General features: G+C 38.6%; 82 protein-coding genes and 3 pseudogenes (1 of these 85 cut by a window edge). 40 read left to right on the forward strand and 45 right to left on the reverse strand.

Translation table 11 applies throughout. The features are described from left to right. A protein-coding gene (gene hscA / locus F908_RS09215) for a Fe-S protein assembly chaperone HscA (RefSeq protein ID WP_005160818.1) crosses the window boundary here: on the forward strand, nucleotides 1–1,613 show its 3' portion. The gene continues 247 nt to the left of window position 1, outside the view; the window shows 1,613 of its 1,860 coding nt (coding positions 248–1,860); the start codon falls outside the window, past its left edge; the stop codon is at nucleotides 1,611–1,613. Between the two features lie 17 nt (nucleotides 1,614–1,630). Beyond that, nucleotides 1,631–1,969, forward strand: coding sequence for an ISC system 2Fe-2S type ferredoxin (gene fdx / locus F908_RS09220; protein WP_004661453.1), 339 nt, complete (start codon nucleotides 1,631–1,633; stop codon nucleotides 1,967–1,969). 51 nt (nucleotides 1,970–2,020) lie between these two features. Here the strand turns inward: fdx and F908_RS09225 are convergent, their stop codons facing one another. The 5 genes from F908_RS09225 to aceI all read right to left on the reverse strand — a co-directional run bounded on the left by F908_RS09225 (nucleotide 2,021) and on the right by aceI (nucleotide 9,130). Next, a complete protein-coding gene (locus tag F908_RS09225) occupies nucleotides 2,021–2,791 on the reverse strand; it encodes a hypothetical protein (protein ID WP_005160821.1) in 771 nt (256 codons plus the stop codon). Between the two features lie 32 nt (nucleotides 2,792–2,823). Further along, on the reverse strand, nucleotides 2,824–4,260 hold the full coding sequence (locus F908_RS09230; protein WP_005160824.1) for an adenylate/guanylate cyclase domain-containing protein: 1,437 nt from the start codon (nucleotides 4,258–4,260) through the stop codon (nucleotides 2,824–2,826). Nucleotides 4,261–4,311: 51 nt separating this feature from the next. After that, the gene (locus tag F908_RS09235; RefSeq protein ID WP_005160827.1) at nucleotides 4,312–4,746 is read right to left on the reverse strand and encodes an HIT domain-containing protein; all 435 of its coding nucleotides are present in this window, start codon (nucleotides 4,744–4,746) and stop codon (nucleotides 4,312–4,314) included. A gap of 195 nt (nucleotides 4,747–4,941) precedes the next feature. Next, on the reverse strand, nucleotides 4,942–8,403 hold the full coding sequence (mfd, locus tag F908_RS09240) for a transcription-repair coupling factor (protein ID WP_034602713.1): 3,462 nt from the start codon (nucleotides 8,401–8,403) through the stop codon (nucleotides 4,942–4,944). Between the two features lie 298 nt (nucleotides 8,404–8,701). Continuing rightward, the gene (aceI, locus tag F908_RS09245) at nucleotides 8,702–9,130 is read right to left on the reverse strand and encodes a chlorhexidine efflux PACE transporter AceI (RefSeq protein WP_005160833.1); all 429 of its coding nucleotides are present in this window, start codon (nucleotides 9,128–9,130) and stop codon (nucleotides 8,702–8,704) included. 101 nt (nucleotides 9,131–9,231) lie between these two features. Here aceI and F908_RS09250 point away from each other — a divergent pair, with 101 nt between their 5' ends. The 4 genes from F908_RS09250 (at nucleotide 9,232) to F908_RS09265 (ending at nucleotide 13,231) form a co-directional block, all read left to right on the forward strand. Further along, nucleotides 9,232–10,131 (forward strand): HTH-type transcriptional regulator AceR, encoded by a 900-nt coding sequence (locus tag F908_RS09250; protein ID WP_005160835.1) that lies wholly within the window; start codon nucleotides 9,232–9,234, stop codon nucleotides 10,129–10,131. Nucleotides 10,132–10,233: 102 nt separating this feature from the next. Next, nucleotides 10,234–11,223 carry a transaldolase gene (tal, locus tag F908_RS09255; protein WP_005160836.1) on the forward strand — a complete coding sequence of 330 codons (990 nt, stop codon included), beginning with the start codon at nucleotides 10,234–10,236 and terminating at the stop codon, nucleotides 11,221–11,223. A 71-nt stretch (nucleotides 11,224–11,294) separates the two neighbouring features. After that, the gene (gene leuE / locus F908_RS09260) at nucleotides 11,295–11,945 is read left to right on the forward strand and encodes a leucine efflux protein LeuE (protein ID WP_005160838.1); all 651 of its coding nucleotides are present in this window, start codon (nucleotides 11,295–11,297) and stop codon (nucleotides 11,943–11,945) included. Between the two features lie 107 nt (nucleotides 11,946–12,052). Further along, nucleotides 12,053–13,231 carry a benzoate/H(+) symporter BenE family transporter gene (locus F908_RS09265; RefSeq protein ID WP_005160840.1) on the forward strand — a complete coding sequence of 393 codons (1,179 nt, stop codon included), beginning with the start codon at nucleotides 12,053–12,055 and terminating at the stop codon, nucleotides 13,229–13,231. Nucleotides 13,232–13,278: 47 nt separating this feature from the next. Here F908_RS09265 and F908_RS09270 read toward each other — a convergent pair whose 3' ends face one another. The 4 genes from F908_RS09270 to F908_RS09285 all read right to left on the reverse strand — a co-directional run bounded on the left by F908_RS09270 (nucleotide 13,279) and on the right by F908_RS09285 (nucleotide 18,352). Beyond that, the gene (locus F908_RS09270; RefSeq protein ID WP_005160842.1) at nucleotides 13,279–15,111 is read right to left on the reverse strand and encodes a monovalent cation:proton antiporter-2 (CPA2) family protein; all 1,833 of its coding nucleotides are present in this window, start codon (nucleotides 15,109–15,111) and stop codon (nucleotides 13,279–13,281) included. A 165-nt stretch (nucleotides 15,112–15,276) separates the two neighbouring features. Continuing rightward, nucleotides 15,277–15,693 (reverse strand): RDD family protein, encoded by a 417-nt coding sequence (locus tag F908_RS09275; protein ID WP_005160844.1) that lies wholly within the window; start codon nucleotides 15,691–15,693, stop codon nucleotides 15,277–15,279. 65 nt (nucleotides 15,694–15,758) lie between these two features. Further along, nucleotides 15,759–16,445: a dienelactone hydrolase family protein gene (locus F908_RS09280; RefSeq protein ID WP_005160846.1), complete on the reverse strand. Its 687-nt coding sequence runs from the start codon at nucleotides 16,443–16,445 to the stop codon at nucleotides 15,759–15,761. Between the two features lie 107 nt (nucleotides 16,446–16,552). Beyond that, nucleotides 16,553–18,352 carry a hypothetical protein gene (locus tag F908_RS09285; RefSeq protein WP_034602838.1) on the reverse strand — a complete coding sequence of 600 codons (1,800 nt, stop codon included), beginning with the start codon at nucleotides 18,350–18,352 and terminating at the stop codon, nucleotides 16,553–16,555. 223 nt (nucleotides 18,353–18,575) lie between these two features. Between F908_RS09285 and F908_RS09290 the strand changes: the two genes are divergently transcribed. Continuing rightward, nucleotides 18,576–19,016: a Uma2 family endonuclease gene (locus F908_RS09290; protein ID WP_228127632.1), complete on the forward strand. Its 441-nt coding sequence runs from the start codon at nucleotides 18,576–18,578 to the stop codon at nucleotides 19,014–19,016. Here the strand turns inward: F908_RS09290 and F908_RS09295 are convergent. The 3 genes from F908_RS09295 to pepN all read right to left on the reverse strand — a co-directional run bounded on the left by F908_RS09295 (nucleotide 19,008) and on the right by pepN (nucleotide 24,556). Further along, on the reverse strand, nucleotides 19,008–19,661 hold the full coding sequence (locus F908_RS09295) for a response regulator transcription factor (RefSeq protein ID WP_034602840.1): 654 nt from the start codon (nucleotides 19,659–19,661) through the stop codon (nucleotides 19,008–19,010). The genes F908_RS09290 and F908_RS09295 overlap by 9 nt on opposite strands. A 46-nt stretch (nucleotides 19,662–19,707) precedes the next feature. Next, nucleotides 19,708–21,846 carry a sensor histidine kinase gene (locus F908_RS09300; protein ID WP_005160855.1) on the reverse strand — a complete coding sequence of 713 codons (2,139 nt, stop codon included), beginning with the start codon at nucleotides 21,844–21,846 and terminating at the stop codon, nucleotides 19,708–19,710. A 100-nt stretch (nucleotides 21,847–21,946) separates the two neighbouring features. After that, nucleotides 21,947–24,556, reverse strand: coding sequence for an aminopeptidase N (gene pepN / locus F908_RS09305; protein ID WP_005160857.1), 2,610 nt, complete (start codon nucleotides 24,554–24,556; stop codon nucleotides 21,947–21,949). 344 nt (nucleotides 24,557–24,900) lie between these two features. Between pepN and F908_RS09310 the strand changes: the two genes are divergently transcribed. Then, nucleotides 24,901–25,158, forward strand: a complete 258-nt coding sequence (locus F908_RS09310) for a hypothetical protein (RefSeq protein WP_004661424.1) — start codon at nucleotides 24,901–24,903, stop codon at nucleotides 25,156–25,158. Between the two features lie 54 nt (nucleotides 25,159–25,212). On the opposite strand, the gene F908_RS09315 is transcribed toward F908_RS09310, so the two are convergent. The 4 genes and pseudogenes from F908_RS09315 to F908_RS09330 all read right to left on the reverse strand — a co-directional run bounded on the left by F908_RS09315 (nucleotide 25,213) and on the right by F908_RS09330 (nucleotide 27,591). Continuing rightward, on the reverse strand, nucleotides 25,213–25,686 hold the full coding sequence (locus tag F908_RS09315; RefSeq protein ID WP_005160860.1) for a DUF2147 domain-containing protein: 474 nt from the start codon (nucleotides 25,684–25,686) through the stop codon (nucleotides 25,213–25,215). Between the two features lie 149 nt (nucleotides 25,687–25,835). Then, complete coding sequence (locus F908_RS09320; protein WP_005160862.1) at nucleotides 25,836–26,309, reverse strand: DUF2147 domain-containing protein; 474 nt, start codon at nucleotides 26,307–26,309, stop codon at nucleotides 25,836–25,838. Nucleotides 26,310–26,514: 205 nt separating this feature from the next. Continuing rightward, nucleotides 26,515–26,988 carry a DUF2147 domain-containing protein gene (locus F908_RS09325; RefSeq protein WP_005160864.1) on the reverse strand — a complete coding sequence of 158 codons (474 nt, stop codon included), beginning with the start codon at nucleotides 26,986–26,988 and terminating at the stop codon, nucleotides 26,515–26,517. 145 nt (nucleotides 26,989–27,133) lie between these two features. Next, nucleotides 27,134–27,591 (reverse strand): annotated as a pseudogene (locus tag F908_RS09330) (DUF2147 domain-containing protein). A gap of 230 nt (nucleotides 27,592–27,821) precedes the next feature. Here F908_RS09330 and F908_RS09335 point away from each other — a divergent pair. Continuing rightward, nucleotides 27,822–28,982, forward strand: coding sequence for a hypothetical protein (locus F908_RS09335; RefSeq protein ID WP_005160871.1), 1,161 nt, complete (start codon nucleotides 27,822–27,824; stop codon nucleotides 28,980–28,982). Between the two features lie 34 nt (nucleotides 28,983–29,016). Next, on the forward strand, nucleotides 29,017–29,844 hold the full coding sequence (gene thiM, locus F908_RS09340; protein ID WP_005160873.1) for a hydroxyethylthiazole kinase: 828 nt from the start codon (nucleotides 29,017–29,019) through the stop codon (nucleotides 29,842–29,844). 31 nt (nucleotides 29,845–29,875) lie between these two features. Here the strand turns inward: thiM and F908_RS09345 are convergent. Both F908_RS09345 and F908_RS09350 read right to left on the reverse strand, forming a co-directional pair. Then, nucleotides 29,876–30,438: pseudogene (locus F908_RS09345) on the reverse strand (AraC family transcriptional regulator); the annotation flags it as partial. A 15-nt stretch (nucleotides 30,439–30,453) separates the two neighbouring features. Next, the gene (locus F908_RS09350; protein WP_005160879.1) at nucleotides 30,454–32,166 is read right to left on the reverse strand and encodes an AAA family ATPase; all 1,713 of its coding nucleotides are present in this window, start codon (nucleotides 32,164–32,166) and stop codon (nucleotides 30,454–30,456) included. 159 nt (nucleotides 32,167–32,325) lie between these two features. On the opposite strand from F908_RS09350, the gene F908_RS09355 reads away from it, so the two are divergent. Together F908_RS09355 and F908_RS09360 are read left to right on the forward strand one after the other, a co-directional pair. Next, nucleotides 32,326–33,291 carry an alpha/beta hydrolase gene (locus F908_RS09355; RefSeq protein ID WP_005160881.1) on the forward strand — a complete coding sequence of 322 codons (966 nt, stop codon included), beginning with the start codon at nucleotides 32,326–32,328 and terminating at the stop codon, nucleotides 33,289–33,291. Between the two features lie 31 nt (nucleotides 33,292–33,322). Beyond that, entirely contained in the window at nucleotides 33,323–34,036 is a 714-nt protein-coding gene (locus tag F908_RS09360) for a glutamine amidotransferase (RefSeq protein ID WP_005160885.1), read from the forward strand. 410 nt (nucleotides 34,037–34,446) lie between these two features. On the opposite strand, the gene F908_RS09365 is transcribed toward F908_RS09360, so the two are convergent. Then, nucleotides 34,447–36,174 carry a glutamine--tRNA ligase/YqeY domain fusion protein gene (locus F908_RS09365; RefSeq protein ID WP_005160889.1) on the reverse strand — a complete coding sequence of 576 codons (1,728 nt, stop codon included), beginning with the start codon at nucleotides 36,172–36,174 and terminating at the stop codon, nucleotides 34,447–34,449. A 166-nt stretch (nucleotides 36,175–36,340) separates the two neighbouring features. Between F908_RS09365 and F908_RS09370 the strand changes: the two genes are divergently transcribed. From F908_RS09370 to F908_RS09380, 3 genes are all read left to right on the forward strand, one after another. Further along, nucleotides 36,341–36,850, forward strand: coding sequence for a peptidylprolyl isomerase (locus F908_RS09370; protein WP_004638567.1), 510 nt, complete (start codon nucleotides 36,341–36,343; stop codon nucleotides 36,848–36,850). Nucleotides 36,851–36,871: 21 nt separating this feature from the next. Continuing rightward, a complete protein-coding gene (locus F908_RS09375; protein WP_005160893.1) occupies nucleotides 36,872–37,588 on the forward strand; it encodes a UDP-2,3-diacylglucosamine diphosphatase in 717 nt (238 codons plus the stop codon). Between the two features lie 142 nt (nucleotides 37,589–37,730). After that, complete coding sequence (locus tag F908_RS09380; RefSeq protein ID WP_004962856.1) at nucleotides 37,731–38,384, forward strand: oxygen-insensitive NAD(P)H nitroreductase; 654 nt, start codon at nucleotides 37,731–37,733, stop codon at nucleotides 38,382–38,384. Between the two features lie 27 nt (nucleotides 38,385–38,411). Here F908_RS09380 and F908_RS09385 read toward each other — a convergent pair whose 3' ends face one another. From F908_RS09385 to tsaE, 5 genes are all read right to left on the reverse strand, one after another. Then, nucleotides 38,412–39,272, reverse strand: coding sequence for a DMT family transporter (locus F908_RS09385; protein WP_005160896.1), 861 nt, complete (start codon nucleotides 39,270–39,272; stop codon nucleotides 38,412–38,414). 79 nt (nucleotides 39,273–39,351) lie between these two features. Continuing rightward, complete coding sequence (gene hfq, locus F908_RS09390) at nucleotides 39,352–39,861, reverse strand: RNA chaperone Hfq (protein WP_005160898.1); 510 nt, start codon at nucleotides 39,859–39,861, stop codon at nucleotides 39,352–39,354. 92 nt (nucleotides 39,862–39,953) lie between these two features. Continuing rightward, a complete protein-coding gene (miaA, locus tag F908_RS09395) occupies nucleotides 39,954–40,898 on the reverse strand; it encodes a tRNA (adenosine(37)-N6)-dimethylallyltransferase MiaA (protein WP_005160900.1) in 945 nt (314 codons plus the stop codon). 6 nt (nucleotides 40,899–40,904) lie between these two features. Continuing rightward, complete coding sequence (mutL, locus tag F908_RS09400) at nucleotides 40,905–42,845, reverse strand: DNA mismatch repair endonuclease MutL (protein WP_005160903.1); 1,941 nt, start codon at nucleotides 42,843–42,845, stop codon at nucleotides 40,905–40,907. Beyond that, complete coding sequence (tsaE, locus tag F908_RS09405; RefSeq protein WP_005160906.1) at nucleotides 42,835–43,311, reverse strand: tRNA (adenosine(37)-N6)-threonylcarbamoyltransferase complex ATPase subunit type 1 TsaE; 477 nt, start codon at nucleotides 43,309–43,311, stop codon at nucleotides 42,835–42,837. The genes mutL and tsaE overlap by 11 nt, the downstream gene beginning before the upstream one ends. 128 nt (nucleotides 43,312–43,439) lie before the next feature. Here tsaE and F908_RS09410 point away from each other — a divergent pair, with 128 nt between their 5' ends. From F908_RS09410 to F908_RS09425, 4 genes are all read left to right on the forward strand, one after another. After that, nucleotides 43,440–43,796: a hypothetical protein gene (locus F908_RS09410; RefSeq protein WP_005160908.1), complete on the forward strand. Its 357-nt coding sequence runs from the start codon at nucleotides 43,440–43,442 to the stop codon at nucleotides 43,794–43,796. A gap of 18 nt (nucleotides 43,797–43,814) precedes the next feature. Then, nucleotides 43,815–44,726 carry a pseudouridine synthase gene (locus tag F908_RS09415; protein WP_005160913.1) on the forward strand — a complete coding sequence of 304 codons (912 nt, stop codon included), beginning with the start codon at nucleotides 43,815–43,817 and terminating at the stop codon, nucleotides 44,724–44,726. Between the two features lie 109 nt (nucleotides 44,727–44,835). Then, nucleotides 44,836–45,150 carry a type II toxin-antitoxin system RelB/DinJ family antitoxin gene (locus F908_RS09420; protein WP_005160916.1) on the forward strand — a complete coding sequence of 105 codons (315 nt, stop codon included), beginning with the start codon at nucleotides 44,836–44,838 and terminating at the stop codon, nucleotides 45,148–45,150. A 98-nt stretch (nucleotides 45,151–45,248) separates the two neighbouring features. After that, entirely contained in the window at nucleotides 45,249–45,692 is a 444-nt protein-coding gene (locus F908_RS09425) for a GNAT family N-acetyltransferase (RefSeq protein WP_005160920.1), read from the forward strand. Here the strand turns inward: F908_RS09425 and F908_RS09430 are convergent, their stop codons facing one another. After that, nucleotides 45,693–46,409: a pseudouridine synthase gene (locus F908_RS09430; RefSeq protein ID WP_005160922.1), complete on the reverse strand. Its 717-nt coding sequence runs from the start codon at nucleotides 46,407–46,409 to the stop codon at nucleotides 45,693–45,695. It abuts the gene before it with no gap. A 246-nt stretch (nucleotides 46,410–46,655) separates the two neighbouring features. Between F908_RS09430 and F908_RS09435 the strand changes: the two genes are divergently transcribed. Together F908_RS09435 and F908_RS09440 are read left to right on the forward strand one after the other, a co-directional pair. After that, nucleotides 46,656–47,159 carry a glycine zipper domain-containing protein gene (locus F908_RS09435; RefSeq protein WP_005160925.1) on the forward strand — a complete coding sequence of 168 codons (504 nt, stop codon included), beginning with the start codon at nucleotides 46,656–46,658 and terminating at the stop codon, nucleotides 47,157–47,159. 156 nt (nucleotides 47,160–47,315) lie between these two features. Continuing rightward, the gene (locus F908_RS09440) at nucleotides 47,316–48,317 is read left to right on the forward strand and encodes an LLM class flavin-dependent oxidoreductase (protein ID WP_005160926.1); all 1,002 of its coding nucleotides are present in this window, start codon (nucleotides 47,316–47,318) and stop codon (nucleotides 48,315–48,317) included. A gap of 64 nt (nucleotides 48,318–48,381) precedes the next feature. Here F908_RS09440 and F908_RS09445 read toward each other — a convergent pair whose 3' ends face one another. Together F908_RS09445 and F908_RS09450 are read right to left on the reverse strand one after the other, a co-directional pair. After that, a complete protein-coding gene (locus F908_RS09445) occupies nucleotides 48,382–48,582 on the reverse strand; it encodes a hypothetical protein (protein ID WP_034602717.1) in 201 nt (66 codons plus the stop codon). A 63-nt stretch (nucleotides 48,583–48,645) separates the two neighbouring features. Continuing rightward, nucleotides 48,646–49,482, reverse strand: coding sequence for a posphoenolpyruvate synthetase regulatory kinase/phosphorylase PpsR (locus F908_RS09450; RefSeq protein WP_004661375.1), 837 nt, complete (start codon nucleotides 49,480–49,482; stop codon nucleotides 48,646–48,648). A gap of 158 nt (nucleotides 49,483–49,640) precedes the next feature. Here F908_RS09450 and ppsA point away from each other — a divergent pair, with 158 nt between their 5' ends. The 14 genes from ppsA to alr all read left to right on the forward strand — a co-directional run bounded on the left by ppsA (nucleotide 49,641) and on the right by alr (nucleotide 64,950). After that, nucleotides 49,641–52,019, forward strand: a complete 2,379-nt coding sequence (gene ppsA, locus F908_RS09455) for a phosphoenolpyruvate synthase (RefSeq protein ID WP_004661374.1) — start codon at nucleotides 49,641–49,643, stop codon at nucleotides 52,017–52,019. 65 nt (nucleotides 52,020–52,084) lie between these two features. After that, nucleotides 52,085–52,846, forward strand: a complete 762-nt coding sequence (locus tag F908_RS09460; protein WP_005160930.1) for an RDD family protein — start codon at nucleotides 52,085–52,087, stop codon at nucleotides 52,844–52,846. Nucleotides 52,847–53,146: 300 nt separating this feature from the next. Then, nucleotides 53,147–54,199, forward strand: coding sequence for a ubiquinol oxidase subunit II (cyoA, locus tag F908_RS09465; protein WP_005160931.1), 1,053 nt, complete (start codon nucleotides 53,147–53,149; stop codon nucleotides 54,197–54,199). A gap of 3 nt (nucleotides 54,200–54,202) precedes the next feature. Continuing rightward, a complete protein-coding gene (gene cyoB / locus F908_RS09470; protein WP_005160934.1) occupies nucleotides 54,203–56,194 on the forward strand; it encodes a cytochrome o ubiquinol oxidase subunit I in 1,992 nt (663 codons plus the stop codon). A 4-nt stretch (nucleotides 56,195–56,198) separates the two neighbouring features. Continuing rightward, entirely contained in the window at nucleotides 56,199–56,819 is a 621-nt protein-coding gene (gene cyoC / locus F908_RS09475; RefSeq protein ID WP_005160935.1) for a cytochrome o ubiquinol oxidase subunit III, read from the forward strand. Then, nucleotides 56,819–57,148, forward strand: coding sequence for a cytochrome o ubiquinol oxidase subunit IV (gene cyoD, locus F908_RS09480; protein ID WP_005160938.1), 330 nt, complete (start codon nucleotides 56,819–56,821; stop codon nucleotides 57,146–57,148). The genes cyoC and cyoD overlap by 1 nt, the downstream gene beginning before the upstream one ends. Before the next feature lie 10 nt (nucleotides 57,149–57,158). Beyond that, nucleotides 57,159–58,037, forward strand: coding sequence for a heme o synthase (gene cyoE, locus F908_RS09485; RefSeq protein ID WP_005160941.1), 879 nt, complete (start codon nucleotides 57,159–57,161; stop codon nucleotides 58,035–58,037). Between the two features lie 86 nt (nucleotides 58,038–58,123). Continuing rightward, nucleotides 58,124–60,238, forward strand: a complete 2,115-nt coding sequence (locus F908_RS09490; RefSeq protein WP_005160946.1) for a PA5441 family protein — start codon at nucleotides 58,124–58,126, stop codon at nucleotides 60,236–60,238. A gap of 9 nt (nucleotides 60,239–60,247) precedes the next feature. Further along, nucleotides 60,248–60,982: a DUF3142 domain-containing protein gene (locus F908_RS09495; RefSeq protein ID WP_005160950.1), complete on the forward strand. Its 735-nt coding sequence runs from the start codon at nucleotides 60,248–60,250 to the stop codon at nucleotides 60,980–60,982. Nucleotides 60,983–61,110: 128 nt separating this feature from the next. Continuing rightward, nucleotides 61,111–61,494 carry a 30S ribosomal protein S6 gene (gene rpsF / locus F908_RS09500; RefSeq protein ID WP_004654408.1) on the forward strand — a complete coding sequence of 128 codons (384 nt, stop codon included), beginning with the start codon at nucleotides 61,111–61,113 and terminating at the stop codon, nucleotides 61,492–61,494. Nucleotides 61,495–61,505: 11 nt separating this feature from the next. Continuing rightward, nucleotides 61,506–61,733, forward strand: a complete 228-nt coding sequence (gene rpsR / locus F908_RS09505; protein ID WP_000090661.1) for a 30S ribosomal protein S18 — start codon at nucleotides 61,506–61,508, stop codon at nucleotides 61,731–61,733. 12 nt (nucleotides 61,734–61,745) lie between these two features. Next, nucleotides 61,746–62,192, forward strand: a complete 447-nt coding sequence (gene rplI / locus F908_RS09510; protein WP_004912185.1) for a 50S ribosomal protein L9 — start codon at nucleotides 61,746–61,748, stop codon at nucleotides 62,190–62,192. A gap of 182 nt (nucleotides 62,193–62,374) precedes the next feature. Further along, the gene (dnaB, locus tag F908_RS09515) at nucleotides 62,375–63,820 is read left to right on the forward strand and encodes a replicative DNA helicase (protein ID WP_004661364.1); all 1,446 of its coding nucleotides are present in this window, start codon (nucleotides 62,375–62,377) and stop codon (nucleotides 63,818–63,820) included. Nucleotides 63,821–63,879: 59 nt separating this feature from the next. Beyond that, complete coding sequence (gene alr / locus F908_RS09520; RefSeq protein ID WP_005160954.1) at nucleotides 63,880–64,950, forward strand: alanine racemase; 1,071 nt, start codon at nucleotides 63,880–63,882, stop codon at nucleotides 64,948–64,950. Nucleotides 64,951–64,996: 46 nt separating this feature from the next. On the opposite strand, the gene F908_RS09525 is transcribed toward alr, so the two are convergent. The 4 genes from F908_RS09525 to F908_RS09540 all read right to left on the reverse strand — a co-directional run bounded on the left by F908_RS09525 (nucleotide 64,997) and on the right by F908_RS09540 (nucleotide 68,763). Continuing rightward, nucleotides 64,997–65,731 carry a proteasome-type protease gene (locus F908_RS09525; protein ID WP_005160957.1) on the reverse strand — a complete coding sequence of 245 codons (735 nt, stop codon included), beginning with the start codon at nucleotides 65,729–65,731 and terminating at the stop codon, nucleotides 64,997–64,999. A 17-nt stretch (nucleotides 65,732–65,748) separates the two neighbouring features. Further along, complete coding sequence (locus tag F908_RS09530; RefSeq protein ID WP_005160960.1) at nucleotides 65,749–66,528, reverse strand: transglutaminase family protein; 780 nt, start codon at nucleotides 66,526–66,528, stop codon at nucleotides 65,749–65,751. After that, the gene (locus F908_RS09535; RefSeq protein WP_005160963.1) at nucleotides 66,525–67,127 is read right to left on the reverse strand and encodes an alpha-E domain-containing protein; all 603 of its coding nucleotides are present in this window, start codon (nucleotides 67,125–67,127) and stop codon (nucleotides 66,525–66,527) included. The genes F908_RS09530 and F908_RS09535 overlap by 4 nt, the downstream gene beginning before the upstream one ends. Before the next feature lie 85 nt (nucleotides 67,128–67,212). After that, nucleotides 67,213–68,763 (reverse strand): circularly permuted type 2 ATP-grasp protein, encoded by a 1,551-nt coding sequence (locus F908_RS09540; RefSeq protein WP_005160967.1) that lies wholly within the window; start codon nucleotides 68,761–68,763, stop codon nucleotides 67,213–67,215. Between the two features lie 212 nt (nucleotides 68,764–68,975). On the opposite strand from F908_RS09540, the gene F908_RS16185 reads away from it, so the two are divergent. Beyond that, nucleotides 68,976–69,977 (forward strand): helix-turn-helix transcriptional regulator, encoded by a 1,002-nt coding sequence (locus tag F908_RS16185; protein ID WP_005160970.1) that lies wholly within the window; start codon nucleotides 68,976–68,978, stop codon nucleotides 69,975–69,977. Between the two features lie 13 nt (nucleotides 69,978–69,990). On the opposite strand, the gene F908_RS09550 is transcribed toward F908_RS16185, so the two are convergent. The 6 genes from F908_RS09550 to F908_RS09575 all read right to left on the reverse strand — a co-directional run bounded on the left by F908_RS09550 (nucleotide 69,991) and on the right by F908_RS09575 (nucleotide 76,253). After that, nucleotides 69,991–70,266 carry a DksA/TraR family C4-type zinc finger protein gene (locus F908_RS09550; RefSeq protein WP_005160973.1) on the reverse strand — a complete coding sequence of 92 codons (276 nt, stop codon included), beginning with the start codon at nucleotides 70,264–70,266 and terminating at the stop codon, nucleotides 69,991–69,993. A 517-nt stretch (nucleotides 70,267–70,783) separates the two neighbouring features. Continuing rightward, on the reverse strand, nucleotides 70,784–72,103 hold the full coding sequence (locus tag F908_RS09555; protein WP_005160977.1) for an adenylosuccinate synthase: 1,320 nt from the start codon (nucleotides 72,101–72,103) through the stop codon (nucleotides 70,784–70,786). Nucleotides 72,104–72,161: 58 nt separating this feature from the next. Then, complete coding sequence (locus tag F908_RS09560; RefSeq protein ID WP_005160980.1) at nucleotides 72,162–73,328, reverse strand: ATP phosphoribosyltransferase regulatory subunit; 1,167 nt, start codon at nucleotides 73,326–73,328, stop codon at nucleotides 72,162–72,164. Nucleotides 73,329–73,767: 439 nt separating this feature from the next. Beyond that, entirely contained in the window at nucleotides 73,768–74,082 is a 315-nt protein-coding gene (locus tag F908_RS09565; RefSeq protein ID WP_005160981.1) for a hypothetical protein, read from the reverse strand. Nucleotides 74,083–74,123: 41 nt separating this feature from the next. Beyond that, nucleotides 74,124–75,152, reverse strand: a complete 1,029-nt coding sequence (locus F908_RS09570) for an IS701 family transposase (protein WP_081399852.1) — start codon at nucleotides 75,150–75,152, stop codon at nucleotides 74,124–74,126. Between the two features lie 75 nt (nucleotides 75,153–75,227). Further along, the gene (locus F908_RS09575; RefSeq protein WP_005160984.1) at nucleotides 75,228–76,253 is read right to left on the reverse strand and encodes a type I glyceraldehyde-3-phosphate dehydrogenase; all 1,026 of its coding nucleotides are present in this window, start codon (nucleotides 76,251–76,253) and stop codon (nucleotides 75,228–75,230) included. A gap of 180 nt (nucleotides 76,254–76,433) precedes the next feature. On the opposite strand from F908_RS09575, the gene alaS reads away from it, so the two are divergent. The 3 genes from alaS to csrA all read left to right on the forward strand — a co-directional run bounded on the left by alaS (nucleotide 76,434) and on the right by csrA (nucleotide 80,975). Beyond that, nucleotides 76,434–79,124, forward strand: a complete 2,691-nt coding sequence (alaS, locus tag F908_RS09580) for an alanine--tRNA ligase (protein WP_171063563.1) — start codon at nucleotides 76,434–76,436, stop codon at nucleotides 79,122–79,124. Between the two features lie 66 nt (nucleotides 79,125–79,190). Continuing rightward, the gene (locus F908_RS09585) at nucleotides 79,191–80,471 is read left to right on the forward strand and encodes an aspartate kinase (RefSeq protein ID WP_005160988.1); all 1,281 of its coding nucleotides are present in this window, start codon (nucleotides 79,191–79,193) and stop codon (nucleotides 80,469–80,471) included. 240 nt (nucleotides 80,472–80,711) lie between these two features. Further along, nucleotides 80,712–80,975 carry a carbon storage regulator CsrA gene (csrA, locus tag F908_RS09590; RefSeq protein WP_004661337.1) on the forward strand — a complete coding sequence of 88 codons (264 nt, stop codon included), beginning with the start codon at nucleotides 80,712–80,714 and terminating at the stop codon, nucleotides 80,973–80,975. A 78-nt stretch (nucleotides 80,976–81,053) separates the two neighbouring features. On the opposite strand, the gene rnhB is transcribed toward csrA, so the two are convergent. The 4 genes from rnhB to F908_RS09605 form a co-directional block, all read right to left on the reverse strand. Continuing rightward, nucleotides 81,054–81,620 (reverse strand): ribonuclease HII, encoded by a 567-nt coding sequence (gene rnhB / locus F908_RS09595; RefSeq protein WP_005160993.1) that lies wholly within the window; start codon nucleotides 81,618–81,620, stop codon nucleotides 81,054–81,056. 39 nt (nucleotides 81,621–81,659) lie between these two features. Further along, complete coding sequence (locus tag F908_RS16290) at nucleotides 81,660–81,866, reverse strand: hypothetical protein (protein ID WP_005160996.1); 207 nt, start codon at nucleotides 81,864–81,866, stop codon at nucleotides 81,660–81,662. 18 nt (nucleotides 81,867–81,884) lie between these two features. Further along, nucleotides 81,885–82,046, reverse strand: a complete 162-nt coding sequence (locus F908_RS16295; RefSeq protein WP_005160999.1) for a hypothetical protein — start codon at nucleotides 82,044–82,046, stop codon at nucleotides 81,885–81,887. A 145-nt stretch (nucleotides 82,047–82,191) separates the two neighbouring features. Further along, a complete protein-coding gene (locus tag F908_RS09605; RefSeq protein WP_005161007.1) occupies nucleotides 82,192–82,566 on the reverse strand; it encodes a hypothetical protein in 375 nt (124 codons plus the stop codon). 215 nt (nucleotides 82,567–82,781) lie between these two features. Here F908_RS09605 and F908_RS09610 point away from each other — a divergent pair, with 215 nt between their 5' ends. Continuing rightward, a complete protein-coding gene (locus tag F908_RS09610; protein WP_005161010.1) occupies nucleotides 82,782–83,336 on the forward strand; it encodes a cytochrome b in 555 nt (184 codons plus the stop codon). A gap of 42 nt (nucleotides 83,337–83,378) precedes the next feature. On the opposite strand, the gene F908_RS09615 is transcribed toward F908_RS09610, so the two are convergent. The 4 genes and pseudogenes from F908_RS09615 to F908_RS16515 form a co-directional block, all read right to left on the reverse strand. After that, a complete protein-coding gene (locus tag F908_RS09615; protein ID WP_005161014.1) occupies nucleotides 83,379–84,377 on the reverse strand; it encodes an adenosine deaminase in 999 nt (332 codons plus the stop codon). Nucleotides 84,378–84,458: 81 nt separating this feature from the next. Continuing rightward, complete coding sequence (locus F908_RS09620) at nucleotides 84,459–85,778, reverse strand: NCS2 family permease (RefSeq protein WP_005161017.1); 1,320 nt, start codon at nucleotides 85,776–85,778, stop codon at nucleotides 84,459–84,461. A 331-nt stretch (nucleotides 85,779–86,109) separates the two neighbouring features. Next, nucleotides 86,110–86,307 (reverse strand): hypothetical protein, encoded by a 198-nt coding sequence (locus F908_RS16300; RefSeq protein ID WP_005161023.1) that lies wholly within the window; start codon nucleotides 86,305–86,307, stop codon nucleotides 86,110–86,112. A gap of 391 nt (nucleotides 86,308–86,698) precedes the next feature. After that, a pseudogene (locus F908_RS16515) lies at nucleotides 86,699–86,819 on the reverse strand (IS4 family transposase); the annotation flags it as partial.

Raw genomic sequence — 86,819 nt, forward strand, 5'->3', positions numbered from 1 at the left:
TTTCAGTAAAACGTTTTATGGGTCGCTCACAAGCAGATATCAAATTCCAGCATCCGTATACACTTGTTGGTGCAGAAAATGAGATGCCAGCATTTGAAACTACTGCTGGTCGTAAAACGCCTGTCGAAATTTCTGCAGAAATTTTAAAACAATTAAAAGATCGTGCCGAAGCAAGTTTAAAGAACCCTATCAACGGTGCAGTGATCACTGTTCCAGCATATTTTGATGAAGCACAACGCCAAGCGACACGTGATGCTGCTCAACTTGCGGGTTTAAATGTTTTACGTTTGTTGAATGAACCTACTGCGGCAGCTGTTGCCTATGGATTAGACCAAGATACTAACTTGATCACCGATCGTAACTACGTGATTTACGACCTTGGTGGTGGTACATTTGACGTTTCTATTTTACGTTTCTCACAAGGTGTTTTTGAAGTTCTTGCGACTGGTGGACATACCGCGCTTGGTGGTGATGACCTTGACCGCTTAATCGTAAAATGGGCAAAAAAACAGCTTAATATCGAAACTTTAAGCAATGAAGAATATGCTGTTTTTGTTGTTGCAGCGCGTCAAGCCAAAGAATATTTAACAGATCATGAATCTGCTGAATTAAAATTACTCGATGATCGCCTCACTTTAGATCGTCCAACTTTTGAATCGATTATTCAAGTTGCACTCGATAAAACCATGAGTGTATGTAAACGTGTACTGCGTGATGCTAAACTTGAACTCGATGAAATCGAACATGTGGTTTTAGTAGGTGGTTCAACACGTTCATATGCCGTACAAAAAGCTGTACGCGAATTATTTGAACGTGAACCACTCTGTACGATCAATCCTGATGAAGTCGTTGCAATTGGCGCATCTATTACCGCCAACCAGCTCATTGGCAACAGTCAAGATGGTTCATTATTACTTGATGTCACGCCACTTTCTCTTGGTCTAGAAACCATGGGAGGATTGGTTGAACGGTTGATTTCAAGAAATACCGCAATTCCAGTCGCACGCCGTCAAGAATTCACCACTTATCAAGATGGACAAACAGCGATGTTGATTCATGTGATACAAGGTGAACGTGATTTAGTCGAGCATTGTCGTTCATTGGGTCGCTTTGTTTTACATGGCATCCCACCAATGACTGCGGGTCAAGCACGTATTGAAGTGACCTTCCAAGTTGATGCGGATGGCTTACTGACAGTATCTGCGAAAGAAACCACTTCTGGTGTTCAAGCGCAAATTGATATCAAACCATCTTATGGTCTATCTGCAGCGGATACTGAACGCCTCTTGGTTGAAGGTTTCCAACATGCTGAAGAAGACAAACAATTGCGCCATCTACAAGAAACAAAAGTGGAAGCACAACGTGAGTTGGAAGCTTTAGAACAAGCGTTAAAAGCAGATACGGATTTACTCTCTCAGCAACAAGCACGAGATCTAATTCTTGCTGCTGAAGCGTTAAAAGCTCGTCTTAAAACCGATGAGCTTGCAACGATTGAACATGCTGTTCAACAGCTTAAAATTCACAGTGATGCCTTTGCCGCATTGCGTATGAACCGACATATTGACCATGCCTTAAAAGGTACGAAACTTGAAGATTGGTCAAACTCAAACTAAAGGTATAGGTGATCAATATGCCACGTATTAAAGTTCTTCCTCATGCACTCATTTGCCCTGAAGGTGCAGAATTTGAAGTCGAACAAAACGCCAATTTATGCCAAAGCTTATTGAAACAAGGCATTAAAATTGAACATGCTTGCGACATGTCTGCGGCATGTACAACTTGCCACGTGATTGTTCGTAAAGGTTTTGACAGCCTTGAAGAAATGAACGATGTTGAAGCAGATCTACTTGATCGTGCATGGGGTTTAGAGCCTGACTCGCGCCTGTCTTGTCAGGTTGAGATTGTTGATGAAGATTTAGAAATTGAAATTCCGAAATATACGATTAATCATGCTTCGGAAAATCACTAAGCTTCATTCATAAAAAACTCCTCTTTATTAGAGGAGTTTTTTAATCTAAGTTTATTGATCAACATCACAATCATCAAAATATTGCCAAATAGACTCTACATGATCTCTATAAGCACCTTTATCTATAGGTAGATCATATAATATTTGCAAATCTGGATTATATTTGAGTAATTGTGCCATATTGGTCAATTGAATATTCTGCTCAAAATCCAAACTATTTTCAGAAAAATCATGTGCATCCACATGACAATACATTTGCCAGTCTCCGCCTGCGTGAGATACCCAACGTATTGGCAATTTTCCCTCAATAACACAAGAACAGGCAATAACCCCTAAATATTGTGGGAATGCTTTGTATGCTTGCGGATTAAAATCTCTGGTGAAAGGCGTCGCATCCATCACTTCCTGATAGCCTGTAAATGCAATTCCTCGTTTCGCAAAGAAATTTTCAATATCACCATCTTGACGTTTTGCATTATTCAACCAGATTACTTGCCACTCAGTTAGACGTTCTCCACGATCAGCAGTAAATACGCCTGTTTGAGGTTCATTAATCCAACAGCTTTGACGTATCAAAACCAAAGGATGTTCCGCTCCAGCTGTTTGTTCGGAAAACTGTTGAGCATCTTCATAAGTGGAAAATGCACAATAATAATCTTGCCCCTCATATTCATCTAGCGCACCACGTTCTGGATGACACCAAACTCGATATTCAAGAACATCATCATAAAAATAACCTGCACCAGACTTTACCAAAGCAGGATACTCACCCACCATGTTCTCATCAATAGCCAATGGATACTTTGAAACGAATGCAGACATATTTCAACTCTATAATTAATTATTGAATATTTTTATCTTACTTCATCATCCAAAGTCAGTTTTGGAATACCCTGAGCATTGGTAATTTTTTGTTGTGTTTTGATGCGCTGGACCATATTCTCCAAAATTTCAACCAATTCTGGATATTCATAATTCTGTACTTCCTCTAAGTTCAAAACCAGATGGAAGCCTTTATAATCGAAATCAAACCATTTTTGTGTATCGGATTTCTTACCTGTGAATTTTTCCATTACCTGCCACGTTTTAACAGGTCCTTGAATCCCTTTTAAATAAATTGGCACTTTCGGTACACATAAAAATTCATTTTTAATTAGCTGATGGGTGTCATCCGCAATCAGGATTTCATCTACTTCCGCAGCAGACTGTAAACGGGCCGCCAAGTTTACATCACGTCCCACAATGGTATAGGCCATACGGTGTGAAGCCCCATAGTTCCCAACGTGACAGTAACCCGTACTAATACCCATTCGAATGTGCAACGCTGGATAGCCCATTTTCTTCCAACGCTCACGCAACAATTTCATTTGCTGACGCATTGCGATCGCCATTTCTACACATGACTTCGCATCTTGTTCAACACCCTGAGAATTTGGATCACCGAAGAAGATGAGAATCGCATCGCCCATAAACTTATCAACGGTTGCTTCATACTGTTTTGCTATTTCAGTCATATGACTTAAATAATCATTAAGTAAAAAAGCTAAATCATCTGGAATAAGTGTTTCTGAGAGTTCGGTAAAACCTTGAATGTCTGAGAAGAAAACCGTTAATTTTTTACGTTTATATTCAATTTTTGCCTCAGCCTCACCCCGCATAATCGATTGCCATAACTGAAGTGGCGCATAACGACTGAGCTGGTTGGCAAACGCAATATAGCGCGTCATTTGATTATGATAATGCTGGCGTTGCTGTCCCAGAATATTGAGACGGCGGTGCTGATAGTAATTACCAATCACAATAAACATCATCAAACCAAATAAACTAACGACAGTCAGTTCTGGATTTGTAGGCTCGAAATATTCTTCAGCAGCAAAAATTGTAAAAGTACAGAAGTAAAAAGTAAGAACACCGATCAGTCCGATTAAACACGCAACAGGGAGTGTAATTTTATTATTTAAACCAACATAAAGAAGCCCAAATAAAATCGTAAAAGTAGGAACTAAACTTAGGTGTAACCCTGCAAGTACAATTGCAACGATGACCGCATCAAAAGTAAAGAGTACATTTTTTTCAGTATTTTTATCATATTTATACTGAAGCCATTTTTCTAATTTGGGACAAATAAGAAAATGGATCAATAAAAAAGGAAGGATGTAAAGCTGATAGTTAGCACTGGGAGAGGTAAATGCATAGATGACTAAAATCAGTGACAAGATCGAATATCCCATCAAACGATGAAAATAAGCGAACTGTCTAGGTTCTTTATCTATTAACCTATCTAGTGACACCCTACCCTCCTTCCTTGTTATAGAAGACTGTTTTTTATTCTATTTTCTAAATCAGTCCATACGCCAGTCAAATGGCATATCGCCTTGACCACGCAATGCAAGCATTAATGTTTGACGCATATGTGCGAGTACATCATTGCTATAAGGTACGGCTGGCGTTCCCCAAACTGGTTTAGGCCATGCAACATCATTTTGATAACGTACAACATGATGAAAATGCAGTTGTGGCACGACGTTACCGAGTGCTGCAACATTCATTTTGTCTGCACGGAATACGCGTGCCAATTGGCTCGATAACCAGCTTGATTCACGTAAGAATTGCTCTTGATCAGCTTGGCTTAATTCATATAACTCGCTAATTCCCGGTACACGTGGTACAAGAATCAACCATGGAAATTGCATATCATTCATTAAACGACATGTTGAAAGCGGAAAGTCGCCTACAAAAAATGTATCTTGAGCAAGTTGTGGATGCAAACTAAACATATCTTTATAAATGATGCATAATAATGATGATCAATACTATCACATCAGTTTTGATGTGAATATTATTAGTCGCCTGTTTGATTACAAATAACAATGATTTTCCTTATTTATTACATCGACATCAGACAAAAAACAAATTCTTTGCTTAAAGGGAATCCAAGCTGTTCAATTCGTCAGCAAAAATATACTTTTCAACTAACTATGTAGCTCATTTAGCAATTTATTTAACAAATCAACAATAAACTGAATCCGCTTATCATACTCAACCAATTGCACTGTGACCTTCAAACGCTGACCTCCTTCCATACGATAATAGGTTGGATTGTTTTGCATTAACTGAATAATGCTGATCGCTTGCACTGGTGTGTCTGGTGAAAACTCGATATAGCCACCATTATTATTCACATCAATTTTGGTAATCCCGAGTTGTTCTGCCTTCAAACGTAATTGATGTACGCTAAACAATTGTTTGACCGACTGTGGTGGAATGCCAAAGCGATCAATCAACTCCATACGGATGTTGTCGAGCTTCTCTTGTGTATCCGTATTACTAATGCGCTTGTAAAACAACAAACGCTGATGTACATCTCCTAGATAATCATCTGGAATCAGCGCAGGCATATGTAGGTTAATTTCAGCAGTTAATGATAAAGGCGCATCAAAGTTTGGCGTTTTACCTTTTTGGATGGCTTTGGTCGCTTTCTCTAGCATTTCCATATACAAGCTATAACCAATTGCCTGCATCGAACCACTTTGCTGCTCACCGAGTAATTCACCAGCCCCCCGAATCTCCAAGTCTTCAGTTGCAAGCATGAATCCTGCGCCCAATGTTGAAGCACGTTGAATGGCATCAAGACGTTTTTCCGCATCGCCTTTGAGATGTTTTAGCGATGGAACCAATAAATAGGCATACGCTTGGTGGTGCGAACGTCCAACACGACCACGCAATTGATGTAACTGCGCTAAACCCAGTTTGTCTGCACGTTCAATAATAATGGTATTGGCATTCGGTACATCAATACCCGTTTCGATAATGGTTGAACACACAAGAACATTATATTCTTTGTGATAGAACTGCTGCATGACCTGTTCCAGTTCACGTTCGCGCATTTGTCCATGTGCAACTGCAACACGTGCTTCTGGGACTAAATTACGAATCGTTTCTGCTGCTCTTTCAATGGTTTCAACTTCATTATGTAACAAATAAACCTGACCACCACGTAACAACTCACGCAAAATCGCTTCTTTAATTGAGTCATCCGTATGTTCTTGAACAAAAGTTTTGACGGCTAAACGGCGAGCGGGCGGCGTTGCAATAATCGAAAGATCTCGCATCCCAGAGAATGCCATATTCAGAGTTCGTGGAATCGGTGTCGCAGTTAAAGTCAACATATCCACATCAGCGCGTAAAGCCTTGATTCGTTCCTTATCCCGCACCCCAAAACGATGTTCCTCATCTACAATCATTAAACCAAGGTTTTTAAATTGCACATTCTCTTGTAGGATTTTATGTGTACCAACGACAATATCGACTCTACCCTCAGCCAAATCCTCAATGGTTTTGAGATAGGTTTTATTACTACCAAAACGAGACAGCACTTCAATACGAACGGCCGTATCAGCAAAACGATCTTTAAAGGACTCATAGTGTTGCTGTGCCAATAGCGTAGTAGGAACTAATACCGCAACTTGCTTGTTGTTTTGGACTGCAACAAAAGCTGCTCGCATCGCTACTTCTGTTTTACCAAAACCAACATCACCGCACACCAGACGATCCATTGGTTTGGCCAGTTGCATATCATGTAAGGTCGCTTCAATGGCGTTGGCTTGATCTAAAGTCTCTTCATAGGCAAAGCCACTAGAGAATTGCATATATCCAGTATGATCGAGCTCAAAAGCAAAACCTGGTTTCGATTGACGACGGGCCTGAATATGTAACAACTCAGCCGCAACATCATGGATTTGCTCTAAAGCTTTCCGCTTGGCTTTACTCCATGTATCTGTACCTAATTTATGTAAAGGTGCTAAGTCAGGATCGCCACCACTATAACGGCTGATCAGGTGTAAATTGGTGACAGGCACATAAACTTTTGCACCATCTGCATAATCGAGCTGTAAAAACTCATGATCCTGTTGATCAATTTCTAAGGTAATTAAGCCTGCATAACGTCCAACACCATGATCGATATGTACTACAGGCGCACCAATACTGAGTTCAGTTAAACTCCGAACAAGAAATTCTTCAGAAACTTCTTGCTGACGCTTACGACGTCGCTGCACTACCCGATGTTCATAGAGTTGATTTTCAGAAATGACTGAGAGTTGATTGCTGAGCACGAGTCCACGATCTAATGGCGCGCTTGTGATTGCAACTTGTAGCTTGTCTTTCTGAAATTGGACAAAACTCTCTACATTTTGAATTTCACCTAGAACTGAACGTAATGCATCTTTTAAGGTTTCACGCCGACCTGCACTTTCTGCTACCAATAAAACAGGATGTTTAACTTGGTCGATATAATGTTTAACTGCTTCAAAGGGCTGTTCTTTTTTAGGATCAACTACAAGCTTGGGTGGTTGTTCTGCTGCAAGATTTAAAACACCTACTTTTTCGTCAAATGCTTCTGCTGAAGCTAAAATCCTTGGAAATTGGTTTAATGCCTGTAACACATGATTTGGCATTAAAAAAAGCTCTTCAGGCGGAAGAATTGGTTGGTCGATGTTATGACGGCGATCTTCATAACGACGAACCACTTCTTTCCAAAAATTGATTAATTCATCTTCAACTTCGTTATTTGTAATGACAACGCAATTCTTTGGTAAGTATGTCATAAGCATACTTTGCGCTTCCATCACCTTTTTCTCAAAGAATAAAGGTAAATAGAACTCTAATCCTGGTGTTGCAATTCCTTCAAGTACATCTTGATAAATTGGGTTTTTCTTAGGATTCGCAGTTGGAAAACTTTCTGCGTAACGATCTCTAAAGATAGAACGTCCCTCTTTTAAAGGAAATTCTTTTGCTGGTAAAACAGTGAAGTTTTTTAAAGACTCAGTGGTTCTCTGCGTTTCTGGATCAAAGAATTTTAAGCTTTCAATTTCATCATCAAATAAATCAATTCGAATCGGTTGATCTTGTCCAGATGCATAAATGTCCATGATACTGCCACGAACTGCAAATTCTCCATGATCATAAACAGTATCAACCAAACGGTAACCCGCCTGCACCAGTTGCTTTTTCTGTGCTTCCAAATTAAGTCGTTGACCAACTTTAATATCAAAGTGTTCACCAACCACCCATGAGTACGGTGCAACACGTTGCGCTAAGGTACTGGCAGAAACCAGTAGAATACCCTTTTGTGGCATATTCGCTAAAATCGCCAAACGTTCAGAAACAATATCTTGATGCGGAGATAAACGGTCATAAGGCAAAATTTCCCAATCAGGAAAAATCGTTGGTTTTATTCCGTAAAATTCAAGTTCACTTTCGAGCTGAGCAAGATGCTGATTATTTCTCGCAACAATCACATATAGATTTGAACTTTGCGTGGCAATTTCTTTAAATAATAATGCTGCTGATGATCCACGTAAGGAACCAATCCAGCGCTTTTCGCCTGCTTTGAATTGTTGTAGGTTTAATTGAAAGATTTCTTGTTGAAACATAGAGAAAATCATGTAATCGAAAAGACAATGCGCTTAGTTTAGCATGGAGTTTTTTTAGGGATGTGAATTTTCTATTCTGTTTGAGATCTACTTAGGCTATTTAGCTTCTAAGACAATTGATCAGCTACCATATAGATTAATATATAAAAGAAATAACGAAACCATGAATTATCACAAAAGTTTTCCAGAAATGATCCGTATCCATAAAAAGTATCAAAAATTCTTTTTATTTTAATCAATTATGTGCTTTTAAGGCATTGTTTAAAAGAGTCTACTAAACAATGCCTTTATTTATATATCAAGATGCAAATTTCACATCAGGAAAGAAACGCTCTTCTACCATGTCATAACACCATTGGAAGATAAAGGTATAAACCAAAATACACATCGTTAGACCAAAATCTAAAATTAATGCATCAATAAAGCTCATCTTCATCATATAAGCAATAATTGGAATGGTCGCAAGCATCAAACCACCCTCAAAACCAACCGCATGCAAGATACGCACAAGAATCGTTCGTTTCCACTGATATTTATGTTCAACTTTCTCAAAATAATGGTTAAAAATCATATTCCAAATCACTGAAATGATGGCCATGATTACACCTAGAATACCAGTCACCTCTAAAGGCATACTAAAAATAAAACTTAACGCAATTGCGATGATGACCAATAAGATCACTTCATAGCTAATTGCATGAATGAGTCTTCTTCTGGAAATCAACATTTTCTAACACTCTTTTATTTGGATACGCGCCATTTTATTTTTATAATTTTGATTAATCTAATCAGGTTCTTTCAATTTTTTTGATAGATTAGTTTTGACAGATGAATATTAATCAAGAACAACTTCTAATGTTTCAGACCGTAATCGAAACAGGTTCATTTTCGGCTGCTGCGCGGAAACTCGGCAAAGTTCCTTCGGCAGTGAGTATGTCAATTGCCAATTTAGAAATTGATCTGAATCTCAATTTATTCGAGCGAATTGGACGTGAACCTACACCAACACCTGCGGCAATGGTTTTATATGAGAAAACTCAAAAACTTTTGATTGAAATCAATCAATGGAAACAACATGCTCATGCACTCAGCGCTGGACTAGAGTCAACTTTAAACATTGTCGTGGTTTCTGAATTGCTACATACCAATTGGACCGATTACATTACCTTGCTTGAACAACATTTCCCAAATCTGACCATTAATATTTTTTCTGCTCCTCAGGAAGATGCTTTACAGATGTTACTGGATCAGTCTGCGCAACTTGCACTGATGTTTGAACGAGAACAATTAGATAGTCGTGAACAATTTGTTGAATTAAAACGAGAAGCTCTTGTTCCTGTGATTGCTCAAAGTCATGCTTTAGCTCAATTTGAACAGATTTCATTTGAGCAAATGGTGCAGACTCGCCAAATCGTGGTCGCTAGCCGTGACCATAGCATTAAACCTGAATTGTTATTTTCTAAAGATTATTGGCGTACAGATCATCATCATTCTGCTTGTATGATGATTCTTCGGAATTTAGGTTGGGGAGTTTTGCCCTTAGAAATGTTTAATGAAAACGCAGAATTAAAGAAAAAACTAAAAGTTTTGCAACTTTATGATTTCACACCTAAGTTTGAATACTATGTTGATTTAGTCTGGAGTCGAGAAAGCAAGTTAGGTGTTGCTGCTAGATTTTTGATTGAGCACATTCGACAACAACGGCAACAACCTAGTAAAAGCGACTAAATTACTCAGATTTAAATGTATTGAAAGCGATGCTTTGCTTTCCTGTAGATTGTGCTATAAAGAAGTTATCCATAATTTTGTTTAAGTAAGAACGCTATATCAATGACTCAGACTGCATTACACCAATTAAAAAATTTAACAACCGTTGTTGCCGATAGTAGTGATCTAGAAGCGATTGAAAAATTTCGTCCCTTAGATGCAACAACCAATCCATCACTTATTACAGCAGCGGCTGAACAACCTGAAAGTAAGCAACTGATTGAAGAAGCTTATACACAAGCAAAACAAGAAGGTTATCAAAGTGATGAACTGATTGAACGCACCATTGATATTTTGACAGTGAAGTTTGGTGTTGAAATTTTAAAATTGATTGATGGGCGTGTTTCAACTGAAGTCGATGCTTCTCTTTCTTATGATACTGATGCGACGATTGCCAAAGCGCGTGAACTTTCTAAACTTTACCAAGGTTATGGTATTGAGCAATCTCGTATCTTGATCAAGATTGCATCAACGTGGGAAGGCATTCAAGCAGCTAAAGTTTTAGAGGCTGAAGGGATTCCATGTAACCTCACCTTATTGTTTGGTTTGCATCAGGCTCAAGCTTGCGCAGATGCAAAAGTAACCCTAATTTCTCCTTTTGTTGGTCGTATTCTGGATTGGTATAAAAAGGCTGAGGGCGTTGATCAATATCCAATTGAAAAAGACCCAGGCGTATTATCGGTTAAGAAAATCTATAACTACTACAAGCAACACGGCATTCCAACACAGGTCATGGGGGCAAGCTTCCGCAGTACCGCACAGGTTTTAGGTTTGGCAGGTTGTGATTTATTGACCATTGCGCCAAATTTATTGGCACAACTGGATCAGGATCAACAAACGGTTACAGCGCAACTCAGCAACGAAGCCGCACAACAGGCGGAAAAAATTGAACGTTCTGCCCAGACCAAAGAAAGTTTTAAAGCTGAACTTGAGCAAGATTTAATGGCTTTCCAATTACTACAAGGTGGTATTGATGGCTTTATCAAAGCACGTGATCATTTGAGTTTATTACTGCGTCAATCTTTTGGTATTGATGCAGAGATTCGACCTTAATTAGTTTATTTTTCACCTATAAAAACCGATTTTTGTTATATTAGCGAAAATCGATTTTTAATGAGTAGATTGTGTTCGGCATAACAGATTTAACCACTTTCATTATTGGTACAATCTTAATTGTGTTATTGCCTGGCCCAAACTCTTTATATGTCATGTCGGTTGCTTCACGCTATGGTATTCGTACAGGTTATGCTGCGGCATGTGGCGTATTCACAGGTGATTCTATTTTAATCCTGTGTACGGTCTTAGGTGCGGCATCATTATTAAAAGCCTTCCCGATTTTATTTATCGTTTTAAAATTAACAGGCGCTTGTTATCTCGCCTATCTAGGCTTCAAGCTATTACAAAGTGCCTATCAGACATGGAATAAGCCTGCACACCCTACAGAAATGGCTGATTTACCTCGTTTAGACCAAATTCATCCCTATCGTACCGCACTCAGTATCAGTTTACTCAATCCTAAAGCGATTCTGTTTTTCCTATCTTTTTTCGTGCAATTTGTACAACCCAATTATGCTTATCCAGCACTCAGCTTTCTGAGCTTAGCCATTATTGTGCAACTGGTCAGTTTTACCTATCTGACTGCTCTGATTTTTTCAGGTGTTAAATTAGCAAACTTTTTCAAACATAATTACAAACTTGCCGCTGGAGGTGTTTGTAGCGTGGGTATTTTATTCTTTATTTTTGGATTACGACTAGCAACCTCTACCCTTGCATAACTCTGTTTTGATCATATGATCAATTAATTCAATCATTTTTAAACTACGATTTCCGCTGAATTAACGATATACTTTTCAACAAATTTTAATCAAGTATAGATGCCTTGATGCAACGTCTAATTCAAGATTTTTCGATTCCTGCCGTTTTTGCTGGCTTTATTACCTTCCTGATTGGAATTAGCGTTTCTGCTGTATTAGTGATCCAAGGCGCACAATCTTTAGGTGCAAATACAGCACAAATCAGCTCTTGGTTTTGGGCATTAGGTTTAGCGATTGGATTATCAGGACTCATCTTATCTTGGAAATATAAATATCCAGTTGCTACAGCATGGTCAACCCCAGGGATTGCACTGATCATTGCATCGACTGGCCATTATGATTTGTATGAAGCAATTGGTGCTTTCTTAATTTGTGGCGTCGCAATCGCAATCGTTGGATTTTCAGGCATTTTCCAAAAGTTACTGGCGCATATTCCTCAAAGCCTCACCTGTGCGATGCTTGCTGGGATTTTATTAAAATTTGGGATTCAAATTTTTAGCAGCTTAGAAAGTCAACTCGGCTTTATCTTAAGCATGTTAGCAATTTATCTTGTGTCAAAACGCTTATTGCCTCGTTATAGCATTGTGCTGACAGTGATTTTAGGAGCGATGATTTGCCCGCTCTTTATTGATTTTCAATTACATTCAATCACTTGGTCTTTTACTCAACCTGTATGGATGCAACCTTCATTTTCATGGTCTGCATTACTGGGTCTAGCCTTACCGTTGTTTGTCATCAATATGACTTCACAAAATTTGCCCGGTATTGCCATGATTAAAAGCTATGGTTATCACCCACACGTCAATCAAATTATAGGCTGGACAGGCATTGCACATACGATTTTCGCCCCTTTTGGTTGTTTCTCGATCAATTTAGCCGCGATTAGTGCAGCAGTCAGCTTAGATGATCAAGTGCATCCTGATCCGAGCAAACGCTATATTGCAGGTATAAGCTGTGGTTTGTTTTATATTTTAATGGGGCTTTTCGCTGCAACCTTAGTCAGCTTACTCATGTCATTTCCGCCTATTTTTATTGTTGCACTTGCAGGTATTGCCCTATTTGCCACGATTAGCCATAACATTGCAGTGGCTTTTGCAAACGTAGAAGAACGAGAAGCAGCATTACTCACCTTTTTATGTACCACATCAGGAGTTCAATTTTGGGGAATTGGTTCTGCATTTTGGGGGCTTTTATTGGGTATTTTTGTTTTAGTTTTATTCAAATTTAAATTAAAAAATAAGTCTTAGTCTAGCTAGCTAAGACTTATTTAAATCCATTTTATTTCAAAATCGATTTACCTATCTTCTACATCCTTTTCAGTTTCTTCACCATTTAAAATTCGTCCTGCTTGTTTAGGTCGAATCAATGGTGCTGTAGGTCGAGGATGAGAATGTGAGTATTGTAAACCCACCCCAGCATAGACATCATCCGCAGCAATTTCAGTTTCAAAACGCTCATTATCACGTTCTCGAATTTCATTTGAGATCATACGAACCTCATGTTCATCGACACCTAATTGCTCTAAAATGACTTCACCGAATTTAACCGCAGATTCAAAGGTTTCACGAATCATATAATCGACTTTTTGTTTGACCAAATGTAGTGAATGCTCTCGATCATAAGAACGAACCAAGACTTTGGCTAATGGAAATTCATGTGTCACCAATTCCACAATTCGATTGGTTGTTTGTTTACTGTCGACACAGATGACGATTGCTTCTGCCGCCGAAGCCCCTGAAGCATGTAAAATATCAAGACGACAGCCATCGCCATAGTAGATTTTAAAACCAAATTTTTCTGCGTTTTGAATCATGTCGATGTCATTATCAATAATTGTCACATCAACCCCTCTTGCCAAGAGTAATTGACTTGTCACCTGACCAAAACGACCAAAACCAATCATTAGAATACTGCCACTTAGACCTTCAGCTATATCAACATTATCAAGAGAAACTGAATCTTTGGTTTCGGTAAATCGTTTAAAAAGAATGCCTAAGATTGGGGTTAATACCATAGAAAGTACAATAATTGCTGTTAGATTCGACTTAACTGTATTATCAATCACCTGAGCAGTGAGCGCCGCAGAAAACAGAACAAAAGCAAACTCACCGCCTTGCGCCATCAATAAGGCACGATCCAAAGCTTCCGTATGCCGACTTTGGGTTATTCGCGCAACGATATAAATCATGAGTGATTTCGCAAACATCATTGCAATAACGCCACTGACAATCAGTTGCCAGTTTTGCTTCACGACCGATAAATCCAGTGACATTCCAACACCAAGGAAAAAGAGCCCCAATAAAATTCCTCGAAATGGTTCAATATCGGCTTCAATTTGGTGTCTAAAAGTTGATTCTGATAGCAACACGCCTGCAAGAAATGCCCCCATTGCCATGGATAAGCCACTAACTTGCATCAATAAAGCAGCACCCAACACCACTAAAAGTGCTGCAGCCGTCATTACTTCTCGTGCTTTTGCCGCAGCAAGCAATCTAAATAAAGGATTGAGCAACCAATAACCTGCGGCGATTAAACCTGCAATTGCAATTAAACCAATGCCAATATTTTCTAAACGTGCTGAGGTACTTTCCACCACATGATTCGGTGCCATAAAAGCAACAATTGCCAGTAATGGGACAATTAATAAGTCTTCAAATAATAAAATCGCAACAATCTTCTGGCCTTGTGGCTGGGCAATATCCCCACGATCTCCCAGTAACTGCATCACAATAGCTGTTGAAGTGAGTACAAAACCAGCAGCTCCAATAAATGCAACTTGCCATTTAAATCCAAATAAAAGCCCAACACCTGTCAGTGCTGTCGCACAGGCTACAATCTGTAAAGTGCCTAGACCGAAGATTTCACGTCTGAGTCCCCATAAATGTGAAGGCTGCATTTCCAGCCCAATCACAAACAGGTACATGACGATTCCTAATTCTGCGATGTGTAAAATTGATGCGGAGTCTTGGAAGAAAGCAAAGCCAAATGGTCCAATGATCAAGCCTGCAATTAAGTAACCCAGTACCGAACCCAAACCTATTCGTTTAAAAATAGGGACTGCAATCACAGCTGCAGCCAATAAAACCACGGGTGCAATTAAGCTGATTGAATGTGCCTCTGAACTCATACTGTTCTCATTTTTATCAATGCGATTTTATTCTATGTGAAAGCTTAAAAGACTGATATATCATTTATGAGACATAACCTCTCAATTCATTTATTTTCATGTGGATAGAAACAAAAAAGCCGTCAACCATGACGACTTTTTTGTGTTCATCTTGAAAATCTAAAGTTACAACTCACGTACAACTACACTTTTTGCGATTTTGTCATGCCAGCCTTGTTTTTTACTATCGAATGCAATCCAGATAAAACCGAGAAAGAAAACCAGCGTAGATGGAAAATAACCAATATAACGAAGAATAGCTTGCCCAACCGTGAGGTTTTCGCCTGTTTTTTCATCCAGTACCTTTAAACGTAATAAACGTTTTCCAGGTGTTCCTGCAAATTTTACCCAGCATACAATATAAAAAACTGCACCAATAATCTGGCCAAGCCAATCTGACCATGTCCAGCCTGTAAAACCACTTGCAGCATTTGGTGCGATAATCATCATGATCGGAATCAAAGCGACAATCAGAATAATCGAATCAATAATAGACGCAAGAAAGCGTATCCAAAAACCTGCATATTCGTATGTATGTGACATTTTCCCCTCTCATTTTTTTCTATAAGAATCAATATTTATACGTGATATTTGCCTAAGCGTATCATTTATACCGTATTTTGTTTTAATTCACGATCAAAAAATTCAACTGTGCGTTGCCAAACCACCTTTGCTTCAGGTAGACCACGACTGACACTGCGGAAACCATGCGGCATGTTATAGGTATAGGCTTCAACCCGATCACCCAGTTGCTGAATCAGTTTGTTGCGCTTGGTTGCCGGACAGAATGGATCAACATTTGACCAATGCCCCTGCAAAATGCGAATGTCATCCAGAGATTCTTTTTTCGGTACACCTGCACCTTGAATTCCCAGTGAATGATGATAAACCACAGGTGCTAACATATCTTCGCGCTTTGCCATTTGAATGACGTAACCCCCTGTTAAACATTGACCTAACATACCCAAGCGACCATTTGAACGTGGATCAGCTTTTAACGCATCAAGTAACACATGCATTTCTTTATTCATATCGCTATCGGCAGCATTGATTCGCCCAGCCTTACTGACCATTGCCCGAATACAATACTTGACTGCACCACCACTAAATAAATTGGGTACATAAACCAGATAGCCACGATTTGCCAAGTCCTGCGCATCTTCCCGATACACATCCAGTATGCCAAACAACTCATGCAGCAATAGGATTGCAGGGACTTTTTCTGACGTCTGTGCAGGTGCATACACTTCAACTTCGATTTTACGTGTCGGTAATGTAATTGTTTTTATTTCCATTTCAGCTATCCATTTTTTTAAATCGCTTTTATATTATTTTTGACAATATTAATTGTCAAATAAAAAAGGGCATCAATAGATGCCCCAGCTAAGATTAGAGTAAATTTTTAAAATTTCAGTATACCATTGGCAGTTAATATTTTCGTTGGATCAGCTTGTTGAGAAAGTTTTACATCTTTAAATGTTAATGTACGGTTTGCTGTGTCCAAACTTAATCCAGGGCATACCGAAGTTTCCGAAGCATATGTTCCACATTGATACCAAGTCATTGAACCTAGTACAAATGAGATATAAGTAGCAGTCGCATTAGCTTTGGTAATCGTTATACCATCCTCTAGTGGTGGATTTGCTTTATGGGCGAACTGTACATTTACAGTTTGATTAGATGCGTTAAACTGCCCAACTCTTGGTGTCGCCCATACAGTTGAGTTATGTTCGAATATCAATGGCGAAGCTAATCCAGTAATGGTGATACAACCCCATTGATTGGTACTATTTGCACAGCTTGTAGCAGGTGTCGGTGTAGTCGATTGACTGTTATCTAAATGCATCAACAGACTATTATTTTTAACTGTTAGATCTTGCGTTGTCCCACTGACTGCTTTTAATACAGTATTATTAAAATAGAAGCTTTTTGCAGGTTTGGAATTGATCTGTCCATCTTTTACGGTTACACCATTACAGGCAGGATTTGTTCCCACACCACATGCCCAAGCATAACTATTATTTTCAACAGCAACACTTTTCACAACTGAATTTTCAACCGTGATTTTTACATTTTCTTTTTTATCAGCATTAAAAAATGTATAAATATCAGGTGATGTAATTGCAACTGAACTTGCCTTACTAAAGCTACAGAAATCATTCGGGGCATTCTTAAAGCCAAGCTTATCATCCGCACCATTTGACTCGCAAAGTTGTGGAGAGGCTGTGGCTTTTTCACCATAAAAACCTGTAAAATCTGCACTTTCCGCAGAATATTTACCTGCATTGTCTTTAAATAGTGTCACATATCCCTTGTCAGTAATTACATAATAATTTGTACCATTATTTTGGACATTTGCGCCACAAACTTCTGCAATGGTTGCAGTTGTGCCTTTTGCAATAACTTTTCCTGTCGCTGCATTCAGATTCAAGACCACTGTACCTTTATCACTGTAATCACCGCTATAGCTCGTCAAATCACTGAGTTTGCCTACAGGTAGTTTCTTGCTGGCACAGGTTTCTGTTACTGGAGCAGGAGTTACAGGAACGAAATCAGGAACTGCTGCCACATCTCCTGCTTTTACTTTCTGAATCAGGGCAGCGTAGTCTTTAATTGTTGCTTGATTGGCAGCCAATGACGCTGCAAAGGCATCCAGAGCCTTATCAAATGCATCATCAATTGCAAATTTAGTTGTTAATAGGTCAAAGTTTTCTGGTAATACATAACCATCTGCTTTGAGTTGCTTGGTTAAATTATCTACCGCAGTTTTCAGTGTGGTTTCTAAAATCGGTTGATAGGTTTTGTACCAGTCACTTGGCGTTTGTGAGCTTGCCAAAGCCAGAGCAAGATCAGTAAATGGTGTAATATTGACATTACCCGCTTTTGCAGCATAACCATGCAAGGTTTGGGTATCTGATGCTTTCACTTCCAATGCACAAGGTAGTTTAGTGCTATCCACCTGCCCTGACCATTCCCCCTGTTCATTGGTTTTAACCTCATTTTTAAACCCAGTGCCATCTTTACAACTCGCTGTGACACTGGCATTTTTAATCGCTGCCCCAACAGCTGCTGTTCCAGCTAAATTACTGTAGGTTGTGGTCGGTGTTGGTGATGTATTACTGTGCTGATCATCGTCATCATGACATGCTGTCAGTAACACACTGGCAGCAATACAAGCACTCAATAAACTTTTTTTTAACATACGAACCCCATTCATTATTTCATCCCTTTCGTGATGACAGTAACGTTTTTAGGGTTTTCTGTGTATCCCCAGTTCAGGGGGGATAGCCTAAAATCTATTTTGACTTCAAAAACTTGCTTACAATGTGAATATTCAATCAGTTGTGATACTTCTTCATACACGCTAAGGTATAGGCTGTATTTATATCATTATGAGTTATTGCCATGTCACCTCATCCTTTCATATGCATTTAAAAGGAAAATCTTGCAGTTCTATGATGTCAGATATGAAAGTCAAAATTGACGACTGTTATTTCTATCCTGATGTACTGGTTGATTGTTCAGATTTAGCAGATGACAGTGTTTTTACAGAAACACCGACCATTATTGTTGAGGTATTGTCTAAATCCACGCGCCAGATTGAGCGTGTGATCAAACGTGAAAAGTATCTACAGATTCCGACCCTACAAGAATATATCCTGATTGAACAGGGTATTGCCGAGATTGAAGTGGTATGTCGTAGTCAAAACTGGCAATCTCATTTCTACTATTTGGGAGATCACATTACACTGAACTCAATTGGTTTAAGCATTTCAGTTGAAGATATTTATGACCGTGTCAAAAATGAAGATGTCGTGACATGGTTAGAGAAGAAAGCCTTAGCAGAACAAAACGTATCAAATTAAACCATATTGCTGTGCCAGCAATGCTGCTTCAGCACGGGATGAAATATGCAGTTTTTGATAAATTGTCTTGATATAGCCATTTATGGTATGGCCAGATAATTTTAATTCGTAGGCGATTTCAGCGACCTGATGTCCTTTTGCAATATAGACAAGCACCTGTTTTTCCCGATTTGTTAAAGTCAGTGACTGTATGGCCTGTTGCTTTTGTTGATTGAGCTGTTCATGTGTTTTGACATAATTGAGCAGTTTCTGCGTCATGCTTGGGGAAAAGGCATGGATTCCAGCAATCAGGTTTTTCAAATGCTGCTGAAATAGAGTTGGTTCAAGGTCTTTCAGCAAGTACCCTTTTGCACCATGACAAATAGCCTCAAACAGATATTGGTCATCTTCAAAAATTGTCACCACCACACTCAAGGTATTGGCAGAATGTTGTGCCAGCCAGTCAATCACCTCTGTTCCCTTTCCATCAGGCAAGGAAAGATCAATCAAGGCCAGATCATAATGTTGTGACAATAATGACTGTTTTGCTTCCTTTACACTATAAACCTGCTGGATACGAATGCCTGCAAAGGTTTCAAGCAACATCTGTTTCATCCATGCATTGACTTCCAGTATATCTTCTAAAATCAATGCCGTTTGAATCATATTTACACCCATCTTATATATTTACATCCATTACTTTTTGCCACAGTCACGATAATGGAAAAATCAACTCTACCCTTGAACCTTGTGTTCCTGGCAGCCTCTGAAAATGCAGGGTTGCCGAAAGTTCAGTTGCACGTTCCCTCAGGTTTTTAAGCCCATTCCCCTCAAGCTGATTAGTTTGACCATCAAATCCAGCACCATCATCACAAATGACTGAAACCAGTTGTGAGTCAAGCAAACTAATGTCAATCGTCACTTTTTGCGCATTGGCATGCTTCATTATATTACTGATGATTTCCCGAAGCATAGAAATATAATGCCTGTATTGTGCATAACTCAAGGTAATGGGTGTGTCTGCAAGGTTTTGTTGCCAATTTAGTTCTATCCCACAACTTTGCAGGCGAGTCGCAACCTCATATTCAAACTCCTGCAAAATCACATTTAACTCAACCCCTGTACCTAACAGACCATTGACGATGGTACGCATTTCAGCAATCGCCTGACGAATGGCCTGCTTGGCTTGATCCACATCTTTCTGGTAGAGACCCGATAATAGTTTTGCCCCCAGATCATCGTGCAAATCTCGGGCGATACGGTGTCTTTCCTCACGCACACCATTGTCATAGGCAACCCGACTCTCTACTGCCTGAGCTAAAAACGGTAATAGATTCTGGATCAGTTGCTGGTCATATTCACTAAACAAACGGCGGCCTTGCTGCGGATAGCTGAGACGCATCGCCGCCAGCCCTGCCACCTGTGGGATATAGAGCACAAGTCCGTTGTCTTCGATTTGGCTATGATTTCTCTGTTCACTTATCTCAAGGTTTAATGGCTGAAACAGGTCATTCAACAAGGCTTTCCACTGTAACTGGCGTTCCTGTTCATTCACCGCAAAACTGACCTGCAAGATTCGTTCAAACAGTTCGCTGTCGGATAACTTTTTGCGTTGTAACAGGCGTGCCTGTAACCAGCCACGGACAGGCAACCAAACCAGACCACAAATCAGGATGGCCAGACTGAGTGACATAAGTGGGCTTAACATCATCACCAGAAAGGCATCCAGCAACACCAGTAAAATCGCTCCTGCCAGCCAGTACAGAATTCCGAATGCCCAACGGTCCAGACTAAATAACTGATAGCGTTTTAAGCCAATCGCAATACCAATGGTCACAAACAGGAAGAAACCGAACGAATAGCCTTGTGACATATTAAGCTGAATATCAAGTAGCTGGGTACTCTGAACCAAAAATACAAATGTGCCGCTACTGACCAGAATCCATAAGGCAAACCAGCGCAATGCTACTTTTGCCCGTGGATCATGTCGGTTTGCCCGCCATTGCCAAACCATACATAAAATTGCGCCCAGCATTTGCAGGGTAACGGGTAAGTCTCCCCCCATGCTTGGTTCAGGCAAAAGAAATAAGGTATCAAGCAACCACCAAACAGAGAAAAATATCGGTATTGCCCACAACCATTGGGTTCTGATCAACTGCTTTGGGTACACCAAGAATAGACTGATTAATGCACAGCCATATAGCAATGCACCACCCGTATTGATTGCGACCAGTACCCGAAATAATTCGGCATTTAAAGCCAGATCACGGGTGCTATAGATGGCTGCGGAAAAGGCGAATACTGGATAGGCTGCATTGAGTAAGGCAAAAACACGGGGGGCGATTTCATTGGGACGCAATGCCCAAATCCAGCAGCCCAGCAAAAATCCAATCGAACTGACGGCAAGCTGAAACCAGAACTCAAAAGGTAAATCTCGAAGCGTTCGTTTAGGCTGAATATTGACAGGATATGGCGTTGAGCTTGAATGATCGCCTGAATGCAAAAATATTTGCTGATGCTGGCTCATCAGTTGATGAACTTGGCTCTGCTTGATAAAAAATTGCTGCATCTCAGGATAGGTTGCAACAAAATGGGGGTCTTCAGTAAAGTCATTTGCGTTTAGCTGTATTCGGTTCTGCCCACCTGCTGCTGAAATTGCAACTGAATCCACATCCTGTAATATTAATCGCTCCCCGTCAAATACCGAAATTTTTTGGCGTTCTTTGACTTCAAAACGTAAATGGCTACTGGGCTGATTTACCGCACAATAGATGACCGCAACAAGGGCCAACGACAACCCTAAAATGGCATAAAACAACCGATCCGCTGGTGTTTTGCGACGCAAAGCCATATATCACCACAATATGAGTATCCTTTCTGTGAACTAATGATAATCCAGAACATGTAAAAAAGGATGCTGAGACAGCATCCTTTCTGACAAAAACAATGTGTTATTCAATGTTTAGCATACTGCTCAAGGTTTCAGATACATTTTTCGATTTCACTTTAGGCTGCAACGCCTTAAGCGCCTGTTGCACCTGACTACGTTGTGGTTCGGCTAAAGTATACCAACGAGACAGTACTTGTAATAAACGCGAACCTAAAATTGGGTTTTTCTCATCCAAATAAGCGGCAAGCTCAATGAAATGATCAACACCAAAGCTCCACGTATTGACTGGATTTGCAGCTAGTCCACCACTCACTGCACGGATACGGTTCGGTGTTCCCAAATCATAATCGGCGTGCTTAGTCAGATACTCAATTGTTTCCGCTGTCGCACATGGATTCGATGCTTGGATGTTAAACCATTGATCTAAAGACAAGGCTTCATCTTTAAAACGCTTATAGAAATCTGCAAGTGCAGCTTGCGCTTGTGGTGCATCATTACAGACCAAAACGCGTAATGCTCCTAAACGTTCAGACATATTGCCTGTTTGTTGATATTGGGTATAAGCCAAATCGAACACAGATTCATCACCTTGACGCGCCAACATATTCAAGGTGATATTTTTCAATGAACGCACGCCCATTGCCAAAGAGAACTCTTTTTGCTGGTCTGGATCTAAGGCCAAATAGGTGTCTTTCCAGAATGAGCCTAAATCACGTGCTAAATGATCTAGCACAGCTTCACGCTTCTCTCGAATCAATTCGGGCTCATAGTCTTGATCAATACGACTGCCTAGATAGTTTTCACTTGGTACATCAAATAAACGTGATGCCAATAACGGATCTTTATTTACTAAGTCAGGCAAGGTATTTTTAATTGCCTGAATATAGGTATCCACCTTATGGTCTTCTAAAAGAATACGTTCCAATAAAGTTTGTGTCGCTTGCCATTGGTTAAAGCCATTGGTTTCATGCTGAATCAAGAAGGCAAGATCATCATTGGAATAATCAAAGACTAAGTTCACAGGGGCAGAAAAATTACGTAATAACGAGGCAACAGGTTGCTCAGTCACCCCTGTAAATTCAATTGTTGCTTCATCTTGATCAAATAAGTACACGCCATCTTTGACCTCATTCACAAACAGATCAGTGCTGTGCAAGGTATATTGCTCACCTGTATTGGCATTAAATAATGCCAGAGCCACAGGAATTGGCACTGCTTTGAGGTTTGGATATTTTGGATGTGCTTTCAAGCTTTGTTTGAAGCTTAAACGGTAAGTCTGTGCAGCAGCATCATATTCACCTCGAGCTTCTAACTTTGGTGTCCCCGGTTGGTTATACCATGTGAGGAAGTTAGAGAGATCAACACCTGAACCTGCACTCAATGCCGCAACCCAGTCTTCAACTGTAACTGCTTGCCCATCATGACGCAGAAAATATTCATCTGTGCCTTTACGGTATTTTTCTTTCCCCAATAAAGTTGCCATCATGCGATTGATTTCAGCACCCTTCTCATACACTGTCGCGGTATAGAAGTTATTGATTTCAACAAAATGGTCTGGACGAGGTGGATGTGATAATGGTCCTGCATCTTCAGGGAATTGATGCGATTTCAATACCGCTACATCATCAATTCGTTGTACGGCCGCTGATTGTAAATCCTCAGAGAAAGACTGATCCCGGAAAACCGTTAAGCCTTCTTTTAAACACAACTGGAACCAGTCACGACAGGTAATTCGGTTGCCTGTCCAATTATGGAAATATTCATGTGCAATTACAGATTGAACTCGCATAATCGCAGCATCAGTGGTGTATTCCTCATCAGCAAGTACACAAGATGTATTAAAGATATTTAAACCTTTATTTTCCATTGCACCCATGTTGAACTGACTGACCGCGACAATCATGTAGTTATCGAGATCATACGGACGACCATAGTGTTCTTCGTCCCAACGCATTGAATGTTTTAGTGCTTCCATCGCGATATGGCATTTTGGAATATCTTTATCGATTGCATAAATTTCAAGAGCAACATCACGGCCTTCTGATGTGGTATAGCGATCTTTCAGTACCGCCAAATCACCAATCACACAGGCAAATAAATAGCTTGGCTTTTTGGTTGGATCTTGCCAAATCGCAAAATGACGACCTTCCCCAGCTTCACCCGTTTCCAATAAGTTACCATTTGCAAGTAATACTGGATATTTCTTATCGGCTTCGACACGGGTAGTAAACTCAGCAAGCACATCTGGACGATCTGGATAGAAGGTGATTTTACGGAAACCTTCTGGTTCATTTTGGGTAACGAACAAATCACCTGCTTTATATAAGCCTTCAAGTTGCGTATTTGATTCAGGATGGATAATCACCTGAGTTTGAACAATGACCTGATCTGGTGCATCAGTGATCACCAATTGTTCAGTATCCAAATGATATTGTTCAGCGCTAAGGGTTTGCCCATTCAATTGAACCGATTTTAATTCAAGATCACGACCTAACAGAACCAATTCGCCTGCAGTCTGACGCTTCATCACCAGTGTAGAATCGACAATCGTATGATCATCATAAACTTGAATATTTAAATTAATTGATTCAACCAAGAATGATGGCTTTTGATAATCTTTTAAATAAATCGTTTGATTTGCTTGTACAGGAGGCTGTGCCGCAATATTCATCAGTATTCCTTATCGTTCATCATGTCGGATGGTCTTGTTATCAAGACTTCTTGATTAGTCGATCATACGCCAACTTACAAAAGCTGTCTTTAAGCCCATATCTTAGTTTCAAGTATTTTTATTGGGGTTTAGTTCAGTAATTTTCAAATTAATTGATTAAAATGGAATTCTGTTTAGAAAGAATAACAACAGTTATTTCTAATTTTAAATAAAAGCTACAAAAATAACCAAATTCCAAGGTTTGAATTACATTTTTTTTATGCGCTTTACATTTTGTGCACGGTTATTGCTTAAGTTTATATGCCAATGTAGGTAATACAATCAAACAAGCGAGGGTTAAGACGATGGAATTAAAAGCACACTTATATCGTTTAGAAAATATTAAAGCGATCCATGATCTTGCAAAAGCAGGTGTGGATCATCATGTCATTTCCGTTTTTTTAACAGCAGAAGGAATCGAACTCAGCAGCTTAGAAGTAACGAATATCGTGAATACCTATGATGAACTTGGAAAAGAAAAATTACCAAGTAAAAAAGTCCAAGCACTTATCAACGCCAAAAAAATCGGTCAGGAGGACGAAAACTTACCATGCCCTGTTTAGTTTACCCAATAAAAAACCTCGAATCTGAAATTCGAGGTTTTAGTCAAATTAAAACTAAGGATTTGGGCTATCAGTACGAATCCACACTTGTGTACGACCTAGTGCAGAAATACCTACATATCCACGCAGACGTAAACGTTTACCGTCAGCACTTAAGTTCGCCTTGCCTTTATAGATTTTGCCGCTTTTTGCTTCTAAAACCTTTCCGTCAACATAAGCATTTCGCTTATCGGGATCTTCCTTAAATCCAGACAAAATTTCCAAACCCAAAAGTGGCTGATTGGTATAAGGCGGAGGACATTTTGTACAATGGGTTAATGCCACACCACCAGGAACAGGGTAACGATAAAGAATTTTTCCATGAAACGTCCCATCGGCAGCTTTCCTGATTTCTACAATTGATTGTTGCTCACCAGTTCGATCATCAATACTTTTCCAGTAACCCTCAATCGATGCAGCAAAACTTGTCACGCTTGCAAAAGCAATAGCCAAACCCACGATTCCTTTCATGAGTACACGATTTAACATATTATCTCCATTAAAACTTAAAATAACACTTCATACTTATTCGACTTGATTTAAAATATTATTTATTAAATCCAGTCTATCTTACCCTATACCAGCAGGTTTTTTATAGTTAAATCAGCTTAAATACAACTTAATATTTAGACCCATGTTTAAGGGTTTGCACTGTCTGTACGAAGCCAGACCACGGTGCGGCCCAGTGCAGACACTCCCATATAACCACGCATGCGCAGGCGTTTACCCTCACCACTCACCACAGCCTTACCTTTATAAATTCGCCCAGATGTAGGTTCCAGTACCCGACCATCAATATAAGCATCTGCCTTATTTGGATCTTCCCTAAATCCAGATAGAATCTCTAAACCCAGAATAGGTTTATTTGTATATGGTGCTGGACATTTGGTACAGTTTGTAAGTGCAATTCCATGTGAGTTTGGATAGCGATAAACAATTTTTCCATGATAACGACCATCATTTCCTTTACGGATTTCAACAATTGACAGTTGTTCACCTGTACGTTCTTCAATACTTTTCCAGTAACCTTCGATAGAGGCTGCAAAAGTTGTTAGGCTTGCGCAAGCAATTGAGCATCCCACAATGCCTTTTATGAGCACACGATTTAGCATAATTAATCCCGTCATTTAAAAACTAACCCATTCATCGTTATAGGTTTAATTATTGAAACTTATCACACTTCACTAGAACTTTCACTCTACTGGTGCGTTCTTTTGCTTTAAAAAACTTATCTAACTGATATAATTCATGTAATCAATAACATTATTTTTTAAATACAAAATAGATTCTTCATATTTCTATCAACTTACAAGATTTTTAAGGATTGGCACTCTCAGTCCTAATCCAAACTTGGGTACGACCTAAAGCAGAGATCCCCATATATCCGCGCATGCGTAAACGTTTACCATCAGCACTTAACTGAGCTTTGCCTTTATAAAAATTGCCCGTTTTAGGTTCGAGTATTTTTCCGTCTATAAAATGGTTTGGATTTTTAGGGTCTTCTCGCAAACCTGATGCGATCTGAAGTCCTAAAATAGGTTTGTTTTTGAAAGGCTCAGGGCATTTCGCACAATTGGTTAATACACTACCACCTGGAACAGGGTAACGATATACAATTGTTCCTGTATAAGTATTATCAGGTTTCTTTTTAATTTCTACGATTGAAAGCTGTTCGCCCGTACGGTCATCAATACTTTTCCAAAAGCCTTCAGGTGTCATCGCGAAATTAGCAGTTGCGAATAGGGCAAATGAAATTCCCACGATTCCTTTCATGAGTGAATGTTTTTGCATAATATGCTCTCCCTAAGTGCAAAATAGATCCATCTGATATACATTTTTATTCCAATGTTCTTAGACAGTCAACAAAACGAGTGGATATTTAATTGTTTAAAATCACAATAAATTTTAAGCAATTCATCTATTAAAAAAGAAATGATTACGGGTTCGCACTATCTATGCATATCCAAACCGTATTTCTACCCAAAGCTGAAATTCCAACATAACCGCGCATATTTAAATGCTTACCATCAGCACTTAACTCAGCTTTGCCTTTGTACACTTTTCCAGTTTTGCTCTCTAAGATGAATCCATTAATAAAACTATTTGCTTTATTGGGGCCTTCAACCAAACCAGTTAAAACTTCTAAACCTAAACGTGGCTTTCCTGTATACGGCGGTGGACAGTTAACACAATGTGTACGATCGCCCCTTGCGCATTCGGATAGATATAAACGATTTTTCCGCGATAAGTGTTATTCGCTGCTTTCTTGATTTCAATAATAGTCAGTTGTTCGCCTGTCCGATCATCAATACTGCGCCAATAGCCTTCAATTGTACTGACATCTGATAGAATACTTGTAAAACAAGCAATTAATGCAATAGAGCATTTCAACAATATTGATTATTCATCCTTATCTCTTTCTACTTCTAAAACAAACTTAATAACATCTTTGAAATTTACCATATTTTAAAAAATGGATAAGCAACCTGCTTAGCTTTTATATAAAATTCAGTGGATTAAATCTCAATACAAAACCACTTTTTCAGTGCAAATAATCTTTTTCTCACTCCGAGCACGAGCAATGTATAATCCTTTCATTTCGTGGTTATATAGGTTTATTGTCAATGGATTTACAGATTCTGCAAAAGCAGTTAGATGAAAGTAGCCATTGTCCATTGTGCCAAGCATCCATGTTCTGGATTGAAGCTGAGCAATACTCACAAGAATTCCAATTTCATGAATGTAGTCATTGCCAACATCGTGTATTTAAAAGTGACAGCAAGCTGAATTGCCATTGTGCTCAATGCACCGCTCAGCGCAAAAAACAAACTCAACAAACCATTTTACAAGAACAACGTAAATACAAAGTCAAAGATGAAGTGATTTATAGCCTGAATCAACTCAGCTTTATGCATAAATTATTTTTACTAAGTTTGTTGGACAGTTATGCTCGTGAAGATGTACAGCATGATGAATTCATCCACTGGAAGAACATTAAATATCATGATTTCACCCCCAATTATTTATTTCAAAATCAACTCGTTCAAGAGTTACTCAAATTAGGCATCTTTAAATCACAAGATTCGAGCCTAGAACCAGAACATTTTTATCTTAATCTTCGGCTTGATGGTTATTCTGATCCGAGTTTGTTTAGTGTAACCCAACAATTGCGCCATTGGTTTTATGAGAATCTAAGTTTAGGTATTCCCTTCAAAACAACAGATGAAGTTAAAGATGCTTTGTATTTGATTCTTTATCAAGAAATCGTCCAGTTCATGCAGTTTTATTGTAGAACTTGGGGAATTCAAATTGCAGGCAATCGCTCCTTTCAGGCCTTTTGCTATCGCTTGATGGAAGGACTCGCAGTGGGTCAAATTTTTTACTTAATCCAAACTGCGTTAGAGTATCTCTATAAGCAAAACGCATTGCAGCCAAGAAACGATAAATTTATTAATACCAACTTACTCAAAAAGACATTAGCACAATATCGTGAACGCGCTTTGGCTGAACGTTGGGAAACCACGACATTACCTCGCCCATACACCATTCCATTTAGTAAAATGAGCGAAGTATTATTATTTAAATTCTTGGGTTATGACGAAAGTGTTTTTATTCAACCTGTCTGGAAATCTTGGCGCAAGATTGAAGCTCGTTTAAATTTTTACGCAGTAAAGCGTTGCATGTATTGCGGTTCAAATGATCTTGTAGTCGATTATGATGCTACAGACTATGTCTCATTGATTTGTCGTCGATGTAAGCATCAAGACCACTACTTTACGCGTTAAACTATTATTTTTGTAAATTTTTAAGGGGTGATGAATGTCACAAAAACAACAACTGATTGAACAAGTGATTGAACAAGTGATTGAAGCTTGGCAAGCTCTTCAGCAAGAAGCCCCATTGGTACAATGTATTACCAATAGTGTCGCCAATAATTACGTCGCAAATATCTTACTTGCAGCTGGTGCATCGCCCGCAATGATCGACAATCCATTTGAAGCAGCAGATTTTACAAACATTTGTGCAGCTTTAAGCATCAACATTGGTACACCGACGACTGAACAAACTCAAGCGATGCTCATTTCTGCTGAAACAGCGCAACAGCAACAAAGACCATGGGTACTCGATCCTGTTGGCTATGGAGCAATCCTGAAATGGCGTAGTGAAACTGTCGATCAATTACTCAAGTTTCAACCTACGATTATCCGTGGCAATGCCTCTGAAATCAGCACTTTAGCGGGCAGTCAAGTTCAATCTAAAGGTGTTGATAGCACATTAAATAGCCATGATGTTTATGCTCAAGCAAAAAGCTTGTTACAGCATACTGAGTGTGTTGCGATTTCTGGTGAATCTGACTATATCATTTCCAAACAATTGGATATGGTAATCAAAGTAAATGGTGGTTGCCATTTACAGCCTAAAATTACTGCAACAGGGTGCGCTCTAGGAGCCTTAACCGCCGCTTATCATGCAGTAACGAATTCAACCATTGCGGCGCTCGCTGCACATATTCACTTTGCTATTGCAGGCAAACTGGCATATGACCATGCTCAAACAGTTGGAAGCTTTAATGTCGCTTTTTTAGATTATATTCATATGCTCGATGATAATTTAATTCAGCAATATGTAGACATTGAAATTTTATAATTCAGCTCTGCTTATTCGCAGCGCTTAAACCTTATTTCAGTAACAAATAAATGTCTGTGATCAAATCACATTCATCTACGTCATGAACAAAGTTGTGGTAGTGAAAAAAGACGGGAAAATCCCCTACTTCAAGCGCTGATTATGGTTACCAGTGCTTACACCATATGTATTTTCAGGGATATCCGCCGTGATTGTTCCAGCAATATCAAAACGGAATTCATCACTTAAAGTCTGTTCAGGGTCAGAAAATGGAATACCCTAGGTGCGGCTTTTTGCTATAGCAGATAATCCCGTTTCTTTGCGCCACTGAATAAATTGTGCTGCCGATTCAAATACACGTTCTGGTGCACCGTGATGAGAAATAAATGCAATTTTCTCTTCTGCTCTTTCTACAATATTAACGTTCATCATGATTTCTCTCGGAGGTAATGAAAAAACAAACCTTTCATGCCAAGACGACCAACGCGGCTGTTCTCTAAAAGCACTTGGGGTTTGATCAAATGAACGTTTAAATGCGCGGCTAAATGCTTCAGGGCTATCAAAACCAGACTGTAAAGCAATATCAATAATTTTGGTGTCTGTAGAAAATGTAAGAGGCATTTAAATCCCTTATTCGATAAACAGTAACGCTAAACGGACTTGATCATAAGCCATACGCGGACTTGTAGCTTCCACAATTGGACGTAACTTAATTGAACCATCATCGGTAAAATGCTCAGGATTTTTACGTTTGTGTAAACGTTTATAAATCTTACGAACTTCTTCAACGACTTCATCACCGGGATTGGCAATGGAAATATCTAATCCTTGCTCTTTATGCAATCGCGCGAGATGGTTAATAATCGTTGCAGGCGTTAGCCCTCGCTCATGCGCGATATCTTCAATTTCATAACCATCTTCAAATAAAGCACGTGTTTCCTCTAAAGTCGCTGCTGCATAATTCTGTTTTTCGCCTTTCGAAAGTTTTTTCTCGTTGCGTGCAATTTCAGTTGCATTCAGCGTGCCGCCACAATGACGAATAAAGGCATTATGCTGTGGGGTTAGATCAATATTTTCAAAATTCACTTCTGCTTCGGTCGATAATTCCTGAAAACGGCGGTCTGCTTTAATTGCTAAACTATCCAACTCAAGTGCTTGTTCATTAAACCCAAGCAATTTCAGTCCAGTTAGTGACTTTAATCGAGACAAAGCCACATAACCCTGACCTTTTTCAAAAGTATGCGTTAAATTAATTTCTGCTGCTTCTAAAGTCATACCCTGACTTTTATGAATAGTGATTGCCCATGCCAAACGTAAAGGAATTTGCTGATAACTTGCAATCACCTTGCCTGCTTCATTTTCAATTGACCATGTTTCTGGTTCAACAAGTAATGTCGTTCCATCTGTCAATTTGACTTTTGGTAAAATCCCTTGTTTATCATCTTCCTCAAAACCAATCACTTCACCTAAACTGCCATTGATATAGCCCATATCAAAGTTATTTTTGACAAACATCACTTTGGCATGCTTTTTAAGGGTCAATTCTTCAGGTGCGCGTACCGAGGACTTCAGTGTTTCGATTAATTTTTCATTACCATCTAAAACAGCATTAAATTGATGACTTTCATTCTCAATTTCGTTCAGATGCTGATAATTGATGTTATCCACATCCATATTATGTGTGTATAAACGGGTAAAGGTCTCGCCAATATCGTGCTGACGCGATTGTTGTAATGCGAAAATATGATTCTGCTGAATGCTCTGTGCTCGAATCGCATTTAATATCTGATTTAAAATTTCATCATCCTGACGGTGTTGCTCAGTCAAATAGCAAACTCGGAATTTTGCTTCAACCCACGCTTCAGACATGAAGCAAAATTTATCTCGATTACTTTCATCTTTCTTACCTACTGGTGGTAACTGGAAAAAGTCACCTGCAACAATGACTTGAATTCCACCAAAAGCTTCATCACTTTCTTTGAAGTATTTAAGCACCTGATTGACTAAATTAAGCTGTTTGGCATGCAGCATTGAAATTTCATCAATAATCAAGACTTGGGCATTTTCTAAATGCTCTTTTAAATATTTACGCTCTTTCATACGCTTCAGATCATCATCACTCAAACGATCTTTAATTCCAATCCCTGCCCACGTATGAATGGTCATTCCATTCATATGCGTAGCCGCGATCCCTGTAGAAGCCGTAATCGCAACGGGTACTTTTCGCGCTTTAAGATAGTGAATATATTGATTAAGCGTATAGGTTTTTCCTGCACCCGCGGAACCTGTTAAAAAAACATTTTCCCCAGCTTTAAGTAACTTCAGTGCAGTCTCTTGTTTCATAATTTCTTCAGTCAAAAACAACAGCACATAGCTTAACGATTTTTTTGTAAAAGTAAAAACTCAAACTGATTTTGAGAACTGTTTGTATCTCACTTTTACATTGACATCCAAACATTTTCATTTAATGTGTTTCTTAATTAATTCAGATTAGATATCAAAATGAACATTTCAAATTCACATAAATATCAAACAGATATATTGGGAGAAGATTATCAGCAACTCACTTTAAATTTTGCTGATGATTATGATGGGAAAGTCGTTGCAACATTAGTTCGCAAGAAATCAGCTCAAGCCACCAAGAAAGCAGTTCTATATATTCATGGTTTTTCTGACTATTTTTTCCAAACAGAAATGGCAGAACAATTTAACCAGCATGGTTATGATTTTTATGCTCTCGATCTCAGAAAATATGGTCGCTCAAAATTACCGCATCAAACCCTGTATTACGTGCGGGATTTACGTGAATATGATGCTGAAATTAGCAAGGCACTAGAGATTATTGGTCAGGAAAACCATAATCAGGTATTGCTTGCTGGACATTCAACAGGTGGCTTGATCACAACCTTATATGCAGCACATTATCCTGACCATCGTCTGGTTAAGGCGTTATGGGCAAATAGTCCATTTTATGATTTCTTTAAGAGTATCATTGAGAAAAAAGTGGGCATTCCTTTGCTGAGTGAATTTGGCAAACGCTTCCCAAATGCCAAGTTTCCAAGTGGCTTGAATCCGTGGTATGTACCAAGTTTACATAAAAACTTTCATGGTGAATGGGAGTTCAATCTGGAATGGAAACCTGAATCCACGCCATTTGTACAACTGTGCTTTGTTCATGCCATCCATGAAGCGCAAAAAGAAATCCATAAAGGGATTACACTGAATATTCCAACCCTGATCATGCATTCACATCAATCCAAATACCCTAAAAAATGGGGAATTGATGCCCAGCAAAGTGATGTGATTTTAGATGTCAAAGATATGACACACAATGCAAAGAAAATGAAAGGTGATGTACAAACCTTAGCAATCAAAAATGGCTTACATGATTTAGTCTTATCTGCACCGCCTGTGCGAAAGAAAGTATATGAGGATTTATTTTCTTGGCTTGAACAAAAAATGCCTTAACTAAGCTCTATTTATAGTGATTACACAGATTATGGATACTTCAATTTCTTTGCCTAAAACAGTTTATGCAATTCAACATCTTGCATTTGAAGATTTAGGTTCATTAGAAGATATTTTTTATCAACTCGGTTTCCGTTTTCGTTATTTTGAAGCGGGTGTGGATGATCTTAAACCCGCTTTAAATTATGAAGGTCTTACCATTATCCTTGGTGGACCAATTGGTGTTTATGAAACTGAAGACTACCCTTTTCTTATAGAAGAAATTGAAGGCCTTAAGCAACGCTTGAATGCGAATAAACCAACTATTGGTATTTGTTTAGGCGCACAATTGATCGCACATGCATTAGGTGCAAAAGTCTACGCAGGTCATCAAAAAGAAATTGGTTGGAGCCCATTAGAAATAAAAAATCTTGATCAAAACCCATTATCAGGATTAGAAAATATTCATGTCTTACACTGGCATGGTGATACTTTCGATTTACCATCACAAGCAACTTTACTCGCTAGCTCAGAAATTTATCCAAATCAGGCATTCGCCGTGAGAAATAATATTCTAGCTTTACAATTTCATCTTGAGATAAACCAACACAGTTTTGAGAAATGGCTCATTGGGCATACGTGTGAAATACGGCATGCAGGCTTATCAATTCCTCAGTTACGACAAGCTAATTTAGATTATGCTGAACAATTAGAAAGTAAATGCAGGGCAATTATTGAATTTTTTTTAGAAAAACTTGATGGTTGAATTCATGACTCGAAAACAGTATGTTTATGATAAATTTAGACATACTATTTGCCTAACTTAAATGAGTTATTTAAAAAATAGAATATTACACTTATTGAAATTTTATTACAGAAACAAACATTAAGACCAATAAGTAACGACAGTACTCGCAAGCTATTTTCTAAAAAAGCAATAAAATAACATTATTCATTTACACTCTTTTAGTTGGAATAAAAATATGATCAAGTTAATAAAAAGTTTTCACTCAATTAATACTTATTTATTCATGTCGACGGCTTTACTTATTTCAATGATTATTTATTTCTATCACATAAATCCATAATATAATAGAAAAACCCAATTTAAAATTGGGCTTTTCCATGTCTGAACTAAATTCTTCGAGCTAAAAAGAGTTCAAATTCACCTAAAGGTTATTTCTTCTCTACTTTAAAGCTATCTTTAAGATCAAGAATACGGTTAAACACTGGTTTTTCAGCTTGATGATCATGTTGATCTGCAACAAAATACCCCTCACGTTCAAATTGGAAACGATCTTCAGGCTTTGCCTGAGCTAAAGCAGGTTCAATCACAGCTTGCACAACTTTTAATGATTCAGGATTAAGATTTGCTAAGAAGTCATCATCTGCATCTGGCGCAGCTTCGGTAAATAAACGATCGTAAATACGAATTTCAGCAGGTATACCTTTCGTTGCAGAGACCCAATGAATAACCCCTTTGACTTTACGACCTTCAGGGTTTTTGCCTAATGTTTCAGGATCAATTGAACATTTAAGCTCAATTACTTCACCATTGGTATCCTTGATTACTTCATCACACTTGATCACATAAGCATGGCGTAAACGCACTTCGCCTTCTGGAATCAAACGTTTAAATCCTTTTGGTGCAACCTCTTCAAAGTCTTTACGATCAATATAGATTTCACGAGTTAAAGGGATAATTCGCTCACCCATATCTACGTTTGGATGGCGGGCATGCGTTAGATCTAACTCTTCAGCTAAATTCGTCAGAGTCACTTTAAGTGGATTTAGTACAGCCATTCCACGTGCTGCGGTATTTTCTAATGACTGACGAATACAGAATTCAAGCATTGCTACATCAACAATACCATCCGTTTTAGACACACCTACACGCTTACAGAAATCACGTAAACCTTCTGGAGTAAAACCACGACGACGCATACCAACAACAGTAGGCATACGTGGGTCGTCCCACCCATTCACATAACCACCCTCAACCAATTTACGTAGTTTACGTTTAGAGGTGATCGTATAATCCACATTTAGACGCGATGACTCATACTGACGAGGAACTGCATCAGAGTGAACTTTTTCGATAATCCAGTCATAGAATGGACGATGATCTTGGAACTCTAATGTACATAAAGAATGCGTAATTCCTTCGATAGCATCTGATAATGGATGAGCATAGTCATACATTGGATAAATTTTCCATTTATCCCCTGTTTGATGATGTTCTGAATGTAATACGCGATAAAGGATTGGATCACGCATATGTACATTCGGGCTTGCCATATCAATTTTGGCACGTAAAACCGCCTTGCCCTCGCCCAACTCACCATTACGCATTTGCTCAAAACGCGCCAGATTTTCTTCCACAGTCGCATTACGGTATGGTGAGTTTTTACCTGGCTCCACAAAGCTACCGCGATTCAACTTGATTTCTTCAGGTGTTTGCAAGTCCACATAGGCATCCCCCTGTTCAATTAATTGAACAGCCCACATGTAAAGTTGATCGAAATAACCAGAAGCATAGCGAGGCTCACCATTCCAGTTAAAACCTAACCACTTCACATCATTGGCAATACCATCAACATATTCTTGTTCTTCGGCATCTGGGTTTGTATCGTCAAAACGTAAATTACATAGACCATCAAATTCTTCGGCAATACCAAAGTTCAAACAAATTGCTTTGACATGACCAATATGCAGATAACCATTTGGCTCAGGCGGGAAACGAGTTACAACTTTTTGGGTACGACCTTCTTTTAAATCATCGGTAATCACCTGACGTACAAAGTCCAAGCCTGCCTGTTGTTCTTGCTGCGCGGCATCGACAGAGGCATGAGTATTCGGCGTCGGGGTCTTTGGCAGTTCTGAAACAACATCATTTGGCTTCATAGGGTGTAAATCACTTCTTACAGTTAAAAATGGGAAATAAAAACGCAATCTTTGCTATTTATGAAAGATTTTAACGTTTTTTACTTGCCTTGTAGTTTACAGTTTGCTTATGCTTCTCTCAACCAAAAACCCATGGTCACAAACCCATGTTTAGGAGATTAATGTAATGAGTTTTCCTCAAGTCGAATTAAATACCAACAAAGGTCGTATTGTTCTTGAGCTTAACGCTGAAAAAGCACCAAAAACGGTTGCAAATTTCTTAGAATATGTACGCGACGGTTTCTATGACGGCGTAATTTTCCACCGTGTGATTGATGGTTTTATGATCCAGGGCGGTGGCATGGACGAAAACTTCAAAGAAAAAGCAACTCGTGATTCAATCGAAAACGAAGCAGACAACGGTTTAAGCAATGATGAAGGCACAATTGCTATGGCACGTACGCAAGCTCCTCATTCTGCATCTGCTCAATTCTTTATCAACGTAAAAAATAACTCTTTCTTAAACCACACTGGTAAAACAGCACAAGGTTGGGGTTATGCAGTATTTGGTAAAGTTGTTGAAGGTATGGATGTTGTAGCTGCAATTAAAGGTGTCCGTACTGGTAACCGTGGTTATCATGCTGATGTTCCTTTAGAGAATGTAGTTATCGAATCTGCTAAAATTATCTCTGAATAATTTTATCCAACAGGATTCTTTGTGACTTATCTGTTTATTTCAGATTTACACTTGTCACCTGATCACCCTCGACTCGTTCGAGGGTTTTTGGCTTTATTAAAAGAATATAAAAATAAAAACACTCAACTCTATATTTTAGGTGATTGGTTTAATGCTTGGATTGGTGATGATTATAGTGCCCCATGGCTAGATGAAATTATTACAGCCTTACAAGAATTCACAGCTGCGAATAATCATGTTTATTTCCAAGTTGGAAATCGAGATTTTGTTTTGGGTAAGAAGTTTTTAGCACTATTTAATGCTACGCTTTTACCTGATGTTTATATTCTAGAAATTAATCATAGGAAGTTTCGCCTCGAACATGGCGATGCTTTATGTACCGATGATGTTGCTTATCAACGTTTTCGCAAAGTGATACGTAATCCAATCTTATTGGGCATTCTAAAACGCACACCTTTAAATTTTAGACAAAAACTTGCCAATGGTTTTCGTAAAAAAAGTAGTGAAACTAAACAACTAAAAAGTTATGACATTATGGATGTGAATCTACATGCCGTTGAAAATGCAATTTATCAAGTAGATTTCTTAATCCACGGTCATACCCATCGCCCTGAAATTCACGAAGTTATTAATAAAAAGCGTATTGTCCTTGGTGATTGGCGTGAAGATACGGCTTGGATACTTGAGATAAATGAACAAGAAAACTTTAAGTTAGATTTCAAAAAATGGTCATATTAATCGAGTAATTATGTAGAATATTTTTGACTAACTTATTCACCGTTCGTAAAACTTAAATCTCTATAAAAAATCACATTTAGCTACTTTCGATGTAATTAATATCAAGTAAAATCATTAAAATTTCTAATTGAGTGAAAGACGGATGGATGTTCTAGTTACTGCCAAAACACGCTATGCAACAAAGGCATATAATGCAGAGAAAAAAATTCCACAACAACAATTTGAAAAACTACTCGAAGTTCTGCGTTTTAGCCCTTCTTCAGTAAATATTCAGCCTTGGCACTTTTTAATTGCTGAAACCGATGAGGCGAAACAAAGAATTGCGAAGGCCCTAACTGGTAATTATATTTATAATTCAGCAAAAGTTTTAAATTCTTCGCATACTCTTGTATTTTGTACTCGTACTGATATCAGCGCTGAATACTTAGAACAATTACTACAACAAGATGAACTAAATGGTCGCTTCAAAGATGAAACCGCAAAACAAGGGCAACGAGATACTCGTAAAGGCTATGTTGAGTTTTATCGCAATGAACTTAAAAATCTCTCTGCTTGGATGGAGAATCAAACTTATCTTGCTCTTGGGCAACTACTATTCGCTGCAGGATTAGAAGGAATTGATGCAACCCCAATGGAAGGCTTTGATCGAGATACTATCAATCAAGAATTTGGATTAGCTGAAAAAGGTTTAAAGGCATCCGTTGTTGTTTCTCTAGGTTATCGTAGTGAAAATGACTTTAATGCAAAATTGCCTAAATCGCGACTGCCAGATCAAGTCGTATTCACTCGCTTATAATTTTAATTTAAGGGAGTTAAAGCTCCCTTAATTCATCATTGATTTAGCTAAACACAGCACTGCAAATATTCCAGTAAATAAACCAATCCATGTGTAAGTAGTTAGTTTTTCTTTAAAAAACACTACGCCACTAACTACACCTAACATGACGACAAGAATATTCATTCCAGCAAATACGATTGCAGGTGACTCTTTAAAAATCATATGTGCTTTTACATACAAGGCAATATTCGCGAAATTTACCCCACCAAGAAGTAGACCCATAAATATATTTTTAGGTTGCCAATTTGGTTGCGCAAATGCGAGATAGCCTATTGATAAAATAAATGCAGCTATAAATGTTAAATTTAATGTCAGTGCAAACTGCAGTCCTAAAGTACTGCTATATTTAAGCAATACATCAATTGCAGCATATCCAGCCCAAACACTTAACAGGAAAAGCGCTGATCTTACACTGGTGCCTTTAAGCGATTTCTCAGTCGCCTGTCCAAAAATAATAGCGAACACTGCGATTATTCCAACACCGACACCAATTAATTTTAACTGGCTAAATTGTTCTGAAAATATAAAGTAGGCCGCAAGTAAAGAAAGTACAACTGATAATCTTTGGGCTATTTCAGTTTTAAGAATTCCAGCAAATTGCAATGATTTAGCTAAGCATAAGAAAATGCTAGGGAGTAAAATAGCTAAAAGAAAAATAAGCCACCAAGGAGTATTCTGAATTGAGATATGCGTGATGTCAGTTTTAAACCAATAAAAACATAAGATGCTTGCACTCAAATAATTCCATGCGATCATTTGAAAGACATCAAACCCTTTTGTTTTTAAAAACTTTAATAAAATCGATACCAGTACACTGCAACACGCAGCAGCAAAAATCATTTCCATAATATTTATTCTGACTTTTTAAACACAAAAAAATGCCAGTCTGAAATTAGACTGGCATTTTCTTAACGATCATTATCAATTAACGATTATTTTCGTCTTCTTGACCATCTTCGAATTTAGTTTCGCTGTCGAAGCCACCTTGATGACCACCGAACCCACCTTGACTACCAAAGCCGCCTTGACCACCGAAGCCGCCTTGACCACCGAAGCCACCTTGACCGCCGAAGCCACCTTGACCGCCGAAGCCACCTTGACCACCGAAGCCACCTTGACCGCCGAAACCGCCACCTTGACCACCAAAGCCACCAGCAGCACCTTGACCACCGAAGCCACCAGTCGCACCTTGAGCTGGGAAGCCACCAGTACCTTGAGCACCAGCTGGACGAGGGTTACGCGCAGGAACAACTGTAGAAATAGCGTGTTTGTAAACCATTTGGCTTACAGTGTTCTTTAACAAAACAACATATTGATCAAAAGACTCAATATGCCCCTGCAATTTAATACCGTTCACAAGGAAAATAGAAACTGGAATACGTTCTTTACGGAGAGAATTTAAGAACGGATCTTGTAAAGTTTGACCTTTAGACATTTTTAACTCCAAAAAAAATTTTAAATCAGCGCAAAAAAACTATCTTTATTTTTCAACTAAAAATTATAAAAAGACAGCCTGCGAATTTTGCTTTATCCAAAGAAGTTTCGCAAGTCTTCTTTCGCCTGCTTTATCGTCACGTAAGTTTTAAAATCGTGTGTTTCTTGCAAAGAACGTAACCAAGTGTATTGACGTTTGGCAAGTTGCCGTGTCGCAAATAATGCTTTATTCTCCATTTCTACTTTATTTTTGAGACTTAGGTCACTTTTTAATAAAAAATCTAAAGCTTGACGATAACCCACAGACCGCATGGATGGTAAATTATCACTTAAATCGTATTTTTCAATTAATTCCTCTACTTCATTTAAAAATCCAATACTCCACATTTTGCTTAAACGTTGCTCAATACGTTGATGTAATTCTACCCGATCTGGCATCAATGCGTAATTATGAAATTTGTAACGATAGGGTTGATTTTTAGGCTGCTCTGCCTGTAGTTTTGTTATTGGTTCACCTGTAATTCGGTAAACTTCTAATGCCCTAATAATTCTTTGTTTATCTGAAACTTTGAACTTTTGTCCAGCAATTGGATCAACAGAAACCAATTCATCATAAACAGACTGCCAGCCTTCAAGATCAGCTTTAGCGAGAATTGCATCACGAATACTTTGATCCGCATTCGGTAGATTATCAGCTAATCCTTCAAGTAGTGATTTAAAATATAGCATTGTGCCGCCCACTAAAATTGGTGTTTTGCCACGCGAATGCATGTCATCAATTAATGGGCAAACATCTTCAACAAATTGTGCTGCTGAGTATACATCCAATGGCGTAATAATATCGATTAAGTGATGCGGGTATTGTTGTTGCTCTTCTTTTGTGGGTTTAGCAGTCCCAATATCCATATCTTTATAAACTAAAGCTGAATCCACAGAAATCAATTCGAAATTACCGCGTTCATAGAGTTCGCATGCCAATGCTGTTTTACCACTTGCGGTAGGCCCCATTAAATTGATGACGGGCAATTGATTTGACATGTAAAACTACTCTCCTCGAGCAAATAATTTATCTAATTGATGTAATGGAAATGCGCGCCAAGTTGGACGCCCATGATTACATTGACTGGCAAATTCAGTTTGTTCCATTTGGCGTAATAAAGCATTCATTTCAGAAAGACTGAGTTGTCGATGTGCTCTTACAGCCCCATGACACGCCATACCAGCAAGAAGCTCATCACGTTTTTGTAATAGGCCTCTGGCTTCATCATTCGGGTCAAGATCATTTAATAATTCTGGAATTAAATTACTAAAGTCAGCTTTATGCAAAATAGCAGGCACACCACGCACAATCACTTGATCATCGCCGTATTGATCAATTTCCAACCCCAAACGTTCTAATTGTGGCTGTAAATCTTCAACGCGAGTCGCTTGCATACGAGTAATGGAAACAACTTTAGGAATCAGCAGTTGTTGCGAAGTCCAAAATTCAGGTTTATCCCATGCTGACTTCATCTGCTGCAACAAGATACGTTCATGTGCCGCATGCATATCCACAATGATCAGGCCTTCAGTATTTTGCGCCAAAATATAGATGCCATGCAGTTGTGCGATTGCAATCCCCAAAGGAAACTCATCTACACGTGATGGACCAGGATTATTTCCATCTTCTGTTTCTTCACGTAAAGGCGCTAAATAGCTTTTGAGTGCATTATTTAACTGTGCAGAGCCATTATAACGTGCTTCTTGAGTTGTTGAATTGTACTGTACTGCCTGTGGGCGGCTTTGATTAAACTCAGTGAGTAAATCTGTCGCAACAACAACCTGCTGATTGGGTTGTCGTTCAGGCTCAGCTACTGCTCGATGTAAATTGAATTGTTCTTGGTATTTTGGCTGAGGCTGATAATTAAAATTTTCTGCCTCAGCTTCATCTGTTTTCATCGCTTGTGCTAAATCAGCAGTTGCGGTTTGAAATTGAGACAAGGTTGCTTTGGCATAATGCCGTACAAACTCATGTACTTCACGCTGGTTCAAAAAACGAATTTCATGTTTGGTTGGATGTACATTCACATCGATATTTTCAGGATCAACTTCTAAAAACAATAAATAAGAGGAATGTTGATGACCATGCAAAATTCCTTCATAGGCCATACGTAACGCATGCGAAATGGTTTTGTCTTTGACAATACGACCATTCACATACACATATTGCATGTCAGCCTGTGCTCGTGCGTCGGAAGGATGTCCTAACCAGCCTGACAAACGCATATTGATACTTTCAGCATCGATCCAATAGGCATTTTGAATAAACTGTTGACCTAACAACTGCTGGACACGCTGATAACGTAATTCACCACTATCAGCAATCGGCAAATTTAAACGAATATTATCATTATGTTCGAGTACAAAACGAATTTCAAAATGAGTCAAAGCCAAACGACGGACTATTTCTTCAATATGACCAAATTCTGTACTTGGTTTTTTTAAAAACTTTCGGCGCGCTGGCACATTGAAAAATAAATCTTGTACACGAATATGTGTACCTTTTTGTGCTGCAACAGCCTGTATTTGTTGATGATCAAATGCTGTTCCATTCACTTCAACCTGATAACCCACGCCTTGTTCATCTTGACTACTGGTCAACGTCAAACGTGATACTGCAGCAATCGAAGCTAATGCTTCTCCACGAAAGCCTAAACTAACAATTGCATGCAAGTCTTCCGATGTTTTAATTTTACTTGTCGCATGCCGCATCACCGCCAATGGTAAATCTTCAGGATGAATTCCATGGCCATTATCAATGATTTCAATCAGGGTCGAACCACCTTGCGCTACCCGAATAATAAGTTCGGTTGCGCCAGCATCGATTGCATTTTCTAATAATTCTTTAACAACTGATGATGGACGTTCAATCACCTCACCCGCAGCAATCTGGTTGGCTAAGGCAGCATCAAGGGTATGAATACGACGAGTTGAATCATGCGCCATTCAATTGTTCCTGCAAAGTTTGAGATAAAGATTCGGATTCAGTGGTTAGCGTGACAAAACGAGTTAACTCATCATCTGATTTTTGTATATCAATAACAACATCAGCCTGTGGAATTTCATCACCACCTTTTGATGGCCATTCAAATAAAAATAACCCATTTGGTGTTTCAAGATAATCTCTAATACCCATTAACTCTAATTCATATGGATCATCTAATCGGTATAAATCAAAATGGAAAACTTCTTGACCATTGATGGTGTAAGGCTCAACCAATGTATATGTCGGGCTTTTTACTGAGCCTTGATGCCCCAAACTCTGAAGAAAGTAGCGTGTGAAAGTCGTTTTACCAGCACCAAGATCACCAATCAAATAAATAATGCCTGAACGAATCTGCTGAGATAAGACTTGTGCAAAACGTTGAGTGTCTTGTTCATGATTTAGGGTAAATTTCACTGAATACGACATGGCAAATAAAACAAAATTGGGATGGCAGCTATGATAACATTGCCCTGCTTTAAAGCCTAACTTGTTAATTAATAGCCCTATCAATTAATATACATTTAACATGCAACCTATTTTTAAAAGAGGAACTCATGACACCTAAAACTGTTTCAACAAAAGAAGAACTCAAGTCAGCTAAAGAACAAGGTATTACAGAGATCATTGTTACTGGCAAACTTGCTAATGACCTCAAAAAATCAAAGAAAATTGCCCTTGCTGGTACTGTAACAATTGGGATATTAACAGCAGCATTAGCTGCGACACCATTTACAGGTGGTATAACTGCTTTTGCTGCTGCACCAGTAGCGGCACTAACAGGAGTTGAAATTGTAGCTATTATTGCAGCTGCTTCAATTGGGCTTGCTCTCATTATTGCTGTTTACAAAGAATATGATGAGGTTTCCTATGAAAATGGAAAGTTAGTCCTCCGAAAGAAACAGAAAAATTAGTGCAACATTGTATTGAAGATGAAACTTAACAACAAAAATTTCTCCCCGCCTCTCATCAATGCTGTTAGTGCCAGTAAAGTCTTTTTACCTCAAAATATTTCGGCACCTACCATTTTTGAATATCTTTGCCAACACTTCTCGCATATTCAAGCCAGTGAATGGCAGCAGCGCTTTGCTGATCAGTTAATTTATGCGGCTGATGGTGACATCTTAAGCATAGAAAGTCACTATACGCCCAATAGCCATATTTTTTATTATCGTTTCTTAGCTCAAGAAACTCATGTGCCTTTTCAGCATGAGATTTTATACGAAAATGAACATTTACTCGTGGTTGATAAACCCCACTTTCTTACTATGACCCCAACTGGACAATATGTTCAGGAAACATTATTAGTACGTTTAAAAAAGCAAACTGGATATGAGGATCTGACCCCGATTCATCGACTGGATCGGGAAACGGCAGGCGTGGTTTTATTCAGCAAGAAACCTGAATCGCGCGGAATCTACCAACAACTTTTTGCAGATCGAAAAGTGCAAAAAATCTATCACGCGATTGCAGCTTATCGAGCTGAATTACATTTTCCACAAATATTACAGCTCCATTTAGAAAAAGGTCAGCCGTTTTACACGATGCAAATTAATTCTGAAAAACCTCAGAATTCTGAAACTTTGATAGCGCTTTTAGAACACAATCAACATTACGCAAAATATCAGCTTAAACCCAAGACGGGTAAACAACATCAATTGCGTGTGCACCTTAATTACTTAGGCATTCCAATTTTAAATGATCCGTTTTATCCAGTTGTCGCACATAAAGCCGATGATGACTTTGAACAACCGCTCCAGTTGTTAGCAAAAGAGATTTATTTTATCGATCCCGTTTTAAATCAAGAAATGCATTTCAATTCTAAATTTGAATTGATATTGTAAATACAATGTAATGACAAAATTGCTATTTTTTCACTTCAGAAATATTGAAATTACATTGCAATGGTTTAGAATACATGACGATAATTAAAAATATTTGGTCGTATTCTGTATGCGAAAAACAGAAGTTTATCAAGTTCGCCTTGATTCACAGGAAAAGAAACAAGCTTTTGCTGTTTTTAAGCAGCTAGGTATATCCCCTGCTCAAGCTGTTCGTCTTTTCTTTAAACAAGTTGTGTTGACGAAATCAATTCCTTTTGCGATTGAAAATCAAAACATTAATATGGAACAGTTGCTCAAGCTCCGTAAATCCAAAAATGCAGCAATAAATAATCCTTCAACTGCTATAGATTTGGACGTTGAAGACGATCATGAAGATCTATTTGAAGAATTGAATGCACTGTTAGGTGAAAGTGACAAAACTTAACAATGTTGCATTTATAAACAAGTTTTTATTTTTTAAGCTTAAATTTTTTCGTTATTCTGATAGTCCAAATAAAATTATAAATGCAAGGATGGACAGGAATGATTGTTAAACGAGCAACAAAAGAAGATCTTCACCAACTTGCTGTCTTGTTTGATGAATACCGTCAATTCTATGGTACATCATCCAATATTGAACAATCCTATCGATTTCTAAAACATCGTTTCGAAAATAAAGATAGTGTCATTTTCATTCACGTTAAAGATGATGTGCTCACAGGCTTTGTTTTACTGTACCTTGCTTTTTCATCTGTTTCTTGCGAAACCTATTATATTTTAGATGATGTTTATGTAACCCCATCTTATCGAAAACAAGGATCGGCTAAGCAATTAATTGACACCGCAATCCTTTTTGCTCGCCATGAAAATGCACAAAGAATTAGTCTCGAAACACAAAAAAATAATTATGAGTCTCGCCGTCTTTATGAACAAATGGGATTTATTCAAGATGATGAATTCAAGACCTTTCACTGTTTTTTAAAATAGTTACTCGATATCTAAAGCAATATTTTGACTCAATTGTTTTTGCGAAGATGTAAGATAAATCCATTCACCTTCTGGTAATTCAGGAAGCTCAAGTAATCCTATTTGTTGGCGATGTAAAAGCTCAACTTTATTTCCGACTGCGGCAAGCATACGTTTAACTTGATGGTAGACACCTTGATGAATTGTCATTGCCAATTGATGTGTGGAAAATAGTTGAAGATTGGTTGCGGCATAAATACCTTTTTCATTCCTTAGCTCAACTCCCTGTTCTAAAGCTATTAATTGCTCAGCTGAAATCGGATCGGCAGTCGTTACATGATAAACTTTTGGCACATGCTTACGCGGATTGGTTAAGGCTTGTAAATATTGACCATCATCAGTCAATAACAATAATCCTGTGGTATCTTGGTCTAGTCTTCCCACGCATTGAATACCCCGATGGATCAAAATTTCAGGCAGTAGGCTAAATACACTTTTATGATGCGTTGCCTGATGTGAACATTCATAGCCCTTCGGTTTATTTAAAACAATGTAGAGATGTTCTCGATATTGGTATTCTTCGCCAAATACTTGAAAACAAAGCTGATCCGTATTTATATTCTGTTTAGGGTTTTCACAAACTTGTCCTTCAATCTGCACAGAACCATTTTTAATTATCTGTTGGCAATACTTTCTTGAACCAAAGCCTTGCGATTGCAAAATTTTTTCCAACAGCATAACTATATCCTCATCTCAAACTCAGTCTATTGTACTCGATTCAGCTAGGCATCGTTGCTTACAGCTTACTCATTCTTATTTTTTATAATTTATTCACAATCTGTTCATTTGTAATAGAACATATACAAAACTCTTGCCAAACTCTCTCAATCATCCTATTGCGCTCCATATTTCCACTTAAAAGTCCTGTTACATTTGTCTCAAGCAAAAGAATACTGTCCAAAAGAATGGATAAGGAGTTTCACCATGAAATCGAATATGTGGTTATGTAGCGTCATCTTAGCAACCTCATCAATGATGACTGTTGCACATGCAGATAATACAGCACGTGTTGCAGCAACTTCAGCACTTGGTAGTATTGTTGGTACAGCAGTTGGTAAACAACTTGGCGGTAATACAGGTGCTATGATTGGTTCCGCAATTGGTGGTGCTGGTGGTGCAGCAGCATCAAGCAATAAACGTGATCGCACTGAAGCCGCCATTGGTGGTGGACTAGGTGGTGTTGGTGGTTACACCGTTGGACGTAATGTCGGTGGAACGAGTGGCGGCTATATTGGTGCTGGTTTGGGTGCAGCAGGTGGTGCGGCTTTAGGTCAAAAAGTTGGTCAAGATCGTGAAGAAGACCGCCGCTACGAAAATCGTCGTTCTTACGACGAGCGCCGTTACGACAACCGTCGTTCTTATGATGATCGTAGATACTATAAATCTCGTCATCATTACCGTCATGATAATGGCTATCACCGTGGTTGATATAAAGATTAATCATCAAATCCTAACACTTTCTCTTTTGGCGTCTTCGGGCGCTTTTTTTATTTTATCCAATGCGCAACAAATATCGACAATATTCGATATACAAAACCAAACTTATATCGTATTATTTCGATATATGATTTTGAGAGTTAAAAAATGAAGTCACTACAAGAAATCAAATTTTCAATTTTGGAGTTAGCTCCTGTCAGAGACGATAAAAGTATTGAATTTTCACTTCGTCATGCACTAGAAGTTGCTCAACACGCTGAAAAGCTTGGTTATGAACGTTTCTGGTTAGCTGAACATCACAATATGGATGGAATTGCGAGTTCCGCAACGGCAGTTTTACTAGGATTCATCGCAGCAAATACACACAAAATTCGCTTAGGTTCTGGTGGCATCATGTTACCTAATCATGCACCATTAGTTGTTGCAGAACAATTCGGGACTTTAGCAACACTTTATCCAAATCGTTTTGAACTTGGTTTGGGGCGTGCTCCAGGAACTGATCAAATGACGATGCGTGCATTACGACGCGGGCGTCAAGAAACTGAAGATCAATTTCCTCAGGATGTAATGGAAATTTTGCAATATTTTAAAGAGCCACAACCCAACCAAAAAATTATTGCCACCCCAGGTCAAGGCACTCATGTACCTGTCTGGTTGCTAGGTTCAAGTCTGTTTAGCGCACAGCTTGCTGCAAAGTTGGGACTTCCCTATTCTTTTGCATCACATTTCGCTCCACGCATGTTAGGTCAAGCAATCGAAATTTACCGTGAGAATTTTCAAGCATCTGAATATCTTGATAAACCTTATGTGTCAATGGGCGTACCAACAGTCGTTGCGGCAACTGATGAAGAAGCACAATATTTAGCTACCAGTTCTTATCAGCGTATTTTAAACCTGATTCGGGGGCACAGTCTAAAACTCAAACCGCCAACTGAATCAATACAAGGTCTGGCAAGCAGCGCTGAGCAACTCGCCATCCAGAATTTCTATGCAATGGCTCAAATTGGTTCACAGGAAACTGTCAAAACAGGACTGGAAAAAATTGCCGCGCAATATGATGTAGATGAGTTTATCTTCACCTGTGATATTTACGATACACAAAAACGTCTGGAAAACTTTAGCTTGCTCATGGAGCTAAAAAACCAGTAGGCAATCCTATTTTCGAATAAGCATTGCCTCGTTCCGCAATGCTTATTTCACCACGCCCATGTATTTATTGATAGGAGGTGTTTTTCTTGCCGTAACGTAGATACTTTCCTTGAGGTTTATAGTTTTTATCCAGCAACATAATATCAATATTATTCTTCAAGCTTTTGTCTGTACGGATGTCATCAAGTGTCTCATCCGAGCTTTCATGGTTTTTACAGTCAAAATCGACCTGAATGGCATCAAGCAGTGCTTTAGAGGTTCCCAATCTTATTTCTTCAAAATAAAAAAGCGTAGCCCATCCTCTACGCTTCTCATTTAAAGATACTATTTAGCCAATACGACGTTTTAAACCAGTCAACTGTAAAATACGCGTTGAAATTTCTTCAATCGACATTTCAGTGACGTTCAAATACTTAATACCTTCAGAAATATAAATACCCTCTATGGCACGTAATTCCATTTGGCACTGACTAAAACTTGCATAACGACTATTGGCTTTTCGTTCGCTACGAATAGCGACCAATCGCTCAGCATCAATCATTAGACCAAAGAGCTTATTTTTATGTGCTCGTAGCACAGCAGGTAGACGATTATCATCTAAATCTTCTTCAGTTAAAGGATAGTTCGCAACACGAATTCCAAACTGTAATGATAAATAAATCGAGGTTGGTGTTTTCCCAGATCGAGAAACGCCAACTAAAATCAAGTCAGCTTTATCATAATGACGAGTTCGAGCACCATCATCATTGTCTAATGCAAAATGTACTGCATCAATACGAGCCTTATAAGATTCAGAATCTGTTACAGCATGGGTCTGTCCAACTAAAGTTGTCGGTGGTGTCCCCAACTCTTGCTCAAGTTTACTAATCAATCCCTCGAAAACATCCAAATTTACGGCTTTAGCTGTATTAATAATTTCACGGACATGTGGGTCTACCAATGTGTCAAAAACAAGTGGTAAACATCCATCTCTTGATTGGCATCCATTGATGTCAACCACCACATTCATTGCAGCTTCTTCAGTGGTAATATAAGGCATAATATGAATATCAAAATCGACATTCGGAAATTGCGCAAGTAGTGAATGTCCAAGGGTTTCTGCGGTAATTGCAGTACCATCCGAAATAAAAAATACACTCCGTTTAATTTGTTTACTTTCGGGCATCAAAATTCTCCTTAAACATTTGTCTTAGTGCTCTATAATCTTTATAGTAAACTCATCTAACATGACTGTCGCTTAGTAAAATACTAAATCTAAGCACATTCGTATAATTTCATACCAATGATGGTCATTCATACTGCAAAAAAAGTGGAGTAAATACTTTGGAAGCGCGCGTAATCGGTCTGGAAAAATTAGGGAAACACGATGTCGAACTCGTAGGTGGGAAAAACTCATCTTTGGGTGAAATGATCAGCCATTTATCCAATGCTGGTGTATCGGTACCTGGTGGTTTTGCAACAACTGCAGCTGCCTATCGTGAGTTCTTGGATCAAAGCGGCTTAAATGCTCGAATTCAGGCTGAACTTGAGCAGCTAAATGTTGATGATGTAAACGCACTTATAGAGACAGGTGCTAAAATCCGTAAATGGATCGTTGATACTCCACTTACTGCTAATTTAGAACAAGAAATTCGTGACGCGTTTACAGCACTTTCAAACGGTAATCCAGACATCGCTGTTGCTGTACGTTCTTCTGCGACTGCAGAAGATTTACCTGATGCTTCTTTTGCAGGACAACAAGAAACTTTCTTAAACATTCGCGGAATTGATAACGTTCTTATCGCAATTAAAGAAGTTTTTGCTTCGCTTTATAATGACCGTGCCATCGCTTACCGTGTACACCAAGGTTTTGAACACAGTGTTGTTGCCCTATCTGCGGGTGTACAACGTATGGTTCGTTCAGAGACTGGTGCTGCAGGTGTAATGTTTACGCTTGACACAGAATCTGGTTTCCGTGATGTGGTATTTATTACTGCATCATACGGTCTGGGTGAAATGGTTGTTCAGGGAGCTGTTAACCCTGACGAATTCTATTTGTCAAAACCATTGTTAAATGCAGGTAAACACTCAGTTTTACGCCGCAATCTCGGTTCTAAACACCAAAAAATGATTTATGGTGAAGAAGGCGCTGCAGGTAAATCCGTTGTTGTGGTTGATGTAGAAAAACCAGAGCGTCAACAATTCGCATTAAATGATCATGAATTACATGAACTTGCTAAACAAGCATTGATTATTGAACAACATTACGGTTCGCCAATGGACATCGAATGGGCGAAAGATGGTGATGATGGTCAAATCTACATCGTTCAAGCACGTCCTGAAACTGTTAAAAGCCGTCAAAATGTCGGCACAATGGAACGTTACCTATTAAAACAACGTGGTACAGTTATTTGTGAAGGTCGTTCAATTGGTCAACGTATCGGTTCGGGCAAAGTTCGTGTCGTAACTTCGATTAAAGAAATGGATAAAGTACAAGACGGTGATGTACTTGTATCAGACATGACTGACCCAGATTGGGAGCCAGTCATGAAACGCGCCGCAGCGATTGTGACCAATCGTGGTGGCCGTACTTGTCACGCTGCAATCATTGCACGTGAGTTAGGTGTACCAGCAATCGTAGGTTGTGGTAATGCAACAGAAGTATTAACCGATGGTCAAGAAGTCACTGTTTCGTGTGCTGAAGGTGATACAGGCTTTATCTATGAAGGCGCATTAGATTTTGAGGTGCAACGTAACTCAATTCACTCAATGCCAAAACTTCCATTTAAGATTATGATGAATGTTGGTAATCCAGACCGTGCATTCGACTTTGCTCAAATTCCAAATGAAGGGATTGGTCTTGCACGTCTTGAATTCATCATTAACCGTATGATCGGTGTACATCCTAAAGCGCTTCTCAATATTGACAGCCTACCACGTGAAACGCGTGCTGCTGTAATGACACGTACATCAGGTTATTCTTCGCCAATCGAATTCTATGTAGAAAAATTAGTTGAAGGTATTTCAACACTTGCAGCTGCATTTGCGGAAAAACCAGTCATCGTTCGTATGTCTGACTTTAAGTCAAATGAATATGCAAACTTAATCGGCGGTAAATTATACGAGCCAGAAGAAGAAAACCCGATGTTGGGTTTCCGAGGTGCAAGTCGTTACGTATCTGACAACTTCCGTGACTGTTTTGAGCTTGAGTGCCGTGCTTTGAAGAAAGCCCGTGATGAAATGGGTTTAACCAATATTCAAATCATGATTCCATTCGTGCGTACAGTGTCTGAAGCAAAACGTGTGATTGAGTTGCTTGCTCAAAATGGTTTAAAACGTGGTGAAAATGGCCTCAAAATCATTATGATGTGTGAGCTTCCAACCAATGCTTTATTGGCTGAACAGTTCCTTGAACATTTTGATGGTTTCTCAATTGGTTCAAATGACTTAACACAATTAACACTTGGTCTTGACCGTGATTCTGGTATCGTATCTCACTTATTTGATGAGCGTGATCCAGCGGTTAAAGCCCTTCTTTCTATGGCAATTCATGCATGCCGTAAAGCAGGAAAATACGTTGGTATTTGTGGTCAAGGTCCTTCAGACCACCCTGACCTTGCTAAATGGCTCATGGAACAAGGTATTGAATCTGTGTCACTTAACCCTGACTCAGTGCTTGATACTTGGTTCTTCCTTGCTGAAGAACAAATCAAGAAAGCCTAGTCTTTTAAAAAAAAGACCCTTTCGTAGGGTCTTTTTTCATCTTTAGTCATTGAGAATTTTTAATTATGCAAATTTACTTGGCTCGTAATAACCAACAAGCTGGACCTTATAGTTTAGACCAATTGAACCAAATGCTGTCTAGCCAACAAGTATTACTTACAGACTTGGTTTGGCACGAAGGTATGAGTGAATGGAAAACTCTTGGCGAACTCACTCAAGGAAAACTTGTCTACGAACCTGTAGGTTATTCATCATTCAATCATCAAATTAACAATCAAACTGAGCAGTCAACTTTTAAAATTAAAGTTGAACAAAAAACATTTGAACTCGCCTCATTTCATTCTCGTGCACTCGCTAAGGTGATTGACTTAACTCTTTGGCTTCCGATGGCTGCTATACCATCTTTTTTCTTTAACGAAAGCCAGTACACAGAATTATTTAAAATTCAAAAGCAATTACAAGCAAGCCAAGTCGCTTCAAGTGAAGCAGTTGAGTTGCAACATCAACTTATGCAGCTTATTCCAAATGAAGCATGGATGAGTATTTTTGTTTATTTGATCCTAATGCTGATGCTGCAAGCTTTTTTAATTGCGAAGTCTGGACAAAGCATTGGTAAAAAAACAACCAAAATTAAAATCGTAGATGCTGAAACACATACGGCAGTCAATACGATTAGAGCTTTTTGGTTGAGAAGTGCTTTATTTATCATTCTGAATTTATTGTTTATGCCATTTATTACCATTATCGACTATGCTTTCTTTGCATTTAATAAAAATCGCCAAACTTTGCACGATAAATTGGCAAAAACTAAGGTCGTAAAGCAATAATTTTTAATTAACTAAGCAAAAGAGGATTTATTCCTCTTTTTTGCTCTATAAAATTGATATTTATAGAAAAAATACACATTTCAACAACAATTCCTACAAAATAAATCGAGTTTTAAAACAAGTATTTCAGACTACTTTATCAGTAGCTTAGTTTTTCAATATGAGGCATAATGCCCTACAACGTAGCGGTGTCGCATGATTGCCAAGCAATTCACAAAAAATTCTTATCAATCATGCGACACTTTAATCGCTATCCCATAATTTAATTTAGGGAATGGGACTCTTCACCGAGGTTGTAAAATGAGACAAACGATTTTAGCTGTATTGTCTTTATCAACGATGGCTGCGCTCTTGACAGGGTGTGGCGGTGATATGGTACTTCTAAACTCAAAAGGACCAGTCGGTCAAGGCCAAAGTAGCCTGATGATGACCGCTGTCTATTTAATGCTGTTGGTGGTGATTCCATCAATTATCATGGCATTATGGTTTGGTTGGAAATATCGCGCATCGAATAAAGATGCAGACTATAAACCTACTTGGGCACACTCTACGACAATTGAGATTGTTGTTTGGGGTGTACCTGTCATTATTATCGGTATTTTAGCTTGGTTGGCTTGGTGGGGTTCCCACAAGTACGACCCTTACCGCCCGTTAGAATCAGACAAAGCACCTTTAACAATTCAAGCCATCGCTGAGCAGTTTAAATGGGTCTTTATCTATCCTGAGCAAGAAATTGCAACGGTAAACGAAATACGCTTCCCAGAAAAAATACCTGTCAATTTTAAGATTACTTCTAACTTCACAATGAACTCATTCTTCATTCCACAGTTAGGTGGTCAAGTCTATGCCATGGCAGGCATGCAAACCCAGTTGAACTTACTGGCAAATGATCCTGGTGTATTCCGAGGTATTTCAGCAAACTATTCAGGCTACGGTTTCTCTCAAATGCGTTTCAAGGCGCATAGTGTCACCGAGTCAGAATTTGCACAATGGGTAGAAGCTGTTAAAGCGGGTAATGGTACAAGTATCAATCCTGAAGCCATTCAAAAAGGTACGCTTGATCAAGCTGAGTTCGCAACGCTTAAAGATGGTGATCGTTCTAAACACCAGATCGAACACTTAATTGATCGTGCCAAGGCTGCTGGTGATGCAGAAGCGCTTGCCAAAGCTGAAGCGATGAAACCGTTCCCAACCAAGCCTCACCCTGTGACCTATTACTCTTCAGTTGAGCCGAAATTGTTTGAAACAATCATCAACCATTACATGAGTAATTTTCACGGCGCTGACCACTCTGCTGGACATGCGACAGCAGAAACTCATGTTGCAGCAGAACATGCTGCTCGAGGGGAATAAGACATGGATATGATTTTTGGTAAACTGGGTTGGGACTCTATTCCAACAGAGCCAATCGTACTCGTCACCATGGTCATGATGGCACTTGGTGGCATTGCAGTTCTAGGCGGTATTACCTATTTCAAAAAATGGGGATATTTGTGGAATGAATGGTTTACCTCTGTAGACCATAAAAAAATTGGTATCATGTATATCCTTATCTCCGTAGTCATGCTTGTGCGTGGTTTCGCCGATGCGATCATGATGCGTTTACAGCTTTTCCTTGCCAAAGGCGGCGGTGAAGGCTATCTACACCCAGACCACTACGATCAAATTTTCACCGCGCACGGTGTGATTATGATCTTCTTCGTGGCAATGGGTCTTGTTGTTGGCTTAATGAACGTCGTTGTACCATTGCAGATCGGTGCGCGTGACGTGGCATTCCCATTATTGAACTCTTTAAGCTTCTGGTTATTCGCTGGTGCTGCTGGTTTGATGATGGCATCACTGGTACTCGGTGAGTTTGCTGCGACTGGTTGGTTAGCTTATCCTCCTCTGTCTGGCATTCAGTACTCTCCTGGTGTGGGTGTTGACTACTATATTTGGGCACTTCAGATTTCGGGTCTCGGTACACTATTAACGGGTGTTAACTTCTTTGTGACCATCATCAAGATGCGTGCACCTGGCATGAAACTAATGGACATGCCAATCTTTACTTGGACTGCCCTTATTACTGTCATTTTAATCATTGCAACATTCCCTGTATTAACAGGTACACTTGCAATGTTGACACTAGACCGTTATTTCGATTTCCATTTCTTCACCAATGAGCTTGGCGGTAGTCCAATGCTTTACGTGAACCTGATCTGGACATGGGGTCACCCAGAAGTATACATCCTAGTATTACCAGCATTTGGTATATATTCAGAAGTCGTAGCAACGTTCTCCCGTAAAGCGTTGTTCGGTTACAAGTCTATGGTGTATGCGACAGTTGCCATTGGTGGACTATCTCTTGTCGTATGGCTTCACCACTTCTTCACCATGGGTGCTGGTGCGAACGTGAATGCGTTCTTCGGTATCATGACCATGATTATTGCGATTCCTACAGGTGTGAAAATCTTCTCTTGGTTATTCACCATGTATAAAGGTCGCATTACTTATACTACCCCGATGCTTTGGACACTTGGTTTCCTTGTGACGTTTGGTATCGGTGGTTTAACTGGCGTACTTATGGCTGTTCCACCTGCGGACTTCCTTGTACACAACTCACTCTTCTTGATCGCTCACTTCCATAACGTGATTATTGGTGGTGTGGTCTTTGCAATGTTTGCAGGAATCACATATTACTGGCCAAAAATGTTTGGCTGGAAGCTCAATGAGTTCTGGGGTAAAGCGTCATTCTGGTTCTGGTTCTTTGGTTTCTATTTTGCGTTCATGCCACTCTATATCCTTGGTTTCATGGGTATGACTCGTCGTTTGAATACATATGACAACCCAGAATGGGATCCATACTTAGCAATCGCATTGTTCGGTGCAGTTCTTGTTGCAATTGGTATTGCATGTTTCCTTATGCAAGTTATCGTTGGCTTCCTGCAACGCAAGGACAACATGGACTATACAGGCGATGCCTGGGATGGTCGTACGATTGAATGGGCAACTTCTTCGCCTGCACCATTCTATAACTTTGCACATCTTCCTCAGGCAGATGGTATTGACCGCTTTTGGGTTGATAAAGAAAATGGTGTAGCATACGCTCGCAATACTAAATATGAAGACATTCATATGCCAACCAACCGTGCGGCTGGTTTCGTCATTGCCATGTTCATTACCGTACTTGGTTTTGCACTGATTTGGCATATTTGGTGGCTGGTCGTTGTTTCATTCGTTGCTGCTATCATTAGCTTGATCGTAAGCTCATTCACCAAGAATGTGGACTACTACGTTCCTGCTGCTGAAGTAGAGCGTATTGAAAATGAACGCTATGCGTTACTTGAAAAACACTTGAAGAAGGACTAAAGATATGGCTGAAGTACTTCATCACGACAACCATGGTCATGACGGTCATCATGAACACGATGATACCGACTTAACGGTCTTCGGTTTTTGGACGTACCTGATGAGTGACTTGATTCTTTTCGGATCACTCTTCATTGCGTTCGCCGTACTAAACAGTCATGTTCCACCTGGTACTCCAAGTGCGAAAGATCTTTTTGGTGATTCTTTAGGTTTTGTATTAACCGAAACTTTTGCCCTGTTGATCTCTTCGGTAACATTCGGATTTGCAGTACTTGCATCTTATAAAAAGAATGTCAATCAAGTGATTGCTTGGTTGTTTGTTACTTTCTTATTTGGTGCAACGTTCATTGGGATGGAAATTTATGAATTCCAGCACCTTGTACATGCTGGCCATGGTCCAACTCATAGTGCGTTCTTATCAGCATTCTTTACTTTAGTTGGTACACACGGTATCCACGTAACCTCTGGTTTAGTGTGGATGCTGGTATTGATGTACCAGATCAAGAAGAATGGTTTGACTCTGCCGAATACACGTCGTCTGGCTTGTCTAAGCTTGTTTTGGCACTTCCTTGACATCGTTTGGATCTGTGTATTCAGCGTCGTTTACTTACTGGGAGTTCTCTAATGAGCAGTCATGACCACAATACCTCAGGTGCAGCACACGGCAATACAAAACAGTACACCATTGGTTTTATCCTCTCTATCATTCTCACTATCATTCCATTTGGGATGGTAATGGTGGGTGGTTTTGGGCGCGGTATGCTGGTTACGGTCATTGCAATCACTGCTATTGCTCAGGTTATTGTACAGCTTGTGTATTTCCTGCACATGAACACCTCATCTGAGCAGCGCTGGAACTTGATTGCATTTGTTTATACAATCCTGACCATTGCTGTTCTTTTAATTGGTTCTGTGTGGGTAATGAACTACCTACACTACAACATGATGATCTAAACTGGTCGTCATGTTTAAAAAGTATTTATTCCTGACTAAACCAGGAATTCTCTTCGGTAATTTCATTACCACCTTGGGCGGCTTCTTTTTAGCCGCCCAAGGCTCTATAGACTTCCTCTTATTATTAATTACATTACTTGGAACAACTTTTGTGGTTGCTTCTGGTTGTGTAGTCAATAATGTTATTGATCAAGACATCGATCAGAAAATGCAACGCACAATGAATCGTGCTCTTGTTAAGAAAACAATATCTCCTACTATTGCAATGTTTTATGCTCTTGTATTAGGTGTGATTGGTTTTAGCATGCTCTGGTTCTATGTGAATGCCTATGCATTTTTATTCGCTGTGATTGGTTTTGTGGTTTATGTTGGGTTTTATAGTTTGTGGACAAAACGTACCACAATCCATCAGACCGTAATTGGTAGTATTTCTGGAGCGAGTCCTCCTGTTATTGGTTATACGGCTGTAAGTCATCATTTCGATATGGCTGCTCTTCTCATTTTTATTGCATATGCCTTATGGCAAATGCCGCATTCATGGGCAATTGCGATTTATCGTTTTGAAGATTACAAAAACGCAGGAGTACCAATTTTACCTGTAGCACGCTCTATTCTACGCACGAAAATAGAATCCTTAATTTATGTGATTTTATTTACTATTGCGATGAATGGTTTATATGTTTATGGATATACCAATATTGTATTCTTGGTGATTTGTAATTTACTGTGTGCATACTGGTTCTACATTGGTATTTTAGGTTTTAAAGCTGAAAATGACCAACTTTGGGCAAAACGCTTTTTCTTATTTTCAGTGATTTTGATTACTGTAATTAGTTTAAGTTTCAGTTTTACTTTTAATAGTCCTGCACCCACCTTCCCTATTTTCTAAAAAGATAGAGGAACCTCTATCTTTTTATTCTCTGCTTCAATTGTTATCATTTCGTGCAATAAAAACATTCATACTTTATTGCCTAAATGAAACTTCAAAATATATCGATTTTAAAACCCATTTTTTATACTTTTATCACAGCAATTTCTATTCAAGCTCAAAGTATTTATGCTGGAGCTGAAAATATCTGTGAACCAAATCTACACTTAGATGATCGCGATCTAAATGGTTGCAGTAATTTACCTGTTCTATATCCTTCAAACGATAGTCAAACTAATACTGCCTTATTACTAAGCGATTTGGGTCTAGCTGAAATCGAACCAATGCCTATAGATCAAAACTTATGGGATGCGACTTTTGGTTCTGTGCCATTTGATGCTGCAAATGTATCATTGGCAACGAAGAATAAAATTCAGAATCAGAGAAATGAATTAGCAGTAAAAGACGAAATCATATTTGATGAACGTTGTTACAGTTTTAATTCAGGCAACAATGCTTTTATTGATCAAGTTAAAACCCATAAACTAATTCCAGCAAATGAAAAGCTTGTTCTGATCAACGAACGCAAGAAGATGAATCAATGTGACAATAAAATTGCATTGATCTCTATCGATCCAAATTGGTCAACAACCACGCGTCAATACGCATCTTATTTAAATGCGAGTATTTTGTTTTATAATGCTAACTATTCATCTTCTACGAAAATTTTTACGGTATTAACTTCGGTTGAAGATGCATGGTTGAAAGAAACAGCTCTATATATGTTGATTCGGACGACACTCAATTCAGCTTATGCAACAGGTGTTGATCAATACGGTGATGTATACCTTGATAATATTAATCAAAATTTACTAAAACAGTTCTTAAGTCATATCACGAACTATCTAAATGCTTATCCTAATGGTCGTTATGTAGCAAGTGCGCGTGGATTTTTACGTCGTGGTTTTTGGTTATCTAAACGCCAAGATCTTTTAGTCAATGAGATCGTATGGCAAATTCAAAATCCTAAATCTAAATTTTACAATTTAGATATGGGACAACTTCCTGCTGAAATTGATAGACGTATTTTTAGTAGCAATTCATTTGAACTCAAAAATCTCAAGGACCCTTTTTTCTTGACGATATATAATTTAATGAATATGCGTGACTACAAAACTGAACATTACCAACCTATTACGTGGTCTCAACTTAATGCACAAAAAGATTTCTTTAGAACTCAACCTGAATTATTTAACTATTTAAGAGCGATTCATTTATTTTTTATTCAGAATAAACCCCAAGATGCTTTAAATTATTTGCCAAAGTCAAATACTAAAAATAATAATTATTTACAACTGAGCCAAACTTTTTTAAAAGGTCAAATATTGGAAAAACTCGGTCAAAACCAAACTGCTGAAGAATATTGGCGTCAGCAACTTGTACAAGCCAAAGACAGCTATCAACGCGGTTTATTTGAAACAGCATTATCCAATCATTTGGCAATAAAACAGGACTATTCAGCATTTATAGGAAAAAAAGCTCAAATTACTCAGCCGAACCTACAGAGAAATTTTATTACTCAAATCGCAAATACAAACAGTTTGCAAAAAATTATTCAATCTGATCAAAGCAACATAGATCAAAAACAAGCTGCGATCTACACCCTTCTAAGTAAAAGCTTAGTACATCAACAATTCGAATTGTTTAAACAAAGCTATGCTTTTATGCCCAAAAATCCCATGCAATATCAAGGTTATAACAGTGACAATGAACAATTGAAGAATAAGCCAGATTTTTCTAATTTCATTTGGAATGGAGCAAACATTACACCACAACTAAAATGCTCAAATTTAGAGACTTTAGTTAATCAACTGGCTCAGACACCTAAAGATCCATTATTAAATGTTTGCTTAGGTGAATATTTCCGTAGTGAACAAGGTTATTCAGTACAACAGTTGGCTTATGCTGAACAGCAACAATCCAGTTTTTCGGGAAAAATATTTTCCCGTGGTCAGGTATATAAAGACATTCTAAAATCATCTAGTAAAGATGATTTACACGCCTATGCCTTATATCGTTCGATTCAATGTTATGCACCCAGTGGAATCAATGATTGTGGTGATGCAGAAGTGAGTAAGCCAGTTCGTAAACAATGGTATGACCAGATCAAAAGAGACTATCCAAACAGTACTTGGGCAAAATCACTTAAATATTATTGGTAACTTTTAGCCATGAAGTTGCTTAAAACGGTTTTCTGTATTTTTCTGGTTTTTAGCCTGAATGCCTGCCAACCGACACAATCAGCAACTTCAAAAGTTGATGCCAATGATTTTGCTTCTTTCTGGATTTGGGGTGATATTCAGACAGCCCCTTATCTGGTTCATGCAAAGGAACTGTATATTTTACAAGGTGAAATCCGTTATTCCAAATCAAAACAGATTTCAACTTTCACACCGCAAGGCGTATCCATACTGAAATTACCCCATCAAAAAATATGGCTGGTTTTCCGAACCCATCATTTGGCGTGGAATGAACAAAATTACCAAACCATTCTCAATCGATTGGAACACTGGAGAAATCAGGGCAATCAGGTTCAAGGCATTCAAATTGATTTTGATAGTAAAACCAACAGCTTGAAAGACTATGCCATTTTTCTACAAAAACTCAGGCAGAAATTACCCCAACAATATCGGCTCAGTATTACAGGATTACTGGACTGGACCAATTTTAAAGACCAGAACACCTTAACACTTTTTAGGCAAAATATTGATGAACTGGTGATCCAGACTTATCAGGGTACGACCACAATCCCGAATTATCCTGAATATTTAAAACGTATCTCTGCCCTGCGCTTGCCCTATAAAGTTGGGCTGGTACAACATGGAACATGGTTCGGGAATAGTACAAAACAAAAAGATCCTTATTTTAAAGGCTATATCATCTTTTTACTTCGATCTAAAACATGAATTTACTTGCGATTTAAATGAAATGTGTCTAAAATCCCAGCTTCGCAATTTGCGACATAACTTTTTAGTTATGACTCCTTGCTTCTGACTTTTTAGTTGGGGGCTGCTTAAACCGTAAGGAGCTGACAATGCGTCACTACGAAATCGTACTATTGGTACACCCAGACCAAAGCGATCAAGTTGTAGGTATGGTTGAACGCTATATCTCTCAGATCAAAGAAGCTGAAGGTCAAATTCACCGTTTAGAAGATTGGGGCCGTCGCCAATTGGCTTACCCAATCAACAAGATTCACAAAGCACACTACATTCTTATGAATGTTGAATGTGGTCAAACGACTCTTGATGAATTAGAAGAATTGTTCCGTTATAACGATGCAATCATTCGTAACATCATCATCCGTCGTGAACACGCAATTACTGAAGAATCTTTACTTGCTAAGAGTGCTGAAGAGAAACGTGCGCGTAAAGCTCAACGTGAAGAAGCACAACAAGCAATTCAAGAAGCTGAATAAGGAGAACCTCAATGGCACGTTTTTACCGTCGTCGCAAGTTCTGCCGCTTTACAGCTGAGAATGTTGCGTACATCGACTACAAAGATATCGACACTTTAAAACAGTACATCACTGAAAACGGCAAGATTGTTCCTAGCCGTATTACAGGTACTAAAGCTCGTTATCAACGTCAATTAGCGTTAGCTATTAAACAAGCTCGCTATTTGTCTTTGATTCCGTACACTGACAACCATAAGTAAGTGAGGTGAGCTGTGGACGTTATCTTATTACAACGCATTAAGAATCTTGGTAAATTAGGCGACAAAGTATCAGTTAAAGCTGGTTACGGTCGTAACTTCTTGATCCCTCAAGGTAAAGCTGTAGCTGCAACTGAAGCAAATACTGCTGCATTTGAAGCTCGTCGTGCTGAACTTGAGAAACAAGAAGCTGCTATTTTAGCTGCTGCGAATGCACGTGCTGAACAATTGAACGAAGTAAATATCGTTATCACTGCTAAAGCTGGTGATGAAGGTAAACTTTTCGGTTCTATCGGTACTCGTGATATCGCTGACGCTTTAACGAACGCTGGTCTAGCAGTAGATCGTGCAGAAGTTCGTTTACCAAACGGTGCGCTTCGTCACACTGGTGAATTCAACATCGCAATCCAATTGCATCATGATGTTGTTGCTGAAGTTCTCGTTACTATCGTATCTGAGTAATTTCTGCAAAGAAAAGAGCATGTTTTTACATGCTCTTTTTTTATGCCTAAAATTTTATATTTTAGTACACCCTACTTTTCCAGCAATTAAACAATTTTCTTCCAATTAAATTCTCCTGTCTGCGTCCATTTGGATTAAGATAGTCAGTCGTTACAGTTTCATCTTTTTTACTAGGTCTTGTTATGTCACAGGCGAATGCCAATTTTACGAAAAATTCTCCAAACACAGAGAGTAAAGTGAGTGACTCAGGTCAATTAAAAGAATTTCGTACACCACCGCACAATCTCGCAATTGAGCAAGCTGTGCTCGCGGCATTAATGACGGTTGCCGAATCATTTGAACAAGTCAGCGATTTACTTAAAGAAAATGATTTTTATGCAACACGTCATAAATATATTTATCGTGCCATCGAAAAACTAGCGCAAGAAAACTCGCCTTATGATGCTGTATTGGTCAATGATTGGTTACTCAAACAAAACCTGCTTGATGCAATTGGTGGTGAAGAATATTTAATGCAATTGATGGCAGATTCACCTTCAAGCTTTTACAATCTTGAAATCTACGCCAATAAAATTAAAGAATTTTCAACACTACGCGCAATGATTAAAGTCAGTAGTGATATTTTGCAAAATGCTTATGACACCAAAGGTCGCCCTGTCAGTGAAATCCTAGATTTAGCCGAAACCAGTATTTTCTCTTTGGCCGAACAACATAACAACAACAAGAAAGATTCAGGACCAAAATCGATTAGCTCTGTCACTGCTGATGTGATTTCTAAACTCGATGAACTTTCTAAATTAGACGGCAATATTACAGGTTTAACCACAGGTTTCTTAGAGTTAGATAATAAAACCTCAGGTATGCAAGCTGGGGATTTGATTATTGTTGCAGCCCGTCCTTCGATGGGTAAAACCACCTTCGCCATGAACTTAGTTGAAAGTGTACTGCAATACAACCGCTTACCTGCTCTCGTATTCTCAATGGAGATGCCAGCAGACTCGATTGCTATGCGTTTGATCTCAGCAATGGGTAAAGTCCATCAGGGTCATCTACGTTCAGGTAATCTCGATGCAGATGAATGGACCAAAGTCACAGGAACTATTCTTCAATTACAAGAAATGCACCTCTATATCGATGATTCCTCTGCCCTACCACCAACCGAACTTCGTGCGCGTGCGCGACGTATTGCCAAAATGCATGATGGAAAAATCGGCTGTATCATGGTCGACTACTTACAATTAATGAAAGTGCCGGGTATGGGCGATAACCGTGTGGGTGAGATTTCGGAGATTTCTCGAAGCTTAAAAGCACTAGCTAAAGAAATGCAATGCCCTGTCATTGCACTGTCTCAGCTTAACCGTAGTTTGGAGAACAGACCAAATAAACGCCCTGTCATGTCAGACTTACGTGAATCAGGCGCAATCGAGCAAGATGCCGACTTGATCATGTTTATTTATCGTGATGAAGTCTATAACAAAGAGTCTAAAGAAGCTGGTACAGCCGAAATTATTATCGGTAAACAACGTAATGGTCCAATTGGTTCAGTTCGTCTTGCCTTTGAAGGTCAATACACTCGCTTTAGTAACCTTTCACCTGAGTTCTATGCTCAATACGATGACGAGGAATAATCCCTCGGTTATTGATCTGCCTTAAAAACTTTCCATGTCGACCCAAAGGAGAAATCAGGGTGCGCCAAGCAACAGTTTATATTGATAGTGATGCACTACAATATAATTTAAACCGCGTTAAACAACTTGCTCCACATTCACAAATTGTTAGTATGGTCAAAGCAAATGCTTATGGACATGGAGTTAAAGACTGTTTAGCCGCCTTGGATGCCACAGACGCCTTTGGTGTCGCCTGTTTAGAAGAAGCTTTAGAGATCAGGCAACTGGGATATTCTCAACTCATCACTTTGATTGAGGGCATATTTTCAGAAGACGAAATGCAACAAGTAATTGAGTACAAACTCGAATGCCTGATTCATCAAAGTCAACAAGTTGAATGGTTGATTCAGCATAAACAAGCTTATAATGCTTTGGGCTTAAAAGTGTGGGTCAAGCTAAATAGCGGAATGAACCGTTTAGGCTTTAAAGTGACTGAAATTATCGATGTCATTCAACGTTTAAAATCAGAAGGCTTTAGCTGTGTCCTTACTATGCATTTTGCCAATGTAGATGCCGATCACCCTTTAAATGAACAACAAAAGCAGCAATTTCTCCATGTCAAAGAAGCATGTGCCCCTATCTTTGCATCATGCTGTAACTCTGCTGCGATCTATAAATATCCTGAATTGCATTTCGATTTTGTTCGCCCAGGTATCATGCTTTATGGCGCAAGTCCATTTGCTGACAAAAATGTAAATGAACTCGATTTAAAGCCTGTAATGACCTTTAGTGCAGAAATCATTGCGCTTAATCAAATTCAACAAGGCGAATCTGTAGGTTACGGTTCAACGTTTACAGCAACACAGCCTATGAATATTGCCATTGTCTCCATTGGCTATGGTGATGGTTATCCAAGAGCATATATCAAACCAAATTTCGTTGCGATTGATGAACAACTTGTTCCTGTTATTGGTCGTGTCAGTATGGATATGATTGCGATTGACGTTACTCAGGTTAAAGCTGAATTAGGTACTAAAGTAGAACTATGGGGCAAACATCGACTCGTCGATGATGTCGCTGCGGCAAATGGCACGATTGGTTACGAATTATTATGTCGGTTAAGCAATAGACCCATTCGAAAAGTGATTTAAAACAGATAAAAAATCCAAGCCTTTGCTTGGATTTTTTCTTATATGATTACAAACCATAATCAGTCGTAGGCTTTGGTAACTCTTGAAGTCCACGGCGTAAGGTTTCAGACCATTGCTTACTAATCTGAGTAAAATAAGGATCATCTTCTCGGATGCGTTTCCCTTCAGGAATTTTAAAACTATCTTTATGATAAACCAACGCGTCTAAAGGCAATCCGACAGAAACATTAGACCTTAATGTTGAATCAAAAGAGATCAAACTGCAACGTAACGCATCATCTAATGGCATCGTATAGTGCAGTGCACGATCTAAAATTGGCTTTCCATACTTACTTTCACCAATCTGGAAATATGGGGTATCGGTAGTCGCACAGATAAAATTACCTTGTGGATAGACATTATACAATTGCATTTCCTCGCCCTGTATCTGCCCACACACCAAAATACTACACGAGTAGTTCATCTGTTCCTGAGTATCAGTCGTAACATCCTCGAGTACCTTACGCAAAGTCTTTCCAATTAATTCAGCAACTTCAAACATGGTATTTGCGCTATATAAATTTGGCTCTTGATGTAATGCTAAAGCATTTTGTAAATGACCAATAACAGCTTGTGTTGTTGCTAAATTACCTGCTGTTTGCAATGCAATAAAACGCTCACCTTCAACACCAAAGGTATGTAATTTACGAAATACAGAAATATGATCGACCCCTGCATTAGTTCGAGTATCACTAATCAATACCAAACCTTGCTCTAATCTTAATGCACAACAATAGGTCATCTCTTCTTCTCTTACCTTCAACAAGCCAAAACTTGAACCGTAGATATCATACTTTCCACCCCACCTTGCTCACGGATACCTCGAATTGGTGCAACATCTAGATAATCACGACCAACTGCGACATAAATATGATTTTGGGGGGTAAATATCTGGTTACTTACATCGAAACAATACCACTCATTTTCTACAAAAACCTCAGCCCATGCATGACTGGCTAGGTGCGGTTGATTTGCATCATATATATAGCCAGACACATAACGAGCTGGTAAATGTAATCCACGGCACATTGCAATTAAAATATGTGCATGATCTTGACATACACCTTGTCTTGCATGAAATGCATCAATTGCAGCAGTCGTCACTGAGGTGGTCTCAGGCTGGTACTGAACTTGTTGTAAAATTTTCTCAGATAAAAGTATTAAATGCTTACGATCTTTTACTTTGACCACCGCCTGAGCAAAATCAAGCATACTTAGATCGCAACACGTCATCATGGTACGCTGCAAAAAAAGCATTGGAGAAACATCCGTTTCTACATAGCCGAGTTCTGTTGCATATAAATCAACGACACCTTGCGCCATAATGGTCAAGTAGCGATATTCATGTCTCTGAGTTGCAGTGATCCATAAATTATTAAATGCGTCTCTTTGACATGAATATTGCCCAGGCACACTAATATGCCAGTTTTCTATGCTTTGGTGCATAGAACTCTGCGGCATCATTTTAATCGATTGCACACTATTTCGAGCAACTTGCGTATAACGATAGTGCGTTTGATGATTCACCATGAGTTTCATGAGAATGCCTCAAATTGATTTTCTAAGTTATAGGTAAAGGCATAAAACTGATTTAAATTAGGTTGCTCTTTTAAAATCTGCCAATTTGGCTGCAAGTCATCCCAACCTAGTTCAAATAACTGTTCAATAATCGGATCAATCGAAGCTATAACATCCTGAATATTATGTTGAAAACGGAAATGCGTATCAATTTTTTCAATACATTGTCCAACATGAAAGAATAAGAAAACATCGTTTTGTTCTGTTTTTAAAAGAGCACAACACTTCCCTACGACGGCTTGAATCTCTTCACCATCTGATACTGCATTTTTAATTATATGATTCAGCTCAGCATAGGTTTGAGCTGACAGTAAACCACGTAATTCTTGAATATTATCTCGAGCAATCTCAAGCTGGCTCAATAAAGAATAGGGTTGTTGATGATCTAGCATAAAATTATTCAGATTCTCAGCATCATCGATATGTAAACAAAGCGCTTGAGCAAAATCTGCTGCTTGTTCATCATCACAAAATGGCAAATGGCTAGCAACATGACCAATTCTAAATAAATAACGACCTAACCAATAAATATGATGAGCGCTTGAGCTAAGTAAAAGCATAAATTTCCTCCCTTATATATGATCAAAATCCCCAAAGTACGGCACTATGCTAGAGACTTTGGACTAAAACTCTTAAGGAAAGCGTTCAAGAATGCAATGTTTCTACAACCCATGTATCTTTGATACCACCGCCTTGAGAGGAATTAACCACTAAAGAACCCGCTTGCATTGCAACTCGAGTCAGACCTCCTGGCACAATCTCAGTACGATAAGGCGAACTCAAAACGAATGGACGCAAATCGATATGTCGTTCAGCAACCCCTTCAGACGTTAATGTTGGTGCTACAGAAAGTGCCAGAGTGGGTTGTGCAATATACAAATGAGGTGTTTCAATAATTTTTTGTCTAAATAGTTCAATTTGTTGTTGATCTGCTTGTGGTCCAATCAACATCCCATATCCACCCGAACCTTGTGCTTCTTTCACGACCAATTTTTCTAAATTACTAAGTACATAATCCAAGTGTTCTTGATCACGACATTGATATGTCGGAACATTACTTAAAATTGCTGTTTCACCCAAATAAAATTGAATCATTTTATCAACATAAGGATAAATTGATTTATCGTCAGCAACACCTGTACCTGGTGCGTTTGCAATCACAACATTTTTTTGCAAATAAGCCGACATCAACCCTGCAACTCCTAATGTACTATCAGGTCTAAAAGTTAACGGATCAAGAAAGTCATCATCGACACGGCGATAGATCACATCAACTTGCTGACGACCACGAATTGTTTTAACAAAAACTCGATCATTTTCAACAAATAAATCTCGACTCGTGACTAATGGCACATCCATTTCTCGTGCTAAAAATGAATGCTCATAATAAGCACTGTTAAAACGACCCGGTGTTAATACCACAATAAGTGGCTTATCCACATAAGCGTTCTCTTCTAAAATTGCTCTTAATAAAGTTGGGTATTGTTCTATGCCTTGCAAATTGTTACTGATGCACAAATCAGGCATTAGTTTTTGACTAATCTTACGGCTCTCAATCATATAAGATACGCCAGACGGTGTTCTCAAGTTATCTTCAAGTACGAAGAAATCACCCTGACCATCACGAATAATATCAATACCGCTAATTTGTGAATAAACCTTCCCTTTAAGATGATGATTTAACATATGTGGCTGAAATGCTTCATGTGCAATCACTTGATCAGCAGGAATAAGCCCCTCTTTTAAAATATGTTGTCCATGATAAATATCATCTAAAAATGAATTGAGTGCTTTCACACGTTGTGCACAACCTGATGAAATTTTTTCCCATTGTTTCTTTTCAATCACTCTTGGAATCAAATCATAAGGAATGGTTCGCTCAGCACCCTCTTGATCGCCATACACATTGAATGTGATTCCCTGATAAAGGAAATGTTGCTTCGCTTGATTCCCAAGTGTTCGTAACTCATCAAGGCTGCGAATACTCAACCACTGTTCAATTTTTTTCGAAGCTTCCGCATTAAAACTTTTGTCATCAAGCATCTCGTTAAAAAACTCAGATTTAAGCTGCTCAAACAAGTTTGTGCTGACACTAAGCTGTGGGATAAATGTAGACGAATGGACTGATACTGCTGCCGTTTGCTCTTGAGTATAATAATCCGCACTGGCATGTAGGTTGTGTTCTTGTTCTGACATAGAAACCTCGTCTCATCATTTATTTATATCTCAAATAAGCAATTTCAATGCCACTTACATAAAACGATTATTTTTTCATCAGGATTAAGATCATTCAATAAATCGACAGTTGTTTCAGTCGTAAATACGTAATCTCAAGATCTTGGGCTTGCTAAATAGTGCTAGTTTTTTTATTGTGTCTGCTTTAGACCATTAAATTACGTATTTCGCTTATGTCATCCGTACAAGAAAAAGAAACTTCCAATAGCCTTTATCGCCAATGGCAGATATTGTCTCGTCTTTCTACAGGGAAATGGATGGGGACACGTGAATTACAAGAAACATTACAACGTGAAGGAATCGAAATTAGCCTTCGAACCATTCAGCGGGATTTAAATCAGATTGCTCAACGCTTTCCCATTGAAAGCAATAAGGCTGTACCGCAAGGTTGGCGTTGGCGTTCAGATGCACCCATCCAAAGCTTGCCACATATGACCAGCTCTCAAGCTGTCACCTTTATGATGGTAGAAGAGCATTTAAGACACTTACTTCCGCCAAGTTTACTTGAAGAAATGACACCTTGGTTTGATCTGGCAAAACGTAGTTTGTCTACACAAAACAATGTCAGACAATGGATCAATCGAGTTCGTATTGTTCCTGCTTCGCAACCATTAATCCCTCCGATGGTTGATAAACAAGCTCAACAAGCAATTTATGAAGGCTTACTACAAGATAAACAAATTGAATGTATATATCGAGCACGGACCAATTCAGGCGAAGATAAATCCTATATTTTAAATCCTTTAGCTTTGGTTCAAAAAGGTGCAGTAATTTATTTAATCTGTACCAGAAATGACAAAACTGAAGTACAAACTTTTGCCTTGCACCGCTTTAAAGCAGCAACTGTACTTGATAGCCGTGCTTTACATCCCGTAAATTTTGATATTGATAATTATATCGAATCAGGCGCGTTGGGCTTCCGTGTAGATTACAGCAAACCGACTGAACAAATTCAGCTCAAACTAACGATGACCGAAAGTACAGCAAAAAGCTTTTATGAAAGTCAGTTAAGTAAAGACCAAAAGATTACGCCGTTAGAAGAAAATATTGTTGAGGTTAGTGCAACAGTCGCTTTTACCTCTCAACTGGTTTGGTGGTTACGTAGCTTTGGCAAAAAGTTGCTCAATATTAAGCCAAGCGTTGTATATAATGCTGTGAAAGAGATAGAAGATTAATAAGGCAAAAGATTTAACGTAATTGGCTATCCTTACTTCCCCGCCGATTAAATAGTTCCAGTGCCTTACTCTTTTCCTCAAGTTGTTGCTGGCAACGAATACAATATTTCACGCCTTTCATCGCTTCACGGCGGGCTTGAGGAATGGGCTCGCCACATTCTTCACAATATAATGCGGCTTCTCCATCTTCATTATGAGAAAGACCTTGTCTTGCTTTTGCAATCGCATCATAAATTGTTGCATCAATCTGCTCCTGCTCTGCACCGTCACGTGCCCAACCACCCGCCATTGCTGATCTCGTTTCATTTTTATATCTTGTCAATTTAAAATTCTAATACCATTTTATTTAGCTCACAATACGATTATTTATAACGATCACAATTGCTGTGCTCTCCACTTCAAAGCACAACAGTTTTATTTTTAGAAAAAATAAGGGAATCAGTAGATTCCCCTAGATTTATTATTCGTTTTTTTATTTAACATTTAGGGTTATTCTTATTGTATTAAAATGTTCAAACCAATTCCTTTCCCCGCCTGATCAAAATTGGCTTGTACCTTTTTAATCGCCTTGATATAACCTAACATTGGCATGCCAGTTCACATCCATTATAGCGAATTGTTTTTTTCGTCATGGTTAAAACCCTCTTCGTTTGAATGTAGAGTGAATATAACGGGGATTTTCCACTCTGTGAAATAACAATGACTGGAATAAAAAGCTGATTTTTTGCTAGAGATTTTTGATATATAAATCCATAAAAATAAAAAAGCCCCTTTTAAAAAGAGGCTTTTGACGTTATCTATTCAGTTTAAGCTGAAAATGGATGACGTAAAATAATGGTTTCTGCACGATCTGGACCTGTAGAAACAATATCAATTGGGCATTCAATTAACTGCTCAAGACGTTTTACATAAGCTAACGCATTTGCAGGAAGTTGATCAATTTGAGTTAAGCCTACTGTAGACTCACTCCAACCTGGCATTGTTTCATAGATTGGTTTTAAGCTTTCAAATGAAATTGCATCAGAAGAACCTGCACAGCCTGAATCCACATCTTCATAGCCTACACAGATCTTGATTTCTTCTAAACCATCTAATACATCTAGCTTAGTCAAGCAAATACCAGACAATGAGTTCACTTCAACTGAACGACGTAGGATTTCAGCATCGAACCAGCCACAACGACGTTGACGACCTGTAGATGCACCAAATTCGTGCCCCACAGTACCTAAATGACGACCAATCGCATCACCAGTATCTGTAGCAGCATCGTAATGCAACTCAGTTGGGAATGGACCAGCACCTACACGTGTTGTATATGCTTTAGTAATACCTAATACATAATCTAAATGTAATGGACCCATACCAGAACCAGAACTTACGCCACCAGCGGTTGTATTCGAACTTGTTACAAACGGATAAGTACCATGATCGATGTCAAGCAATGAACCTTGAGCACCCTCAAACATAATTGACTTACCTTCTTTGCGGTAATCATGTAACACTTTAGTCACGTCAATCACTAATGGTGCAAGCACTTCACGCCATTGATTACAAAGCTCAAGTACATCTTCAAATTTAACTTCATCAACGCCATAGAATTGAGAAAGTTGGAAGTTATGCAGCTCTAGCATTTCCTTAAGTTTTTCTTCAAGTAATGCGCCACCACGAATTAAATCAGCTACACGTACAGCACGACGCGCAACTTTATCTTCATAAGCTGGACCAATGCCACGACCTGTTGTACCAATTTTGGCATTACCACGTTTTTTCTCACGTGCTTGGTCTAATGCAATATGGTTTGGCAAAATCAAAGGACAGTTTGGTGAAATACGTAAACGCTCTTTAACAGGTACGCCTTCCGCTTCCAGAATTGCCATTTCTTTGATTAATGCTTCAGGAGAAAGAACAACACCATTCCCGATTAAGCACAATACGTTTTCACGTAAAATACCTGATGGAATGAGGTGTAATACAGTCTTCTTACCACCGACGACAAGTGTGTGACCTGCATTGTGTCCACCTTGATAGCGTACGACCGCAGCCGCCTGATCTGTGAGCAGGTCGACGATCTTACCTTTACCCTCGTCGCCCCATTGGGTACCCAGTACCACAACATTTTTGCCCATAATAGCCTCATTACATCATGCTGTTAAAATTGGAAGCCAAGCTTTTTCAACTTAGCAATTAAATTTTTTCAATTACCCATTGCCCATTTTGCAACACCATTTGATGCGTCGCATAAGGTACAGAGCTTAAATCATCATTACCTAACAATTGCACTACACTTAAACCTTGAGTACGTGCATCAGCAATAGCATTCAATAGATCTTGTTGATTGCCTTTAGGAGCGACCACTGTTTCAATTTCAGCAAATTGTGTAGCGCCTAAAGCATATAAATCACAACTAAAACCTGTTGCTGGACGAGCACGACCAAAGTGCTCACCAATACCATCATAACGCCCACCCTGAGCAAGTGGCGCAGCGCGATTAGGCGCATAAATGGCATACATCAAACCCGTATGATAGTGGTAACTACGCAGTTCAATGACATCTATACCAATATCAAGGCTAGACCAGCGAGATCTTATTTCTGCAAAAGTTGTTTTCAATGCATCAAACGCATTTTTAAAATCAACATCATTTAAAATATTTGGACTTAAATGTGCTTGCAAAGCGTCTAGATCGCTTGCATAACGACCTAGAGCATAAAAATCAGTACCCATTGGCAAGTCTTGAGTAAATTCTTCTAATTCTGGTAAAGCCTTACGCTGATATAAATCAGACAGCTGATTTTCAGTATTTTTATTTAAACCAGCGCGCTTAACCAGACTACGGAATAAACCAACATGACCTAAGTCTAAGTGAACACCTTGTAAACTATCTGTTTTTTCCAACAAACCGAGCATAACATCAATCATTTCGACATCAGCTTCGATGCTGTCATGACCATATAGCTCCGCACCCAACTGGAGTGGGGCGCGTGTTGCATTAAAGTTTTGCGGTTTTGTATGAAGGACTGTACCTGCATAGCAATAACGAGCTACACCTTCAATTGGTCGAACATGCGCATCAATACGTGCAACTTGCGGTGTCATATCCGCTCGAACACCAAGCAAACGACCAGAAAGTTGATCAATAACTTTAAATGTAACCAAATCTAAATCTTGATTTGATTCTGAAAGTGAAGATAACGATTCGATGTATTCAATAAATGGGGTATATACCAATTGATAACCGCGAACTGCAAGAAAATCTAATGCTTGTCTACGCAAAGCTTCAACAACTTGCGCTTGTTCGGGCAATACATCTGCTACCCCGTCAGGGAGCAACCATGTCTCTGAAATGGTCATGTTCAAACCTAAAATCTGTTCAATGTGGAGGCATCCACACAAAAAGCAACCACATAAAAAAATCGGGTGAATGCCCGATTCAGCGTAGTGTAGCACGAAGATTTATATGATGCACCTGAGAATTTGAAGAAATATGATTGATTCAATTCTCTTTATCTTGAATCTTTACACTACATTTAACGAGTTAATTCAATAGATTGAAACTATTCACTAATATGAGAAACCCATGTTCTCGTCCCTAAGAACTGCCCGACATCTGAACTATCACCCTGCTTCCAGTTAATCAAGTTTAATTTTTTTACTGCATTAAGTTGAGTATTCAAAATAAACATGCAAAAAATTCTTTTAGAAAATTAGGCTTAGCTTGTTTATAGATGAAATTAAAACAGACGTACACATGGTTACTTTTTTATGGCAACTTATGAATACAAATAAATATTTAAAAGTTTTTATTACTTCCTTTAACCACAATTTCTAAAACATTCACCAGCTCAACATTTTGTTTTTCTAATGCAGCAATATTAGCAACAGTCCTATCTAAAACTTCTTGTTGTACATGCATTTTTTTAGCAAGATCCTGCATAATTTCCAAACTCTTTTTTAAATGCAACTCTAAATGCACTACTTTTTCTTCTAATTGCAAAACATGAATATCTTGGCTTTGTACAGTTGAAGTTTTAAACTGAAACCAAAATAAAAAAGCAACAGCCATCAATAAAACAATCAGAAAACCCCAAATCAACATCAATGTCATAATTTCATCCCCAAATTTTCTTTTTTAGGACTTACGCACTATTATTTATAGATTCTCTGTGGTAGGAGATGATTTTTATCGAGAATAAAGTCATCAATGAAGTCTTTGATGATTGGTCTAAATAATTTCTTCTGCCAACGATATACATTTTCAAAGATCCGCTCAAACTGGTTCTTTTGTATCTCGACGTAGGCCATCAAGGCTGCAAAAATATGATTCAAAATCAGTTTAGATCGTCTTACTTGAAACTTTTCAATATGACAAACCTGTTTAATCACTCGGTGATATTGCTCTATTTTCCAATGACTTGAATGTAATTCATGAAAACCCTCAAAGGACAATAAATCATCTTCATCTTGATGCACAATATAAAACCTCTGCTGTTCTTTTAACTGAGTCTTAAATAATTGTACAAAGCCAAAATCTTTGAGCCAGACCACTTGACCCTGATGAAAATCTGGCAATAAACGCAGTTGAAACCATTGTCCTTTTTCTGGGGAAACCTTACGGTTACAGTCGATACCAAACATAAATCGAATACCATATTTTCTTATGGTTTTTAGATTTCCAGTCGATGAATACCAACTATCACCTGTAATAAATTGAATCTTTGCACCCCAACTAAGTACTTCACTTAACATATCCATAAAGTAATCATTCTTGGTTTTACCCTCAGATTTGTCATAAATTCGGAAATTAATTGGAATATTTTGACCATTCTGATCTGTCGCATACAGGGTAATGAGATTAATCCCCTTGACGGATCGGTGGTGTTTGCCTGACCAAAAATAGCTAACCAAGTCCATATGTTGACTATATGGTTTATCTAAAACAGTATCATCAATACTGACTATAAGTTTATTATTATCAATATGTTGAATTGCTTCTTGATATAGGTCGTGAGGTGTGTAGTCTTCACGCTCCAGAAAGCGATTTACACTATCATGCGAGATATTATAAGTCTCGGCAAGTTGTGTGCAGCTAATAGAGTTCGGTTCTGTCATGAGAAAGCCCATATAAATGGGTAATGTACAAGTTGCTGTAGAAGCATGTTTAGTTCGTCTGATCACAGATACTTTATAAACTATTTTAATACTTTTTTGAATCCGTCAATGCGTAAGTCCTATTTTTAATATATGATCTGTTTAATTACAAAAAGATTCACACAAATCAAGTAGTCGATTCGCATATCCCCACTCATTATCATACCATGCAAACACTTTAGCTTGATGACCCACCACCATGGTTTGAGTTAAATCGACGATTAAAGAATAGGGCGAATGATTAAAATCACTTGAAACCAAATCTTCATCTGTCACTTGCATGATCTGCGCATAATCATATTGAGCTGCTTTACTCAAAACCTCATTGACTTTGTGTACTGTAATTGGTGAATGCGAAACAAAAGTTAAATCAATTGCTGCGACATTAATGGTCGGCACACGAATGGAATAACCATCAATTCGACCTTCCATTTTTGGCATGACTTGTTTTAATGCCCCTAATGCACTCGATGTGGTTGGAATAATATTTTGTCCTGAAGCTCGGGCACGACGTAAATCTCGATGTGCATGGTCTAATACCGATTGATCTGCTGTGACTGCATGGATTTCTGTCATTAAAGCGGTATCAATGCCAAAGGCATCATCAATAATTTTGACCAACGGAACCAAGGCCTGAGTAGTGCAAGATACACTCGAAATAATTTGATCAGTTACTTTCACATCATTGTGATTGACACCATAGACAATTGCAGCATCGACCGAATCAAAAGGTGCAGCCCCAATAATCACCCGCTTTGCCCCTGCTTCGACATGCCGAGTTGCATCAGCACGTGAACGGAATAGACCTGTACATTCCAATACAACATCTATTTTTAAATCTGCCCAAAGAAGTAATTCAGGTTGAGCCTGTTTAAATACCTGTAATTTTAATTGTCGTTGATGGGACTGAATATTTAAAAATATCTGTTCATTTTCAATCTGAATTTCAACTTGACCTGCAAAACGTCCATGCGTGGTATCGTATTTAAACAAATGTACCAAAGTCTGCACATCGGCAATGTCGTTGATAGCAACGATATCAAATTGAAATTGTTTTGGACTCTCAAACCACGCACGTAATACATTTCGACCAATTCGACCAAATCCATTGATAGCGATACGTTGCATGCAGAGCCCTTTCATCAAAACATCATCTTTTCTATGCTATATGGTAAAACATGAACAGCGCTATTGAATATAGATTTTTAGTTTAAACACAGTTTTATATGATATTGCTTGTAAAATCGTTGGTTGGGATCATATTTTCCGTTATAATTTAGCACTTTTAAAAATTATGGACGCTTGGTTGTGAGTACTCGTTTTATGACATCCGCTGAAATCCGTGAAGCATTTTTGCGTTACTTCGAATCGCAAGGGCATACACGTGTTGCTTCGAGTTCTCTCGTTCCTGCCAACGACCCAACTTTACTGTTTACCAATGCTGGTATGAACCAGTTTAAAGATTGTTTCTTAGGTTTAGAAAAGCGTGATTATGTTCGTGCTGTTTCATCTCAAAAATGTGTACGTGCAGGCGGCAAACACAATGACCTCGACAATGTAGGTTATACCGCACGTCATCACACTTTCTTTGAAATGTTAGGTAACTTTTCTTTCGGTGATTATTTTAAAGAAAATGCACTGAAATTTGCTTGGGAATTTTTAACCAGCGAACAGTGGTTAGGCTTACCGAAAGATCGTTTATATGTCACGGTTTATCATACCGATGATGAAGCATTTGATATCTGGAACAAAGAAATCGGAATCGATGCTGAACGTATCATTCGTATTGGCGATAACAAAGGCGGAAAATACGCATCTGATAATTTCTGGGCAATGGGTGATACAGGTCCTTGTGGTCCGTGTTCTGAAATTTTCTATGATCATGGTGATCATATCTGGGGTGGCTTACCAGGCTCACCTGAAGAAGATGGCGACCGTTTCATCGAAATCTGGAACAACGTTTTCATGCAGTTTAACCGTACTGCGGATGGTGTAATGCACCCTCTTCCAGCACCTTCTGTAGATACAGGTATGGGCTTGGAGCGTATTTCTGCAGTTCTGCAACATGTCAATTCAAACTATGAAATTGATCTGTTCCAGCACCTGTTAAAAGCTGCTGCTGAAATCATTGGTTTGGATACCACTGCAATTGAAGCTGAAGCGAAAGCTCAAAATAAACCAGTTGAATACCCAGCTTCTTTAAAAGTGATTGCAGATCATGCACGTTCATGCTCATTCTTGATTGCTGACGGTGTTAATCCTTCAAATGAAGGTCGTGGTTATGTGTTGCGTCGTATCATTCGTCGTGCAGTGCGTCATGGTAACAAGCTCGGTGCAACTGGTTCATTCTTCTACAAGATGTTGCAACCGCTAATTGAAGTCATGGGTGAAGCATATCCTGAACTTGCAGCACAACAGGCACGCATTGAAGCGCAACTGCTGAAAGAAGAAGAGCAATTTGCGAAAACACTTGAACAAGGCTTGAAATTACTTGAAGGTGAATTGGCTCAGCTAAAAGGCAATGTGATTGCTGGTGAAACTGTATTTAAACTTTACGACACTTACGGTTTCCCGACTGACTTAACTGCTGATATCGCGCGTGAACGTGATCTTACAATTGACGAAGCTGGCTTCGAAGTTGAAATGGCTGCACAACGTCAACGTGCACGTGATGCTGGTAAGTTTGCAGTTGATTATAACAACATTGTAAAAGTTGAAGGCGAAACTCAATTTGACGGTTATGATGCAACTCAAGGTCAAGGTCAAATTGTTGCGATCTATAAAGATGGCATTCAAGTTGATGAAATCAACGAAGGTGACGAAGCACTCATCGTATTGAACCAAACCCCTTTCTATGCAGAAAGTGGTGGTCAGATTGGTGACACTGGTATTTTCAAAAACGATACCGGTATCTTTGAAGTTCAAGATACCAAAAAATCTGGTGGTGCTTTTGTACACCAAGGTATCGTCACTATGGGTAGCCTCAAAGCAACTCAAAATGTAGAAGCAACGGTTAAAGCAGATATTCGTGCAGCAACAGCACGCAACCACTCTGCAACTCACCTTCTGCACGCAGCTTTACGTCAAATTCTGGGTGAACATGTTCAACAGAAAGGTTCTTTGGTTGCAAGTGATATTTTGCGTTTCGACTTTGCTAATGACCAACCTGTTTCATTTGAACAATTGCAACAGATTGAGCGTTTAGTCAATGCTGAAGTGATTGCAAATACGGCAGTAAGCACTGAATTACTTGATATTGAATCGGCGAAGGCCAAAGGCGCAATGATGCTTTTTGGTGAAAAGTATGGCGAAGAAGTTCGTGTACTTTCTATGGGTTCTATTATTGAAGAGAAAAACTTCTCTATTGAACTTTGTGGTGGCATTCATGTTAAGCGCACAGGTGATATTGGTTTATTCAAGATCACTTCTGAAGGTGGTGTAGCAGCTGGTGTTCGCCGTATTGAAGCCGTAACGGGTACCAAAGCACTTGAAGTTGTGCAAAAAGCTGAAGCTGATATTCAGACGATCAATGCTTTATTGAAAGCGCAAAAAGATCAAACTGTTGAAAAAGTTGAATCAATTGTTGAAACAGCATCAAGTCTGCAAAAGCAAATTGAACAATTGAATCAAAAATTAGCCAGCTTCCAAGCAGCTGATTTATTAGATCAAGTGAAAGAAATTGCTGGTCGTCAAACACTTATCACATCAGTAAAAGGTTTAGATGCCAAATCATTACGCAATCTTCATGACAGCGTAAAATCAAAATTGGAAGATGCAGTCATTATTTTAGCTGGTGTTGACGGTGATAAAGTGAGTTTAATCGCCTCTGTCGCTAAACAATACGCTGCAACTCTAAAAGCAGGTGACATCATCAAACATTTAGCTCAAGAGCTTGGTGGCAAAGGTGGTGGTAAACCTGACTTAGCACAAGGTGGCGCGCCACTTAACGAGAAGTTTGATCAAGTAATCGCAGCATTGCCTGCTTGGCTTGAGCAATAATAACAACTTCACTTTTGTGTAACTGACCCTGATGCCTCTCAGGGTCATGGCTTATATGGAACAACTATGGCATTAATCGTTCAAAAATATGGCGGTACCTCTATGGGTACTCCTGAGCGCATTTTAAATGTTGCTCATCGTGTCAAGCGTTGGCATGATCACGGTCACAAAGTGGTCGTGGTTGTATCGGCAATGAGTGGTGAAACCAACCGCTTACTTGCGCTTGCTAAAGCCATTACTAGCACCCCTAACCCACGTGAACTTGATCAAATGGTGTCTACGGGTGAGCAAGTAACGATTTCCATGTTAGCTATGGCACTGAATTCTATTGGTGTAGAAGCTAAATCATACACTGGACGTCAAGTTGGTATTAAAACTGACAGCGCATTTACCAAAGCGCGTATCGAATCTATTGATACCGATGTCATGACAGCTGACTTAGATGCTGGTCGTGTGATTGTTGTCGCAGGTTTCCAAGGCTTTGATGCTGAAGGAAATATTACAACATTAGGTCGTGGCGGCTCAGATACCTCTGGTGTAGCGCTTGCAGCTGCATTAAAAGCAGATGAATGCCAAATTTACACAGATGTGGATGGTGTTTATACCACTGATCCTCGTGTTGCACCTAAAGCGAAAAAAGTTGACCGTATCTCTTTTGAAGAAATGCTTGAAATGGCATCTTTAGGTTCAAAAGTTTTACAAATTCGTTCGGTTGAATTCGCAGGCAAATATCAGGTTCCATTACGTGTATTATCAAGCTTTGATAATGACAATGACGGCGCATTTGATGAAGATTTCAAACAAAACGTAGGCACATTAATCACGACTGAGGCAGAAGACGACATGGAACAACCAATTATTGCAGGCATTGCATTTAACCGTGACGAAGCAAAATTAACGATTTTGGGTGTTCCAGATGAACCAGGCATTGCCTCTAAAATCTTATCCCCGATTAGTAATGCTAACATTGAAGTGGATATGATTATCCAAAATGTTGAAGAAGATGGTACTACTGATTTTACCTTTACTGTAAATCGCAATGATCTTGCTAAAGCTAAAGCAATCTTGGACCAAACAGCAAGCAGCATTGAAGGCTGTGAAGTTGTCACTCGCGATGACATCGTAAAAGTGTCTATTGTTGGTGTAGGTATGCGCTCACATGCTGGTGTAGCAAGCAAAATGTTTACAGCTCTTGCGGATGAAAGCATTAATATCCTCATGATTTCTACTTCAGAAATTAAGATTTCTGTCATCATTGAAGAAAACTACTTAGAGCTTGCTGTACGTTGCCTACATACTGCTTTTGGTTTAGACCGTGAACATGGCGAAAGCAGTGCACGTGCTTAATTCATAGCACAATAAACATATTTACTTTCAAGTAAATGGTAAAAAATACAGAGCCACTATAGTTTTTATTACAGTGGCTCTGTTATATTAAGTTGTGAGGTTTTTCAGAAAAACTCGGCAGAACTTACGAAAAAAAGCTGTTTTTTACATATTTCTGTTAAAATTTTCTGTATATTAAGGCTGTGCTTTCAAATAATGAATTCCCTGTCGCAAGTTTAAGCGTTTAGCAAGGAGATAAACATGCTGATTCTGACCCGTCGTGTCGGAGAAACATTAATGATTGGGGATCAAGTCAGTGTTACTGTGCTTGGCGTAAAAGGTAATCAGGTGCGTATTGGTGTAAATGCTCCAAAAGAAGTTTCCGTGCATCGTGAGGAAATTTACCAACGTATCCAACATGAACGTGCTATGCATGAGCATTTACAACATCTTGATCAAGATTATCAACTTTCTTTTGAAGAAGATAATAACGATTTCACTCGACATAATAACTTCAATCGTTAATGTACAGAATTCTTCTCTAACAACTAAAGCGACTAATCATTAGTCGCTTTAGTTGTTTATGGAGACTCATTTATATATTTATAAACCCAGTGCTTTTTTTACTGGCGCATAACTACGACGATGTTGATCAATCACCCCATACGCTGCAATTGCTTCAAAATGTGCTTTGGTTGGATAGCCTTTATGTTTTGCAAAACCGTAATTCGGGTATTTCTGATCTAGTTCATACATTTGACGGTCACGTGTTACTTTAGCCAAGATACTTGCTGCACTAATCTCAGCATGACTCGCATCCCCACCAACAATCGCCTCACACAATATTTCAATTCCTTTCGGAATTTGGTTGCCATCAACAATCACTTTTTCAGGCTGAATGTTTAAGGTATCTACAGCACGACGCATGGCTAAAAAAGTTGCCTGTAAAATATTAATTTCGTCAATTTCTGAGTGGGAAGCTTCTGCAATTGACCAAGCTAAGGCCTTCTCTTGAATTTCTAAGAAAAGTTTTTCACGTTTCTTTTCAGTTAATTTTTTAGAATCATTTAAACCATCAATCGGATTATTGGGATCTAAAATTACCGCAGCAGCAACAACTGAACCGACCAAAGGCCCACGCCCTGCCTCATCTACACCAGCAACAAACATGATATTACTCACAAAGATTAGCTGCTTCAGAGCAACTAATTACAACCTATTTAAACTGTTGTATTTTATCACTTCTGATACGCAAGCGTTCATCGTTTTTGCGACAGCAACTCCTGTTAATGCTGTTCTAGCTTTTGAACCAACTGCCGCTAAAGCAAGCTCTGATGGAGATAATACAGTAGGTGCATTTTTACCAACACATTTACAAATTTGCTTTTTCTTCTGTTGTTTTTGGTTCTTGGTCATTAATTTACTTGCAACTTTCTAAGCCGCGAAATCATCGATATCATGAGTACACTTGGTTTGTGCTGCACATTGTATTGCTGACGTACCCATTTTCAGTTTAGTTGGTTCAGCACTTTGTGCGTCAACACCTGCAAATAAGGTAAAGAAAGAGAAAAGAATAAAAAAATTGTTCTTATTCATACAAAACCTATTCTAAACGTAGGTATTTTTACAATTTAATCATATAAGTCTATTAACACGATCTCCAATTACAAGACCATATCAATTTCATGTAAAAAAGCAGAACCAAGTCAAACTTAGCTCTGCTTAGCGTATTTCATCAGAATTATTTCTTCAACACTTCTGCGACACAGGCATTTACTGTTTTAGAAACAACTTGATTTACAATCGTTGCACGCGCTGTAGGATCAATCGCAGCTGTGGCCAATTCAACAGTCGTTACACTATTTGGTGCTTTTTCACTAACACATCCACATACATTCGTTTGAATGTTTTCACGTTGCTCAGATGTCATTAAACGCGTCGCTGTTTTCCATGCTGGTAATGTATTGATCTCATTAATACATTTTGCATTCACAGCAATTTTTAATGCAGCCATACCTAGCTGCTGAGATGTTGTTGCAGTGGAATTATTAGTATTTGGCGCAACGCACCCATTTAAAGCAAATAACATAGGTACGATAAAGAATAATTTTTTCACGAACTCAAACCTGTATCCAAAATTTTAGCACGCGTATTGTGCCTAAAGGATGACTTGAAAGAAATGACTGTGTAGATTCTTTACATAATATAACAATCAAGTTGCATTTTACTTACTGCTCTACACGTAAAACGCTCTGTTACATATACACTGTATATGAAGAAAAATGAGCTATTTAAAATCGTAAAACTCATATTCACCGCTAGGATGTTGCGATGTCAACCTCAGCACAATATTACACTCGCACAGCGCAAATTTTACACTGGCTGATGGCAGCTATTTTTATCACAGCTTGGCTGATCGGCTTTTACAGTGGGAATTTTCTCAGCTATGACGTTGATGGAAGCTTCAAAGGCAATGTTATTACACTACATAAAAATATAGCCACCACCATTATCTTTCTGGTTGTGATTCGAATTTTTTGGCGTTATACCCACCCAGTCCCTAAACTACCAAACACCATGTCACCTATGATGAAGACTTTGGCTCATATCGGCCATTTCTTACTGTATCTCATGCTACTTGCGCTACCAATTACCGGCTGTTTATTTAGCTGGAGTGCTGGACATCCAGCTCCTGTTTTATATTTATTTGAAATTCCTCGCCTAGTTCAAGATAATCCTGAATTGCTTGAAATAGTGAAACCATTACACATTTATCTTTCTTGGTTTGCAGGTTTACTTATTGTTGGTCATGCTTTAGCAGCAATAAAACATCACATGATTGATAAAGATAATGTCTTATTGAGTATGTTGCGCCAACCTAAATAAATCCTGACACATAAAAAAACCGCTTAACGCGGTTTTTTACATTTAAATCTTTTTTACTTCTGCAATCCATTTCTGTTTCTCATCATCAGAAATAAAGGATGCCTCAAAAGAGTTAATTGCAAGTTGCTTAAGCTCATCATTCGATAAATCTAAAGCCTGCTGAATTGCTACAAAGTTATCATTCATATAACCACCGAAATATGAAGGATCATCCGAGTTTACAGTAACATGCACACCTTTTTGTAATAAACGGCGGATGTTATGCTCACCCATGTCATTGACAACACAAAGCTTTAAATTACTTAAAGGGCAAACTGTTAATGGCATTTTTTCTGCGATTAAACGTACCATTAACTGCTCATCTTCTTCTGAGCGAACACCATGATCAATACGGTTTACTTTGAGTAAATCCAAAGCTTCCCAGATATATTCTGGGGGGCCTTCTTCACCTGCATGTGCCACAATCAAGAAACCTGCTTCACGTGCTTTAGCAAAAACACGTTCAAATTTCGAAGGAGGATGCCCTACTTCGCTTGAATCTAAACCAATTGCAATAATGTCATCTTTAAATGGCAAGGCTTGCTCAAGTGTTTCAAATGCTTTTTCTTCACTTAAATGACGCAAAAAGCACATGATCAATTGAGAACTAATCCCTAATTTTTCTTGAGCATCTTTACAAGCACGCTTTAAACCTGCCAGTACCGTTGCAAATTCAACCCCACGCTCAGTATGTGTTTGTGGGTCGAAGAACATCTCTGTATGCACGACACGATCTTCAGCACATTTCTCGAAATATGCCCAAGCTAGATCATAAAAATCTTGTTCATGCACCAGCACGTTCGCACCAGCATAATAGATATCAAGAAATGATTGAAGATTATGGAAGTTGTAGGCTTGCTTTACTTCCTCAACTGATTGATACGGAATCTGAATCTGATTACGCTGTGCAATTGCAAACATCAGTTCTGGTTCAAAAGTCCCTTCAATATGCACATGCAATTCGGCTTTGGGTAAAGCACGAATCAGCTCGATTTGATTCATATTAACTCCATGTTTAAATAAAAAAGGGTGTTGCCTGTTCGGTACACCCTCTAAAGGTTTTATCAATAACTTTTAAATGGCTTAACCACCAAATGCAATAAATTTAAATACCCACAGTGCAGCAATAATCCAAACCATGTAAGGAACTGTTTTTGCTTTGCCTGTAAATAATTTGACTAATGCATAACTAATAAAGCCCATTGCAATACCATCCGCAATTGAATACGTAAATGGCATAAATACAATCGTTAAAAATGCAGGTACTGCTTCTGTAATATCATCCCAATCAATATGTGTGATTCCTTGAATCATCAACACACCGATAAATAATAATGCAGGAGCTGTTGCAAAACTTGGAACAGATTGAGCTAATGGTGCCAAGAATAAGCAGCCAATAAATAAGAATGCAACGACAACGGCAGTCAAACCTGTACGACCACCCGCAGCAACACCAGAGGCAGATTCGATATAAGGTGTGGTTGAAGATGTACCTAATGCTGCGCCTGCAACAATTGCTGTTGAATCAGCAAACAACGCTTTCTTCAAACGAGGTAACTTACCATCTTGTAGTAAACCTGCACGGTGCGATACACCAACCAAAGTCCCTGTACTATCAAATAAATCGACAATAAAGAAGACAAAAATCACACCAACCATACTTGCAGTAAATAAACCTTCAAAGTCCATTTGCATAAAGGTGGGTGCAATCGATGGAATTTGTCCAACAACACCTTTAAATTCATTTAAGCCTAAAGCTGTCGCTATTCCAGTCACAGCAAGAATACTAATGATGATCGCACCACGAACTTTTAACTGGTGTAAAACCACAATCATTAAAAAGCCAAATAAAGCTAGTAAAACCGTAGGTTGCTTGATATTTCCCAGACCAACTAAAGTCGCTGGATTGTCTACAATGATGCCTGCATTTTTAAGTGCAATGAGGGCAAGAAATAAACCAATACCCCCGCCAATCGCAAATTTAAGCGACATAGGAATAGCATTGACAATCGCTTCACGAATTTTAAAAAAGCTGATTGCCAAAAAGATTAAACCTGATACAAAAACAGCCGCAAGCGCCGTCTGCCAAGGCACACCCATGCCTAAACAGACCGAATAGGTAAAGTAGGCATTTAGGCCCATCCCCGGTGCAAGTGCGATTGGATAATTGGCAACAATCCCCATTACCAAGCAACCAATAGCAGCAGCTAAACAGGTTGCAACAAACACGGCACCATGATCCATTCCAGTTTCGGAAAGAATAAGTGGGTTTACAATAATGATGTAACACATCGTCAAAAATGTAGTTACACCCGCTAGAACTTCTGTTCTGAAGTTGGTTTTGTTCTCACTTAATTTAAATAAGCGTTCTAAAACACCAACCGAAGCATTAGGCGTTGTCATAACATAGCACCTGTTAAAATCTGAGATCTTAGGAATTGAAATCTATACACTTGCATTTCAATCTTTTTTGAATTTGCGAAATGGCATACACAACGACAAAGCAATCTCTATGCCAGCCAAATGCTTGTGACACCAACAAGATGTATAAATCTGACCCGCTATCAAAATGTAAAAAGCTGCATAACAAGATGCAGCTTTTTATTCAATGGTAAATATTTTAACAGATTTTAAGCAAAACTTGATGGCTTCAAATCAAAAAAAAGCCTAGTTATCATACATTCTAGAAAGACACATACACTGAATTGCAATAATTATTGATTAATATCAATGACTATTGATCGTTCTTATACGATGACAAATGTGTATGCTTGATATAATTAGGATTATTCTGGATCATATGCAAACTGTGTTCCGCATCATTTACAATTTTCGTAAGCTCTTGGCGTCTTTTATCTTGGGCATCTACATATGCAGCGTAACCTAAAACAACAATCGAACAAACAACAAGCAATGGAAGGAATTTCTTCATTATTATCTCTATTGTATGCTTTTCTTGAATATTAACAATAATAAACAAAAAAGAGAATTAATTAACATTAAATAATCAAAAATTAGAAATAAATCACAATTATATGATTGTTTATGAATTGATTTTGTATATTTTTCATCCAAATAAATCTTAAATTATTTATATTCTTAATGCAATTGCATTTTATATAATTCAATTAGATAGCTTGAAATTTAAGCATTTTTTATAACATTTGTTAAAATTAAAGATGGATTATTATCAAAAATCAACTCTGTACACGACAAATTTCATAGAGCCCTTGTCCTATCAGGCTTTTTCTTTCTTAAAATTGCGAGCACTTTCTTAAATTCTTCTTTTTTTCCAAAACCAATCAAACGTAGAATAGCCATCTGAACATAGTCTAAACCGTATCGAAATAAACTGACTGAAAGTCGTCCATGCTTCTTTATTTTTATCGCTTTTTTTCGATCATGTTGCCATTCACCTGTTAAATAGCACCAACAGAAACCGAT

Source organism: Acinetobacter sp. NIPH 284 (assembly GCF_000369425.1).
Lineage (GTDB): Bacteria > Pseudomonadota > Gammaproteobacteria > Pseudomonadales > Moraxellaceae > Acinetobacter.

Excerpts from the sequence above, each read along its gene's own strand:
- F908_RS09575 (WP_005160984.1), bottom strand. The coding sequence starts at position 76,253 with ATGCAACGTATCGCTATCAATGGATTTGGTCGAATTGGTCGAAATGTA.
- F908_RS09555 (WP_005160977.1), bottom strand. The coding sequence starts at position 72,103 with ATGGGCAAAAATGTTGTGGTACTGGGTACCCAATGGGGCGACGAGGGT.
- F908_RS09560 (WP_005160980.1), bottom strand. The coding sequence starts at position 73,328 with ATGACCATTTCAGAGACATGGTTGCTCCCTGACGGGGTAGCAGATGTA.
- miaA (WP_005160900.1), bottom strand. The coding sequence starts at position 40,898 with ATGTCAAATCAATTGCCCGTCATCAATTTAATGGGGCCTACCGCAAGT.
- F908_RS09385 (WP_005160896.1), bottom strand. The coding sequence starts at position 39,272 with ATGGAAATGATTTTTGCTGCTGCGTGTTGCAGTGTACTGGTATCGATT.
- F908_RS09610 (WP_005161010.1), top strand. The coding sequence starts at position 82,782 with ATGTCAACCTCAGCACAATATTACACTCGCACAGCGCAAATTTTACAC.
- F908_RS09280 (WP_005160846.1), bottom strand. The coding sequence starts at position 16,445 with ATGGAAATAAAAACAATTACATTACCGACACGTAAAATCGAAGTTGAA.
- F908_RS09370 (WP_004638567.1), top strand. The coding sequence starts at position 36,341 with ATGAGTTTTCCTCAAGTCGAATTAAATACCAACAAAGGTCGTATTGTT.
- tal (WP_005160836.1), top strand. The coding sequence starts at position 10,234 with ATGACTCAGACTGCATTACACCAATTAAAAAATTTAACAACCGTTGTT.
- cyoD (WP_005160938.1), top strand. The coding sequence starts at position 56,819 with ATGAGCAGTCATGACCACAATACCTCAGGTGCAGCACACGGCAATACA.
- F908_RS09615 (WP_005161014.1), bottom strand. The coding sequence starts at position 84,377 with ATGAATCAAATCGAGCTGATTCGTGCTTTACCCAAAGCCGAATTGCAT.
- F908_RS09270 (WP_005160842.1), bottom strand. The coding sequence starts at position 15,111 with ATGAGTTCAGAGGCACATTCAATCAGCTTAATTGCACCCGTGGTTTTA.
- F908_RS16185 (WP_005160970.1), top strand. The coding sequence starts at position 68,976 with ATGTCATCCGTACAAGAAAAAGAAACTTCCAATAGCCTTTATCGCCAA.
- F908_RS09420 (WP_005160916.1), top strand. The coding sequence starts at position 44,836 with ATGCGAAAAACAGAAGTTTATCAAGTTCGCCTTGATTCACAGGAAAAG.
- mutL (WP_005160903.1), bottom strand. The coding sequence starts at position 42,845 with ATGGCGCATGATTCAACTCGTCGTATTCATACCCTTGATGCTGCCTTA.
- fdx (WP_004661453.1), top strand. The coding sequence starts at position 1,631 with ATGCCACGTATTAAAGTTCTTCCTCATGCACTCATTTGCCCTGAAGGT.
- F908_RS09435 (WP_005160925.1), top strand. The coding sequence starts at position 46,656 with ATGAAATCGAATATGTGGTTATGTAGCGTCATCTTAGCAACCTCATCA.
- F908_RS09265 (WP_005160840.1), top strand. The coding sequence starts at position 12,053 with ATGCAACGTCTAATTCAAGATTTTTCGATTCCTGCCGTTTTTGCTGGC.
- F908_RS09365 (WP_005160889.1), bottom strand. The coding sequence starts at position 36,174 with ATGAAGCCAAATGATGTTGTTTCAGAACTGCCAAAGACCCCGACGCCG.
- F908_RS09225 (WP_005160821.1), bottom strand. The coding sequence starts at position 2,791 with ATGTCTGCATTCGTTTCAAAGTATCCATTGGCTATTGATGAGAACATG.
- F908_RS09325 (WP_005160864.1), bottom strand. The coding sequence starts at position 26,988 with ATGCAAAAACATTCACTCATGAAAGGAATCGTGGGAATTTCATTTGCC.
- F908_RS09530 (WP_005160960.1), bottom strand. The coding sequence starts at position 66,528 with ATGAAACTCATGGTGAATCATCAAACGCACTATCGTTATACGCAAGTT.
- rnhB (WP_005160993.1), bottom strand. The coding sequence starts at position 81,620 with ATGTTTGTTGCTGGTGTAGATGAGGCAGGGCGTGGGCCTTTGGTCGGT.
- F908_RS09495 (WP_005160950.1), top strand. The coding sequence starts at position 60,248 with ATGAAGTTGCTTAAAACGGTTTTCTGTATTTTTCTGGTTTTTAGCCTG.
- rpsR (WP_000090661.1), top strand. The coding sequence starts at position 61,506 with ATGGCACGTTTTTACCGTCGTCGCAAGTTCTGCCGCTTTACAGCTGAG.
- F908_RS09320 (WP_005160862.1), bottom strand. The coding sequence starts at position 26,309 with ATGCTAAATCGTGTGCTCATAAAAGGCATTGTGGGATGCTCAATTGCT.
- pepN (WP_005160857.1), bottom strand. The coding sequence starts at position 24,556 with ATGAATATTGCGGCACAGCCTCCTGTACAAGCAAATCAAACGATTTAT.
- F908_RS09460 (WP_005160930.1), top strand. The coding sequence starts at position 52,085 with ATGCAAATTTACTTGGCTCGTAATAACCAACAAGCTGGACCTTATAGT.
- F908_RS09275 (WP_005160844.1), bottom strand. The coding sequence starts at position 15,693 with ATGTCACATACATACGAATATGCAGGTTTTTGGATACGCTTTCTTGCG.
- F908_RS09350 (WP_005160879.1), bottom strand. The coding sequence starts at position 32,166 with ATGAAACAAGAGACTGCACTGAAGTTACTTAAAGCTGGGGAAAATGTT.
- F908_RS16295 (WP_005160999.1), bottom strand. The coding sequence starts at position 82,046 with ATGAATAAGAACAATTTTTTTATTCTTTTCTCTTTCTTTACCTTATTT.
- F908_RS09410 (WP_005160908.1), top strand. The coding sequence starts at position 43,440 with ATGACACCTAAAACTGTTTCAACAAAAGAAGAACTCAAGTCAGCTAAA.
- F908_RS09565 (WP_005160981.1), bottom strand. The coding sequence starts at position 74,082 with ATGACATTGATGTTGATTTGGGGTTTTCTGATTGTTTTATTGATGGCT.
- F908_RS09235 (WP_005160827.1), bottom strand. The coding sequence starts at position 4,746 with ATGTTTAGTTTGCATCCACAACTTGCTCAAGATACATTTTTTGTAGGC.
- F908_RS09360 (WP_005160885.1), top strand. The coding sequence starts at position 33,323 with ATGGATACTTCAATTTCTTTGCCTAAAACAGTTTATGCAATTCAACAT.
- F908_RS16290 (WP_005160996.1), bottom strand. The coding sequence starts at position 81,866 with ATGACCAAGAACCAAAAACAACAGAAGAAAAAGCAAATTTGTAAATGT.
- F908_RS09490 (WP_005160946.1), top strand. The coding sequence starts at position 58,124 with ATGAAACTTCAAAATATATCGATTTTAAAACCCATTTTTTATACTTTT.
- cyoA (WP_005160931.1), top strand. The coding sequence starts at position 53,147 with ATGAGACAAACGATTTTAGCTGTATTGTCTTTATCAACGATGGCTGCG.
- F908_RS09290 (WP_228127632.1), top strand. The coding sequence starts at position 18,576 with ATGCATTTAAAAGGAAAATCTTGCAGTTCTATGATGTCAGATATGAAA.
- F908_RS09415 (WP_005160913.1), top strand. The coding sequence starts at position 43,815 with ATGAAACTTAACAACAAAAATTTCTCCCCGCCTCTCATCAATGCTGTT.
- F908_RS09535 (WP_005160963.1), bottom strand. The coding sequence starts at position 67,127 with ATGCTTTTACTTAGCTCAAGCGCTCATCATATTTATTGGTTAGGTCGT.
- dnaB (WP_004661364.1), top strand. The coding sequence starts at position 62,375 with ATGTCACAGGCGAATGCCAATTTTACGAAAAATTCTCCAAACACAGAG.
- mfd (WP_034602713.1), bottom strand. The coding sequence starts at position 8,403 with ATGTTTCAACAAGAAATCTTTCAATTAAACCTACAACAATTCAAAGCA.
- cyoC (WP_005160935.1), top strand. The coding sequence starts at position 56,199 with ATGGCTGAAGTACTTCATCACGACAACCATGGTCATGACGGTCATCAT.
- F908_RS09620 (WP_005161017.1), bottom strand. The coding sequence starts at position 85,778 with ATGACAACGCCTAATGCTTCGGTTGGTGTTTTAGAACGCTTATTTAAA.
- cyoB (WP_005160934.1), top strand. The coding sequence starts at position 54,203 with ATGGATATGATTTTTGGTAAACTGGGTTGGGACTCTATTCCAACAGAG.
- F908_RS09425 (WP_005160920.1), top strand. The coding sequence starts at position 45,249 with ATGATTGTTAAACGAGCAACAAAAGAAGATCTTCACCAACTTGCTGTC.
- F908_RS09355 (WP_005160881.1), top strand. The coding sequence starts at position 32,326 with ATGAACATTTCAAATTCACATAAATATCAAACAGATATATTGGGAGAA.
- F908_RS09335 (WP_005160871.1), top strand. The coding sequence starts at position 27,822 with ATGGATTTACAGATTCTGCAAAAGCAGTTAGATGAAAGTAGCCATTGT.
- thiM (WP_005160873.1), top strand. The coding sequence starts at position 29,017 with ATGTCACAAAAACAACAACTGATTGAACAAGTGATTGAACAAGTGATT.
- F908_RS09450 (WP_004661375.1), bottom strand. The coding sequence starts at position 49,482 with ATGCCCGAAAGTAAACAAATTAAACGGAGTGTATTTTTTATTTCGGAT.
- F908_RS09285 (WP_034602838.1), bottom strand. The coding sequence starts at position 18,352 with ATGTTAAAAAAAAGTTTATTGAGTGCTTGTATTGCTGCCAGTGTGTTA.
- csrA (WP_004661337.1), top strand. The coding sequence starts at position 80,712 with ATGCTGATTCTGACCCGTCGTGTCGGAGAAACATTAATGATTGGGGAT.
- F908_RS09540 (WP_005160967.1), bottom strand. The coding sequence starts at position 68,763 with ATGTCAGAACAAGAACACAACCTACATGCCAGTGCGGATTATTATACT.
- F908_RS16300 (WP_005161023.1), bottom strand. The coding sequence starts at position 86,307 with ATGAAGAAATTCCTTCCATTGCTTGTTGTTTGTTCGATTGTTGTTTTA.
- F908_RS09585 (WP_005160988.1), top strand. The coding sequence starts at position 79,191 with ATGGCATTAATCGTTCAAAAATATGGCGGTACCTCTATGGGTACTCCT.
- F908_RS09315 (WP_005160860.1), bottom strand. The coding sequence starts at position 25,686 with ATGTTAAATCGTGTACTCATGAAAGGAATCGTGGGTTTGGCTATTGCT.
- F908_RS09440 (WP_005160926.1), top strand. The coding sequence starts at position 47,316 with ATGAAGTCACTACAAGAAATCAAATTTTCAATTTTGGAGTTAGCTCCT.
- F908_RS09430 (WP_005160922.1), bottom strand. The coding sequence starts at position 46,409 with ATGCTGTTGGAAAAAATTTTGCAATCGCAAGGCTTTGGTTCAAGAAAG.
- aceI (WP_005160833.1), bottom strand. The coding sequence starts at position 9,130 with ATGTTGATTTCCAGAAGAAGACTCATTCATGCAATTAGCTATGAAGTG.
- cyoE (WP_005160941.1), top strand. The coding sequence starts at position 57,159 with ATGTTTAAAAAGTATTTATTCCTGACTAAACCAGGAATTCTCTTCGGT.
- F908_RS09550 (WP_005160973.1), bottom strand. The coding sequence starts at position 70,266 with ATGGCGGGTGGTTGGGCACGTGACGGTGCAGAGCAGGAGCAGATTGAT.
- F908_RS09380 (WP_004962856.1), top strand. The coding sequence starts at position 37,731 with ATGGATGTTCTAGTTACTGCCAAAACACGCTATGCAACAAAGGCATAT.
- tsaE (WP_005160906.1), bottom strand. The coding sequence starts at position 43,311 with ATGTCGTATTCAGTGAAATTTACCCTAAATCATGAACAAGACACTCAA.
- F908_RS09295 (WP_034602840.1), bottom strand. The coding sequence starts at position 19,661 with ATGATTCAAACGGCATTGATTTTAGAAGATATACTGGAAGTCAATGCA.
- rpsF (WP_004654408.1), top strand. The coding sequence starts at position 61,111 with ATGCGTCACTACGAAATCGTACTATTGGTACACCCAGACCAAAGCGAT.
- F908_RS09300 (WP_005160855.1), bottom strand. The coding sequence starts at position 21,846 with ATGGCTTTGCGTCGCAAAACACCAGCGGATCGGTTGTTTTATGCCATT.
- F908_RS09250 (WP_005160835.1), top strand. The coding sequence starts at position 9,232 with ATGAATATTAATCAAGAACAACTTCTAATGTTTCAGACCGTAATCGAA.
- F908_RS09525 (WP_005160957.1), bottom strand. The coding sequence starts at position 65,731 with ATGACCTATTGTTGTGCATTAAGATTAGAGCAAGGTTTGGTATTGATT.
- F908_RS09310 (WP_004661424.1), top strand. The coding sequence starts at position 24,901 with ATGGAATTAAAAGCACACTTATATCGTTTAGAAAATATTAAAGCGATC.
- hfq (WP_005160898.1), bottom strand. The coding sequence starts at position 39,861 with ATGTCTAAAGGTCAAACTTTACAAGATCCGTTCTTAAATTCTCTCCGT.